Origin of the sequence: Kribbella orskensis (assembly GCF_004342085.1) — a bacterium.
Classification (GTDB): Bacteria; Actinomycetota; Actinomycetes; order Propionibacteriales; family Kribbellaceae; genus Kribbella; species Kribbella orskensis.
Genome location: NZ_SLWM01000002.1, coordinates 402433 through 500050, shown reverse-complemented (window position 1 = coordinate 500050; position 97618 = coordinate 402433). Strand labels below are relative to the sequence as shown.

At 68.6% G+C, this 97618-nt stretch carries 94 protein-coding genes and 2 pseudogenes (1 of these 96 cut by a window edge); 51 read left to right on the top strand and 45 right to left on the bottom strand.

Annotated features, from left to right (window positions below):
- Positions 1-220: 220 nt before the first annotated feature.
- The 3 genes from EV644_RS07415 to EV644_RS07405 all read right to left on the bottom strand — a co-directional run bounded on the left by EV644_RS07415 (position 221) and on the right by EV644_RS07405 (position 2979).
- Positions 221-1222, bottom strand: a complete 1002-nt coding sequence (locus tag EV644_RS07415; RefSeq protein WP_132187918.1) for an EamA family transporter — start codon at positions 1220-1222, stop codon at positions 221-223.
- Between the two features lie 106 nt (positions 1223-1328).
- Complete coding sequence (locus EV644_RS07410) at positions 1329-1991, bottom strand: DUF1345 domain-containing protein (RefSeq protein ID WP_199239681.1); 663 nt, start codon at positions 1989-1991, stop codon at positions 1329-1331.
- A gap of 10 nt (positions 1992-2001) precedes the next feature.
- A complete protein-coding gene (locus EV644_RS07405; RefSeq protein ID WP_199239680.1) occupies positions 2002-2979 on the bottom strand; it encodes an ArsR/SmtB family transcription factor in 978 nt (325 codons plus the stop codon).
- A gap of 70 nt (positions 2980-3049) precedes the next feature.
- Here EV644_RS07405 and EV644_RS07400 point away from each other — a divergent pair, with 70 nt between their 5' ends.
- Positions 3050-4255: an MFS transporter gene (locus tag EV644_RS07400; protein WP_241997984.1), complete on the top strand. Its 1206-nt coding sequence runs from the start codon at positions 3050-3052 to the stop codon at positions 4253-4255.
- Positions 4256-4270: 15 nt separating this feature from the next.
- Here EV644_RS07400 and EV644_RS07395 read toward each other — a convergent pair whose 3' ends face one another.
- Together EV644_RS07395 and EV644_RS07390 are read right to left on the bottom strand one after the other, a co-directional pair.
- Entirely contained in the window at positions 4271-5296 is a 1026-nt protein-coding gene (locus EV644_RS07395; protein ID WP_132187920.1) for a LacI family DNA-binding transcriptional regulator, read from the bottom strand.
- Positions 5297-5309: 13 nt separating this feature from the next.
- Positions 5310-7079 carry a glycoside hydrolase family 36 protein gene (locus EV644_RS07390; RefSeq protein ID WP_132187921.1) on the bottom strand — a complete coding sequence of 590 codons (1770 nt, stop codon included), beginning with the start codon at positions 7077-7079 and terminating at the stop codon, positions 5310-5312.
- A gap of 155 nt (positions 7080-7234) precedes the next feature.
- Between EV644_RS07390 and EV644_RS07385 the strand changes: the two genes are divergently transcribed.
- The 4 genes from EV644_RS07385 to EV644_RS07370 are packed head-to-tail and all read left to right on the top strand — an operon-like array spanning position 7235 to position 11748.
- Positions 7235-8521, top strand: a complete 1287-nt coding sequence (locus EV644_RS07385) for a hypothetical protein (RefSeq protein ID WP_132187922.1) — start codon at positions 7235-7237, stop codon at positions 8519-8521.
- Positions 8518-9783 (top strand): extracellular solute-binding protein, encoded by a 1266-nt coding sequence (locus EV644_RS07380; RefSeq protein ID WP_132187923.1) that lies wholly within the window; start codon positions 8518-8520, stop codon positions 9781-9783. Before EV644_RS07385 ends, EV644_RS07380 begins: the two co-directional genes overlap by 4 nt.
- Before the next feature lie 8 nt (positions 9784-9791).
- Entirely contained in the window at positions 9792-10847 is a 1056-nt protein-coding gene (locus tag EV644_RS07375; RefSeq protein WP_132187924.1) for a carbohydrate ABC transporter permease, read from the top strand.
- Positions 10848-10851: 4 nt separating this feature from the next.
- Positions 10852-11748, top strand: coding sequence for a carbohydrate ABC transporter permease (locus EV644_RS07370; RefSeq protein WP_132187925.1), 897 nt, complete (start codon positions 10852-10854; stop codon positions 11746-11748).
- Between the two features lie 166 nt (positions 11749-11914).
- Here the strand turns inward: EV644_RS07370 and EV644_RS46115 are convergent.
- Positions 11915-12176 (bottom strand): annotated as a pseudogene (locus tag EV644_RS46115) (transposase); the annotation flags it as partial.
- Between the two features lie 96 nt (positions 12177-12272).
- Here EV644_RS46115 and EV644_RS07360 point away from each other — a divergent pair.
- A complete protein-coding gene (locus EV644_RS07360; RefSeq protein ID WP_132187926.1) occupies positions 12273-13376 on the top strand; it encodes a PDDEXK family nuclease in 1104 nt (367 codons plus the stop codon).
- A 108-nt stretch (positions 13377-13484) separates the two neighbouring features.
- Here the strand turns inward: EV644_RS07360 and EV644_RS07355 are convergent, their stop codons facing one another.
- Positions 13485-13904 (bottom strand): VOC family protein, encoded by a 420-nt coding sequence (locus tag EV644_RS07355; RefSeq protein ID WP_132187927.1) that lies wholly within the window; start codon positions 13902-13904, stop codon positions 13485-13487.
- A 277-nt stretch (positions 13905-14181) separates the two neighbouring features.
- Between EV644_RS07355 and EV644_RS07350 the strand changes: the two genes are divergently transcribed.
- Positions 14182-16173, top strand: coding sequence for a hypothetical protein (locus tag EV644_RS07350; protein WP_132187928.1), 1992 nt, complete (start codon positions 14182-14184; stop codon positions 16171-16173).
- Positions 16174-16604: 431 nt separating this feature from the next.
- Here EV644_RS07350 and EV644_RS45185 read toward each other — a convergent pair whose 3' ends face one another.
- Together EV644_RS45185 and EV644_RS07340 are read right to left on the bottom strand one after the other, a co-directional pair.
- Positions 16605-16985: a hypothetical protein gene (locus tag EV644_RS45185; protein ID WP_199239679.1), complete on the bottom strand. Its 381-nt coding sequence runs from the start codon at positions 16983-16985 to the stop codon at positions 16605-16607.
- 145 nt (positions 16986-17130) lie between these two features.
- A complete protein-coding gene (locus tag EV644_RS07340; protein ID WP_158292761.1) occupies positions 17131-17817 on the bottom strand; it encodes a GntR family transcriptional regulator in 687 nt (228 codons plus the stop codon).
- A 138-nt stretch (positions 17818-17955) separates the two neighbouring features.
- On the opposite strand from EV644_RS07340, the gene EV644_RS07335 reads away from it, so the two are divergent.
- Genes EV644_RS07335 through EV644_RS07315 form a run of 5 tightly spaced genes read left to right on the top strand, consistent with a single transcriptional unit; the run spans position 17956 to position 24633 of the window.
- On the top strand, positions 17956-19155 hold the full coding sequence (locus tag EV644_RS07335; protein WP_132187930.1) for a CaiB/BaiF CoA transferase family protein: 1200 nt from the start codon (positions 17956-17958) through the stop codon (positions 19153-19155).
- A gap of 15 nt (positions 19156-19170) precedes the next feature.
- A complete protein-coding gene (locus EV644_RS07330) occupies positions 19171-21252 on the top strand; it encodes a hydantoinase/oxoprolinase family protein (protein ID WP_132187931.1) in 2082 nt (693 codons plus the stop codon).
- A 3-nt stretch (positions 21253-21255) separates the two neighbouring features.
- Positions 21256-23127: a hydantoinase B/oxoprolinase family protein gene (locus EV644_RS07325; protein ID WP_132187932.1), complete on the top strand. Its 1872-nt coding sequence runs from the start codon at positions 21256-21258 to the stop codon at positions 23125-23127.
- 7 nt (positions 23128-23134) lie between these two features.
- A complete protein-coding gene (locus EV644_RS07320) occupies positions 23135-23749 on the top strand; it encodes an isochorismatase family protein (protein ID WP_199239678.1) in 615 nt (204 codons plus the stop codon).
- Positions 23746-24633 carry a hydroxymethylglutaryl-CoA lyase gene (locus EV644_RS07315; protein WP_199239677.1) on the top strand — a complete coding sequence of 296 codons (888 nt, stop codon included), beginning with the start codon at positions 23746-23748 and terminating at the stop codon, positions 24631-24633. Before EV644_RS07320 ends, EV644_RS07315 begins: the two co-directional genes overlap by 4 nt.
- On the opposite strand, the gene EV644_RS07310 is transcribed toward EV644_RS07315, so the two are convergent.
- The gene (locus EV644_RS07310) at positions 24604-25572 is read right to left on the bottom strand and encodes a helix-turn-helix domain-containing protein (protein ID WP_132187933.1); all 969 of its coding nucleotides are present in this window, start codon (positions 25570-25572) and stop codon (positions 24604-24606) included. The two genes, EV644_RS07315 and EV644_RS07310, sit on opposite strands and share 30 nt — an antisense overlap.
- A 145-nt stretch (positions 25573-25717) precedes the next feature.
- On the opposite strand from EV644_RS07310, the gene EV644_RS07305 reads away from it, so the two are divergent.
- From EV644_RS07305 to EV644_RS07285, 5 genes are all read left to right on the top strand, one after another.
- Positions 25718-26512 (top strand): alpha/beta fold hydrolase, encoded by a 795-nt coding sequence (locus EV644_RS07305; protein WP_132187934.1) that lies wholly within the window; start codon positions 25718-25720, stop codon positions 26510-26512.
- Between the two features lie 43 nt (positions 26513-26555).
- The gene (locus EV644_RS07300) at positions 26556-27365 is read left to right on the top strand and encodes an alpha/beta hydrolase (protein ID WP_132187935.1); all 810 of its coding nucleotides are present in this window, start codon (positions 26556-26558) and stop codon (positions 27363-27365) included.
- Positions 27362-28153, top strand: coding sequence for an MBL fold metallo-hydrolase (locus tag EV644_RS07295; protein WP_132187936.1), 792 nt, complete (start codon positions 27362-27364; stop codon positions 28151-28153). Before EV644_RS07300 ends, EV644_RS07295 begins: the two co-directional genes overlap by 4 nt.
- A 72-nt stretch (positions 28154-28225) precedes the next feature.
- Positions 28226-29227 carry an aldo/keto reductase gene (locus EV644_RS07290; RefSeq protein ID WP_132187937.1) on the top strand — a complete coding sequence of 334 codons (1002 nt, stop codon included), beginning with the start codon at positions 28226-28228 and terminating at the stop codon, positions 29225-29227.
- Between the two features lie 48 nt (positions 29228-29275).
- Positions 29276-30112, top strand: coding sequence for a helix-turn-helix transcriptional regulator (locus tag EV644_RS07285; protein ID WP_132187938.1), 837 nt, complete (start codon positions 29276-29278; stop codon positions 30110-30112).
- Here EV644_RS07285 and EV644_RS07280 read toward each other — a convergent pair.
- The 3 genes from EV644_RS07280 to EV644_RS07270 all read right to left on the bottom strand — a co-directional run bounded on the left by EV644_RS07280 (position 30099) and on the right by EV644_RS07270 (position 36030).
- Complete coding sequence (locus tag EV644_RS07280) at positions 30099-31382, bottom strand: MFS transporter (RefSeq protein WP_132187939.1); 1284 nt, start codon at positions 31380-31382, stop codon at positions 30099-30101. The two genes, EV644_RS07285 and EV644_RS07280, sit on opposite strands and share 14 nt — an antisense overlap.
- A 130-nt stretch (positions 31383-31512) precedes the next feature.
- The gene (locus tag EV644_RS07275; protein ID WP_132187940.1) at positions 31513-33933 is read right to left on the bottom strand and encodes a tetratricopeptide repeat protein; all 2421 of its coding nucleotides are present in this window, start codon (positions 33931-33933) and stop codon (positions 31513-31515) included.
- 306 nt (positions 33934-34239) lie between these two features.
- Complete coding sequence (locus EV644_RS07270) at positions 34240-36030, bottom strand: AMP-dependent synthetase/ligase (protein WP_132187941.1); 1791 nt, start codon at positions 36028-36030, stop codon at positions 34240-34242.
- A 98-nt stretch (positions 36031-36128) separates the two neighbouring features.
- Here EV644_RS07270 and EV644_RS47690 point away from each other — a divergent pair, with 98 nt between their 5' ends.
- From EV644_RS47690 to EV644_RS07235, 7 genes are all read left to right on the top strand, one after another.
- The gene (locus EV644_RS47690; RefSeq protein ID WP_132187942.1) at positions 36129-37007 is read left to right on the top strand and encodes an SRPBCC family protein; all 879 of its coding nucleotides are present in this window, start codon (positions 36129-36131) and stop codon (positions 37005-37007) included.
- 3 nt (positions 37008-37010) lie between these two features.
- Positions 37011-38357 (top strand): ArsA family ATPase, encoded by a 1347-nt coding sequence (locus EV644_RS07260; protein ID WP_132187943.1) that lies wholly within the window; start codon positions 37011-37013, stop codon positions 38355-38357.
- Positions 38354-38788 carry a hypothetical protein gene (locus EV644_RS07255; RefSeq protein WP_132187944.1) on the top strand — a complete coding sequence of 145 codons (435 nt, stop codon included), beginning with the start codon at positions 38354-38356 and terminating at the stop codon, positions 38786-38788. Before EV644_RS07260 ends, EV644_RS07255 begins: the two co-directional genes overlap by 4 nt.
- Positions 38779-39735, top strand: coding sequence for an ROK family glucokinase (locus EV644_RS07250; RefSeq protein ID WP_132187945.1), 957 nt, complete (start codon positions 38779-38781; stop codon positions 39733-39735). Before EV644_RS07255 ends, EV644_RS07250 begins: the two co-directional genes overlap by 10 nt.
- A gap of 8 nt (positions 39736-39743) precedes the next feature.
- Positions 39744-40877, top strand: a complete 1134-nt coding sequence (locus tag EV644_RS07245; RefSeq protein WP_132187946.1) for an ROK family glucokinase — start codon at positions 39744-39746, stop codon at positions 40875-40877.
- Complete coding sequence (locus EV644_RS07240; protein ID WP_132187947.1) at positions 40874-41590, top strand: endonuclease/exonuclease/phosphatase family protein; 717 nt, start codon at positions 40874-40876, stop codon at positions 41588-41590. Before EV644_RS07245 ends, EV644_RS07240 begins: the two co-directional genes overlap by 4 nt.
- A 69-nt stretch (positions 41591-41659) precedes the next feature.
- The gene (locus EV644_RS07235; RefSeq protein ID WP_132187948.1) at positions 41660-42427 is read left to right on the top strand and encodes an SDR family oxidoreductase; all 768 of its coding nucleotides are present in this window, start codon (positions 41660-41662) and stop codon (positions 42425-42427) included.
- Here EV644_RS07235 and EV644_RS07230 read toward each other — a convergent pair.
- From EV644_RS07230 to EV644_RS07210, 5 genes are read right to left on the bottom strand one after another with little or no spacing between them, the layout of a single operon-like run.
- The gene (locus tag EV644_RS07230; protein WP_132187949.1) at positions 42424-43173 is read right to left on the bottom strand and encodes an enoyl-CoA hydratase-related protein; all 750 of its coding nucleotides are present in this window, start codon (positions 43171-43173) and stop codon (positions 42424-42426) included. The two genes, EV644_RS07235 and EV644_RS07230, sit on opposite strands and share 4 nt — an antisense overlap.
- Positions 43174-43226: 53 nt before the next feature.
- Positions 43227-43607, bottom strand: coding sequence for a VOC family protein (locus tag EV644_RS07225; RefSeq protein ID WP_132187950.1), 381 nt, complete (start codon positions 43605-43607; stop codon positions 43227-43229).
- Positions 43608-43653: 46 nt separating this feature from the next.
- A complete protein-coding gene (locus EV644_RS07220; RefSeq protein ID WP_132187951.1) occupies positions 43654-44886 on the bottom strand; it encodes an ornithine cyclodeaminase, nickel-pincer nucleotide-dependent in 1233 nt (410 codons plus the stop codon).
- A gap of 54 nt (positions 44887-44940) precedes the next feature.
- Positions 44941-45708, bottom strand: coding sequence for a hypothetical protein (locus EV644_RS07215; RefSeq protein WP_132187952.1), 768 nt, complete (start codon positions 45706-45708; stop codon positions 44941-44943).
- The gene (locus EV644_RS07210) at positions 45701-46465 is read right to left on the bottom strand and encodes an alpha/beta hydrolase (protein ID WP_132187953.1); all 765 of its coding nucleotides are present in this window, start codon (positions 46463-46465) and stop codon (positions 45701-45703) included. Before EV644_RS07210 ends, EV644_RS07215 begins: the two co-directional genes overlap by 8 nt.
- A gap of 206 nt (positions 46466-46671) precedes the next feature.
- Between EV644_RS07210 and EV644_RS07205 the strand changes: the two genes are divergently transcribed.
- From EV644_RS07205 to EV644_RS07190, 4 genes are read left to right on the top strand one after another with little or no spacing between them, the layout of a single operon-like run.
- Positions 46672-47460 carry a lysophospholipid acyltransferase family protein gene (locus EV644_RS07205; protein ID WP_241997988.1) on the top strand — a complete coding sequence of 263 codons (789 nt, stop codon included), beginning with the start codon at positions 46672-46674 and terminating at the stop codon, positions 47458-47460.
- Positions 47461-47468: 8 nt separating this feature from the next.
- Positions 47469-47864: a DUF2237 family protein gene (locus tag EV644_RS07200; RefSeq protein WP_132187954.1), complete on the top strand. Its 396-nt coding sequence runs from the start codon at positions 47469-47471 to the stop codon at positions 47862-47864.
- Between the two features lie 43 nt (positions 47865-47907).
- Positions 47908-49281 (top strand): class II 3-deoxy-7-phosphoheptulonate synthase, encoded by a 1374-nt coding sequence (locus tag EV644_RS07195; protein WP_132187955.1) that lies wholly within the window; start codon positions 47908-47910, stop codon positions 49279-49281.
- Complete coding sequence (locus tag EV644_RS07190) at positions 49278-50300, top strand: threonine aldolase family protein (protein ID WP_132187956.1); 1023 nt, start codon at positions 49278-49280, stop codon at positions 50298-50300. Before EV644_RS07195 ends, EV644_RS07190 begins: the two co-directional genes overlap by 4 nt.
- Before the next feature lie 23 nt (positions 50301-50323).
- Here EV644_RS07190 and EV644_RS07185 read toward each other — a convergent pair whose 3' ends face one another.
- Together EV644_RS07185 and EV644_RS07180 are read right to left on the bottom strand one after the other, a co-directional pair.
- Positions 50324-50986, bottom strand: a complete 663-nt coding sequence (locus EV644_RS07185; RefSeq protein WP_241997990.1) for a class I SAM-dependent methyltransferase — start codon at positions 50984-50986, stop codon at positions 50324-50326.
- Between the two features lie 112 nt (positions 50987-51098).
- On the bottom strand, positions 51099-51497 hold the full coding sequence (locus EV644_RS07180) for a nuclear transport factor 2 family protein (protein ID WP_132187957.1): 399 nt from the start codon (positions 51495-51497) through the stop codon (positions 51099-51101).
- A gap of 84 nt (positions 51498-51581) precedes the next feature.
- On the opposite strand from EV644_RS07180, the gene EV644_RS07175 reads away from it, so the two are divergent.
- Positions 51582-52145 carry a TetR/AcrR family transcriptional regulator gene (locus EV644_RS07175; protein ID WP_132187958.1) on the top strand — a complete coding sequence of 188 codons (564 nt, stop codon included), beginning with the start codon at positions 51582-51584 and terminating at the stop codon, positions 52143-52145.
- Positions 52146-52157: 12 nt separating this feature from the next.
- On the opposite strand, the gene EV644_RS07170 is transcribed toward EV644_RS07175, so the two are convergent.
- Together EV644_RS07170 and EV644_RS07165 are read right to left on the bottom strand one after the other, a co-directional pair.
- Positions 52158-52574: a hypothetical protein gene (locus EV644_RS07170; RefSeq protein ID WP_132187959.1), complete on the bottom strand. Its 417-nt coding sequence runs from the start codon at positions 52572-52574 to the stop codon at positions 52158-52160.
- 304 nt (positions 52575-52878) lie between these two features.
- Positions 52879-53661, bottom strand: a complete 783-nt coding sequence (locus EV644_RS07165; protein WP_132187960.1) for a DUF899 family protein — start codon at positions 53659-53661, stop codon at positions 52879-52881.
- Between the two features lie 169 nt (positions 53662-53830).
- On the opposite strand from EV644_RS07165, the gene EV644_RS07160 reads away from it, so the two are divergent.
- Complete coding sequence (locus tag EV644_RS07160; RefSeq protein WP_132187961.1) at positions 53831-54808, top strand: ribose-phosphate diphosphokinase; 978 nt, start codon at positions 53831-53833, stop codon at positions 54806-54808.
- A gap of 11 nt (positions 54809-54819) precedes the next feature.
- Here the strand turns inward: EV644_RS07160 and EV644_RS07155 are convergent, their stop codons facing one another.
- Positions 54820-55440: a GNAT family N-acetyltransferase gene (locus tag EV644_RS07155; protein ID WP_132187962.1), complete on the bottom strand. Its 621-nt coding sequence runs from the start codon at positions 55438-55440 to the stop codon at positions 54820-54822.
- A 140-nt stretch (positions 55441-55580) separates the two neighbouring features.
- On the opposite strand from EV644_RS07155, the gene EV644_RS07150 reads away from it, so the two are divergent.
- Positions 55581-56543, top strand: coding sequence for a helix-turn-helix transcriptional regulator (locus EV644_RS07150; RefSeq protein ID WP_132187963.1), 963 nt, complete (start codon positions 55581-55583; stop codon positions 56541-56543).
- On the opposite strand, the gene EV644_RS07145 is transcribed toward EV644_RS07150, so the two are convergent.
- The gene (locus EV644_RS07145; protein ID WP_132187964.1) at positions 56540-57376 is read right to left on the bottom strand and encodes a GNAT family N-acetyltransferase; all 837 of its coding nucleotides are present in this window, start codon (positions 57374-57376) and stop codon (positions 56540-56542) included. The genes EV644_RS07150 and EV644_RS07145 overlap by 4 nt on opposite strands.
- A 16-nt stretch (positions 57377-57392) precedes the next feature.
- Positions 57393-60551, bottom strand: a complete 3159-nt coding sequence (locus tag EV644_RS47470; RefSeq protein ID WP_132187965.1) for an amidohydrolase family protein — start codon at positions 60549-60551, stop codon at positions 57393-57395.
- Positions 60552-60689: 138 nt separating this feature from the next.
- On the opposite strand from EV644_RS47470, the gene EV644_RS07135 reads away from it, so the two are divergent.
- A complete protein-coding gene (locus EV644_RS07135) occupies positions 60690-61217 on the top strand; it encodes a hypothetical protein (protein WP_199239676.1) in 528 nt (175 codons plus the stop codon).
- 129 nt (positions 61218-61346) lie between these two features.
- On the top strand, positions 61347-62420 hold the full coding sequence (locus EV644_RS07130) for a glycoside hydrolase family 172 protein (RefSeq protein ID WP_132187966.1): 1074 nt from the start codon (positions 61347-61349) through the stop codon (positions 62418-62420).
- 4 nt (positions 62421-62424) lie between these two features.
- On the opposite strand, the gene EV644_RS07125 is transcribed toward EV644_RS07130, so the two are convergent.
- From EV644_RS07125 to thiO, 7 genes are all read right to left on the bottom strand, one after another.
- Entirely contained in the window at positions 62425-63627 is a 1203-nt protein-coding gene (locus EV644_RS07125) for a glycoside hydrolase family 15 protein (RefSeq protein ID WP_132187967.1), read from the bottom strand.
- Positions 63628-63643: 16 nt separating this feature from the next.
- The gene (locus tag EV644_RS07120) at positions 63644-64525 is read right to left on the bottom strand and encodes a DMT family transporter (RefSeq protein ID WP_132187968.1); all 882 of its coding nucleotides are present in this window, start codon (positions 64523-64525) and stop codon (positions 63644-63646) included.
- A 29-nt stretch (positions 64526-64554) separates the two neighbouring features.
- Positions 64555-64743: a DUF1918 domain-containing protein gene (locus tag EV644_RS07115; RefSeq protein ID WP_132187969.1), complete on the bottom strand. Its 189-nt coding sequence runs from the start codon at positions 64741-64743 to the stop codon at positions 64555-64557.
- 74 nt (positions 64744-64817) lie between these two features.
- Complete coding sequence (pknB, locus tag EV644_RS07110) at positions 64818-66785, bottom strand: Stk1 family PASTA domain-containing Ser/Thr kinase (RefSeq protein ID WP_132187970.1); 1968 nt, start codon at positions 66783-66785, stop codon at positions 64818-64820.
- A gap of 535 nt (positions 66786-67320) precedes the next feature.
- On the bottom strand, positions 67321-68097 hold the full coding sequence (locus tag EV644_RS07105; RefSeq protein ID WP_132187971.1) for a thiazole synthase: 777 nt from the start codon (positions 68095-68097) through the stop codon (positions 67321-67323).
- 9 nt (positions 68098-68106) lie between these two features.
- Positions 68107-68331, bottom strand: a complete 225-nt coding sequence (thiS, locus tag EV644_RS07100; RefSeq protein WP_241997992.1) for a sulfur carrier protein ThiS — start codon at positions 68329-68331, stop codon at positions 68107-68109.
- Positions 68328-69527 (bottom strand): glycine oxidase ThiO, encoded by a 1200-nt coding sequence (gene thiO / locus EV644_RS07095; protein WP_132187972.1) that lies wholly within the window; start codon positions 69525-69527, stop codon positions 68328-68330. Before thiO ends, thiS begins: the two co-directional genes overlap by 4 nt.
- 42 nt (positions 69528-69569) lie before the next feature.
- Here thiO and thiE point away from each other — a divergent pair, with 42 nt between their 5' ends.
- Genes thiE through EV644_RS07080 form a run of 3 tightly spaced genes read left to right on the top strand, consistent with a single transcriptional unit; the run spans position 69570 to position 70943 of the window.
- A complete protein-coding gene (gene thiE / locus EV644_RS07090; protein WP_132187973.1) occupies positions 69570-70235 on the top strand; it encodes a thiamine phosphate synthase in 666 nt (221 codons plus the stop codon).
- Entirely contained in the window at positions 70232-70522 is a 291-nt protein-coding gene (locus tag EV644_RS07085) for a hypothetical protein (RefSeq protein ID WP_132187974.1), read from the top strand. The genes thiE and EV644_RS07085 overlap by 4 nt, the downstream gene beginning before the upstream one ends.
- Complete coding sequence (locus EV644_RS07080) at positions 70515-70943, top strand: barstar family protein (protein ID WP_132187975.1); 429 nt, start codon at positions 70515-70517, stop codon at positions 70941-70943. Before EV644_RS07085 ends, EV644_RS07080 begins: the two co-directional genes overlap by 8 nt.
- Here EV644_RS07080 and EV644_RS07075 read toward each other — a convergent pair.
- Together EV644_RS07075 and EV644_RS07070 are read right to left on the bottom strand one after the other, a co-directional pair.
- Positions 70921-71676, bottom strand: coding sequence for a YqjF family protein (locus EV644_RS07075; RefSeq protein ID WP_132187976.1), 756 nt, complete (start codon positions 71674-71676; stop codon positions 70921-70923). The genes EV644_RS07080 and EV644_RS07075 overlap by 23 nt on opposite strands.
- Complete coding sequence (locus tag EV644_RS07070) at positions 71645-72019, bottom strand: DUF4180 domain-containing protein (protein WP_132187977.1); 375 nt, start codon at positions 72017-72019, stop codon at positions 71645-71647. The genes EV644_RS07075 and EV644_RS07070 overlap by 32 nt, the downstream gene beginning before the upstream one ends.
- Before the next feature lie 71 nt (positions 72020-72090).
- Here EV644_RS07070 and EV644_RS07065 point away from each other — a divergent pair, with 71 nt between their 5' ends.
- Positions 72091-72513: a helix-turn-helix domain-containing protein gene (locus EV644_RS07065; protein WP_132187978.1), complete on the top strand. Its 423-nt coding sequence runs from the start codon at positions 72091-72093 to the stop codon at positions 72511-72513.
- A 24-nt stretch (positions 72514-72537) separates the two neighbouring features.
- On the opposite strand, the gene EV644_RS07060 is transcribed toward EV644_RS07065, so the two are convergent.
- A complete protein-coding gene (locus EV644_RS07060; RefSeq protein ID WP_132187979.1) occupies positions 72538-73608 on the bottom strand; it encodes a polyprenyl synthetase family protein in 1071 nt (356 codons plus the stop codon).
- A gap of 55 nt (positions 73609-73663) precedes the next feature.
- On the opposite strand from EV644_RS07060, the gene metF reads away from it, so the two are divergent.
- The gene (metF, locus tag EV644_RS07055) at positions 73664-74578 is read left to right on the top strand and encodes a methylenetetrahydrofolate reductase [NAD(P)H] (RefSeq protein ID WP_132187980.1); all 915 of its coding nucleotides are present in this window, start codon (positions 73664-73666) and stop codon (positions 74576-74578) included.
- 44 nt (positions 74579-74622) lie between these two features.
- Entirely contained in the window at positions 74623-75153 is a 531-nt protein-coding gene (locus EV644_RS07050) for a SixA phosphatase family protein (protein WP_132187981.1), read from the top strand.
- Positions 75154-75158: 5 nt separating this feature from the next.
- On the opposite strand, the gene EV644_RS07045 is transcribed toward EV644_RS07050, so the two are convergent.
- From EV644_RS07045 to EV644_RS07035, 3 genes are all read right to left on the bottom strand, one after another.
- Positions 75159-77369, bottom strand: a complete 2211-nt coding sequence (locus tag EV644_RS07045; protein WP_132187982.1) for a HelD family protein — start codon at positions 77367-77369, stop codon at positions 75159-75161.
- Between the two features lie 104 nt (positions 77370-77473).
- Entirely contained in the window at positions 77474-78781 is a 1308-nt protein-coding gene (locus EV644_RS07040) for a phytoene desaturase family protein (RefSeq protein WP_132187983.1), read from the bottom strand.
- Entirely contained in the window at positions 78781-79392 is a 612-nt protein-coding gene (locus tag EV644_RS07035; protein ID WP_132187984.1) for a DUF4126 domain-containing protein, read from the bottom strand. Before EV644_RS07035 ends, EV644_RS07040 begins: the two co-directional genes overlap by 1 nt.
- Positions 79393-79566: 174 nt before the next feature.
- Between EV644_RS07035 and EV644_RS07030 the strand changes: the two genes are divergently transcribed.
- The 3 genes from EV644_RS07030 to EV644_RS07020 all read left to right on the top strand — a co-directional run bounded on the left by EV644_RS07030 (position 79567) and on the right by EV644_RS07020 (position 82967).
- Positions 79567-81483 carry an N-acetylmuramoyl-L-alanine amidase gene (locus EV644_RS07030; protein ID WP_132187985.1) on the top strand — a complete coding sequence of 639 codons (1917 nt, stop codon included), beginning with the start codon at positions 79567-79569 and terminating at the stop codon, positions 81481-81483.
- Between the two features lie 10 nt (positions 81484-81493).
- Positions 81494-82345 carry a nucleotidyltransferase family protein gene (locus tag EV644_RS07025; RefSeq protein WP_132187986.1) on the top strand — a complete coding sequence of 284 codons (852 nt, stop codon included), beginning with the start codon at positions 81494-81496 and terminating at the stop codon, positions 82343-82345.
- Positions 82346-82481: 136 nt separating this feature from the next.
- Complete coding sequence (locus tag EV644_RS07020) at positions 82482-82967, top strand: NUDIX domain-containing protein (protein ID WP_132187987.1); 486 nt, start codon at positions 82482-82484, stop codon at positions 82965-82967.
- Positions 82968-83445: 478 nt separating this feature from the next.
- Here the strand turns inward: EV644_RS07020 and EV644_RS07015 are convergent, their stop codons facing one another.
- A complete protein-coding gene (locus EV644_RS07015; RefSeq protein WP_132187988.1) occupies positions 83446-83736 on the bottom strand; it encodes a DUF1905 domain-containing protein in 291 nt (96 codons plus the stop codon).
- 115 nt (positions 83737-83851) lie between these two features.
- Here EV644_RS07015 and EV644_RS07010 point away from each other — a divergent pair, with 115 nt between their 5' ends.
- Complete coding sequence (locus tag EV644_RS07010; protein WP_132187989.1) at positions 83852-84286, top strand: SRPBCC family protein; 435 nt, start codon at positions 83852-83854, stop codon at positions 84284-84286.
- 412 nt (positions 84287-84698) lie between these two features.
- Entirely contained in the window at positions 84699-86282 is a 1584-nt protein-coding gene (locus EV644_RS07005) for a sensor histidine kinase (protein WP_132187990.1), read from the top strand.
- Here EV644_RS07005 and EV644_RS07000 read toward each other — a convergent pair.
- Positions 86215-87765, bottom strand: coding sequence for a TRAP transporter substrate-binding protein (locus EV644_RS07000; RefSeq protein ID WP_132187991.1), 1551 nt, complete (start codon positions 87763-87765; stop codon positions 86215-86217). The genes EV644_RS07005 and EV644_RS07000 overlap by 68 nt on opposite strands.
- Positions 87766-87916: 151 nt before the next feature.
- Here EV644_RS07000 and EV644_RS06995 point away from each other — a divergent pair, with 151 nt between their 5' ends.
- The 3 genes from EV644_RS06995 to EV644_RS06985 all read left to right on the top strand — a co-directional run bounded on the left by EV644_RS06995 (position 87917) and on the right by EV644_RS06985 (position 90627).
- Positions 87917-89551, top strand: coding sequence for a sensor histidine kinase (locus EV644_RS06995; RefSeq protein ID WP_158292760.1), 1635 nt, complete (start codon positions 87917-87919; stop codon positions 89549-89551).
- Positions 89539-90183 (top strand): response regulator transcription factor, encoded by a 645-nt coding sequence (locus EV644_RS06990; RefSeq protein ID WP_132333342.1) that lies wholly within the window; start codon positions 89539-89541, stop codon positions 90181-90183. Before EV644_RS06995 ends, EV644_RS06990 begins: the two co-directional genes overlap by 13 nt.
- A 264-nt stretch (positions 90184-90447) precedes the next feature.
- A complete protein-coding gene (locus EV644_RS06985; protein WP_132187994.1) occupies positions 90448-90627 on the top strand; it encodes a VOC family protein in 180 nt (59 codons plus the stop codon).
- Here EV644_RS06985 and EV644_RS48150 read toward each other — a convergent pair.
- The 4 genes and pseudogenes from EV644_RS48150 to EV644_RS06965 form a co-directional block, all read right to left on the bottom strand.
- Positions 90604-90900: pseudogene (locus tag EV644_RS48150) on the bottom strand (IS982 family transposase); the annotation flags it as partial. The gene EV644_RS06985 and the pseudogene EV644_RS48150 overlap by 24 nt on opposite strands.
- 96 nt (positions 90901-90996) lie before the next feature.
- Complete coding sequence (locus tag EV644_RS06975; protein ID WP_132187995.1) at positions 90997-91467, bottom strand: YbaK/EbsC family protein; 471 nt, start codon at positions 91465-91467, stop codon at positions 90997-90999.
- A gap of 10 nt (positions 91468-91477) precedes the next feature.
- Complete coding sequence (locus tag EV644_RS06970) at positions 91478-92518, bottom strand: DUF4037 domain-containing protein (protein WP_132187996.1); 1041 nt, start codon at positions 92516-92518, stop codon at positions 91478-91480.
- 69 nt (positions 92519-92587) lie between these two features.
- Entirely contained in the window at positions 92588-93193 is a 606-nt protein-coding gene (locus EV644_RS06965; RefSeq protein ID WP_132187997.1) for a DM13 domain-containing protein, read from the bottom strand.
- Positions 93194-93530: 337 nt separating this feature from the next.
- Between EV644_RS06965 and EV644_RS46095 the strand changes: the two genes are divergently transcribed.
- The 4 genes from EV644_RS46095 (at position 93531) to EV644_RS06945 (ending at position 96429) form a co-directional block, all read left to right on the top strand.
- Positions 93531-93902, top strand: coding sequence for a DUF6504 family protein (locus EV644_RS46095; RefSeq protein ID WP_132187998.1), 372 nt, complete (start codon positions 93531-93533; stop codon positions 93900-93902).
- Positions 93899-94372 (top strand): SAV_6107 family HEPN domain-containing protein, encoded by a 474-nt coding sequence (locus EV644_RS06955; protein WP_132187999.1) that lies wholly within the window; start codon positions 93899-93901, stop codon positions 94370-94372. Before EV644_RS46095 ends, EV644_RS06955 begins: the two co-directional genes overlap by 4 nt.
- 151 nt (positions 94373-94523) lie before the next feature.
- Positions 94524-95270, top strand: a complete 747-nt coding sequence (locus tag EV644_RS06950) for a methyltransferase domain-containing protein (protein ID WP_132188000.1) — start codon at positions 94524-94526, stop codon at positions 95268-95270.
- A gap of 688 nt (positions 95271-95958) precedes the next feature.
- Positions 95959-96429, top strand: coding sequence for an SCO2097 family morphological protein (locus EV644_RS06945; protein ID WP_241997995.1), 471 nt, complete (start codon positions 95959-95961; stop codon positions 96427-96429).
- A 603-nt stretch (positions 96430-97032) separates the two neighbouring features.
- Here EV644_RS06945 and EV644_RS06940 read toward each other — a convergent pair.
- Positions 97033-97618, bottom strand: the final stretch of a protein-coding gene (locus tag EV644_RS06940) for a transglutaminase TgpA family protein (protein WP_132188002.1). The gene runs 1763 nt beyond the window's last position; the window shows 586 of its 2349 coding nt (coding positions 1764-2349); its start codon lies beyond the right edge, outside the window — the gene reads right to left on this strand; its stop codon occupies positions 97033-97035.

Below are 97618 nucleotides of genomic sequence, written 5' to 3'. Positions count from 1 at the left end.
TCCGCCCCCCCCGCCCCCCCCCCCCCCCCCCCCCCCCCCCCCCCCCCCCCCCCCCCCCCCCCCCCCCCCCCCCCCCCCCCCCCCCCCCCCCCCCTCGAACGCGGCCGGTCCGACGGGATCCCCCGCATAGGGGATCCCGAGGAACGCGGTGATCCCTTCGATCGTCCGGCCTCTCAGCTGTCCACCCGACGTCACCGCGATCGGATCCATGCGCCTATCTTCAGATGCCGGCGGTGTCCAGGTCGAGGTCGCGCGCCGAGGGATCGGCGTCCGGGATTTCCGGCGGCGCCACCTTGCCGACCGAGGACTGGGCCACGAAGGCGCCGAGCAGCACGATCACGCCGCCGATCACCTGGTTCGTCGAGAGTGTCTCGTTCAGCAGGATCCAGGCGAACAGGCTCGCCGCCACGACCTCGACGTACGCGACCGCTCCACCGATCGCGGCGGAGAGCCGCTGTACTGCGGCCGCTCCGGCCAGGTAGGCGACCACGGTGCTGATCACGATCAGCCAGGCGGCGAACATCCAGCCCGGCGCGGACCGCTCGCCGATCGCGATCGTGTCCGTCAGCGCGTTCCACGGGATCGCCCAGGGGGCTGATACCGCCGTCAGCACGACCGCCCCGACCACGCTGCCCGCCGCCGTCATCACGAGCGGGTCGGCAACGCCGGTGAGCTTGTCAATCAGGATGAAGTACGTCGCCTGGCATGCCGCCGCGCCGAGGCCCGCGAGCAGCCCGATCAGGTCGAGTTGCAGGCCTGACCAGATCTCGACCACGGTCGCCAGCCCGACCAGCGCAATTGCCACCCCCAGCGCGGCCGATCGCGGCACGGCGACCTTGCGCCCGAACTTGAGCCAGGCGACCACGAGGACCGGTCCAGAGAACTCCAGCAGGATCGCCACGCCGACGGGGAGCCGGCTCGCGGCGATGAAGAACAGCGTCTGGCAGCCGGCGATCCCGGTGAGTCCGTAGAGCACGAGCTGCGGCCATGAGGCGCGGGCCGCACGCAGGCCGGCGCTGCCACGGAAGATCAGCACGAGCGGGACGAGCAGGGCGGCGGCACCGAGGATCCGGATCCAGGCCGCCTGCTCGGGCGAGATCCCGGCCCCGATCAGCGCCTTCGCGAACGGACCCGATCCACCGAACGTGATCGCCGAGAACACCGCGAATCCGAGCCCGACGGACTTGGTCCGGGCGGCGTCCTGCTCTCCCTGCGTGTACATGGGCATAACGCTCTCACACTGATTACAACGGCGTCGATAGGGATATGTCAGTAGATGGACAGCCGGGTGCTCCCTATCGGAATGACTTCCCTGGTCGGTTGGGTGATCAGAGCACGTTGATGGCGCGGGCGGCGACGATGGCGATGGTGAGCAGGGAGATCGCGGACTGGATGCCCATCAGGGTCTTCAACCGGGCGGTGAGGGGCATCGTGTCGGTGGGGCTGAAGGCGGTCGCGGCGGTGAAGGCGACGAAGAGGTAGTCGGTGAAGCCGGGGATCCAGCCCTGCCAGCCGGGGATGTCGACGGTCATCTGCGGGAAGAGCAGGTCCGGCCGTTCCTCCTGGTGCTCGTGCTCGGGCATCCGCGCGAACGGGCCGCCGCGGTCGACCTCCCAGTACCAGACCGCGAAGGCGACCACGTTCGTCACCCAGATCAGCAGCGCCGACTTCACCAGCACCTTGCCGTCGGACGCGTCGCCTTCGCTCAGCAGCAGGATCAGCCCGGTCAGGTAGACCGCGTTGACCAGCACGAGCACGGCGAGCAACGCCAGTTCGATCCATCGCAGCCAGGGCTCGTCCCGCTTCAGATGGAAGGGGTTCGTCCATACCAGCGGCAGCAGCAGCAGTGCTCCGAGGGTGGGCATGATCCACCGCGGCGCGTCCATGATCTGCGCGGGTACGGCGACCTGCAGCGCGAGGACGACGATCACCGCCAACGACGCCGGCCACCTACGGGTATGCCTGGTGCTCGGCGCTGCCACTTTGGTCACCCCAGCATTCTCACCCGACCGAGGCATCTACGACCGCCTGCCCGACGTCCGTACGGCGATAATGGACCTGGTGACCCGTACGGCGACGCGTGGCGAGCCCTGCTCCGTGCAGCGCGGCGAGGTGCTCCGCGACAGTCGCCAACGCCAGCCCGTACTGCGCTGCGAGGGCGCTCGTCGTGGCGGGTGGATCCAACGCGACAAGCAGCGTCGCACGGGTCCGCCCGAGCAACCGAGCAAGGGGATCGGGCGGCGCGGGTGCGTCGGACCAGAGCCGGGCAGCCCCGCGAGCGGGGTACACCAAGGTCGGTTGATAGCCAGGGTCGACGACCAGGACGAGGAACGGCCAGGCGAACACGCCGGGCACGAGGAGCAACCCTTGGCCGGTCAGCTCGCGATCCTGCCCGCGGTACCGCGAGGCGATCAGGCGGTCGTCCGCCCAGCTCAGCGTCGGGTGGAGATCGTCGAACAGCTTCGCCAGCCCGCCGGAGGTGAGTTGTTCGCCGCGATAGGCGATGTCGTCCTCGAGAACCCGGCTGATCAGCGGCCAGTCCGGCTGGATCAGCGTGGTCCAGGCGCTCTCGATCTCGTCCGCCATCCGCTCGCGCGTGCCGGCCGGATCGGCGAGCATCCGGTTGATCTCGGGGGCTGCCGGGTTGTTCAGCTCGTCCCGCGAGCGGATCAGTTCCGCCCGGACCAGCTCCAACGGAGTACTGCGAACCCGGGCGATCTCGGTCGCGAACCTGGCTCGCGAGGCCTTCGGCGGTGGCGTCAGGAAGTCCGGCGTGAAGCCGACGCGCGGCTGGACCGCCCGGAGCATCCGCAGATCCAGCCCGGCGGCCGCCTCGGTCTTGGCCGCGATCCAGGGGGAGTAGAGCGGGCGGTGCTTGTGGCCGTGCAGAACCCGCACCGCGGACATCGTCTCCCACAGCGGCGACAGGCCGAACCGGCAGCGCAACGCGTCGGCCTGGGTGAACCGCAGTACCGTCACGCCGATCCCTGACTTTCGGTCACAACCGAAAATCTATCGCGCCGATGGTGCTCCGGGGCAACCTCGGCCCGTGACCAACGGCTATCGAGCTGTCCTGCGCGTTCCCGGCCTGCGCAACGTGTTCGTCGCGCACGCCGTCTCCATGATCGGCACCGTGGCGGCGCAGGTCGCGCTCTCCATCCTGATCTTCGAGCGGACCGGGTCTCCGCTGCTGTCCGCGCTGGTGCTGGTCTGCTCCTTCCTGCCCTACGCTCTCGGCGGGATCGCGCTCTCTTCGATCTCGGACCGCTTCCCGGCACGCCGCGTACTCGTCTGCTGCGACCTGATCAGCGCCGCCTGCATCGCGGTGATGCTGATCCCCGGCATCCCCGTCGGCGGTCTGCTCGGACTGCTCCTGCTGGCCGGCATCGTCGCCCCGATCTTCGCGGGCGCCCGCGCGGCCAGCCTGGCTCACCTGCTCGACGCCGACCTGTTCCCGATCGGCCGGTCGTTGCTGAGGGCTATCGGGCAGCTGACGGTACTGACCGGGTTCGCCCTCGGCGCGGTCGCCGTCGCCGCGATCGGCCCGACCTGGTTGCTCGCCCTCGACGTAGCGAGCTTCCTCGTCTCGGCCGCCCTGATCGGCTTCGGTACGCCGTTCACCCCGGCCACAGGGATCGGTCGAAACACGGTGCGGGATTCGCTCAGCGGTCTCGGCTACATCTTCGGCTCCGTCCGGCTCCGTCGGCTGATCCTGTTGTCCTGGATCGTTCCGGCGTTCTCGTCGATGCCCGATGGACTCGCGGTGGCCTACACCGCGCAGACCGGCGCCGCAGCCTCGACCGCCGGCGTCCTGTTCACCGGGTACGCCGTCGGGTCCGTGCTCGGGGAGGTTGCCGCAGCCCGGCTCACGCCGGCCACCCGACGACGCCTGGTGGTTCCGCTCATCCTGCTGAGCCAGGTCCCCGCGATCGCGTTCCTCGTGACTCCCGGGATCCCGCTGGCTGCTGTCCTGCTGGCGCTCTCGGGCAGCGGTTATGCGTTCAACCAGGGCATCGATCCGATGATCCTGGCCGCCAGCGACCCGGCGTACCGGGGGAGGTTGTTCACGGTGCAGACCAGCGGCCTGATGGCGGTGCAGGGCGTGAGCATCGCGCTGGCCGGAGCCATCGGCACGTTGCTTCGCCCCAGCCTCACCATCTGCCTGGCCGGTGTCCTCGGCACGATCGTCACCATGGTCCTCGCCCGGAGAGCGCTCACTCCCCAAGAAGCAGAGGTCAAGCTCTCGGCATCGTAGAAGGTGCTTGCGGCACTAGGCGCTGGCGCGGACGACCAGGGGAGCGGTGACAAGGCGGCCGGGCTGGTCGGGGTCGCCGCTGATCTCGCGCAGCGCCCGGTCGAACAGACAGGCGGCGATGTCCCGCAGCGGGATCCGCGCCGTCGTCAGCGGGGTGTCCAGCATGCTCGCGAACGGGAAGTCGTTGAACCCGGTGACCGCGATGTCCTGCCCGACCTTCACGCCGTGCCGTTGCAGGGTGCGCATCGCCACCACCGCGAAGGCGTCGTTGTCGGCGACGAACACGTCCGGCTTGTCCTCGCACCCGAGCGTGCTCTCCACCCAGGCCGCGACCGCGTCCAGGTCGTCGAAGGACCGGAGCGAGTGCGGCGAGGTGAACTCCTGCAGGAATCCCTCCTGCCGCTGGTGCACCCAGGGGAGACTGCTCGCGGTCGCCAGGTAGGCGGCGCGTGTCCGTCCGGTCTCGCGGACATGCCGAGCGATCGCCGCCATCGACACCTCGTTGTCGACGTCGACCCAGCACTGCCGCTGCTGCGGACCGGTCCGGCCGAAGGCGACGAACGGGAACCCCTTGGCGCTGAGGAACTCGATCCGCGGATCGCGCGGCATCGTCTCGAGCACCACGACCGCGTCCACCTGCCGGGCCGCGAAAAGCCTTTCGTACAAGGCGATCTCGGTCGCACCCTCGGTCGGCGTGGTCACGTGCACGCCGTACCCGGAGACGGCGGCGGACTTCACCAGGCCGCCGAGCAGGCCGTGCAGGAAGCCGCCGAGTCCCGGGTTCTGGTCGCTGAACGCGTCGTCCTCGAGGTAGAGCGGCAGCCCGATCACGTGACTCCGGCCGGACGACAACGCCCGCGCCGCATGGTTCGGCGTGTACCCGAGCTCGTCGATCGCGGCCTGCACTGTGCGGACGGTCGGCTCGCTCACCCGGTGGGGTGCGTTCAGCACGTTCGACACGGTCATCGCCGAGACCCCGGCCAACCGGGCCACGTCGGCCACGGTCGTCCGGCGTACCGGTCTCTTCCTCTCGACAGTCATCCAGCCCCCCTCGTCAGACCCGCTCGATCCGGGCCACCCCGCCCACCGGTACGTCGACCGCCCACAATCCCGCAGGCGGCATGGTCGTACTCCGGGCGACCTCGGTTCCCGAGCAGTCCGACACTACGAGGTGAACGGGGCCAGACCCAGCACCTTCGACCAGCAGGCCCAGTGCGTGGCCGCCGTTGACCAGCAGGTTCACCGGTGTCGCGGCGCTCAAACGCACCACAGGGTTGGCGAAAGCGGCCACCACGGTGGTCGAGTCGCCGGACGCCGTCACCTGCGTGTACCGCGCGTCCGGCCGCGACGGAGTCAGTACGCCGCGCAGCAACGTGTCCGCGTGATCCTTCATGAAGCCGAGCCAGTACCGCACGACGCGATCGTGTTCCTCGGGCAGACCGGCGAGCTCGACCGAGACCTGAGGGGTGCTGAAGAGGACCCCGATGAACTGCTGGGCGACCGCCTCGGCGGACGCGGTCGGGTGCCACATGAGCATGTCCGAGTGAACCGCCCGATCGCCGGCGAGCAGGCGGCTGTCGACTGTGCGGACCCGGTTCTCCACGGCGTCCATCGGGCAGTCGCCGGCACGCAGGAACGTGCCGAACTGCCAGAGGCGCGGGTTCACGTAGTCCTGCCGGAACTCGATCAGCAGGCTCGGCCGCAGCCGGCGCAGCTCTGCGGTGATCGCGGCCATGATCAGCTCGACGCCCTCGTCGACGGTCTCGCAGTCACCGTCGGGAGCAGGGCGAGCGCTCTCCCACGCCCACGAGTCGATGAAGTCGATCTTCAGCCCGTCGACACCCCAGTCGCGCACGGGCCGCAGGCAGCACTCGACGATGTGTTCGCGGACCTCCGGGTAGCGCGGGTCGAGCACTGAGGCGCTGAGCCCATCGACATAGCCGAGCGTGCGGTCCTTGAACCGGTCCCACGCTTTCGAGTGCTCGCCGATCAGCGGCGGCGCGATCCACAGCACGTAGTCGAGCCCGAGGTCGTGGACCCGGCGGACGTGCTCGACCATGTCGGGAAACGTCGTGCTGGTCGGCTCCCAGTCACCACAGTGCGCGTAGCCGCGGGCCGTGTCCTCGGTCTGCCAGCCGTCATCGACGATCACCGCCTTGCACCCGTACCGCGCGCTGGCGCGGGCGTGGTGCTCCACGGATTCGGCCGAGACGTGCTGGTGGTCGCTGTACCAGGTCGAGTACATCGCCTGCCGCGCCAACTCCGGTACGGGCGCGATCCGCTCGCCCAGCTCGGCGGTCCACTGGCCTGTGACGTCGCGCAGGGCGTCCGCGAAGTGCAGGCCGCGCAGGTCGATCCGCAGGGTGAATCGGTAGATGCCGTCCACGGGCTCGACGTCGTCCACCGCGAGCTGGACCAACTGCTCGGCGCTCTCCTCGTTGACGCCGACAGCGAAGTCGCAGCCGCGGACGTCGGAGGACAGCGAGAGCGTCAGGGGCGAAAGGTCGTCGCCGCCGACGAAGGACGCGACCGGCGCGGACCGGACGGAACGGATGTCGCGGTGCGAGCCCCAGTCGGTCGGGAGTTCCCGCCGCGAACCCTGCGTCGCGCGCCACAGCGAGACGGCCGAGTCGACCGGCCAGGTCCAGCGGATCCGGACCGGTCCCGCGGTCAGGTCGGCCGCGCTGATCTCGTAGGCGAGCACACCGGGCTCGGGGGAGTCGATCTCGGTGACGGTGGCGCCGTCGGAGACCGTCCCGGTCCGGCGGATCGCGCCGTCGGGGGAGCGGACCTCGAACGAGGTCTTGGGCACTGCGGACGTCATGGACAACTCCCGTTCCTCACGGACTCACTCCACTGTAGAGCACTGACTATAGCGGTAAAATCAATTGCGCCGGAGATATTGACGAATGCGGATGCAGTGCTAGTTTTAGCGCTAATAATCCGTTGGACGACAAGTCTTCGACCCTGGAGGATCGCATGTCCGACCTGCTCGTGACGTCGGACAACCCGTACGTGGAGGACGCGTTCGGGTGGGCCCGGAAGCGGGCGCTGGACTGGGTTCAGACCGCTGCCGCGCCGGGCAACCTGCCGTCGTACTGGGCCGGTTACCCGTCCCGGCCGATGTTCTACTCGCGCGACGTCTGTCACCAGGCGATCGGCGCCCACCTGCTCGGGCTGGACGCGGAGAACTTCGCGATGTTCCGGCACTTCGCCCGCTCGGCGACCGCCGCCCGGAAGTGGTACCCGTTGTGGGCGTTCCAGTTCGACGGCCGGCCCGCCGCGCTCGACTATCACGGAGACGACCACTTCGTCCGGGAGATCCCCGCGGTGTTCGACCTCACCTACCGCTCGCTCGGCCAGTACGACTGGACCGGCGACCGGCACTGGATCGACGACCCCGACCTGTCCGCGTACTACCTGCGCTCGGTCTCGGACTTCGTCGCCGCCCACGACACCGACGGCGACGGGATCCCCGAGGCGCCCGCGACCGGTGACATCTTCGACGGCGCCGCGTCGTACAACGAGCACCCCGAGCGTCCGCTGACTGTCGCGGCCGACGGACTGGCGCTGCACTGCGCCGCCCTGGACGCACTGGCCCGCCACCACGGCGACTCCTACCGCACGACAGCCCGCTCGATCCGGGAGAGGTTCCTGACGACCTGGTGGGACGAGGAGAGCGGGAGCTTCGCGCGCGGCCGGGTGAAGGACCGGACGCTCGACTTCGGCTGGGGGCTGGAGACGAGCTGGTTGGTGCCGATGCTCGGCTTGAGTGGTACCGGCGAACGCAACGAGCGGTTCCTGGACTACATCGAGGAGCAGCTCGAGCTGAGCCCACCGCCGAACATCGAGGCGTTCACCTATCTGCCGGAGGTGTTCTTCCGGCACCGGCGTGACGAGTCGGCCTGGCGCTGGCTGCGGCACATCATCGACAGCCGTGACGACTATCCGGAGATCTCCTTCACCGTCGTCCAGCACCTGGTGGCTGGACTGCTCGGGCTGGAGCCGGACGCGGCGTCGGCATCCCTGACCATCGACTCCCACCTGCCCGCTGAGATCAGCTGGCTGAAGGCCGACCACGTGCGGGTCGGCGACTGGGACCTAGCGATCACCCAAGAAGGACGGCACACGACCGAGATCGCCGTACTCAGCGGGCCGGGGCCGCTGACGGTGACGGTCGGTCCCGCCGGTACTTCGACCTCCACCAGGACACTCGAGCCCGGCCAGACCGCCCGGGTCAGCCCTCACACGAAGGACCCCTCATGAAGCTCTTGAACCGCCGCTTGCTCCCGGTCGGCGCCGGGTTGGCCGCCCTCCTGCTCGCCGCCGGCTGCGCCACCGGCAGTCAGCCCGCCGCCAACAGTGGCGGCTCCGACGAGAACGGCGACATCACCTTCTCCTTCTGGGGAACGAACTCCGAGGCCGCCTCGCTGAAGGCGATCGCGGCCGCGTTCGAGAAGGCCAACCCCGGCACCAAGGTGACGACGAACTGGATCCAGTCCGACTACGAGCAGAAGATCCAGACCTCGATCGCGGCCGGCACCCAGTCCACCGTGATGGAGATCAGCAACACCAGCCTGGCCGGGTTCGCGCCCAGCTTCGCCGAGCAGCAGGTCGATGCCGGCAGGTTCGTCCAGCCGAACATCTCCGAGTCGCTCAAGTTCGACGGCAAGTACTACGCGATGCCGTTCACCGCCAAGCCCAAGGTGATGGCAATCAACGTGGACGCCTTCAAGGCCGCGGGTCTGCCGTTGCCGAGCGCAACGACCGCGATGACGCTGGACGAGTTCAAGACGGTGACCGCGAAGCTGTCCCACGGTGACGGCAAGGCTCGGGTCTACGGCACCAGCAACCTGTGGTTCAAGGGGTGGCTGACCGCTGCTGGTGGCGGGTTCTACAACGCCGACGCGACCGCCTGCACCTTTGGCGACGCGCAGGGGCTGAAGACGGCGCAGTACGTCGTCGACATGCAGAAGGACCGGTACGCGCCGACCTCCCTCGACATCGAGGGGCAGGACCAGGCGCAGTGGTTCGCGGCCGGGCGGCTCGGCACGTTCAGCGACTTCGGGCCGTGGACCGTCGCCGACTTCGCCAAGATCAGCAAGCCGAACTGGACGCTCGTGCCGGTCCCGGGCAAGGGATTCCCGATGGAGGTCGGCGGCCTCACGATCGCGAAGAACGTGACCGGCAAGAAGGCCGAGACGGCCAAGAAGTTCGTCGAGTTCGCGAGCACGAACCCCGACGCACAGAACCAGTTGATCCAGGGGAACACGGCCCTCGGCGTACCGATCATCGCCGAGTCCACCGCGACACTCGAGAAGGTACTGCCGGCCGACCGCAACCTGGCGGCGTTCACCACCGCGCTGAAGTCCGGTCTGGTCAGCCCGTCGGTACCGCGCGAGGCGCAGATCTCCGGTGATGCCGACAAGGGCATCACCAGCTACACGCCGCTCGGCAGCGGCAAGGACGACGTGGCGAAGGTTCTGCCCGGGCTGAACGACAAGTGCACCGCCGCGCTGAAGCAGTGAGGTAGACCATGAACCCGACCATCGGCTGGATCCGCGCGCTCGCGGAGTCCTGGGGTGTTCCCGCGGTGCTGGTGCCGCTGGTCCCGTTCCTGGTCCTGCTGGTCGTCCTGTACGCCGTCATCGGCCTGGCGGCGTACGGGGCGAAGCGGAAATGGCCCCGGGCCGACAGGACGATCGCCTTCTGGCTGTTCATCTCACCCTGGCTGATCGGCTTCCTGGTCTTCACCGTGGGCCCGATGATCTCCTCGATCTTCGTCAGCCTGACCTCGTGGGACCTGATCACGCCACCGAAATACGTCGGAATCGCCAACTACACCGAAGCTTTCCAGGATCCGCGGGTGGCGCAGGCGATCAAGGTGACGCTGCTCTACGCGGTGATCAGCGTGCCGCTGCAGACCGCGCTGGCGTTCCTGGTGGCGCTGCTGATGAACGTGGACCTGCCCGGCATCCGATTCTTCCGGACGGTCTGGTACCTGCCGAGCCTGGTGTCCGGCGTGGCGCAGATCGTGCTGTTCCTGTGGGTGTTCAACCCGCAGTACGGGCTGGCCAACGACCTGCTCGGCAAGGTCGGCGTACAGGCGCCCGGGTGGTTCAACGACGCGTCGTGGGCGTTGCCGACGGTGATCCTGATGAGCCTGTGGACCGTCGGCGGCGCGATGGTGATCTACCTGGCGGGCCTCAAGGACGTTCCCTCCAACCTGTATGAAGCGGCCGCGCTGGACGGGGCCGGGCCGGTACAGCTCTTCTGGCACATCACGCTGCCGCAGCTCTCGCCGATCATCCTCTTCAACGCGCTGACCGGGATCATCGGGGCGCTGCAGATCTTCACCCAGGGGTTCGTCGCGAGAGGCGGCCCGAAGGACTCGCTGCTGTTCTTCGTCTACTACCTCTACGACAACGCGTTCCAGAACTTCCGGATGGGCTACGCCTCGGCGCTGGCCTGGATCCTGTTCGTCATCATCTTGGCGCTGACCGCCGTCACGCTGCGCGGAAGTGCCTTCGCCATCTACTACGAGACCGAGCTCGGTGGCCGCCGTCGCCGGGTCCGGGTGAGGAAGGGCTGACGTCATGGCTGTCCTGGTCGAGACCCGTCCTCCCGTCGAATCCACCACGGTCCCCCGCCGCGCCGACCGCCCGTACTGGCGGCGCAACCTACCAGTGACGATCGCGCTGTACGTCGTACTGGCGCTGGGGTCGCTCGCCTTCGTCTATCCGTTCCTGTGGATGATCGCGACCTCGCTGCGATCGCTGGCCGGCGTCGGGAGTTCGGGGGCGAGCATCTGGCCGCGCGAGTTCCTCTGGGACAACTACACCCGCGCGATCACGTCGTTCCCGTTCTGGCGTTATGCGTTGAACTCCGTGCTGACGACGTTGATCCCGATCGTGGGCACCGTGTTCTCCTGCTCGTTGGCCGGCTTCGCCTTCGCACGGTTGCGGGTGCGTTTCTCCGGAGTCATCTTCGGGGTGGTGCTGGCGACGATGCTGCTGCCGGGGGAGGTGACGATGGTTCCCCAGTTCATGCTCTTCAACAACCTGGGCATGATCGACACGCTGTACCCCCTGATCCTGCCGGCCTTCTTCGGCTCGCCGTTCTACATCTTCCTGTTCCGCCAGTTCTTCGCCCGAATGCCCCCCGAGCTGGCTGACGCCGCGGTCGTCGACGGTTGCGGGTGGTTCCGTATGTTCCTCTCGGTCTACCTACCGTTGGCCCGGCCCGCGGTGGTCGCCGTCTCGATCCTGTTGTTCATGGGCTACTGGAACAACTTCCTCGGCCCAGCCATCTACATCAACTCCGACCAATGGAAGACCCTGCCCCTGGCCCTGGCCGGCTTCCAATCCGTCAACGGCACCGACACCCCCTTGCTGATGGCAACCTCAGTCCTCATCACCCTCCCGTGCCTCGCGATCTTCTTCTTCGCCCAGAAACAAATAACCAACGGCATAACCTTCACCGGCGGCCGCTAGCCCGGATCTTTCGTGACTCTGGCGTTCGCCGTGGCGACGGTTTGGCGGCCGGCGTTCGGGGCTGATTCTTGCGGTCGGGTAGGACAGGGACCCGGGTGTCGTCTCGGGTGGACGCCGGTTCCACTGGCCGGGTTTGTTTCGGGTCGCGGGACGGGTGGCAAGTGGGTTAGCCGGGTGCGGTGAGGGCACGGAGCCGGGTGAGCCCGGGCGTGCAGCAGGGTGGTCCAGGTGCCGTTGCGGGCGAGGTGCACGGTGGTGCGGCGGCCGGTTCGGGCGAGCTTCGCGGCGGTCGAGAACAGCCGTAGGCGTAGGCGTTTGGGTTCCCATCGGCGCGTTTGGTGGTTGGTGCCGTCGGCATCGGTGAACCCGAGTAGCTGCATCCAGGCGGTGAGTTCGCAGGCCAGCGCGATGATGGCGCACCTGATCTGCCTCGACCAGATAGTGCGCCATAACCTTGTGGGGATGGGGTGAAGATCGGATGCTCTTAGCCAGGAGAGTGCTATCGGCGGTGGGAGGCATCACCAATGTCGGGTGTCTGGGGAAAGAGCGATGAAGGGCGCTGGCGTCCGCTCGAAGCAACGGGGTTTGTGAGCGAGGTTGACCTTCATGACCTCATCGAGCAAGCGCCGGACATGCTTCCGCTGGCAGGTCGTCCGACCCTGGCGGTCGTCGGCAGAGAAGTTGTGTGTGGTCGGGAACGAGCTGACTTGGTGGCCGTCGAGGCGGAAACCGGACGTCCGGTCATCATCGAGATCAAACTGGCAGCGAACACGGATCGCAGGCAGGCATTGACCCAAGTCCTCGGGTATGCCGCCTACATCCGCCGGCTTGATCCTGAAGGCCTGAGTGCCGTGATGCGGGACTATCTGAATAAGCACGAATACACGTCAATTGCCAATGCTGCGCTTGCGGCGGCTCAGGCTGAACCCGGATTCGACGAAGAGGTGTTCGAGGCGAGGCTCGCCGATTCACTCACAGAAGGCAGGCTCAGAGCGGTGATCGTAGTCGATTCGGCTCCACCTGACTTGGTGGATCTCGTTGGCTATCTGCAAGAGGTCACGAGCGACCGCCTGGCGCTCGACCTCGTCGTGGTCACCGCGTACGAGGTGGCCGGGCAGCGGATCCTCGTGCCGCAACTTGTGGAGCCTGATCGATCGCACACCGCGGCCACCATGGTTGGACGTGGCAAGCCTTCGACGCCAAGCGATATCGTCCGCGGCTCCGAGGTGTTCGAGGAGTCGATCAAGGATGTGCCGGAAGATCGTCAGCCGACCTTGCGAAAGTTGCTCGACTGGGCGCGCGAGCTGGAGACGGCGGGACTCGCCACGCTGTACACCTCGAAAGGCAAGGGACGCTGGGTCCTCAACCCGCGGTTGCCTGGACAGGCTCGTGCGATGGTGTCCCTCTGGAACGAGAACGGTCCGTACGTCTCGCCGTATCGAACGGTGCTCACGCAGGAGGCCCCAGGGGCACTCGCTGCGCTAGATCAAGAGTTCCCTGGCGGGATAGGGCAAGGCAACTACATCAAGGCACAGAACCTCGACGATTTGCTAACGCTTCTCCGTTCCGCGTATGTCGAGGCCGGTGGCCTTGAAAAGCGAAGTCAGTCAGGGGACCTGCCCGGCTGACTTTCTATCGATTTCGCCGAAGAATTGTGCAGACGTCTGCTCAGCTGACTCCGCCATCACCGAGCGGCCCGCCGAGCCGAGGGCTGGGCGGGCCGGAGGGCGGTGTGGTCAGTGCTCGCGGGCGGCGAGGATTTCTAGGTAGTGGGGGTTGTGCATGATGCCTAGGACGTTGCCGAAGGGGTCGACGACGGAGGCGGTGGTGAAGTCGCTGTCGCCGTGGGAGGTGATCGGGAGGTACTCCTTGGCGCCCATCGCGAGGAGCTTCTCGAAGGTGCCGGCGAGGTCGTCGACGTGCCAGTGCATCACCGCGCCGCCGGGGGCGTTCGACGCGCCGGGCGGCGCATACTTCCGGTCGATGAACCCGAGCTCGTCGCCGTCGTCGCCCACCCGGAACTCCATGTACGCCGGGGTGGCGGGCGCGGCCGGGAACGCGTAGTACGGCTCCTGTCCCAGCAGTTCGGTGTACCAGTCCCGCGCGGCGGCGAGGTCGTCGGCGTACAAGCTGATGGTTGCGAATCCTCGGAACATCGGCACTCCCTGAGTCGGTCTCGAGACGGTGTTTCCACCTCGGTGAACACCATCATCGCCCGCAGAAGTGCTCACCCAATGAGCACTTTTCCAGTCAGTTCTTCCCACTACCTCCTTTCTAGAGATCGCGCTGCGGTTCGCTACTCGCAGTGCCTCTAGTAGTAGTGATACATCAGTCGCTCCCGCTTCCGCGTGTGAGGTTCGCCCTTGTGGATAAGGCGAATCGAGGGGTCGGTCGGCTTGCAAGCGAGGCATCACTCAGGGTAGTGTCGAACGCATGTTCGACGGTGATGTGGCTGACCTGGATGCGACCGAGACGCTGGCCTGGGCCGCCGAGCTGCATGTGCTGCGCACGCGGGCCGAGGTCCGGCTGATCGAGCTCGCGCAGCACTTCGCCGACCTGCATCCCGACCCCGCGACGGTCCCCGGCCAGGTGTCGTTGGCGGGTGGTGAACGCGGCGTGGTGTACGGCGGTCCGGGCTGTCCGGCGATCGCCGAGTTCGCGGCCGCCGAGTTCGGGGCGATGATCGGCCGCTCGGCGGGTTCGGCGGCCGTCTTCATCGGCCAGTCCCTCGCTTTGCGCCACCGTCTGCCTCGCAGCTGGGCGCAGGTCAGGAGTGGTCACGGCGAGCCCTGGAAGGCCCGTACCATCGCCACTGCCTGCCTGGCGCTGTCGGTGGATGCCGCCGAGATCGTCGACCGCCGGGTTGCCTCGATCATCGACACCGTGACTCCGGTGCGCCTGGAGAAGATCGTCAAGGCGGCTATCCAGCAGGCCGACCCGGACGCGGCCCGCGCGGCTGCCGAGGCCAGAGCCAAAGAGCGCGGCGTCTGGGCAGGTCGCACCGACGACCACGGCACCACCACCCTGTACGTCCGTGCCGCGACCGGCGACGTGATCCATTTCAAGGCCACGATCCGCCAGATCGCCGACGCGCTCGCCCAACTCGGCGACACCGACACCCTGCCCCAGCGCAAGGCTAAGGCCATCGGCATCATCGCCGACCCGGCCCTCACCAACGAACTACTCACCGTCGCCCACCACCTCACCCCAACCACCACCCCCTCAACCGACCGGCCGGACGCCGGCGGCGCCGATGCCGCGACGACTTCACCTCCTCAGCCGCCCCACGATTCCGTAAACCCGGACGCCGCGCAGGGGGCCGCGCAAGCGACCGCGCATTCCGAGTGCCCGCATGCCGCCCCGGCCGCCGACCAGTCGGTGCGGCCGGATGCAGCGCAGGCGACCGTGAACGCCGAGCCCCCGGATGCCTGGCTGGCTGCCGACCATTCCACGCGGTCGGATGCTGTGCGGGCGACCGTGAACGCCGAGCCCCCGGGCGCCTGGCTGGCTGCCGACCATTCCACGCGGTCGGGTGCGGCGCGGGCGACCGACGATGTCGGGCTTGGTGCTGGTTGCGGTCAGATGGCCGCGACCGATGGTGGTGCGAGTGCGGGTGCGGGTGGGGCGGCGGAGTGGATTGTTGGCGATGAGCCTGGCGTGCACGATGAGGCTGATCGGGATCCGCCGCACCCCGGTGATCCGGCGTACGACCGCCCGTCGTGTTCGGCTGGTTCACCTAGTCCAGAGCCAGCGGACGGCCGCTGCGCGGAGACCGCTGAACCGGCTCGAGTCGCCGGTCCGGCGCTGGACAGTGCCGCGCGCCGGGAGATCGCGAGGAAGTTGGCGGCGGTCAAGCACGGTGCCTACGGCAGCCAGAGTGCCGGTGGCGCCGGGCGCAAGCCTGCCCGGACGACGCTCTATGTGCATATCACCGACGAGACGCTGCTGGCCGGCGGTGGGGTCGCGCGGGTCGAGCGCTTCGGTCCCGTCTTCGCGGCCCGGCTGGCGGAGTTGCTCGGCCATGACCAGATCGTCGTGAAGCCGGTCGTCGATCTGAACGACAGGCTCAGCGTCGACGCGTACGAGATCCCTCGCCGGATCCGGGAGCGGGTCAAGCTCACCCATCCGGTCGAGCAGTTCGTGTTCGGCGCCGCCGAGACCACCGACAGCGTCGATCTCGACCACATCGCGCCGTTCGACTTCAGTGCGACCGGGCCGCCAGGGCAGACCAGTACCGACAACCTGACCCCGCTACGGCGCTACAGCCACCGGGTCAAGACCCACGGCGGTTGGCGGGTACGCCGCCTGGACGACGGTGGGCTGGAGTGGACAACCAAGCACGGCTTCAAGTTCCGCGTCGACCACACAGGAACGCACCCACTCGTAGACCACACCGATGCCTCCCGTCCACTCGTGGATCGGTAGGAATTGGCGGATCGGTAGTAGGGCTGTATGACGACGTCGAGGCCGCGGGCGGAAGGATCCGGGCGACAGCTTGGATCGGCGCACGCGCACCTGCGTGCAGGCAGGGTCTGGTCCTGCAGTAGGTGCGCAGTTGAGTGCCGTTGGGGTCCGGTCCCGCAGCAGGAGCGCAGCAAGTCGTCGACCTGAGTGCAGCAGATAGCCGGGCTCGGTGGGTGGGATCGGCGAGATCTGTGGATCAGCGGGGGCCGGCTGTCGGTGCTGCTCAGTCAGTCGGTGGTTGGCGGCAGCACGAACGCGGCGCGTTCTTCCCTCGTCAGCGAGCAGGCGCAGAGCAGCAGGTGAGGTCAGCATCTGCGCTGCTGTGCGCTGGAACCAGTCGGAGGCAGCGACAAGATCCTCTGGTCTCCAGGAATCGTCGATCGCGATCGACCTCAGCAACGTCCATTCCCGCAGCCGGTGGACTCTCTGTCTACGATCACTGTGGACATGGCACGGCGCCAGTCAGGGAAGGTGGCGTCCGCAAGCAACTGCGCCGCTCTTCGGTCCAGATGGCGGACAACCGCCGACTGAGCCATGGTCCTGTCCGGGTCACGAAGAACCATCGCCACCAGGCCGGCTTCCTCCTCGGGGAGGACGTCGGCCAGTTCCTGCAGATACCGAGCGAACCGCAGATGCTCGTCGGGTACTTCCTCCGTGGTGTCGCTCCCGCTGTTCATGCCGCGGCTCCTTGGCCGTGCGCAGGTGGATCCAGTCTCGGCCGGGCAATCGTAGAACGACGGCAGCGCGTCGGCCTCGTCGACGACCTTGGCCACCGCAGTGCCGAACTTGGCGCCGTACGCGCCGCCGGTGACGCGAGCGCCGGCGAGCGCCGGCGAGCGGCGGTGTGCCGAGGGCCGCGACAGCGTTGTACTACGCGGGCTGTGGCGGGCGAGCGGGTTCCTTGATGCAGGCAAGGGGTCACGGGAGTGAGGGATCGTCTTGGGGAATGAGGGAGTGCCAGGCGCCTCGGACGTGGCTTCGCATTACTGATTCGGACCAGTCGGGGTCGGCGGCGGCTAGGGCTGCTACCAGTTCGTGGTGGTGGGCGAGGCTTCGTTGGAGGGCCTCGGGGGTGTAGTGGGTGAAGGTTCGCCAGACGAGGGGGACCTGGATGACCGAGGAGATCACGGCGGTCAGGCGGCTGTTGTCGGCGGCTTCCAGGATCGTGCGGTGGAACTGGTTGTTCAGGTCGGTGAGCTTGTCCACGTCCTTCGGGTGGCCGCCCGGCGCGATCTCGTCCATCCGGTTGGCCAGGTCGTCGAGGACCGCCACGTCGACAAGGCCTGCGGTGGCTGCGAGGCGGCAGCCCCATGGCTCGAGGACGGACCGGAGGCTGAAGATCTCGTCGAGGTCGCGGACGCTCCAGGCCTGGACCTGTACTCCGCGGTTCCGCTCGTACCGCACGAGCCCCTCGGCAGTGAGCCGGCGGAGCGCCTCGCGGACCGGAGTACGGCTGACGCCGATGGATTCGGCCAGTTCGCCCTCGCGGAGCCAGTCGCCGCCCTCGCGCCGGCCGGACAGGATCTGCTCGCGGATCAGGCTGTAGGCCTCGTCGGCGGCATGGCCGTTGTCGGCTTCACGCGAGGCTGGGGTGCGGTCGCTCATGGTGTTGATCACCGTACCAATCCACCGGAGTTGCATGCAATCAATGTGGACAATCCGTTGACACCAGCGCGAGACGCGGCCTAGGTTCACCACAATTACCGCGAATCGTATGCAACTTTGTGGATGGATCGAGGATTGATGACCGACGCGTTGCCCCTGGACGACATCCGGGTCGTGGAGCTCGGCCAGTTGCTGGCCGGGCCGTTCTGCGGTCAGTTGCTCGGGGACTTCGGCGCCGAGGTGATCAAGGTCGAGGACCCGGAGCGCGGCGACCCGATGCGGCAATGGGGACGCGAGCGGCCGTACGGCAAGTCCCTGTGGTGGCCGGTCGTTGCCCGGAACAAGAAGTCCGTCACCGCAGACCTCCGCACCGAGCAAGGGCAAGACCTGGTACGCCGACTGATCGCCAGCGCCGACGTGCTCATCGAGAACTTCCGCCCCGGCACCCTGGAAAGATGGGGCCTCGCTCCCGAGCAGCTGTGGGAGCTCAACCCCGGCCTGATAGTCACCCGCGTCAGCGGCTTCGGCCAGACCGGGCCCTACTCGTCGCGCGCCGGCTACGGCTCGATCGGCGAGGCGATGGGCGGCATCCGTTACGTCACAGGTGATCCTGACCGCCCGCCGGCCCGCGCCGGGATCTCGCTGGGCGACTCACTGGCGGCCACCTTCGCGTGCCTCGGCACGCTCGTGGCACTCCATCAGCGCGGTCGCACGGGCCGCGGCCAGGTCGTCGACTCGGCGATCTACGAGGCCGTGCTGGCGATGATGGAGTCGCTCGTTCCGGAGTACCAGGTCGCCGGCTATCAGCGCGAGCGCACCGGCACCACCCTGCCGAACGTTGCCCCGAGCAACGTCTATCCGACCGCCGACGGCGAGATGGTGCTGATCGCCGCGAACCAGGACACGGTGTTCCGCCGGCTGGCCGAGGCGATGGAGCGGCCGGAGCTGGCGGCCGACGAGCGGTACGCCACCCACGGCGCCCGCGGCAGCTCGATGGAGGAGCTGGACGGCCTGATCGCCGAGTGGAGCAGCACGGTGAAGGCCGACGAACTGCTCGACAAGCTCAACACCCACGGCGTACCGGCGGGCCGCATCTTCCGGGCCAGGGACATGCTCACCGACCCGCACTTCGCCGCGCGCGAGGCGATCGTCCGGCTGACCCACCCGGAGCTGGGGGAGTTCGCCATGCACAACGTCGTTCCCAAGCTCTCCGACAGCCCGGGCCGGGTTCGGCACGTCGGCCCGGCCCTTGGCGAGCACAACGAAGAGATCTACCGCGACCTGCTCGGGCTCGGCGATGACGCGATGACGTCGCTGCGCTCAGCCGGTGTCATCTGAGGAGGAGGGACACCCATGACCTACCGGCTCGGCGTGGACGTCGGGGGGACGTTCACCGACATCCTGTTGATCGACGAGGACACCGGACAGACGTACCGGGCCAAGACCTCGTCCACCCCTGAGGACCAGTCGATCGGAGTACTGCGGGGCATCGAGCGCGCCTGTACCGCGGCCGGCGTCCCGATGTTCGAGATCGGCGAGGTGTTCCACGGTACGACGGTCGCCACGAACGCGATCCTCGAAGGCAAGGGCGCGCGGGTCGGGCTCGTCACCACCGACGGCTTCCGGCAGGTCCTGCAGATCGCGCGGTCGTTCGTCCCCGGAGGTCTGGCCGGCTGGATCATCTGGCCCAAGCCCGAGCCGCTCGCGGCCCTCGAGGACACCGTCGAAGTGCGCGGCCGGATCGGTGCTCAGGGCGACGTGGTCACCGAGCTCGACGAGGACGACGTTCGGGCGAAGCTGCGGACGCTTAAGCAGCGGGGCATCGAGGCACTGAGCGTCAGCCTGATCAACTCCTACACGAACCCCGACCACGAGCACCGAGTCGGTGAGCTGGCCGCCGAGGAGCTTCCGGACGTACCGGTGTCGCTGTCGTCCTCGGTGCTGCCCGAGTTGCGCGAGTACGAGCGCACCATCACCACAGTGGCGAACGCAGCGGTGCAGCCGCAGGTCGCCCGCTATGTCGCGAACCTGGAAGCCCAGCTGCGCAAGTCCGGTGTGGACGGACGGCTGTGCATCCTTCGCAGCGACGGTGGTCTCGTCTCCGCGGCCGTCGCCGCCGACAGCCCGGTGAACCTGCTGCTGTCCGGGCCAGCCGGTGGAGTGACCGGCGCGACCTGGGTGGCCGAACAGGCCGGCTATCCAGACTTCCTGACCTTCGACATGGGCGGTACGTCGACCGACGTCGCCCTGGTGCAGGGGTTGACGCCGAGAGTCGGCCGGGAGACCACGGTCGGGGACCTCAAGGTCCGGGCCACCTCGGTCGACGTGCGAACCGTAGGAGCCGGAGGTGGATCGATCGCCCACGTCCCGCAGCTCACCCAAGCTCTGAGGGTCGGCCCACAATCGGCGGGTGCGTCGCCCGGCCCGGCGGCGTACGCGGCGGGCGGTACCCAGCCGACGGTCACCGACGCGAACGTAGTACTCGGGTATCTGCCGACCGAGCTGGCCGGCGGTGAGATCACGCTGGATCGTGAGGCGGCGCGAGCCGCGGTGAAGCCGATCGCAGATGCGACCGCGCTGGAGTCGGTGGAGGCCGCGGCCGCGGGCATCGTCGACATCGTCAACGAGAACATGTTCGGGGCGTTGCGACTGGTGTCGGTGCAACAGGGCTTCGACCCTCGCGACTTCGCACTCGTCGCGTTCGGTGGAGCAGGACCGCTGCACGCCAACGCTCTCGGCAAGCTGACCGGGGCATGGCCGGTGATCATTCCGCCCTCGCCCGGTGTCCTGTGCGCCTACGGCGACGCGACGACCAACCTGCGGGACGAGGCGGTCCGGACCTTGGTACGCAGGTTCAGCGAGCTCACCGACGACAGCCTGCAGGAGCTCCTCACCGACCTCGCCGCCAAGGCACGGGCCACCCTCGCCGAGCAGGATGTCGCCGAGGAGGACCAACGCATCGTGTACTCCGTCGACCTGCGCTACCACGGCCAGGGTTTCGAGATCCCGGTCCCGGTGGACCTCGACACCTTCGACGGCAACGGCGCGGGCGTCGCGGCCCTGCGGGCGGCCTTCGACGCGGAGCACCAGCGTTTGTTCTCCTTCGTCCTCGAAGCCGAGCAGGAACTGGTCACCGCCAGGGCGACCGCGCACGGCCCGAAGCCGGAGGTCGCGGCCCCCGAGTTGGAGGCCGGCGACGAGGATCCGAGGCAGGCACTCCGGACCCACAGCAGCATCTGGGTCGAAGGCGCCGAGATGACGGCCGGTATCTACGACCGGGCGTTGCTGCGCGCGGGCAACGTCGTCACCGGACCGGCGATCGTCACCGAGATGGACTCCACCACCTTGGTGCTGCCCGGTCACGCGGCCACCGTGCATCGCAGCGGCAGCCTCCTGATCCGTCCCGTCGACCACCCCGACTCCAGGGAGAGCTGACCCATGGCACGCCTGATCGAGACCGCGACCGACCCGCTGAAGTCCGTCGAGGTCGACGTGGTCACCCTCGACCTGATCGAGAACGCGCTGCGCAACGCGCGGTACGAGATGGACGAAGTGCTGTTCCGTACGGCGCTGTCGCCCGGCATCCGCGAGCAGCACGACGAGTTCCCGCTGATCGCCAACCCCGAGGGCAAGATGATGGTCGGCCAGTTCGGGCTGTCCATCCCGGATTTCCTGGAGAACTTCAGCGGCGACATCGAGGAGGGCGACGTCCTCCTGACGTCCGATCCCTACTCCTGCGGCGCCGCGATCAGCCACGCGAACGACTGGCTGGTGGTGATGCCGATCTACGTCGACGGACGGATCGTGGGCTGGTCCGCGATGTTCGGGCACATGTCCGACGTGGGCGGGAAGTCACCCGCGTCGATGCCGACCGACGCCCGCACGATCTACGAGGAAGGTGTGGTGATTCCGCCCTTCAGGCTCTACAAGAAGGGCGTGCTGGACGAGGACGCGCTGCGGATCATCCTCAACCAGGTGCGAAAGCCGGACTGGAACCGCGCCGACCTGCACGGCATCGTCGCGGCCTGCCGTACTGCGTCCCGCCGGGTGCAGGAGATGTGCGCGCGGTTCGGCGTCGACACGTACAACTCGGCGCTCGACCAGTTGCTGGAGCGCAACTACCGCGCGATGAAGACGCTGCTGGAGATGGTCTTCAAGGACGGCGAGACCATCTCGTTCACCGACTACATCTGCGACGACGGCCTCGGGTACGGGCCGTACGAGCTGAAGCTCAGCCTGACCCGCACCGGGGAGAAGGTGCTGCTCGACTTCACCGGCAGCAGCCCGCAGGCGCAGGGCCCGATCAACTACTACATCAACGAGAACCTGGTCCGGATGTTCTTCGGGATCTACATGATCACCGTCGCCGATCCGCAGATCCTCTGGAACGACGGCTTCTACCCTTTGGTGGACGTGAAGATCCCGGACGACTCGTTCTGGAAGCCGAAGTTCCCCGCCGCGCTGAACGCGCGCAACCACGGCATCGGACGGGTCTTCGACCTCTTCGGCGGCCTGCTCGGCCAGACGAACCCCGGGTTGCTCAACGCCGCCGGCTTCTCCTCATCACCACACTTCATGTACTCCGGTACGTACGGCCCGGGTGAGCGGAAGGGGGAGTGGTTCCAGCTCTACTCGATCGGGTTCGGCGGGATCCCTGGCCGGCCGGTGGGCGACGGGCCCGACGGACACTCGCTGTGGCCGTCGTTCGTCAACATTCCGTGCGAGTACCTCGAGTCGTACTACCCGCTGCGGATCGAACGGTGGGAAACCGTCGCGGACACCGGCGGCGCGGGCCTGCATCGCGGTGGCAACGGGGTCGACGTGGCCTACCGATTCCTCGAGGCGGGGACCATCGCGATCCACGACGACCGGTGGCTCACCTATCCCTGGGGAGTCAACGGCGGCGAGCCGGGTGCGCGGAGCCGCAAGTGGATCGAGCGCGCCGACGGCACCAAGGAGATGCTCGGCAGCAAGGTGCACGACGTGCCGGTGGCGCCAGGCGACCTGCTGCACTTCGTGACCTGGGGTGGCGGCGGCTGGGGTGATCCGCTAGCTCGCGACCCGGAGTTGGTCGGACTCGAGGTCCTTCGGGGTCTCCTGACGGCTGAGGGTGCGCGTCGGTACGGCGTGGTGTGCGACGAGGCCGGCGCGGTGGACGCCGCAGCCACGGACGCCCTGCGGACGGAGTACAGGGCTGGGCGGCCGGATCCGTTGCCGACCTTCGACATGGGGCCGTCGATCGAGACGATCCTCGAGCGGAGCCTGGAGGAGACCGGGCTGCCCGCGCCGCGTCCACCGGTGGCCCGGTGAAAGCGCTGTGAGTGGGATCGATGAGGGCTTCGGGGGTCGGCTGGCTCCCGGGGCTCGACCCGCCGTGCTGGCGGTAGACCTGATGCGGGCGTACTTCGACCCGGCCAGTCCGTTGTGCCTGCCGTCCTCCGCCTGCCTGGACGCGGCTGCGCGGGTGATCGGCGCGGCGCGGGCGCACGGAGTACCAGTGGTTCATACGCGGGTTGCCTATGGGCCGGACGGGGTCGACGGCGGCGTGTTCGTCCGTAAGGTCCCGGCGCTGCGGCAGCTCTTCGACGGTGGCGGCAAGCTGGGCGAGCTGATGCCGGAGGTGGCGCCGACCGCGGCCGAGCTGGTGCTGGTCAAGCAGTACGCGAGCGCGTTCTTCGGTACGTCGCTCGCGTCCACCTTGCTTGCCCAAGGCATCGACACGGTGGTGCTCGTCGGGGTCAGCACCAGCGGCTGCATTCGGGCGACCGCGGTCGACGCGATCCAGCACGGCTTCATCCCGCTGGTGGTTCGCGAGGCAGTCGGCGATCGCGCGTCGGAACCGCACGAGGCGAACCTGTTCGACCTGCAGGCGAAGTACGCCGAGGTCGTGAGCGAGTCGGCGGCGATCTCCTATCTGAAGGAGGACCGGTGATCGAGATCGTCGAGGTCTCACCGCGGGACGGGCTGCAGAACGAGTCCGCCATCCTGTCGACGACGGCGAAGGTCGAGCTGATCGAGCGAGCTGTTCGCGCGGGCGCGCGGCGGGTGGAGGTGACGAGTTTCGTCAACCCACGCAAGGTTCCCCAGCTGGCGGACGCGGACGAGCTGATGGCCGCGGTCCCGCGGTACGACGGGGTGCGGTATGCCGGGCTGGTGATGAATCAGCGCGGGCTGGATCGTGCGCTGGCCGGCGGAGTGGACGAGATCGACATCGTGGTGGTGGCGACGGACACGTTCTGTGGACGCAACCAGGGGATGACGACGGCCGAGGCCTGTGACACCGCCGCGTCGCTGGTGGGGGAGGCGCGGGCGGCCGGCGTGTTCTCGACGGTGACCATCGGGGCGTCGTTCGGGTGCCCCTTCGAGGGCGAGGTGTCGCTGGATCGTCTGGACGAGGTCCTCCAGCGGGTGGTCGACGCGGGGCCGGACGAGCTCGCTCTCGCGGACACGATCGGGGTCGCCGTGCCCTCTGACATCACCGAGCGGGTGGCTCTGGCCTCCAAGCTGGCCGGGGACCTGCCGCTGCGACTCCACCTGCACGACACCCGCAACACCGCGATCGCCAACGCGGTCGCCGCAGTACAAGCTGGCGTCACCACCCTCGACGCCAGCATCGGCGGTGCCGGTGGCTGTCCCTTCGCCCCCGCAGCCACCGGCAACGTCGCCACCGAAGACCTCATCTACCTCTTCCGCCGCATGGACCAACCGACTGGCCTGGACCTCGAGCAAACAACCTCCGCAGCCGCCTGGCTCCAGCAGCAACTCGGCACCACTCTCCCCAGCGCCCTACTCCGAGCCGGCGACTTCCCCTCCTGACCGCCGCCATTCGCGTGGAGGCATGCCATACGCGTGGCGGAAGCGGCGGGTGAAATGGCCGGGGTCGGCGAAGCCCCAGCGGGCGGCTATGGCGGCGATCGGTAGATGGCGGGTGGCGGGGGCGGTGAGTTGGCGGCGGGCGGCTTCGAGGCGTTCGTTGATGAGCCACTGCTCGAAGCTGAGGTTGTGGCTGGCGAACAGCTTGTAGAGGTATCGCACCGAGATGTAGTGCTCCGACGCCACCTGGGCAGGCGAGAGCTGCGGATCGGCCAGGTGCTGACGGACGTACCAGGTGATTCTCGTGAAGAGAACGTCGGCCATCGCCGGGCGATGGTGTCGGTCGTCGTCGGCCGCTGAGGCGAGCAGGGCGCGCACGAGATCGGTGGTCGCGGCGCCGAGCATCGGTCCGGACCGAGTGCCTTGCAATGCGTCACTGATCGGTGGCAGTGCGCTCAGGTGATGGAGCACCAGGTCGTACACCGGGCTGCTCTGCAGCCGCGCGGTCGCGGCTCGGACGGTCTCGACGCTCAGCCCGAGATCGGCGTAGTCGATCTGGAAGGCCAGAGACGCTCCGTGACCACTCCACGCGAATTCGTAAGGAGAGGTCAGGTCCACCAGCATCAGCTCACCGGTGTGCACCCGTTGAACGTGCTCGTCCTGACTGAAAGCGCCTGTACCGACGACCTGTACTGCGAGCGCAAGGCGTTCGGGGGCTCCGAGCCGCACGTGCTTGGTGGTGCGGACCAGCCGGATGCCGGAGCCCTCGTTGCGGAACAGATCCGGTGCTCCGAGTTGCCAGAAATCCATCCGGGCGTGGACGTTGCCGTGGTGGTCCTCGTGCTCGACGCGTGACGGAACGCTCGCGGACATCATCGCCGCGTAGAAGGCCTCCGCACGCTCCTGGGGCGGCAACTCTGCCGTGTCGAGAATGACCGCCATCCAGCCTCCACTCGAGGTTTGGCGGACTGTGCACCAGCAGCCCGGAACCGTGCAGTCAGATCCTATGACGGGCCCCGTTCCGCTGGCTACGTTTGCGCCCACGGTGCCTGGGGGCCCTCACCGTCTCTTGCTCGAAGGAGAATTCATGTTCCTGCGCAAACGACGTCTAGCCCACCTTCTCCTCGCGGTCGCGATGATCTTCGGCATCGCCGGATCGGCGTCCGCGGTCTCGCAGCACGGTCCGAAACCGACCATCGTGCTCGTGCACGGCGCCTTCGCCGACGCCTCCGGCTGGAACGACGTGATCCGCAACCTTCAGCACAAGGGCTACCCGGTGCTGGCCCCCGCGAACCCGCTCCGCGGCGTCGACCCCGACTCGGCGTACCTGCGCAGCGTCCTCGCGACGGTGAAGGGCCCGATCGTCCTGGTCGGACACTCGTACGGCGGGTTCGTGCTGACCAACGCGGCCACGGGCAACCCGAACGTGAAGGCGCTGGTCTACGTCGCCGCCTTCGCGCCGGACGCCGGTGACACCGTCGGCGGCCTGTCCGGGCAGTTCCCCGGCAGCCAACTGGGCCCGGACGCTCTGGACATCAGGCCGTACCCGGGTGGTGCCGACGGCTACATCAAGCTCTCGCTGTTCCGGCAGGTGTTCGCGGCCGACGTGAACGCGTCCACCGCCGCCGTGATGGCGGTCTCCCAGCGCCCGGCCGATCTGGGCACGCTGGGCCAGCCCTCCGGCGTACCGGCGTGGAAGACGATCCCGTCGTGGACCCTCGTCGCCGCGAACGACCAGGTCATCCCGGCCGCCGCACAGCGCTTCATGGCGGAGCGAGCCGGCGCCCACGTCGTCGAGGTGAAGGCGTCGCACGTCGCGATGATCTCGAAGCCGGGCCCGACGACAGATCTCATCCTCGCCGCCGCCCGGAAGACCTCCTGATGCCGTACTTCGCTCGCTGTCCTGACCGAAAGGGATTCTGATCATGGCTGCTCCCGACACGATCGTGCTGGTGCACGGCTTCTGGATGACTCCGCGAAGCTGGGAGAACTGGGTCAAGCACTACGAGGAGCGCGGCTTCCGGGTGCTCGCGCCCGGATACCCGGGGTTCGAGGTGGAGGTCGAGTCGCTGAACGCCGACCCGACGCCGATCCTCAAGCTGACCGTGCCGATGATCATCGAGCACCTCGAGTCGGTGATCCGCGAACTGCCCTCGCCGCCGGTCATCATCGGTCACTCCGCGGGTGGCGCGTTCACCCAGATCCTGCTCGACCACGGCTTCGGCGCGGCCGGCGTGGCGATGAACTCGGCGCCGACGGAAGGCGTCCGCGTCGTACCGCTGTCGCAGGTGAAGTCGACCCTCCCGGTGCTGAAGAGCCCGGCGAACCGGCACAAGGCGATCCCGTTGTCGCTGGAGGAGTTCAAGTACGCGTTCACCAACACCTTCACCGACGAGGAGTCGAAGGCGCTGTACGAGCGGTACGCGATCCCGGCGAACGGCGGCATCCTGTGGGGGAGCGTGCTGGCGAACTTCCAGCCCGGGCACCAGGACACCTGGGTCGACTACCACAACGACCACCGGGCGCCGCTGCTGTTCGTCTCCGGCTCCGAGGACCACATCATGCCGCCTGAGGTGCAGCGCTCGAACGCCAAGCACTACAAGTCGGACACCGTGACCGAGGTGAAGCTGTACGAGGGGTACGCGCACCTGCTGCCCGCGCAGGCCGGCTGGGAGTCGATCGCGGACGAGGTCCTCGACTGGGCCCTGAGCCACGCGGCGGCCGACAAGCCGTGACCGAGATCCGGATCACCCACATCGGCGGCCCGACCACCCTGATCGAGGTCGAAGGTTGGCGTCTCCTCACAGACCCGACCTTCGACCCGCCGGGTCGCCGGTACTCGTTCGGCTGGGGTTCGGCCTCCACCAAGGTGGCCGGGCCGGCCGTGCCTGCGGCGGACCTGCTGCCGGTCGACGCAGTACTGCTCACACATGACCACCACGCCGACAACCTCGACGATGCGGGTCGGACTGTGTTGCCTGGTGTTGGTGCTGTCGTGACCACCGTGGCGGGTGCGCGTCGGCTCGGCGGTGACGCCGTGGGTCTCTCGCCCTGGTCGATCCACTCGCTGGAGAAGCCCGGTCTGCCCACGCTCGAGATCACCGCGACGCCTTGTCGGCACGGCCCTCCACTGAGCCGCCCGATCACCGGCGAGGTCACGGGCTTCGCCCTCCGCTGGCCCGGCCAGCAACACGGCGCCTTGTGGATCTCCGGCGACACAGTCCTGTACTCCGGTGTGCGCGAGGTCGCCAGCCGCGTAAACGTGGGCACGGTGTTGCTCCACCTGGGTGCGGTCCAGTTCAACGTCACCGGGCCCCTGCGCTACACGATGTCCGGACCGGAGGGTGTCGAACTCTGCGAACTCCTCCGGCCGCACACCGTCATCCCCGTGCACTACGAGGGCTGGAGCCACTTCAGCCAAGGCCGCGACACCATCGAGAAGGCGTTCGCCGCGGCTCCCACCGATGTCCGCGACTCGCTGACCTGGCTCACCTTGGGTGCCCCGAAGACACTCGCTGTCTGAGTGCCTGGTTCTGCTGGACCTAGGTTGAAGGTGGCCTGGTTCGGTGCGATGGGCTGCGCGAGGCTCGGTCGCATGACTGATTGGGAACTGGGCAAGGTCCGTCTGGGCGCGGACGGACCGGTGGTGGGCCGGCAGGGCTTCGGCGCGATGGCGATCAACACCGGGTACTACGGGCCGACCGACGAGGCCGCCGCGCGGGCGACGCTCGAGCAGGCGCTGGCGGTCGGGATCACGCTCTTCGACACGGCGGACGCGTACGGCGACGGGGCGAACGAGCAGTTCCTCGCGCCGTTCCTGGCCGCGCACCGCGACGAGGTGGTGATCGCGACGAAGTTCGGCCTCGCCGATCGCGCGCGGGGGATCGTGAACGACCCAGCGTCGATCCGCGCCGCCGCCGATGCCAGCCTGCGCCGCCTGGGTGTTGACCACATCGACCTGTACTACATGCACCGCCGCGACGTGAACGTGCCGATCGAGGAGACCGTCGCCACCATGGCCGAGCTCGTCCAGGCCGGCAAGGTGCGGTATCTGGGGTTGAGCGAGGTGACCGCCGACGAGCTGCGCCTTGCGTATGCAGTACATCCGATCGCTGCTGTGCAGTCGGAGTGGTCGCTGTTCAGCCGCGACATCGAGACCCAGGTGGCGCCCGCGGCTGCCGAACTCGGTACTGCGCTCGTGCCGTACTCGCCTTTGGGTCGAGGCGTCCTCACCGGCGCGGTGCCCTCGGCGGACCACCTGGAGAGCGACGACGTACGCCGGAGTATGCCTCGGTTCTCCGAAGGCAACGACACGGCCAACCACGATCTGCTGGCCCCGCTGCGGGCGATTGCGGCAGCGCGTGGTGCGACGCTTGCCCAGATCGCGCTTGCCTGGTTGCACGCGCAGGAGCGGGTGTTCGGTCTTCCCGTCGTACCGATCCCCGGTACGCGCAGCAGCGCGCGGGTGGTCGAGAACGCGCGCGGCGCACTCATCACGCTGACCGACGAGGAACTGGCGCAGCTCGACCCGCTCGCGGACAGCGTGGCGGGCAACCGCTACGCCGACATGAGGTTCACCTCGGCTGGACGCGAGTAGGTCTGGCAGGGCCAGGCTGAGTTGGGCGGCCGGGCATACGGTGGAAGGGTGAATGCTCAGCTCGGCGACTTCCTCCGGTCCCGGCGCGCTCGCCTCAATCCTGGCGATGTCGGTCTGGTGCAGCACGGACAGCGACGCGTGCCCGGTCTCCGTCGCGAGGAGGTGGCGCAGCTCGCCGGCGTGAGCAGCGACTACTACACCCGGCTGGAGCAGGGGCGCGGTCGGCAGGTGTCGGACGCGGTGCTGGACGCGATCAGCCGCGCCCTGCGGCTCACCAGCGCCGAGCACGCCTACCTGCACGATCTCGCCCGGCCCCAGCGCTCCGACGCCGGGTCGCGACCGATCATCCGCGCCAGCGTGCACCAGTTGCTCGCCAGCCTGCGGGACGTCCCCGCGATCGTGGTCGACTACCGGATGGTGATCGTCACGGCGAATGCCCTCGGCAACGCTGTGTTCAGCCTCACCGAGGACCCGCGGACCCGCGACCGGGCCCGGAAGTTCTTCCTCGACCCGGCGTCACGCGATTTCTTTCCCGACTGGGCGGCTGATGCCGAGACAGTGACCGCCGAGCTCCGGGTCCAGACCGCGCGCCACCCGCACGACCGCTGGCTCGCGGAGCTGGTTGGAGACCTCAGCATCAACAGCCCCGAGTTCCGCGCGCTGTGGGCCGACCACACGGTCAAGGAGAAGACCCTGGGTCGGAAACGCCTCAACCATCCGCTGGTCGGCTCGCTCGATCTCACCTACGAGAGGCTGGCCATTGCCCAGGACAACGAACAGACCCTGATCACGTACCTCGCCGCCCCGGACTCGCCGACCGCCGAACGCCTCGCGATGCTGGCCAGCTGGACCGCGACAGGAGACCTGACGGTCAGGCAGGGGTGAGAACCTGCTCGTCTGCCGTCGTCCTCACCCCGGCGTCGGGCGGAGCATCCGTGATCGCCCGTTCGCGCCGGGCCAAGAGGATGAACGGCAGGACGAGCAACTGGATGCCGGCGCCGACGACGTACGCCGGGCCGAAGCCCCAGACATCGGCCGCCTTGCCGAGCGCGGGTTGGATGACCACGCCACCGCCAGAGGCGAGCAGGTTGTCCGAGGACAGTACCGTCGCGCGCTGGCCCGACGGGATCAGACCGTTGAGGAATGCCTGCCTGACCGGCATGGCGGCCGCGAACATGGTGGCCCAGATCGCCAGCAGCAAGAGCGCCGCCCAGAAGTTCGACACCAGCCCGATCAGCACCAGCGACACCGCGATGATCACAGAGGTGATCAGCAGCACCGACGTACGCCGCCTGAACGCCCGGCTCACCAGCGATGCCGAGGCGCCACCGGCGATCTGCGCCCCGGCGACGAGTGCGGCGGCCAGCCCGGCAACCGCGTACGAGTCGCTGCTGCCATAGAGCTCGAGCAGGTACGGCTGGGCGGCGTAGAACCCGTACCCGCTGACGCCCGCGGCGAAGGGAGCGGCGAGCATCAACCACCGCACCGGCGGATTGCCCAGTCCATGACGCATGGACGCCCGCAGAATCCCGCGCATCTCGCCAGTCACCGAAACCCGCGGCTTCGGCTCGAAGCCCACATCATGCATAGCCCGCCACGCCACCACGAAGGTGAGCGCCAGCAACACCGCCCGCACAACGTACGGGACCCCGAGGTTGGTCGTCTGAGCCAACACCCCACCAGCGACCGTCCCACCCATCATCGCGACCCCACCCGCAACCTGCCCCTTGGCAAAGGCTGCCTCGAGCGACCCCTCGTATCCAGTGGCGTTGAGCCCATCCACGAGCCACGCCTCAGTGGCGCCGCTGAAGAACGTGAACCCCAGACCCAACAACACAGACGCCCCGGCCCAGGCGGCAAACGGCGCCTGGGTCTGCCATAGAACCAGGTACAACAACGTCGCCCCCACCAACGTGGCCGCGCCGAGCAGATACGACATACGCCGCCCCACGGTGTCAGCCACAACCCCCGTAGGCACCTCGAACAACACCATCCCAGCGGTGAAGAACGCATTAGCCGCAAATGCCTCACCCACACTCAACCCGGCATCAAGCAGGAAGAGCGTATTGATCCCCCAGATCATCGACGAAGCACTGGTCGACACCACCACGAGCACCAGATACGTCCGCAAAACCCGCTCCGCCGGACCCTTCATCACGAGCCTCTTCCGTCACATCAGCACCAACCCAACCTGGGCTGTCACATGCAACGTCGGAGCACCACGCACGTCCTCGACGTGGAAAGCGCAGGAGCCGGGCAGGCTGAGCCGCCGCGTTACGCCTTGGTCAGGACTGTGAGCAGCGTGCGCTCCATTCGGTGACCGCAGCCTCCGTACTCAAGGTGTGTGGATGGTCAGGACCCAGTACCCGGCGACGGACTGGAAGAAGGTCTATGAACTGGTCGCGAGCTGACCAGGGATCGCCCGCGTTTCCAGTCCATGCGGCCAATCGCGCACGGTTGGCAAGAGTGTGGGGATGCTCGAGTCCTAGGACGCGTTCCCGCAGGTGCAGGAGGGCCAGGAACTGATCGCGTGCTCCGACCGGGTCACCTGCGATTCCCGTCCACTTCGCGAGATTGTGCCGGGTGTGCAGGGTGTCCGGGTGTTCAGCGCCGAGGATCCGCTGTCGAACCGGCAGTAAGGCGGCAAGTTGATCGCGCGCCGCCTCTGGCGCCCCGGCCTCGCCCGTCCATGCGGCGAGATGGAGGCGGACGGTCAACGTGTGTGGGTGCTCGTCCCCGAGAACGCGCTGACAGACGGGCAGGAGATCGGCGAACTGGTCTCGGGCCGAGCGGTGGCCCCGAGCTCGGCCAGTCCACGCTGCCGCGTCGGCTCGCACGTACAGCGTTTGTGGATGTTCGGAGCCAAGGACTCTCTCGTAGATTGACACCAATTCGGTCAGCTGATCACGCGCGTGCTCGCGAAGACCGCCCTCACCGGCGAGGAGAGCGAGCTCGGCCCTGACGGTCAGAACGGCCGGATTCTCCGGACCGAGTACGGGGGCCGCAGTGTTATAGATCAGCGTTCCCTGTGCTTGCGCAGCCGGGAACTGGCCAGTGTGACGCAGAAACTGACATGCCCGGGCAGCGGCTTCGGTCGCATCGACGACGGTCTGCGGTGACGGCGTGCTGGTCCGGGCCTCGGCAGTCAGGAGATGTACTCCGTGCGGAACCAGGAGTTGCCAATCCGGCCAGTTGACGGGGTTCTCGGGGTCGAGCTCCGAGCACGCATGGACCAGCAGCCGAGCTGCGAGTGAGGTGGTGACCTGAAACTGCTGCGTAACCGCAAGATGGTGGAGACTCGCATCCCGGATCAGCGGATGAAGGCGGATCACCATCGAAGCGCTGCCCTCCCCGGATTGCGCTGCGTTCGTGTCGACGGCAAGGTCGATCAGTCCGAGGCTTGTGAGCCCATGGAGCAGTCCACGAATCTGGGCGGCGTCCGATCCGCCGAACTGAGCTGATTCTCCGAGGAGTTTTGGATCGAGGATCTGCTGGCAGGGGATCGGCGCGTCGGCGAATGCCGCCAGCAGTCTGAGCATTGTCCTGGTCAGCGGCAGTCCGCGGTCGGCAAGCAAAGACAGCGAGAGCTCCCAGGTGCGCGCGATGACCTGCCGCGCTTCGTTGACCGACAGGCGGTCTGTTTCGTCGGGGAAGACCGCAGTCAGACCGCTGGTGTCCAGAGCATTCTTGTAGTCGGTGAAGGTCGTGAAACTTCCAAGCAGACGAAGTTGATTGGCGTCGGCCAGATATCGGCCTGCCAGAGTCAATGCCAGTGGCAGCCCGCCGAGGCGCACCGAGAGGTCCTCGGCATCCGCGATTGTGCCGGCGTCGTGCTGTATCTGGTCGCACAGGACTTGGGCGCCGTCAGTCGACGAGAGCAGCGGAATCTCGCGCAACTGGCACCACGCTCCCCAGGTGGTCGTGGTGCTGTCACGGGTCGTCAACATCACGGCGCCTTGCTTGCCTGCCAGTGGGCGGAGCCATCCCCGTTGGTGAGCAACAGGCTCGCCAGGTGGCGCCAATAGGCGGGTGTCGTCCGCGTTGTCGATTACCAGAAGCCAGCGCTTCGGGTAGGCCATGAGCCTGCGCCAAACCACATCGGGGGCGTGATCTGCCCACTCGTGATCGAGTTCCTGCGTGGTTGCACCCAGCGTTCTGGCCAGTAGTCGCATTCCTGTTTGCAGATCGGTGAAAGCAGCGGCCGAGACCCACCAGACCTCGACGTCGAGTCGTTGTGCTTGCAGTGCGACTTGATGGGCAACGGTCGTTTTTCCTCCACCCGCTGTGCCGTGGAGTACCTGGATCCGAGACGGGTGTCGACTTCTCCGGCCGTACAGCGAGAGCAGATCCTCCACCAGTTCGTTGCGACCACGGACCCGCTCAGCTGAATCCAGAGTAGGCACGGCCAAGGACCCCATTCCAGCAACGGGAACACCAGTCGTGTCCAGTGGCTCCTTATTGCTCGTGGCGGTTCTGGTCCGTGACTGGAGGACAAATCCGGTGACGGAAAGGAGTAGCGAGACGAGGCCAACGGCCAGCGAATATGTACTGCTGAGCTGATCCCGCGTGGCCAGATCCGCGCTGAAGAAACGGTCGATCGTCTGGCGAACGGAGGACACACTCGCCAGCAGGAGACCAGCACCGATCAGTGCCAGAACGATCCACAGGAACCTCATTCGCACCCGCGGTGGATAGAGCCGTTTCACCTTCTGATCACCTGCCCATCAGCCCCGTGGTCGCCAAAGGCAACCCCGGAAATGATTCTCCCGGACAGACGGCAATGCCGCGTCCGCACCGGCATTGCGGCGAGAGCGGCCGGCTCTATGCGGTGATGAGGTCGTGTGTACGCGTTCGGCAAATTGGCGACGCTTGCGCTCGTCGGTCGGCTCGCCCGCGACTATTGGAGGTATTCGCCAGGCCCCGCTTGGTGGCCCCGCCGGCTGTTCCTATCTACCGCCAGGGTGGGTGGGTCGAACGGCGACGCAGGAGTCGCGAAGCGGCCGAAGTACCAGCTACTTCTGGTACAGGGCTTCTACGTCGGCCTTGTGCTTTTCCATCACGATGTGGCGGCGGAGGGAGAGTTTGAGGGAGAGTTCGCCGTTTTCCTGGGTCCAGTCGGTTTCCAGGATGGTGAACTTCTTGATGCCTTCGGCCTTCGACACCGCGGTGTTGGCGTCGTCGATGGCGGACTGGATCTCGGCGATCAGGTCCTTGTCGGTGGCCAGGGTGGACATGTCGTCGGGCTTGCCGTTCTTGGTGGCCCAGGCGCCGATGGTCTCGGGGTCGATGGTGACGAGGGCGGCGATGAAGGGCTTGCCGTCGCCGACGACCATGCACTGGCTGACCAGGGGGTGCAGGCGGATGCGGTCCTCCAGTACGGCGGGGGCCACGTTCTTGCCGCCGGCCGTCACCAGGATCTCCTTCTTGCGGCCGGTGATCTTGATGAAGCCGTCGACGTCGAACTCGCCCAGGTCGCCGGTGTGGAACCAGCCGTCGGCGTCGATCGCGGCGGCGGTGGCCTCGTCGTTCTTCCAGTAGCCGAGCATCACCTGGCCGCCCTTGAAACAGAGCTCGCCGTCGTCGGCGACGCCGACGGTGACGCCGGGCAGGGGCTTGCCGACGGTGCCGATGCGGATGTCGTCGGGCAGGTTCACGGCCAGGGCGGCGGTGGTCTCGGTGAGGCCGTAGCCCTCCAGCACCGGTACGCCGATGCCGCGGAAGAAGTGGCCGAGGCGGTCGCCGAGGGGAGCGCCACCGGAGATGGCATAGTCGACCTGGCCGCCCAGGACGTTGCGGAGCTTGGCGTAGACGAGCTTGTCGAACAGGGTGTGCTTGGCCTTCAGGCCGAAGCTCGGGCCGCCCTTGTCGAGCGCCTGGGAGTAGGCGATCGCGGTCTCCGCGGCGGCGTCGAAGATCTTGCCCTTGCCGGCCGCGTGCGCGGTCTGGCTGGCGGTGTTGAACACCTTCTCGAAGACGCGCGGCACGCTGAGGATGAAGGTCGGCTTGAACTCGCCGAGGTCCGCGACCAGGTTCTTCACGTCCGCGGTGTGGCCGACCTTGACCCGCATCATCACGCAGCCGACCTGGATGATCCGGGCGAACACGTGCGCCAGCGGCAGGAACAGCAGAGTGGAAGCGCCCGTCAGCTTGAACAGGCCCGGCAGCACCTTCACCGCGGTGCCGAGCTCGTCCATGAAGTTCGCGTGGCTGATTTTGCAACCCTTGGGGCGGCCGGTGGTGCCGGAGGTGTAGATCAGCGTCGCGAGGTCACCAGGGACCACGGCGGTACGGCGCTTGTCCAGCTCGGCGTCGGCGATGTCCTTGCCGAGCACGGTGAGCTCGTCGACCGCGCCGGACTCGATCTGCCAGACCTCTTGCAGCGAAGGCGCCTCGGCCCGGGCGGACTCGACGACGGCGCCGTGCGCGGCGTTCTCGACGACTGCGACGACGGCCTCGGAGTCGGTCAGGATCCAGTGGACCTGGGACGCGGAGGAGGTCTCGTAGATCGGCACGGTGGCCGCGCCGATGCTCCAGATCGCGTAGTCGATCAGGGTCCACTCGTACCGGGTGGCGCTCAGCAGCGCGACCCGGTCGCCGTGCTTCACCCCGGCCGCGATCAGGCCCTTCGCCACCCCGCTCACCTGGCGGGCGAACTCGGCCGCCGAGATGTCCAGCCAGCCGCCGTCGACCCGGCGGCTGAAGACCGCGGTGTCAGGATGGGAGGAAGCGTTCGCCCAGACGGGATCGCTCAGGCTGCCGGTGGTCGGTGGCTCGATCACAGCGGGGGTGGTGTACTCACGCATTCCGCGTCTCCTCAGTCGGTCACGAATAGTCGACTCCGGCGCACGCTACAGTCACCTACCCGGAAGTAGCCAGATGAGTGTGACCCAGGGAACTAGCTATGCCATCGCTCGACATCAGTTGCGACGACTTGGTCGTTGCTGATCCAGCCTACGTCGCGGATCGTCTCGGTCAGGACACCCTCTGGCGCGAGTGGTGGCCCGAGTTGACCCTGACCCCGTCGGAGCGCCGCGGCCTGGAGGGCGTCCGGTGGGCCGTCACCGGCGCCGCGATCGGTACTGCGGAGTGGTGGCTCGAGCAGGTCCGCGACGGCGTGGTGGTGCACTGGTACCTCCGGGTCGACCCGGTACGCCGGACCGGCCGCCGGGGGCTCGCGAAGCTGCAGGAGCAGTACGTCGCGCGGTACCGGAACAACATCTGGCGGTTCAAGGACGAAGTCGAGCGAGGCCGCGCCGCGGGCGAGCGCAGGTCCGGCTGGGAACCCGCGATAGTCTCCGGGGAGGGCGGCGGCGCCCCTTCCAAGTCCCGGCAGCGGAGAGGTGAATCGATGGCAGAGCAGACCACCTCGACCATCGTCGTGAACGCGACCCCGAAGGCGATCATGGCGGTGATCGCGGACTTCGAGGCGTATCCGGAGTGGGCCGACTCGATGCGCGAGACCGAGGTGCTGTCCACCGACGAGGCCGGCCGGCCGAAACAGGTGCGGTTCAAGGTGGATGCCGGGGCGATCTCCGACGAGTACACGCTGGACTACGTGTGGTCCCGCAACGAGGTCACCTGGACGCTCGTCCAGGCCAAGATGGTGAAAGGCATGGACGGCGCCTATGTCCTGCGCGACCTGGGCGACCAGGGCACCGAGGTGACGTACCGGCTCGCGGTCGACGTGAGCATCCCGATGATCGGGATGCTCAAGCGCAAGGCCGAGAAGGTCATCATCGACACCGCCCTGAAGGGGCTCAAGAAGCGCGTCGAGTCCTGACCCGTGACCCGGGTCCTGCTGTACACAGGTAAAGGCGGCGTGGGAAAGACCACGTCCGCGGCCGGCACCGCCACGCTCGCCGCGCTGCGCGGCCTGCGCACGCTGGTGCTGTCCACCGATGCCGCGCACTCGCTGTCGGACGCGTTCGACAGCGCCGTCGGCCAGGAGCCGACCGAGATCGACGACCTGCTGTTCGTCCAGCAGATCGACGCGCAGCGCCGGTTCGAGCGCTCCTGGGGCGACATCCAGGCGTACCTGCGCTCGGTCCTGCACGTGGTCGGGGTCGACCCGATCGAGGCCGAGGAGCTGACCGTGCTGCCGGGCGCGGAGGAGGTGCTGGCGCTGCTCGAGGTGCGCGACCACGTCCGCTCCGGACGCTGGGACGTGATCGTGGTCGACTGCGCGCCGACCGCCGAGACGCTCCGGCTCCTCGCGCTGCCGGAGGCGCTGAACTGGTACATGGACCGGATCTTCAACGTCGAGCGCAAGGTGGTCCGCACGTTCCGGCCGTTGCTGAGCAAGGCCGCCGGCATCCCGATGCCGGACGACAACGTGTTCGACGCCCTGCGCCGATTGCACCGCGACCTGGCCGACATCCGCGCGCTGCTGGCCGGGCCTGACGCCTCCGTGCGGCTCGTGCTCACCCCCGAGGCGGTCGTGGTCGCCGAGGCGCGCCGCTCGCTCACAACCCTGTCCCTGTACGGCTACCGCGTGGACGGCGTCGTCGCGAACCGGGTGTTCCCGGCCGCCGGTGCAGACAACTGGCGGCGGCAGTGGGTCGCGGCTCAGCGCGGGATCCTCGAGGACGTCGCCGACTCGTTCCGGCCGCTGCCGATCTGGGAGTCGCCGTACCGCGCCTGCGAGCCGGTCGGCGTCGAGGAACTCGCGGCGTTCGCCGTCGAGATGTACGGCAAGGACGACCCGTTCGCGCGGGCCACCGACGAGACCTCGCTGTGGGTGGATCGCCACATCGATACCGACGGCCGGACCTACACTCTGACCATGCCGTTGCCGCTGGCATCCGCGAGTGACCTGGAGCTGGCCCGGCACGGCGACGAACTGATCATCACGGTGGGCTCGTACCGACGGGTGCTGCCACTGCCGGCCGCGCTGGCTCGGGGCGTCGTCGCCGGGGCACGGCTGGAGGACGGACGCCTGCAGGTGCGGTTCGCGCCGCGCGAGCCGTTGCCGAAGCCCTCCGAACTGCCGCTCGGGACCGGCCCCCTCGAGTCGGCGCAAGGGCTTGCCCAGCAGGGGTTGGTGCAGGAGGGGTTGGCGCAGGAGATCCGGGAACAGATGAGCCAGCAGTTCGACACCGGGCCTGCCGCGATCACGGAGGGAACCAGGTGAGCAAGGAGCCGGTGGGAACCGTTGCCGAGGAGGCCGCGAAGCTGTTCGCCGTCCTCCAGCAGGCCGCACGCCAGCAGGACCCCGCGCCGCCGCCGGAGGAACCCGACGCGGCCGCGCCCGGACCCGGAGTACACGACGAGCAAGAGCACGGTACGTCGCGCTGTGGTGCGGCCGAGTGCCAGTGGTGCCCCGTCTGCCACCTGATCGCCAAGGTTCGCCACACCAGCCCCGAGACGATCGAGCAGCTGTCGATGGCGGCCGCCGGGGTGCTCGGATCGGTACGGTCGTTGCTGGAGGCCGCCGCGGAGGCCGCGCGACAGGCCCGGGCGGACGCTGAGTCGCGGACCGCCGGGACACCGGACACGGAACGGCCCGCCCGGTCCCGGGTGGACAGGATCGACGTGAGTGAGGACCCCGACCCATGGGACTGAGCATCGGCATCGACGTCGGCGGTACGAAGATCGCCGCCGGCGTGGTGGACGCGGACGGCAAGATCGGCGCCCGCGCGTACCGCGACACCCCGGCGGACTCCACCGACGAGACCGCGAAGGCGATCTGCGACGCGGCCGCCGAGCTGATCAAGGACTATGAGGTCGAGGCGGTCGGGATCGGCGCCGCCGGGTTCGTCTCCTCGGACCGCTCGACGGTGCTGTTCGCCCCGAACCTCGCCTGGCGGGACGAGCCGCTCGGCCGGCGCGTCAGCGAAGTACTGAATGTGCCGGTCGCGGTAGAGAACGACGCGAACGCGGCTGCCTGGGGTGAGTTCGCCTTCGGCGCCGCGAAGAACGTCGAACACATGGTTTGCGTGACGGTCGGTACCGGGATCGGCGGCGGCGTCGTGATCGAAGGCGAACTGCTGCGTGGCGCGCACGGTGTGGCGGCCGAGCTCGGGCACATGCGGGTGGTGCCCGGCGGGCATCGCTGCGGCTGTGGAGCGCGGGGCTGCTGGGAGCAGTACGCCTCCGGCCGAGCGCTGGTCCGCGAAGCCAGGGCGCAGGCGGAGTCCGGCTCGCTGGCCGCGGCGCAGATGCTGAGCGTCTGCGGGATCACTGACTCGGCGGAGCTGACCGGCCCGATGATCACCGAGGCCGCGGCGGCCGGCGACCCCTGTGCGGTCGAGCTGCTGGACGACCTCGGCCGCTGGCTGGGGGAGGGCCTGGCGAGCATCGCGACGCTGTTCGACCCGAGCACGATCGTGATCGGCGGCGGGGTCAGCGCGGCGAGGGAACTACTGTTGAAGTCGGCGCAGGTCGCGTTCGAGAAGAACCTGCCGGCCAAGGCGAACCGGCCGCACCCCGGCTTCGGCCTGGCGGAACTGGGCAACGACGCCGGCATCATCGGCGCCGCGGACCTGGCCCGTCGTCCGGCCGGCCGTTAGGAGGGTCGATGGCTCTGACGCAGGCGTTGACGATCGGGATCGACATCGGTGGCACCAAGGTGGCCGCCGGGGTGGTCGACCCGGAGGGCAACATCCTGGACCGGTTGCGCCGGGACACCCCGACGAAGGACCCCCGGGAGACCGAGGACGCGATCGCCGAGATCGTGCACGACCTGGAGTCACGGCACGACGTGATCGCGGTCGGGATCGGCGCGGCCGGGTTCGTCGACGGCACCCGGTCTTCCGTGCTGTTCGCCCCGCACCTCGCCTGGCGGCACGAGCCGCTGCGCGACGCGGTCGAGCGCCGCCTCGGGCTGCCCGTGGTGGTCGAGAACGACGCGAACGCGGCGGCCTGGTCGGAGTGGCGGTTCGGCGGCGGCCAGGGTGAGAGTCACCTGGTCTGTGTCACGCTCGGTACCGGGATCGGCGGCGCGATCCTCAACGACGGCGCCCTGCAGCGGGGCAAGTTCGGCATTGCCGGCGAGTTCGGCCACATGCAGGTGGTTCCCGGCGGACATCGGTGCGAGTGCGGCAACCGCGGCTGCTGGGAGCAGTACGCCTCGGGCAACGCGCTGACCCGCGAGGCGCGCGAGCTAGCCCTGTCCGGCTCGCCGGTCGCGCACAATCTGCTCCGCGCGGCGGACGGTGATCCCCGCAAGATCAACGGGCCGATGGTGACCGAGCTGGCGAAGGACGGCGACCCGGTCGCGGTCGAACTGCTCGAGGATGTCGGCCGCTGGCTGGGCATCGGTCTGGCGAACCTCGCCGCCGCGCTCGACCCCGGCACGTTCGTCATCGGTGGCGGTGTCTCCGATGCCGGCGAGCTGCTGCTCGCTCCCGCCCGCGAGGCGTTCAAGCGCACGCTGACCGGCCGTGGATTCCGCCCGGAGGCGCGGATCGTGCGCGCCGTACTGGGTCCGGAGGCCGGCATGGTCGGGGCCGCGGACCTCGCTCGCGAAGAGGCCACCTGGCTGCGGCGGGTGCGGGTCAAGACGACCGCGGTGACGGCGAAGACCGCAGCCCGCAGCGGCCGGTCCACCCGGCTGGAGCGGGCCGCGCGCAAGTCGGTCGGCCGCCGTACCGGGATGCGTACCGCGGCGCCGGAGCCCGAGCGGGAGTTGCAAGACGAGTCTGAGGTATGACGGCAGTCCCGTCGCTGCGGGTGCTGTCGTACAACGTGCACCGCTGGGGTGATGATCGCGACGCGCTGGCCCGGGTGGTTCGCGCCTGCGCGCCCGACGTCGCGCTGATCCAGGAGGCGCCGACGTGGTGGGGGACCAGGCGCAAGCGCGAGGCGATGGCGGCGACGTTCGGCCTCCGGTACGTCGTGGCGTCCGCGCGCAACGCGATCCTGGTTGCCGATGGCACCGAGCTGGCGGATCCCCTGAACTGGCGGGTCTGGCGGCCGTTCGTACGCCGACGGCTCCGGCTGATCGCCACCCAGCTCCCAGGCGGAGCGGTCGGCGGCCGGGTCACTCTCGGCGGCGTGGATCTCGCGATGGTCGTGTGTCACCTCGGACTGCACATCCGGGGCCGCCGGCACGAGCTCGAGCAGGTGCTGAAGGGCTGCAACTCCTTCAACCTGCCCTACCTTCTCGTCGGCGACCTCAACGAGGAACCGGACGGCCCGGTCTGGGAACGCCTTGCTGCTGAGGGATTGACCGATCTCGGCGCCGACGCCGGGCCGACGTACCACTCGAACAACCCCGTGAAGCGGATCGACGGCGCGCTGCTCTCCCCGGGCCTCGCCGGTCAGGTGATCCCGCTCGACTCGATCGAAGGCGTCACCCGCGACGACCTGGCCGCGGGCTCGGACCACCTGCCGATGCTGCTCGAGATCAGCCCGGCTCGGTAGTAGATCGTCTCGCAACCGGTTATCGCAAAACCCTTTGTGTGCTGGGGATTCCGGCGGCAGGATGGCGGGATGAGTGAGCTGAAGAGGCCGGTTGTGCTGGTGACCGGAGTGGGACGCCGGGTCGGCATCGGGGCCGGGATCGCGGAGCGGCTGGCGGCGACCGGGTGGGACGTCGCGTTCACCTACCTGAGCCGGTACGACGACCGGATGCCGTGGGGCCAGGACACCGCCGCCCGGGACGAGATCACCGAGCTGCTCGAGCAGCACGGCGCGCGGGTGTTCACGGTCGAGGGCGACTTCGAGGACACCGCGGCACCGGCTGAGGTGTTCCGCGCGACCAACGAGGCACTGGGACCGGTGCAGGCGCTGGTGATGTCGCACTGCGAGTCCGTGGACAGCGGGATCCTCGACACCACGATCGAGAGCTTCGACCGGCACTTCGCGGTGAACGCCCGGGCCGGCTGGCTGCTGATCAAGGCATTCGCCGAGCAGTACGCCGCGCGGTACGGGGACGGCCGGATCGTGGCGCTCACCAGCGACCACACGGTGCACAACCTGCCGTACGGCGCGAGCAAGGGAGCGCTGGACCGGATCACTCTCGCGGCGGGTCAGGAGCTCAGCCACCTCGGCATCACCGCGAACGTGATCAACCCGGGCCCGATCGATACCGGCTGGATGACGCCCGAGATGGTCGAGCAGTTCGCCACCGAGAACCCGCTGAAGCGGCCAGGCCAGGCGGCCGACACGGCGAATCTGGTGGCCTTCCTCTGCTCACCCGAGGGCGGCTGGATCAACAGCCAGCTCCTCACCAGCAACGGCGGCTGGCGCGCGGGCTAACCCTTCTTCCGGTTCAGGAAGGCGAGCATCGCCTCCTGTGCGGCGGGGGAGCCGAACAGTCCGGCGGAGAGCTCGGCCAGATCGGTGCCGCGGGCATCGATGTCGGCGAGGAGCTCCCGATTGAGCAGCTTCTTCGTCTCCCTGAGTCCCTGCGGCACACCCTTGAGCAACGACTTCAGTACTGCGGCCAGCGCGGCGTCCAGGTCGTCGTCCGGGACGGCGCGGGTGACCAGCCCCAGCCGGGCTGCCTCGGCGCCGTCGAATCCGTCGCCGGTCAGGAACGTCAGGGACGCGGCGCGATCGGTCAACCGGGGGATGACGGTGAGGGAAATCGTGGCAGCGGCGAGCCCGAGCCGGACCTCGGTCAGGGCGAAGGTGGAACTCTCTCCGGCGACGCTGATATCCGAGGCCGCGACGATCCCGATCCCACCGGCACGCACCGGCCCGGCCACCCGAGCCACCACGGGTCTGGAGTTCGCCACGATCGCTCGCTGTACGTCGACCATCCGCTGGGCGCCGACGCCCATCCCGACCGTGGTCGCCTCGGACAGGTCGGCACCTGAGCAGAACACGTCGAGCGCGGAGCGGATCACGATCACCCGCACGGCGTCGTCGGCATCAGCCGCTGCCAGGTGAGCGAGGAGCTCACTGGTCAACTGCTGAGAGAGCGCGTTCTTGTTGTGCGGCGAGTCCAGCGTGATCGTCGCAACGCCCTCGTCGACACCCAGGTGCACCAGTTCGGTCATACCGACATCCTGCCCGCTGCCGGGCTGCGTCGCCGTAACCGGCCCCACACGGGCTAGCCCAGGTACAGGCAGAAGGGGTGACCATCCGGGTCGAGCATCACCCGCACGTCCTCCTGAGGCTGGTACGCCGCCAGTTCGGCGCCGGCCTCGACCGCATGGGCGACGGCTTCCTCCAGGTCGTCCACCTCGAGGTCGAGGTGGAGCTGCATCTGCGGCTTGCCCTTCTCGGCGGGCCACACTGGTCGCTCGTACAGCTCCTCGCGCTGGAAGGCCAGGTTGTAGCCGGCCTCCTTGGCCGGTGCCAGGGTCACCCAGTTGGGCTCGTCGGCATACAGCGTCCAGCCGAGCAACCGCTGGTAGAAGCGGGCCAGCTTCTGTGGGTCCGGCGAGTTGAGCGCGACGCCGAACCAGTGCGCCTTCGTTCTCAGTGCCATGACCCCAGCCTGGACCAGACCGCCGACAGTTCGGCCCGGCGGGGAGCTACTTGCTGTCTCCTGAGTAGTCGGGGGCCAGTTCCCGGGCGAGGTGTTCGATGAACAGGCCGACATCGGTGACGATGCCGCGGGCCTGGGACGAGCCGCGGTCGGCCAGCTTCGTCACGGTCGCCGGGTTGATGTCGACGCAGGTGAGCGGGATCGAGGCCGGCAGGATGTTGCCGGTAGCAACCGAGTGGAGCATGGTCGCCGCCATCAGGCAGTAGCCGACGCCAGGCAGTTCGGCCCGCATGGCGCGCTGGCCCTCCAGTACGTCGGTGTAGACGTCCGGCAGCGGGCCGTCGTCGCGCACCGACCCGACCAGCACGAAGCTCTTCCCGTTTTTCACCAGCGAGTGCATCACGCCTGAGGTCAGCACGCCCTTGTCGACGGCCTCGGCGATCGAGCCGGCCTTGCGGATCGTGTTGATCGCGCGGATGTGGTGCTCGTGACCGTGCTCCACCCCACGACCGCGGGCCAGATCGACGCCCAGCGAGGTGCCGTAGAGCGACGACTCGATGTCGTGCGTCGCGAGGGCGTTCCCGGCGAACAGCACGTCGACGTACCCGGCCTCGACCAGGGCGACCATGGCCGGCGCGGCGCCGGTGTGGACGATGCCGGGGCCGCCGACCCAGAGCACCTTCTGGCCGTTCGCCTTGGCCTCGCGCATGCCGTCCGCGACCTGCATGACGAGCACCCGCTGCGGCTTCTCGCTGGACACGTCCGACTCCATGAAGCCGAACGACTCCTCGGTGTTCGCGACCAGCGGGGGAGTGACCTTGACGCCCTGCGCGCTCGAGATGATCTTCATCCCGGCCTTCACCTCGGACATCGGGATGGTCCGGACCGATTCGCCCTCGACCAGCAGGCCGCAGTCCATCTCCGGGTTCCGCACCTGCACCCAGTGGCCGCTCAGCCGGACGCTGGTCGGCAGGTTCGTGGTGGAGTAGAAGCCGTCCGGGAAGACGCCGTCCTGGATCACCTCGGAGATCTCCGGCGTGCCCGGGTCGACCAGGTTCGCGCCCTTGGTCTGGATCCGCATCAGCAGCCGCTGCAGGGCTTCCTCGTCCTCCGCGCCGACCGTCATCCGGACCGTCGACGGGTCGTCCTTGTCGTAGCCCAGGTCGAACCGGTCCAGCGTGTACTCACCGCCGTACCCACGGATGTCGTCCAGGACGCGGGACAGCAGCCCGGAGTCCATCAGGTGGCCGGTGATCTCCACCGTCTCGGTGACCTGCACGGGTGCCTCCTCCGCCTCAGCTCGTCGGATTGTCCGACGATCCGAACTCTAGCGTCAGACGACCGCGCCGTCGTCAGGCGTGTCATCTGGTGGAAGGCGGTCCTTCATCCGGATCACCAGGGTGAGGAAGCCGGCGATGAAGCCGACCACCGCAATGGTGGTGATCCGGCCGGTGCCGAAGTCCAGCAGCGCGGCCAGGATCAGCAGCACCGGTCCGCCGAGCAGGCCGAGCCAGGCGGCCCGGCTGATCCAGTCCAGCTTCGGTCCGCGCGGCGGTTCCGGCGGGACGAAGTGGTCGTGCGGGTCCTCGGTCCGGCGGGCCGGCGGCTCCTCGGGCGGCTCCTCGTCGGTGTCGCCGACGACCAGCCCGGTCGGTACGTCGATCAGCGGCTCGTACGAGTCTTCGTCCACGTCCTCGCTGGCCGGCCACCGCGGTAGGTTCGCGTCGTGACCCGGCGCGGACGGCGCGTTGAACTGCTCGACCAGCGACGCCCACTCGGCGTCCTCGGTACTGCGTTCGATCACCGAGCGCGCCTGCTCCTCGGCACCGGATGCGACGAAGATCTCCTCGAAGCCGGCCGGGATCTTCACCGCGGCCTCGTCCGCCTTCGCGGGCGCCGGGCTCGGGGTCTCGGCGGTCGACGTGCCTTCTCCGGCTGGCTCGGCCGGGGCCTCGGAGGCCGACGGACCGGGCTCGCCCGGCGCACCGGCGTACGCGGCGATGCCTGCCTCGGCCAGCGCGGCGAGGACGGGCTCGGCGACGAGGGGATCGATCCCTCCCAGCGAGGTGTACGCCGAAGCGGTCAGGCCGTTGTCACGCATCGGTACCGACCCGCCGGATGAAGGCCGTCGAGTCGGCGAAGATGCGCGGTGCGTCGTTGTCCAGAGTGGCCACGTGATAGCTGTCCTCGAGCAGGGTCTCGGTCACGTCGCGGGACGAGATCGACGCCAGCACCGTCCGGCCCGAGCTCGGCTCCACGACGTGATCGACACTACTGCGGAACAGAAGAACCGGCTGCGTCACCTTGCCCAGATCGTCCCGGGTGAGCTGCCAGAGCTGCGACAGCGAGTGGAGCGCGCGCAGCGGCATCCGGTCGTAGGCGCCCTCGTCGACACCGGGTTTCTTGATGTCGTTCGAGATGCCCGGGAAGTACGGCACCAGTCGTTGCAGCACCGGGAGCAGCACCAGCCGCTTGTCGTCGGTGCGCACGGACGGGTTGACCAGGATCAGCCCGGCGATGTCGGCGCCGTGCTCCTCGGCCAGCCGCAGGGTCAGGCAGCCACCCATCGACAACCCGGCGACGAACACCCGGTCGTGCTCCTTGCGGAGCCGCTCGAGCTCGTTGTCGAGGACGGCGTACCAGTCCTGCCAGCGGGTGGAGTTCATCTCCCGCCAGTGCGTGCCGTGCCCGGGCAGCCGCGGTACGGCGACGCCGTACCCCTCGGCGGCGAGGTGCTCGGCGAACGGGCGCATCGACCGCGGTGATCCGGTGAAGCCGTGGCTCAGCAGGACCCCGGTGGCGGCGTTCTCACCGGATCCTGGGCTGCGGAACTCTTCCGCATGAGCTTGCACTGGCACGGGTGCTCCTAGACGGTCGCGGACATCCTGAGACGCCAATGGTCGCAGCCGCGGAGCCACCCGCCCACCCCGGCGCGGGTGTCGTTCGGGTCTCGTGACCGACGTCGCACCCAGTCTGCAACCAGATGCCAACACAGAGTGCTACCCGCTTATTCCTGGCGGTGACGTTGCCCGAGGAGGAGAGTGGACCGTAGGGTGTCGGCCGAGTGACGGAGGTGAAGGCGTTGCTGTACCTGTTCCTCAGGCGGTTCCTCGTCGGACCGATTACGAAGCTCCTCTTCCGTCCCAGGGTCGAGGGGCTGGAGAACATTCCCTCGTCAGGGCCGGCGCTGCTGGTCAGCAATCACCTGGCCTTCTGCGACTCGGTGTTCCTGCCGGTCGCGGTGCCCCGGCAGATCGTCTTCCCGGCCAAGTCGGAGTACTTCACCGCGCCCGGGCTGAAGGGCCGGCTGGTCGCCACCTTCTTCCGCTCGGTCGGGCAGATCCCGATCGACCGGTCCGGCGGCCGGGCCTCGCTGGCCGCGCTGAACACCGGTCTGGAGATCCTCCAGAAGGGCGAGCTCTTCGGCATCTACCCCGAGGGCACCCGCTCACCCGACGGCCGGCTCTACAAGGGCAAGACCGGCGTCGCCCGGATGGCGATCGTGGCCGGCGTGCCGGTCATCCCGGTCGCGATGATCGACACCGAGAAGCTGAACCCGCCCGGCACGGTCTGGCCGCAGTGGCTGATCCGCGAGCCCGGCCGGCGGCTGCCGCGCCTGGTCCGCCCCGGCGTCTCGATCGGCAAGCCGCTGGACTTCTCCCGCTACGAGGGGATGGAGCGCGACCGGTTCGTGCTGCGCTCGGTCACCGACGAGATCATGTACGCGCTGATGGAGCTGTCCGGCCAGGAGTACGTCGACATGTACGCCGAGAAGGCCAAGGAGCTGATCAAGGCCGGCGAGTCCGTCGACGACCACATCAAGCCCCGCCTCGGCGACACCAAGGCCTCCTGACCACTCCGGTGGAGACCGATCTGAACGTGCTCGGTGAGCCGTTGGAGGAATGCGGGACTGACCCGGTCACCGGGTTCTTCCGCGACGGCTCCTGCACCACCGGCCCCGAGGACCTCGGCAGCCACACAGTCTGCGCGGTGATGACCACGGAGTTCCTCGCCCACCAGAGCTCGGTCGGCAACGACCTGGTCACCCCGCGACCCGAGTTCGGCTTCGCGGGGCTCAAGCCGGGGGACCGCTGGTGCGTGGTCGCCGCCCGCTGGCTGCAGGCGTACCACGCGGGCGCCGCCGCTCCGGTGGTCCTGGCCTCCACCCACGCCCGGTCCCTCGAAACCATCCCCCTGACGGTCCTCCGCAGCCACGCGGTCGACGTACCGCCGGACCCCAGCTCGCTGGCCAGGTGAGACGGGAGAGCAGGCGTGGGGACGGCTGGAATAGGGTTGGGCCATGCAATTTGCCACGTTGAGTGCGGGGGTCGTGCCCGGGGTTCCGAGTCTCGAGGAGCTGCGGGGGCTGAAGCCGCTGCAGCAGCCAGAGTGGCCGGACCCGGTGGCGCTGGACCAGGTGATCGGGCAGCTGAGGAAGTTGCCGCCGCTGGTTTTCGCCGGTGAGTGCGACGACCTGACCACCAAGATCGGTGCCGTCGCGCGCGGCGAGGCGTTCCTGCTGCAGGGCGGTGACTGCGCCGAGACCTTCGAAGGAGTGACCGCCGAGAACATCCGGGCCAAGCTCCGCGTGCTGCTGCAGATGGCCGTCGTGCTCCAGTACGCCGCGAGCGTGCCGGTGGTGAAGGTCGGCCGGATCGCCGGTCAGTACGCGAAGCCCCGCAGCTCCGGCGAGGAGACCCGCGACGGCGTCACCCTCCCGTCGTACCGGGGTGACGCGGTCAACGGGCTGGAGTTCACCGAGGAGTCGCGGATCCCGGACCCGGAGCGGCTGCGCGGCGTCTACAACGCGGCCGCTGCCACGCTGAACCTGACCCGCGCGTTCACCACCGGTGGGTACGCCGACCTGCACCAGGTGCACGCCTGGAACACCGACTTCGTGAAGTCCTCCCCGGTCGGGCAGAAGTACGAACGGCTCGCCTCCGAGATCGAGCGGGCGCTGGCCTTCATGCGGGCCTGTGGAGCCATCGCCGACGAGTTCAAGACGGTCGACTTCTACGCGTCGCACGAGGCGCTCATCCTCGAGTACGAGCACGCCCTGACCCGGATCGACTCCCGCACCGAGCAGCCGTACGACGTGTCCGGCCACCTGCTCTGGGTGGGGGAGCGCACCCGGCAGTTGGACGGCGCGCACGTGGAGTTCCTGGCGTCCCTGACCAACCCGCTGGGCGTGAAGATCGGCCCGACCACGACCCCGGAGTACATCAGGGCCCTGATCGACAAGCTGAATCCGAAGGGCATCGAGGGCCGGCTGACCTTCATCACCCGGATGGGCGCGGGCAAGATCCGCGACGGACTGCCGCCGCTGCTGGAGGCGGTCCGCGACCACGGCTCGCCGATCGCCTGGGTCTGTGACCCGATGCACGGCAACACCTACGAGACCCCGAACGGCTACAAGACCCGCAACTTCGACGACGTGATCACCGAGGTGGAGGGCTTCTTCGACGCGCACGAGCAGGTCGGCACCTGGCCGGGCGGCATGCACATCGAACTCACCGGCGACGACGTCACCGAGTGCCTCGGCGGCGGCGAGGAACTTGTCGCGGAAGACCTGGTGAACCGGTACGAGACGGCCTGCGACCCGCGGCTGAACCGGCACCAGTCGCTTGAGCTCGCGTTCCTGGTGGCTGAGCGCCTCCGGAGCGCCCGGGCATGATCGACCTCCGCTCGGACACCGTCACGAAGCCCTCGGCGGGGATGCTGGCCGCGATGACCAGCGCCCCGGTCGGCGACGACGTGTACGGCGAGGACCCCACCGTCACCGAGCTCGAGAACGAGATCGCCGCGCTGCTCGGGCACGAGGCCGGCCTGTTCACGGTGACCGGCTCGCTGGCCAACATCCTCGGCGTCCGCGCCCTGGCGGCTCCGGGCACCGAGGTGCTCTGCGAGGCAAGCGCGCACATCGCCCGCGCCGAGCTGGGCGCCCACGCCGCGATCAACGGCATCACCACCCGCACGTGGAGCGCGCCCGGCGGCCAGATCGACCTGGACCAGATCCGCGCCCTGATCGCCCCCGACCTCGGCCCGTACTTCGTGACGACGTCCGCCGTGTCCGTCGAGAACACGCACAACTTCGGCGGCGGCACGATCCAGACCTCGTACGACGCCTTGGCCGACGAGCTGGACACGATCGGACTGCCGCTCCACCTGGACGGTGCTCGGCTGTGGAACGCGTCGGTGGCGTCCGGAACACCGCTGTCGGCTTATGCGTCTCGGGCTGCAGCCGCGAGTGTTTGCCTGTCGAAGGGGCTGGGGGCTCCTGTCGGTTCGGTGCTGGTTGGCTCTGCGGAGCTGATCAAGGAGGCCCGGGTCTGGCGGAAGCGCCTCGGTGCGGGGTGGCGGCAGGCCGGCGTACTGGCTGCCGCGGGTCTTTACGCGGTACGGAACAACTTCGAGCGCCTGGCCGAGGACCACGCTCACGCCCGGCAGATCGCCGAGCTGCTGGCAGACGCCGCGCCGGGCTCGGTCAAGCCCGACCAGGTGGAAACGAACATCGTCGTCGCCGACATCGCAACCACCGGCAAGTCAGTCGCCGAAGTCATCGAAACCGCCAAAACCCAGGGAGTCCTGATCGGCGGAGTAGGCGCCACCCAACTCCGCCTGGTAACCCACCTGGACGCCTCAGCGAGCGACTGCCGCAAGGCGGCGGAAACCATCGCCCGCCTCCTGCAGTAGTCCGCCCCGGCAAGTTCGGCTGTCTAGATCCGGTTGATTGTCGCGAGCCAGGCTGGTGCGCCGTTGTCGTCGTGGAATCTGGTCTGGACTCGGTCCGGTTCGATGGCGGCGACATTCCAGCCAGTGCTGGGGTCGAAGGCCGTTCTCAGGTCTTCCTGGGTGACAGGGTGCGGGCCGGTGTCGGGGCCGTCGTCGCTGAAGCACAACACGAACAGGGTTCCATCGTCCTCGGTCACCGACGCGAGACTCGTTACGTATCCAGGGCGCTCGTCGCGGTTGAAGGTGTGGAACAGTCCGCAGTCCAGCACCGTCTCGAACCGGCGTCCCAAACGCTCCAAGTGGAGCGCGTCGGCCGCGGCGAACTCAGCCTCGATCCCACGGTCGCCGGCCTTCGCCCGGGCCATCGCCAGTGCCGTCTCAGCGACGTCAACGCCCAGAACCGAGAATCCCAGCGAGGCGACGTGTAGGGCGTTCTCGCCGGTCCCGCAGCCCGCATCGAGCACCGTTCCGGCGAATTGGCCTTGGGCTGCCAACCGCACTATTGCGGGCTGCGGCCGGCCAACATCCCAAGGCGCAGGGCCGTCCTGGTACGACGCATCCCAGGGGAGTCCCGTCATCCGTTCGTGACTGGTCGGCTGCCGACCGCTAAACGGATCCTCAGCGAGATTTCCTGATCGCTCAGACAACCTCGTCCCCTTCCTCCAGCAGACGTCGCCTCCCCATCGTGGCACGCAGGCTGACCCCGATGGCGATCGTCGCGGGAGCACACGGCGAGAAGCGGACGGGGAACCGGCGTCCTCACTCCGGCAGTGGGAGCCCGCCGGGCACTTTGGTGTAGCCGAGTTGCTCGATGACGCGTCCGCCGCTCACGCGGGTTACGTTCACGCCGAGCACTGATTCAGCGTCCGTCGGTCCGAAGCGGTAGCGCCACCGGACCGTTGCCCAGGCGCCATCGGAGAAGACGTGGTCGACCTCGAAGGTGCTGGCCTCGTCGGCCATCAGTTCCGCCCAGAAGTCCACGCACGCCTCCTTTCCGACATACGCGGTGCCGTCCGGTGCCGGTTGCGCAGACACCATCAGGCACTCGTCGTGGACCAGTGCGGCCATCGCCTCGGTGTCGCGGCGCCGGAAAGCGTCGTTGAACAGGCGGATGGTTTCGGCGGTCTCAGTGGTCGAAGGAGCGTCCGGTGCAGTCATTTCGAGGAACCTCCAGGAGTAGACTGATTGGTCTATCAGATACCATATAGACCGATCGATCTACTGGCAAGGAGAGAGCCGAGTATGAATGCGAAGGCCGAGACCGCGGGGCCTCGGGAGCGGCTGCTCGTCGCTGCCGAGAATCTCCTCTACTCGCGTGGCGGCTCGGTCGGCGTGAGTGCCCTGCTGGAGGAGGCGAACGTCGCCCGTAGGTCGCTCTACGAGCACTTCGGCGGCAAGGACGGCCTGGTGGCCGCTGTTCTACGTCGTACCGCCGATGAGGATCTGGCGTGGTACGAGAGCGCTCTGGGCGACGGTGATTCGCCCCGGGGCCGGCTCCTGGCGCTGTTCGACCGGCTGGACGAGCTTGTGTCGAACGCGGACTTCCGCGGCTGCCGGTACCTGGCGATCGACCTTGCCTTCGCGGATCAGGACCATCCGGCTCATGCCGAGACGGACGCGTACCGGGGGCGGATCCGTGCCCTGCTGGTCCGGGAGCTCGAGGCCCTCTGTCATGCCCGGCCCGAGCACGCTGCGGAGCAACTGCACCTGCTGATCGAGGGAACACTGGTCATGGGCGCCACCCAGAATCATCAGCACCCCGCCCGGGCCGCACGAGAACTCGCCGCGATCGTGCTGGACGGTTGAACGTCGTGCGCTTCAGCGTGACCTGCCGCTTGCCGACTGAACTTGCCGAAGCGCCTCCAACCAGGTCGCGAGGCTTATCAGCTCCTTGACCTGATGGTTTCCCACGAAGATCTGTCGTTTCCTGGGTTTCGCGATCGGGACAATCGTGAAGCCGCCGAACCACTCGACGGACGCGTCTACCGGTCGACGGGGATCGGACGGACGCCGACGCCGTAAGCCCAGACCTCCGATCGCATCGATGGCTTGGATCTCGTGCCAGGCGAGGTACTTCCGGCCGAGTGACACACCGGCGCCGTCGACGACCAGGACCGGTCGACCGAACAAAGTGACCCAGGCGGTGGCGCAGACGAACCAAAGCAAGAGTGGAGCGCCCACGGCACCGAACAGTGGGAACCACAGCCAGCTCTGTCGTCCAAGGGCGGCGGACATGGCCGTCGCTACCTGGTTCGCTAGCAGGACCCCGAAGATAACCGTCCGTACCGCGGTCACCCACCGCCGCGGTGGGATGCGTACCTGGCCCGTTCGCGCGAACTCGTCTGCCCACCTGGCCGCTGCAGTCTCAACCGCCACCCTATGCCCCCAGCCACTGTCTGAGGCTGGGTGCTCCAGGCTCGTGTGCGGGTCATGGTAAGCCCCACCTTGGCCCCTGAATCGCACCTTCACGGATGGCCGGGTTGCCGGCGCGCCGCGCCTGAATCACCCGCACCCGCCCGGCCGCCGTAGTCTCAGGGGCTCAGGGTTGGCTGTTGGCTAGGTCGTCGGAGCGGCCGGCTTCGAGGCGGGACCATTGGGCGATGGGGCGGCCGTTGATGCGGGTGACGTGGCTGGAGCCGGCGCCCCAGGGTTGTGGCCAGCCGGGTGGTGAGTCCTCCTGCGGCTCCTGGCGTCCGTACACGGTGAGGTCCATCAGCGAATAGCTGTTGTCCATCACCTCTACGCCGCGCCGGGTGGTCCAGTAGGTCTCGAAGACGCGGTCGCCGTCGCGGACGTAACACACGAGATGCATCATGCCGATGTGGCGCCCGACGAGGAGTGTCTCGAGCGAGGCCTCTGCCGAGTACCACGGCATCTCCCAGCCCATGAACTCGCGGTAGCGGCTGCTTTCTCCGTAAGGGCCCTGACAGAAGACCGCGTAGGTGATGTCGCGAGAGTGTAGGTACGACAGTTCCGCGACGTGAGTGTTGCACCAGGTGCAGCCTTCGCACTGCTTGGGCGCGGGTCGGCCGGGGTGCCACATGAAGTAGTACGCGATGAGCTGCCGTCGCCCCTCGAACGCGTCGAGCAGGGTGAGCGGTCCGTCGGGCCCGATCAGCGGAATGTTGGCGTCCATCTCGACCATAGGTAGGCGCCGCCGGGCTGCGGCGATCTCATCACCTTCCCGGCTGTGCGCCTTCTCCCGAACCCGCAACTTGTCCAGTTCGGCCTGGAAGCTTGCCCGGTCGACGGCTGTGGGGAGACTCGTGGCCTCGGCGGCGCCACCAGTCGGAAGGTTCGCACTTTTCAGTTCATCCGTCATGGCTGTTCCCGTCGTTGATCCGTCTCTATCACGACCGGTACGTCGGCGCGAGGCGGACGTTCTCGACGCGGCCCCTCGCGGTGTGGAGACCCGGGTCCACCTGCCGATCAGCCCACCGACTGTCGCGAGATAGGCTGCGGGTGTCGGGTCGGAGCGTTCGGGGAGAGCCGTGCGAGAGATCGTCGTGTTCAGCGGAAGTGCCCATTCCAGTCTTGCCGAGCAGATCTGTCGCGATCTCGGCGTGCGGCTGTCACCGGTGGAGGTCAATCGGTTCAGCAATGACTGCTTACAGGTTCAGTTGCAGGTGAATTGCCGCCAGCGTGACGTGTACATCGTCCAGCCGCTGGTTCCGCCGACCCAGGAGCACCTGATGGAGCTCCTCCTGATGATCGATGCGGCGCGCGGTGCGTCGGCCGCGCAGATCACCGCGGTGATTCCGCACTACGCCTACGCGAGATCCGACAAGAAGGACGCCTCGCGGATCTCGATCGGCGGCCGCCTCGTCGCGGATCTGCTGGTCGCGGCCGGGGTCGACCGGGTGCTGACGATGACCCTGCATGCGCCGCAGGTGCACGGGTTCTTCTCGGTGCCGGTGGACCACCTGACGGCGATCGGCGTACTGGCTGAGCACTTCCGCGGTACGGACCTCACGAATACGGTCGTGGTCAGCCCGGACCTGGGCAACGCCAAGACCGCGACCCAGTTCGCGCGGCTGCTCGGCCTGCCGGTGGCGGCAGGTAGCAAGCAGCGGTTGTCCGACGACCGGGTCGTGATCGACGCGATCGTCGGCGACGTGGCCGGCAAGCGGGCGATCATCCTGGACGACGAGATCGCCACCGGTGGGTCGATCATCGAGCTGCTCGACCGGCTCAAGGATCTCGGCTGCACGCAGGCGGCGGTGGCGACCACGCACGGCCTGTTCGCGGGCAAGGCGGTCGAGCGGCTCCGGTCGCACCCGTCGATCACCGAGGTGATCAGCACCGACACCGTGCCGCGGCCGGACGGTTTCCCCGAGCTGCAGGTCAGCTCGGTCTCGGGCCTGTTCGCCGAGGCGATCAAGCGCATCCACGAGGGCGAGTCCGTCAGCAGCCTCTTCGACGGCGTCGACCCGACCCACGCGCCACCCCAGCCCAAGCTGCCCTTCTAGCCAACGCCCTTCTAGAAGTCGATCCGCATCACATACCGCCTGAGCGTCGGATGGCTGACCTCGGTGAAGCCGGCCTCCTCGAAGACGCTGTAGCTGCCCACGTGCAGTTCGCCCCAGGTCACCTCTTTGCCGGCCTGCGGCATCATCGGGTACGCCTCCAGCGCCCTGGCGCCGCGGTCACGGGCGAAGTCGATGGTGGCCCGGGCCAGGCCGTAGGTGACTCCGCGGCGGCGGTAGCCCACCCGGGTGACGAGACACGAGACGACCCACACGGTGTCGTCCTCCTTGTCCTCGTTCCGGCCCGCCCACGGAACCCGGGTCCGCCCGAAGTACTTCGGGTACGCCGTCCGTGGCTCGGCCGAGCACCAGCCCACGGGTTCGTCGTCGAGATAGGCGACGATCCCGCTCGTAGTACGGGCGTCGGGGTTGTCGCAGTTGGTCTGTTCGCGCAGGGATGCGGCGCGTTCCGCGTCGGTGGTCGTCTGCCAGATCCAGCCGGGCGCCTTGAACCGCTGGCAGTGGCACTGCCCGGCGTCGCTGGTGCCGAAGACGGCCTGCAGTTCCTCCCAGGTCGCCTCGTTCGCCGGCCTGAACGTGAGCTTGTCGTCGATCAGCTCCTGGCTGGTGCTCATCGTGGCGGTTCCTCCCCGGTCAGCCCGTCCTCGGCCGCCGGACGCCACTCCCAGTCCGGATCGGCGTAGTCGGTCACGTCCGGCAGATTAGTATCGAACGAGGACGATCCCCTTCCGGGAATGCGGGTTTACTAGTGATCGTGGACGAGACGAGCCCCACTGCCAAGGCGTTGCTGGCGCTCGAGTTGATCCAGAACAGCCCGGGCGTCACCGGCGAGCGGTTGGGCCGGCGGCTCGGGGTCACCGACAGAGCAGCCCGCCGGTACGTCGGGATCCTGCGCGAGGCGGGCATCCCGATCGAGTCCACCCCTGGCCGGTACGGCGGGTATCGCATCGGCCGGGGATTCCGGCTGCCACCGCTGATGTTCTCCACGGCCGAAGCGCTCGGGTTGATGATGGCCGCGCTCGAGGGACACCACCGGGCGTCGGACCCGGCCGATCCGGCGGGGAGCGCGCTCGACAAGATCATCCGGGTCCTGCCGACCGCCGTCGCCGAATCGGCCGAGGCGATCCGCCAGTTGATCGCCACGCCCAGAGCCGACGAGACCGCCTATCCCGACCCGGAGACCACCGCTGCGCTCGTCCAGGCGTGCGTCAACCGCCACCGGCTGCGTATCGGCTACCGGCGCGGGGACGACGCCCTGACGATGGAGGTCGACCCTTGGGCCGTGTCGATCCGCCACGGCCGCTGGTACCTGCTCTGCTGGTCCCACACGAAGAACGCCCGCCGCGTACTGCGGGTCGACCGCGTCAGCACGATCGACGTCCTGCCGGACACGTTCACCCCACCGGCAGACCTCGACCCGATCCGGGCGATCCTGGAGCACTTCTCCGAGGGCTGGAAGTACCAGGTCGACGTCCTCGTCGACGCGCCGATCACCGACGTCGAGCGATGGGTGGGCCGCAACCTCGGCCGCCTGGAGGAGGTGGATGCCACCCACACCCGCCTCCTCGGCAGCACCGACGAACCAGACTGGTACGCCTACCGAATAGCCGGGATCCCGGTCCCCTTCCAGGTGGTCAACCCACCCGAACTCCGCGACGCCATGCACACCCTCGCCCAGAACCTCCTCCGCGCAGCCGGCACAGCGGCCGGAGGCTAGCCAAGCTCGAACGTCGTGGTTCCGAAGATGCCGTCCTGGTCGACCACCGGAGGCGGTCCCGCGTACATCCGGGCGCACTCGAAGGCCGGCTCGAACCCGAGCCCCTCGACCAGCTTGGTCGCCTTCCGATTGACACCAGGAACATCGATCGCCACCTCGCCTCCCGAGGCGAGACCACTCACCAGAGCCAGCGCGATCTCATCCGAAGCCGCATAGAGCGGGCCGATCCGCATCCCCGACTCAGCCGCCCGGAGCACCCCGAAGCCCACCAGGTGGCCGTCGCGCAATGCCGCGAGCGACGTATGACCGGGCAGGCCCACCCACAGAGACAAGAACGCGTCCCGCTCAGCAGGAAAGAACCGCCGATCGTAGGCGGCCAACTCCCGGAACGGCACCGACCGCCCGTCGACTAACTCGACGTCATTGGAGCCAGCGGCCGCTGCGGGCACCCCGGCATACCGGACATGCGTGAAGGCCCGCCTGAATCCCGACTTCTGGTAGTTGTGCTGCTGGTCGACGACGCCGTCGAGCCCGACGGTCCGCCCGGCGAGCACTTCCATCACCGCCTGCCAAAGCCGGAGGCCGTAGCCCTGCCCACGTTGGTCCGGCCGGACGAGGTAGAACCCGAGGAAGCCGTAGTCCGCGCCGTACCGAACGCCAGAGCATGAGGCAACCAATTCACCGTCCAGCCGGCCGACGAGGTACCCGACGGGATCGGCCACCGCGAAGGCCAGGGTGTCGGACTGCCCTGGGTTCCATCCCTCGGTGGCGGCCCACTGCCGCAGGGTCGAGAGGTCGGCTGTGCTCGCCGTCGATATCCGGAGATCGCCCACCTCTCGACCCTAGCGGTCACCCTTCGCAACAGACGCGGTGTAGCCACTCCGGCTCGTGCCACCAGTACTCCGAATCGTGGGCGTGCGCCTTCTCCCTGGTCAGTGGAACCGGCGCCCTCGCTGCCAGGACCGCAGGAGCGGACGTGGTCTTTCCGGCGAACGGAGCAAGGAGTTCCTCGACGGTGTGGAGTCTGCCGGCGACCATCACCTGCTGTACCGCGGCTGCGTGGCGGATGTCGGCCAGCGGGTTGCCTCGCACGAACGACAGATCCGCCTGCGCCCCGGGCAGGATGACGCCGAGTTGGTCCTCGACGTTCAGCCACTTCGCCGGATTGCGAGTAGCCGTGGTGAGCGCTTCGTACGGGGTGAAGCCGCCACCCACCATCGCGCGGAGGTTGGCGTGCAGCGAGACGGCGACGTTGTCCAAGGGGGCGTCCGTGCCGGCGATCACCAGCCCACCGCCCCGGTGGATCCGCAGCACCATGTCGACGTTGCCCGCGAGCTGGGTTCGGGTGGTCGCCCCGGCCGGTCCCGCGGCCGTGTCCACCTCCGTCTTGAGGGCGGCGTACTCCCACGACGGGTACAGCGTCGTGGTCCGCGGGTCGTTGAGCAAAGACGGGTCGTCCACGTGCACCATCGTCGAGGTGAACAGCGTGGGCGTGACGGACAGCCCGGCCTTCGTGAAGAGCGTGATCACGTCGGCATAAGCCCGGCCGAGTCTGCTGACGGTGTGCGAGTAGCCGAGGCGGTTGGTGGCGCCGGTGTGCTCCATGCCGTCCATGCCGAGATGCTCGGCCGGATAGAGGTAGTGCGACGACAACTGGAGGCCGAGGCGATGCACCGCCGCGATCGCCCGGCGCTGGTACTCGATCGGCAGCCGGACGTAGGTCTTCACCAGGTCGTAGGCGAGCCCTTCGACCCGGTCGAGCTCGAGTGTGAGTTGCTCGAGGGACAGCGTCGGCCGCATGAAGTTGTAGTAGACCCGCGACCCGTCGATCGCCTCGCCGGTGGCGAAGTACCGCGGGCCGAGCAGCGACCCGTGCGAGAGCGCTTCCCGCGTCTCCTGCATCTGGTAGACGGGATCGCCGGGAGAGCGCGTACTCGTGATCCCGTAGGACAGCCAGAGGTTGCCCTGTCGGGCACCCCACGCGCGGCCCCGCAGGTGCCAGTGGTTGTGCGCGTCGATCAGCCCGGGCATCACCGTCAGCCCGGACGCATCGATGTCCGCCTTGCCGCTGTGCGGCCGGACCGCCCCGATCTTGCCTCCGTCGAGTACGACGTCGACGTCCTCGCGCAGGTCATTCGCCCGCCCGTCCCAGAGTGCTCCGGCGTGGATGGTCACGTGCTGGTTCACCGATGCCCGTTGCCAGTGCAGGTCGACCTTCACGGTCTTCGGACGTGCTCCGTGCACGTCGGTACGGCGCAACTGCCCGTTGTGCAGGTAGAGCAACGTCCGCTCGTCCTGCCAGACCGGCGAGTCCGTAACCTCCGAGGTGACCGCCTGGGGCCTCCCGGTGAACCGGCCGCGCCGATCCACCGGAGCGACGTACAGGAGGCTCTCAACGACGAAGGCGAGCCACTTGCCGTCGGGGGAGAACGCCGGCCCGTCGTCACCCCGGGTGGCGAGCGACCTGAACGGCATCGGCTCGACGTACTCGAAGGCGGTGCTCGCGACGTCGACGTACAGGAGCTGGCTGGTGCCTTCGCGGAAGCGCTTCGAGAACGGCTTCACCGCGGCGAGCACGATCGTGCGGCCGTCGGCGGACCAGCTCACCCGGCCCGGCTGGAACAGCGTCGGGGTGAGCTGGCGGACCTCACCCGAACCGAGGTCGAGCACCCAGGCGATGCCGTCCTGGTCCTGGTACGCGACCTGCCGGCCGTCCGGTGAGAACCGCGGCGCGGTCTGTGCCCCGGGCAACGACGAGAGCTTGGTATCGGCGCCGGTGGCGAGGTCGTGCAGCCACAGGTCGGCGGTGCCGTCCCTATCGCTTGCGTAGAGCAACTTCTTGCCGTCCGGCGAGAAGTCCGGGTCCGAGTTGAAGTAGCCGTCAGCAACGAGCTTGCGTGGTTGCCCCCGGCCACTCGTTGCCGCGAGCCACAGCGCGTTGAGTGCGCGGAAGGCGAGCCACCGGCCGTCCGGCGAGACCGTCGGGCTCGCGATGCCGTACACCGGGCGGCGCTTCGTCGAGTCGAGATCCCGCGGCTTCGGCCGCGGTCGCCGCGACGTCACGGGTACTACAGCGGTGAACGCGACCACGGTGTGTGCGCCGCCGACGTGATGCTTCAGCACGTTGCCGTCCGCGGTGTAGAAGATCTCCTCGGCCGAGGACCACGAAGGCGGCACGGCGAAGACATCCTTGCCGCTGGTCACCGCGGTGTCGCCGATCACCAGGTCGACGGTCGGACCGCCGAGCCGGACGTAGGCCAGTTGACCGCTGGGGGAGTACGCCGGTCCGAAGACGGTGGTCCCAGCCTTGGCCGCAACCGCGGTACGCCGCTGGCCGGTGGCCAGGTCGAGCTCGATGATCGCGGTGGTGTCGGCGGTGAACGCGATCTTCCTGCCGTCCGGGGATACTGCCGGCTCCGCCTCCTCGGTCGGGTCGTCGGTGAGCGCGACGATCGCACCGGTGCCGAGGTCCAGCTGGTGGATCCCGTAACTGCCGTTGCCGCCGCGATCCGAGGAGAAGACCAGGGATCGTCCGTCCGGCGTGAAGTGCGGTTCGCGGTGGTCGTAGCGCCCGGTGGTCAGCTGGCGCAGCCCGGTGCCGTCCGGGTGGATCGACCAGAGGTGGAAGTTGCCGTCGCGGTAGGACTGGAACACGAGCTGCCGTCCGTCCGGCGACCAGCGCGGCCGGGTAGCGTCCTGCAGGTCGTCGGTGAGGCGCTTGGACGAGCCGCCCGCGACGGGCGTCACCCAGATCGCGGTCACCAGGTCGAAGGCGAGCCACTTGCCGTCCAGAGAGACGGCGACCATGAGGTTGGTCCCCTCGGTCAAGGTGGCCTGCGCGGCGTTCGCAGTACCGGCTTCGGTACTGGCTTCGGTACTGCGGGGGCCGGCGGTGGCTGAGGTGGCGGGCAGGGTCCCGGCGGCGGCCAGGCCGCCGGTGAGTTGGAGGGCGCGGCGTCGGGAGACGCTCCACGAACCGGGGCTCTCGATCTTGTCGTGATGGGTCACAGTGGATCCAATCCCTGGAGGGCGGTGGGACGGGACCGAATGTGCCAGTAGCGTCTAGGCCTGTTGAGACTGTCGCGGCGATGGGTCGGCGAACGGCTGGTTCGCTGCGACGAACGGCCGCGCTCTATCGTCAGCGCCATGAAATCTGTGTCGCCCCGCCTCCGCGCGGGCATCGCGGGCGTGGCCTGCCTGGTGATCGCGATCGCCGCCGCACTCGCGGTCGACAGCCGGCTCGACCGGCACTGGGTCCTGCGCGGGATCACCTTGCTGCTCGCGTTGGGCTGTGTCGCGGTGCTGGCCGACCGAAGTGGGCGAAAGGCCCGGCCGATCATCGGGTTCGTCGGCGTGCTGATGTTCGGCCTGGTGTTCCCGGTGACGTCGACGACCTGGGCGACGCCGCCGGAGATCGACTTCGCGCTGGTGGTCGCCGACGACGCGACCGCCGCGGCGACCACGGATGCCCGCAGCGTGGTGTCGGTGGAGGACGTGCGGGCCGCGGCCGAGGCGCGGGGTGGCGCGGTCGGCTCGCTCAAGACCGACCGGACGCCCGAGGTCCGCGGCGCCGACGCCTATCCGCTGATCGTCCGCCCGAAGAAGGACCAGGGCCGCCCGTGGGCCTGCCTCTCCTTCAGCAACGGCACCCAGGCCAAGATCCGCGCCTGCTAGCCGGACCCGTACCTGCTAGCCGCTGTACTCCTGGGGCCGCCGGATCTACTGCCTGCGAGTTTGACCACCAGGTGAGAAATCGATTTCCAATCCACCAATCGAGGCGTCGCGGAACCTAGGCTCTCCCGCATGACTCTTGGGAACCTGTCCGGAATCAGCGCGGTCGTCGATGTCCAGACCCGCTCCATCAGCGCCGAGAACCCGACCGGGGAGCCCGGTCAGGGCGGCCGTCGGACCGAAGGGACCGGTGCCCGCGCGGCGCGTGACCTCGGCCTCGGCTGGAAGGTGTCGCCGTCCATCGAGCTCGCCGCGGGCGAGACCGTGACCCTGGCCGACATCGCCGGCCCGGGCTGCATCACCCACATCTGGCTCACCACCCACACCGACCACTGGCGCCGCCTGGTGCTGCGCGGTCACTGGGACGGGGACGAGGCGCCAGCGATCGAGGCGCCGGTAGGGGACTTCTTCTGCTCCGGCTGGGGCCGCTTCGCGCAGGTGAACTCGCTGCCGGTCGCCGTGAACCCGAACGGCGGCTTGAACTGCTACTGGGAGATGCCGTTCCGCTCGCAAGCCCAGTTGACACTGGAGAACACCCACGACGAGGCGGTGATCGTCTACTTCCAGGTTGACTACTGGCTCGGCGAGGTGCCCGAGGGATCGGCGTACCTGCACACGCAGTGGCGGCGGAGCAACCCGCTGCCCGCCAAGACCGTGCACACGTTGCTCGACGGCGTGGAGGGACCCGGGCACTACGTCGGGACGTACCTCGCGTGGGGAGTGAACAGCACCGGCTGGTGGGGCGAGGGCGAGGTGAAGTTCTACCTCGATGACGACGAGGAGTTCCCGACGATCTGCGGCACCGGCACCGAGGACTACTTCGGCGGCGCCTGGAACTTCGACCTCGGCCCGGACCGTGGCGGCTACACCGAGTTCAGTACGCCGTACCTCGGCCTGCCGCAGGTGATCCGCCCGGACGGGCTGTACCAGAGCCAGCAGCGGTTCGGGATGTACCGGTTCCACCTGCCCGACCCGATCCGCTTCCGGACCAAGCTGCGGGTGGACGTCCAGGCGCTCGGCTGGCGGTCGGGTGGTCGCTACCTGCCGTTGCAGGACGACATCTCCTCGACCGCGTTCTTCTACTCGACGGCGACGAGCACGACCAGGCCGGAAGCGCCGACCCACGATGTGATGGAGATCTGCTGATTCGCTAAGGGATGGGCAGCGGGTGGTTCAAGGCGGAGGCGGTGAGGATCACCAGCGAGGTGGTCCAAGCCAGCGGAGCCTCGCCGGCGGGGGAGAGGTCGCGGTTGACCTTCTCCGGCAGGGCTCCGGTAGATGTCCGGTGCTCGTCCAGCCAAGCAAGCAACGCCTCTGCGGTACTGCGGTCGCCCCGGGCCGCCGCGCTCAACGCGAACAGCGCGGTCTGGGGCGTCCAGGAGACGCCGTCCGTGCGCCACTGCTCGCCTGGGGTGACACCACCGTTGGGCTGGGTCAGCACCCGATGAGCGCGCTCGATCGCCGCCGTCACCGGTTCACGTGGCGGCGCGAACGGTGGGCCGAGGACGGTCACGATCGCGTCCGCTCCACCTTTGAGGCCGATCGGCTCGACCCCGGGCTCGACGAAGCTCACCGCCTCGGCCGGAGTCCGCGGGTAGTCCGGCCCGAAGTGCCGATCGGTTGCCGCTGACAACCTGTCCAGCGCGTCCTGCCACGTGCTGACCTCGTCCGGGTGGCCCAGCTTGCCGGCGATCGCCACGCCGGAGCGAAGGCCGGTCAGCAGGGGGGCGATGGTGCCCAAGGTCGCCTCGGACTCGGGCCGCTCCCAGTAGTCCGGCGATGCCGCCGGCAGATCGTCCGGACCGAGCTCGGCGACGATCTGGTCGCCGGACTCCTTCACCATCGGCCAGTACTTCGCCAGATCCAGACCGTCGGCACAGAACCACGTTGCCCAGAGCACCCATCCGGATCCGTCGAGCTGGGGTTCCCGCCCGTCCTGGAGCTCGCCACCCTCAGGTGCGGAGTACCTGGCGCCCCACCGGCCGGCGGTCGGCCTGATCCGGTCGAGGAATCCCAGCACCCGGCCGGCCTCGGAGTACTGCTTGACCGAGCAGCGGGCCGCGGCGACGAACGACGCGTCCCGCGGCCACACGTACCGCCAGGGTCCGTCCCAGCCGGCCAGGGTCGCGCCGTCCGGCAGAGTCAGCGCGTCCAGGTCGGCCAGCGCATGCCGGACCAGGTCATACGGCACACCGTTCGCCGGCATCTGACGCCCGGGGACGCCTTCGGCGACGAGCTGCGGTTGCGGGTTGCGCTCGAGGTTCGACAGCGTGCCGACCGCTAGGAAGGCGAGCAGAACGGCGATCACGGCGCGCGGGAACCACCGCACCCGCCGCGCGCTGTCGTCCCGCATGTCCGGCCCTCTCCTGCTACTGGGCGAGGTGCTGGACCTCGGCCTCGATCTTGCGGCGAGGGGCCAGTTCGACCAGGTACATCGCCGACATCACCAGCGCGCCGCCGAACAACATCCGCGCGGTCACACTCTCCGATCCGAAGAGTACGGCGAACCCGGAGGCGAAGACGGGTTCCATCGTCATCGCGATCGCGGCCCGGGTCGGGGTCAGGTGCGCCTGGGCCCAGGTCTGCACGATCAGCGCGAGTGCTCCGGCGATCAGCGCCATGTAGATCACCCGCAGCCAGTCGCCACTACCGCTGGGCAGGGTGAAGCCGCCCGGGAGCGCGCCGATCGCACAGACGACCGTGATCACCACCATCTGCAGGGCGGACAGGCCGAAGGCGTTCGAGGGAGTCGACCAGGCGCCGAGACCGATGATGTGCAACGCGTAGAGGCCCGCGGAGGCGAGGGTGAGGAGCTCACCCGTGCCCATGCTGAAGCCGTTCAAGGACAGGACGCCCAGGCCTACGGTCGCGAGGACGACTGCCACCCAGGCCCAGCGCCCGATCTTGTGCCGCAGGATGACCGCGGCCAGGAGCGGGGTGAATACGACGTACATGCCGGTGACGAAGCCGGACACGCTGGCCGAGGTGTGCCGCAAGCCCTCGGTCTGGACCAGTTGCGCGATGCCGTAGGTGACGCCGAGGGCGATGCCCCGGCCGCGATCCAGCCGGCTGAGCCGGGAGATCGCGGGCGGATTGATGACGATCAGGGCGATCGACGCGATCGCGAACCGCAGCGCCAGGTAGTCGGCGACGTCCATCCGCGTGAGCAGATCCTTGGTCAGGAAGAACGTCGAACCCCAAGCCGCGGCCACCGCGAGCAGGGCCAGTACGGCGATGCGGGGGTGAGTCACCCGCAAAGCTTCTCAGACACCTGACAGGATCAGGTCGTCTGGTGCTCCACCACACAGTCGGGGCCCGGGAACACCAGCGACTCATGGCCGTCCTCGAACCGGATCAGGTAGGGCGGGGCGCCGTTCTCGCCGCGGACTTCGAGTACCTCGCCGAGCCGGTCGTGGTCGCCGACCTTCCGGCCCCGGACGTGCAAGCGGTCACCGATCTCGGCATGCATCTCCGATCACCTCCAGGTCGTTCAGCCTAGGCCCGAAGTCCTCCGGCCGGTAGACACCGCGATCAGGAGGTGGATCAGACGATGGTGACGATCACCGTGCTGCCGGGCTTCGCCTTCTTGCCCGCGCCCGGGTTCTGACCGGCCACCAGGTTCAGCCCGAGGTGGTACGGGGCCTGCTCGACCTTCACCTGGAAACCCGCCTCGGTGAGGATCTTCTGCGCCTCCGCGAGCCCCTTGCTCCGCACGTTCGGTACTTCGCGCTCCGCCGGGCCCTTCGAGACGACCAGCTGCACCTTGTCCTTGGCGAACAACGTGCCGTTGCTCGGGGTCTGGCTGATCACCTGACCCTCGGGGATCTTCTCGTCGGTCTGGTCCGTGCGGGCGACCACGAAGCCGGCCCTCTTGAGCGTCCGGGTGGCTTCCTTGACCGGCTTGCCGACGGTGTTCGGCACGTCGATCGGCCGCTTGCCCAGGCTGACCCAGAGGTTCACCGCGGCCCCGGGTTTCACCACCGTGTCGAACTTCGGCGTGAAGGTGACCACCCGGCCGGCCGGCACGGTCTCGTTGTAGTTCTCGGTGATCTGCCCGGTGACGAGCTTGATCGAGCCGAGCGCCCGCTTGGCCGCCTCCTGGTCGAGCCCGGCGAGCTGCGGCACGCGGTACCGCTCCGGGCCCTTGGAGACGGTGAGCCCGATCTCGCCTTCCTTGCGGATCCTGGCTCCGGGCGCCGGGTCGGTGCCCATCACCTGGCCCCTCGGCACGTCCTCCGAGAAGTCCTGGTTCGACAGGGTCGTGGTCAGCCCGACCTCGGCCGCTTTGGCGTTCGCTTGCGTGGCGGTCAGCATCAGAAGTTCAGGGGTGGACGTGTAGCGGTGGACGCCGTAGTACCAGGCGGCCGAACCGACGCCGATCGCGAGCGCCAGCACGGCGATCAGCGCGATCAGCCCGCGGCCCTTCCGCCGTTGCTGTGGCTGCGGTCGCTGCGGCGGCCGCTGGTTCAGCCGCGTCTCCGGCTGTGGCTGCTGGGGCGGCTCGAACGGTACGACGATGGTGTCGTTGCGCGGTGGACCGAAGTACCCGTTGTCGCGGGAGTAGCCGTCGTCGTACCCGCTGTCCTGGCGCATCTGCTGGATCGGCACGGTCAGGTCGCCGGTCAGCTCCGGGTCGTCCGGCAGCCCTTCCTCGAGCGCGCTGCGGACCCGGTGCACCTGGCGGCTGAACACCCGGGCGTCCGCCGGCCGCAGATCCCGGTCCCGCGCGGTCGCCCGCTGCACCAGCGCGTCGACGTACGGCGGGATGCCCGGGCAGAGCTGCGAAGGCGGCGGCACATCGGCGTGGACGTGCGCGTACGCGACCTGGATCGGGGTGTCGCCGGTGTGCGGCTTGCTGCCGGTGAGGAGCTCGTAGAGCAGGATGCCGGCCGAGTACACGTCGGAGCGGGCGTCCGCGCTGCCGTCCGTGACGAGCTCGGGCGCCAGGTACGACACTGTGCCCATCAGGAGTCCCTGGGTGGCGGTGTTGCCGGTCGTGGTGACGGCCCGCGCGAGCCCGAAATCGGCGACCTTCACGGTGCCGTCGTTCGAGATCAGCACGTTCTCAGGCTTGATGTCGCGGTGCACGATGCCCGCGTCGTGGGCGGCCGACAGCGCCGACAACACCGGCGCGAGCAGGGCCAGCGCCCGGGCGGGCGACAGCGGAGCCTGCTGGCGGATGACGTCACGCAGCGTGCGACCAGGCACGTACTCCATCGCGAGGAACAGCGTCCCGTTGTCGTCGCCCTGGTCGAACACGGCGACCACGTTCGGGTGGGACAGCCGCGCGGCGGCCCGGGCCTCGGCCACGAACCGGCGGCCGAACTCGGCGTCGTCGCCCAGGCCGAGGTGCATCACCTTGAGCGCGACGAGGCGGTCCAGCCGCATGTCCAGCGCCTCGTAGACGGTCGCCATTCCGCCCTTGGCGACGCGCGCACCCACGCGGTACCGTCCGTCGAGCACTCGCCCGACAAGGCGGTCGCCGACCTGGGTGCCTACGTCATCCGTCACGTGCGGTGAGCCGCCTCTCGAAGCCTGTCTGCTCTGAGAGTGTAAATAAGGGGTCAGGCGGTGGCTTCGTCGCCGCGCCGGGACCACCCTCGGTCACAGCGCATCACACGCTCATGCGGCCGGATTCCAGCCCTTTTCGAGCCGCGTCTTGAGCCGCAGCACGTTCTTCACGTAGAGCTTCGACCGCGATCCCGGTCAGCACCTGGACGACGGTGCGGCGCCTGCTGCGTGATCGGCTGGGCGGCTGATGGTCCTGGACGTCGGGTTCGGGCGGTCGGGCGTGCGGGTTGCTCATCATCCATCTCCCCGTGTGAACGTCCCCTGACGGTAAGTGGTGGTACAGATGTGACAACAGGGGCGCGGGGGTCAGTTGTTACGGCTGTGATCGATGCTGAACTACACGGTTGTGGTTCACAATCTCAGCGCGCGCCGGACGTTCGGCTGCGCGCGGGAACCGTTCAGCTGCGGGCTTCCGGCTCAGCCATTTGCTCCCGGCAACTGGTGCCCAGGGCAACTGAGGCCGGGATGGACCGGGTCAGAACGAGGCGCGGCCTTCCAGTGGGGACGAGGCCTGGGCGGTGTGGTGACGCCGGGGGATCCGGCCGGCCAGAAAAGCGTTCCGGCCGGCGGTGACGGCGTCCCGCATCGCGGCGGCCATCAGCGCCGGGCGCTCGGCCCGGGTGACAGCGGTGGCCAGGAGGACGGCGTCACAGCCGAGCTCCATCGCCAGCGCGGCGTCGCTGGCGGTCCCGATCCCGGCGTCGAGCACGATCGGCACCTTGGCGGCCTCGACGATCATGCTGATGTTGTGCGGGTTGCGAATGCCCAGGCCCGAACCGATCGGCGAGCCGAGCGGCATCACCGCGACACAGCCCACCTGCTCCAGTCGACGGGCGAGGATCGGGTCGTCGTTCGTGTAGGCGAGGACCGAGAAACCGTCCGCGGCCAGGGTCTCCGCCGCGTCCAGGAGTTCGACCGGGTCGGGCAGCAGGGTGTAGTCGTCGGCAACGACCTCCAGCTTGATCAGGTCGGTCTCCAGGGCTTCACGGGCCAGGCGCGCCGTCAGGACGGCCTCTCCGGCGGTGAAACACCCGGCGGTGTTCGGCAGGACCGCGATGCCGTGCTTGCGCAGTACGTCGAGGACGGAACCCTGCTGGCTCGGGTCGAGCCGCCGCAGCGCCACGGTGGTCAGCTGCGTCCCGGACGCGACCAGCGCTTCCTCCAGTACTTCGAGGCTCGGCGCGCCGCCGGTTCCCATCACCAGCCGCGAGGTCAGTTCGCGTCCCGCGATCACCAGGGTGTCGTCGCTCATCGGATCTCCTCAACCGCCCTGGACCGCGGTGAGGATCTCCACCCGGTCGCCTTCGCCCAGCGTGGTCCCGGTCCAGTCGGCACGGGTCACGACCGCCTCGTTCACCGCGACAGCCACACCGATCGGGCTGCGGGCCCAGCGGTCGACCACCTCGGCAACGGTGGTACCTGCCGCGATCTGCTCGCTGTTGCCGTTCACGAGCACGTTCACACCGCTGTCCATGACCTCACTCACGTGGCTACCTTAGGCATCTCGTCGCCGGGGTCCGCACGCCGGGCATCCGCATGCTGGGCAGGACCGAATCTGGCGGCCAGGAACGGCTGTGCCAACTCTGGAAGTGCCCCGGTTCGAATGGTTTCGGCTATCAACTGGGCGGTGATCGGAGTCAGCAGTACTCCGTTGCGGTAGTGCCCGGTGGCCCACAGAAGACCGTCGAGCCCGGAGTCGCCCAGGATCGGCGCGTTGTCCGGTGTGGCCGGGCGAAGGCCCGCCACCGCCTCCACGAGTTCCAGCTCGTCCGTGATTGGCAGGACCGTCCGGGCATCACGCAGGAGGGCGAACACCCCTCCGGCCAGGACGCGGGTGTCGTAGCCGAGCTCGGAGGTGGTGGCGCCGACCACCAGCTCGCCACCCGGCCGGGGCACCAGATAGACCGTGAACCCTCGGGCGGTCGCCCGAACTGTGTGGTGCAAAGCAGGACGGTAGGCCTCAGGGACCCGCAGGCGCAGGATCTCGCCCTTGAGCGGCCGGACCGGCACTCGGAGCTCTTGCGGGATCCCTTCCAGCTGCGAAGACCACGGACCAGCCGCTGCAACGATCTGGTCCGCCATCAGCGACTGGCCGTCTTCCAGTTGCACGCCGACGGCCGCAGTACCGGAGGTGAGGACGCGAGCGACTCGTTGGCGGATCAAGTTGACGCCTACTAGCTCGGTCGCCCGCAGGAGGGTGGCCACGGCCTGGCGGTTGTCCACCGAGTGGTCGCCGGGCACCCAGACGCCACCGGAGACACCTGCGGCCAGCAGGGGTTCCCGCTTGCGCGCTTCCCGGCCGGAGAGTTCCTCGACGTCGAGTCCGAGCCGGCGCTGGTAGTCCGCGAGCCGGTGGAGTGCCGCCGCGTCGTCGACGTCGTACGCGACTGAGAGGGTGCCGGTGCGGTTGAGCCCGGCGGACTGGCCGGTGAGGGCTTCGAGCTCCTCCGCGAAGGAGGGCCAGGCCGCGACGCTGGCCAGATTCAGCGCCAGCAGGGCGTCCTCGCCGTACTCGACCTCGGTGACGGGCGCGAGCATGCCGGCCGCGACCGAGGAGGTCTGACTGCCGGGTGTCGGGTCGCATACCGTCACCTGGATACCGTCTGCCGCGAGTCGCCAGGCGGTGGCCAGACCGATCAGTCCGGCGCCGATGATCACGACATCGGAGGATTTCTCAGCCATGCGCCAACAGTACGGCCGGTCTTCCATGGCAGGCTGGGCGGTGTGACTGAGCACACCGCCGACGCAGGATTGCGTGACCGACTGGCCGATGCCCGGCTCTACCTGTGTACTGACGCACGGGAGAAGCAGGGCGACCTCGAGCAGTTCCTCGATGCCGCACTGAGCGGTGGCGTCGACATCGTGCAACTCCGCCAGAAGGACCTGGAGGCAGCGGACGAACTGGCCGCGCTGGAGGTGTTCGCGGACGCCTGTAAGCGGCATGGCAAGCTCCTGGCCGTCAACGACCGCGCCGACATCGCCTTCACCGTGGGAGCCGATGTGCTGCACCTCGGCCAGCGCGACCTCCCGGTCCAGGCCGCCCGTGCGATCACCGGGCACGAGCCGGTGATCGGCCGCTCGACCCACACCTTCAGCCAGGTGAACGCCGCTGTCGCCGAGCAGGGCTCGGACTACTTCTGCGTCGGCCCGACCTGGGAGACCCCGACCAAGCCCGGCCGGAGCGCCGCCGGCCTGGAACTCGTCTCGTACGCCGCCAGCCGGCAGCCGGTGAAGCCCTGGTTCGCCATCGGCGGGATCGACCTCGGCCGGCTCGACCAGGTGATCGAGGCCGGCGCGGAGCGGGTGGTCGTCGTACGGGCCATCACCGAGGCGGACGACCCGGCCGCGGCGGCCGGGGAGTTCAGCAGGCGGCTGCGAGGTGCCGGGTGATCAACAACCCGAAGGTGGCGCGGATCATCGCCGTCGTGGTGATCGCGATGCTGGTGATCACCCTCGCCGCGGCACTGTTCGGCTGCAGTGCCAGTCAGCCGTCCACAAGCGCGCCAAGCACCGACCCGGACAGCGGCCTCGTCGTGGTGGCCGTGGCCGGTCTTCCCAAGGAAGCGCAGCAAACGCTGGGATTGATCGACGGGAAGGGCGATGAGCGTTATTACACCGACGATCACGACAAGTCGTTCCGCCGGATCGCGGCGGACGGGGGAACGGCCGATGACTGACCTGCGCGCCCTGCTGGACGCCGGGCTGCCGCCGGGTGTGTACCGCAGGCGCTCCGACCTGCCCGCCGACGAGGTACAGCGCACCGTGGTGAAGGAGGGCTGGAACTTCGTCCTCCTCGACACCACCCAGGTGCACGACAAGGCCGGGTTCCTCGACGTCTGTGCCACCGCGTTCGACCTGCCGCGCTGGTTCGGCCGGAACTGGGACGCCCTGGCCGACTCGCTGAGCGACAGGTCCACCGGCGAGCCCGAGGTGGTGCTGTGGGACGGCTGGCGCGAACTGCTCGACCACGACCACGAGACGGTCGACGTGGCCCTCCAGATCTTCGCCGAGGACGCCAACGAGTCAGGCCAGCTCCGAGTCTTCCTCCGCGAAGCCGACGACGTCCCGGACCTCGTCAGCGCTGTACCGGTGGTCTAGGCGTCGAGGCGAGGGTCGGGCGGCCGAAGCGAGCCGGTACTCCGTCGCTGAAGGCCAGGTGATCGGGTGGGCGCTTGCTGAGCTCGCCCAGTCCGACAGAGGCGAGCAGGCCGTTGTCCTCGAACCGCTCCAGCGCGGCCTCACGCAGTACCCAGGCGGGGTGTTCGTTCGGCAAGTACCAGGTGCGGCCTGCCCGGGCCACGTGCAGGCCCCAGCGGGCGGTCAGGAAGTGCTCGAGCGGCCCTGGTTCCAGCCTGCGGCCTATCCGCGTGACGACGGTGCTGCTGGCGGTCGTTCGGGGCCAGCGCAGCGTCGACGTGTAGGTGTGCAGGTCGCCTCGCTGCTCGTGGCGCATCCGGGCCCAGCGGTAGGGGAGCCCGAAGGTACTGCGGGCAGTCGCCACCACCGCCACGCGATCGGCGTCCAGGCTGAGGAACACCACGCCCCGGCGACCGGTGGTGTCGACCGAGTAGAGCCGGATGTTGGTCTCCAGGAACGTGCCGAGCCAGGGGACCGGTGGTCCTTGCAAGAGTCCGCTGTCGACCAGCCTGAACGGCACCAGACCGACGTAGGTCAGCCCCTCGAAGGTGTCCGGTCTGGTGCCGGGCGGGAAGAACCTGGCGATCTCCCGGGGGTCGACAGCCCAGTGCAGGAAGGAAAGATCGCGCCAGTCCTGCCTGATGACGTGGGGACGGGCCAGCTCAGGCGCCTGCGCCGACACTTCCTCCGTCATACCGAGAATCTAGCCGCTCGTCGAAGGTCGCCAGGTCAGGCACGAACCAGAGGCTGCGGCCCTCGTTCGTCTCCCGGACCCAGTCGCGGAATGCCTCGCTGGCATCCTCGTGCGCCGACACGTCTCCGACGATCGCGAGGTGCATCCGGTAGTTGACGAACTTCTGCGCGATCGCGCCGGCGACACCGGTCTGGAGCCGGAAGAAGCCGGGTGGCAACAGGTCGACCGGCAGCAGCACCCATTCGGCCTGGTGCTCGTAGTGCGCCTCGGCGATCAGGTCGACGGCGTCCCGGTCGTCGCGAACTACCTTGCCGGCGGTGTAGGCGACAGGCAGCGTAGTCATGGCTGTAAAGTACCTTAAACATCCCTATCGAGTCATTTATAGGGAATTCTAAGGAAGGCGAGCGGGATCTAGTGGCACAGGAGTTGTACTCGGTCGAGCAGGTGGCGGAGCGGCTCGGTCTGCACGTGCGGACGATCCGGAACTACGTCCGCGCCGGGCGTCTGAAGGCGGTGCGGATCGGCAAGCAGTACCGGATCTCCCGCGAGGATCTGGAGGCCTTCACCGGCACCAGCGCGGCGGTGTCCGACGCCGGCACCCGCAAAAGGCACGTCGAGGTGTCGAGCATCGTCCAGGTGGACGCGATCGACCGGGCAGGCGCGGACCGGATCACCACTCATGTGATGGCGTCCCTCAACCAGGGCGGCATCGGCCACCTGCGGGTCGAGGCGGCGTACGACGAGGACCGCGCCACGCTCAAGCTGATCGTGCTCGGCGAGCCGGAGGTGTCCGCGGAACTCCTCCGGCTGATCGCCCTGATGGCGAAGGCCTCCTAGCGAAGGCCTCCTGATAAAGGACTCCTAGACGTGCCTGGCGGTCGCGGCGATGGCGAGGTCGGCCAGCGCCTTGCGCGAGGTCTCGTCGTCGATCGGTGACCGCTCGAGCGCGTCCAGGGCGTCCTCGGTGCGCTCGGTGATCAGGTTCTCGCAGGCCTGGACCGCGCGGCTGTCCTGGAGGATCTCGCGCAGCAACTGGATCTCGTCGTCGTCGAGGTCCGCCCGGCCGAAGAGCCGGTCGAACTCGGTCAGCTGAACCTCGGAGGCGTGCTCGACGGCGTACGCGGTGAGCACGGTGCGCTTACCTTCGCGCAGGTCGTCGCCGGCCGGCTTGCCCGTCACGGTGGGATCGCCGAAGACCCCGAGCAGGTCGTCGCGCAACTGGAACGCCTCGCCCAGCGGCAGCCCGTACGCCGAGAGCGAGTCGACCAGGTGCTGCCCGCCACCACCGAGCGCTGCACCGATGTGCAGCGGGCGCTCGACCGTGTAGGTGGCCGACTTGTACCGGAGCACCCGCAGGGCCCGGTCCATGTCCGCCTCGCCGGACGCCTGGGCGACCAGGTCGAGGTACTGCCCGGCCGTCACCTCGACCCGCACCGCGTCGAAGAACTTGGACGCACTCGCCAGCGCGGCCGCGTCGAATCCGGAGGTGTGCATCATCTCGTCGGCCCAGATCAGGCAGAGATCACCCAGCAGGATGGCCGCGCCGATCCCGAACCCGACGGGATCCCCTCCCTTGCCGGTGGCCTCGGACCGGGCCCGCTGCAGTGCTTCGAACCGCCGGTGCGCGGAGGGCGCCCCACGGCGTACGTCCGAGGAGTCCATCACGTCGTCGTGCACCAGGGCGCTGACGTGCAGCATCTCCAGGCTGGCGGCGGCCTTCAGGATCGGCAGGTCGGGATCGCCGCCGGCGGCCCGGAAACCCCAGTAGCAGAAGGACGGCCGCAGCCGCTTGCCGCCACTGGTCGCGTCGCGCGCGGCCTGGACCTGCTCGGTCAGCTCGGGCCCGATGGCGGCGAGCCGTTCCTGCTGGATGTCCAGGAAGCTGGTCAGGGCGCGCTGGATCTCGGTCGGGATGTCCGCGTCGGCATACACGTCTCGGAGGGTAGTCGGTCCGGGCGCGCAGGCCCACGCCCGGTAGTCTTACCGAATGGCAACCGGTCTCCCGTCCACGCGTCCCGGCAGCAGACCGACGATCCGTGAGCTGCTCTCGACCGGGCAGCCGTCCTTCTCCTTCGAGTTCTTCCCACCGAAGACGCCCGAGGCCGAGGAGGTGCTGTGGCGGTCGATCCGCGAGATCGAGCAGCTCCGGCCGACCTTCGTCTCGATCACGTACGGCGCGGGCGGCACCACGCGTGACGGCACCATCCGGGTCACCGAGCGGGTCGCGCAGGACACCTCGCTCACCCCGCTCGGGCATCTCACCTGCGTCTCGCACTCGCGCGACGAGCTGAGGTCCGTGATCGGCGCGTACGCCGGATCGGGCGTCCGCAACATCCTCGCGCTGCGCGGCGATCCCAAGGGCGGGCCCTCGCAGCCCTGGGTCGCACATCCCGAAGGCCTGAACCACGCGGTGGAACTGGTCGAGCTGGTCCGGTCGCTCGGCGACTTCTGTGTCGGCGTGGCGGCGTTCCCCGACAAGCATCCCGAGGCGGCCGACCTCGAGGCCGACGCCCAGGTGCTCGCGGTCAAGGCCGCGGCCGGCGCGGACTACGCGATCACCCAGATGTTCTTCGGCGCGGACGACTACTTCCGGCTGATCGACCGGGCGGCCGCGCTCGGCTGCGACATCCCGGTCCTGCCGGGCGTCATGCCGGTCACGAACATCAAGCAGATCGAGCGGATGGCCGAGCTGACCGGCATGGCGCTGCCGAAGCCGGTGACCGACCGGCTGAACGCGGTCGCCGAGGACCCCGCGGCGGTCCGGGCCGTCGGCATCGAGATCGCCACCGAGCTGTCCGACAAGCTGCTCGCCGGGGGCGCGCCGGGCATCCACTTCATCACGCTGAACCGGTCGACGGCGACGCGCCAGGTCTTCCGCAACCTCCAGTCCGCCGTGGTCTGACCTTCACCGCACCATCGGGGCGTTCGACGCTCTATCCTGAGCCGATGGCTGACCCGTCGGATCTTCTGATCGACCGCACCCTGGTGCTGCTCCGGCACTCGAAGGCGGTGCCGCCCGAGACCATGCCCGACCTGGACCGGCCGCTCTCGGACCGCGGCCGGGCCGACGCCGCCGCGGCCGGCCGCTATCTGGTTGCTCAGGGCATCGAGCCGAACCTGGTGCTCTGCTCGCCGTCGACCCGCACCCGGGAGACCTGGGAGTACGCCGCCGAAGCCGGCGTGATCGCGACGGACATCTGGTACGACCGGCGCATCTACAGCGCCGGCACCGACGAACTCCTCGACGTCCTGCACGACGTGCCGGCCGAGGTCCGCACCGTGATCCTGGTCGGCCACGGGCCGGGCGTCCCCTGGCTGGCCGACGAGCTCACACTCGACGGCACGAGTCCCCAGCGAGTCGAGCTCACCAAGAAGTACCCGACCAGCGGCCTGGCCGTACTGCACCACACCACCCGCTGGTCGGACCTGGCCGCCGACGACGCGGACCTCGTGGACTACGTGATCCCGCGCGGCTAGCCCTCTTACTGGGGAAGCCAGTGGGTGGTGCTGTTGACGGTGATCATCCGCTGGGTGGCGCGGGTCAGGGCGACGTAGAGGGCGCGGACGCCACCTAGCGTGTCGCTGACGATCCGGTCGGGCTCGACCACCACGACGGCGTCGTACTCGAGGCCCTTGGATTCGAGGGGGCTCAGGGCAACCACCCGCGGGTCACCGAGGTCGGCGAGCGCCGGATCGATCGCGGGCCGGAGTTTCGGCGGGACGATGACCCCGACGGTTCCCTCCACCAGTTGCAGCAGCTCGCCCGCCGCGTCGGCCGCGGCTTCGGCAACCTTGCCCGCGTCGAAGATCCGGTGCTCCGGGTCCACCCCGGTACGCCGTACCGCGTCCGGCAGGTCCGCGTCCGGGATCTGGCGGCGGATCACCTCACCGGCGAAGGAGTAGATCTCGGCCGAGTTCCGGTAGTTCGTCGACAGCCGGAACGTGTGCCGCTGCAGGTGCGACAGCATCGAGTCCATCGCCGCGCGGGCCTCGTCCGGGTCGGGCCAGGAGCTCTGCGCCGGGTCGCCCACGATCGTCCAGCTCGCCTGCGGCCCCCGGCGGGTCACCATCCGCCACTGCATGGGGGAGAGGTCCTGCGCCTCGTCGACGAGCACGTGCGCGTACTCGTCGGGCTCGTCGGCCTCCGCGGCGGCAGTCGCCCGCGCGCGGCGCTCCGAGGTGGTCAGCACCTCGTTCACGCCCTCCGACAGGCCCTCGAGCCAGTCGAACTCCTCGTCCTTGCCGGCTTCCTGGACCGGCGGCCGCCCGAGCAGGTTGGCCAGCTCGTCCAGCAGCGCCACGTCCGCGATGGTGAACTCGTCCGTACTACGAACGGCCGCCGCTAGGTGGTCGATCTCGGCCGGGGTGAAGTCGCCCCGAGACCACCGCTGCGCGCGCCTGGGGTCGCCCAGCCAGCGCAGTACGGCGCCGGGGGTGAGGACGGGCCACCAGGACGCGAAGAACGTCTTGAAGGCCGGCAGGTCCGTGACGATGTCGCCGAACGATTCGCGGTCGCCGTACACGCCGTTGCGCAGGTCGTCGGGGAAGCGGGTCCACAGTGCGGCGACGAGCGCCTTGCGAGCCTCCGAGCCGGCCCGGTTGCGCGGAGTACGGCGCAGCGCGTTGCGGCGGACATTGTCGAGCTGGTTCGCGTCCAGCTCGATGGTGGAGCCGCCGACGAAGACTCGCAGGGTGGTCGGAGCGCTGGGCACCCGGTCGCGCGCGGCTCTGGAGAGGAGGCCGCGCATCCGCAGGGAGCCCTTGATCGCCGCGACCTCCGCCTCGTCCACAGCGGTGGCCCTGACGCCGTCCACGAGCTCGCCGACGGCCCGCAGGGACACGGTGTTCTCGCCGAGGCTGGGGAGCACCCGCTCGATGTAGGCCATGAAGGCGGCCGACGGACCGACCACGAGTACGCCGCCGCGCTCGAACCGCCTGCGGTCGGAGTACAGCAGGTAGGCCGCGCGGTGCAGCGCGACCACGGTCTTGCCGGTGCCCGGGCCACCGCCGATGACGGTGACGCCGCGGGCAGGTGCGCGGATCGCCTTGTCCTGCTCGGCCTGGATGGTGGCGACGATGTCGCGCATCGTGTGACCACGCGCACGGGACAGCGACGCCATCAGCGCGCCCTCACCCATCACCGGCAGGTCTTCGGGAGCCCGCTCCGGTGCCAGCAGGTCGTCCTCGATGCCGACGATCCGGGGGCCCTTGTTGCGCAGCACCCGGCGCCGTACGACGCCGAGCCGGTCGGTCGAGGTGGCCCGGTAGAACGGCTCGGCGGCCGGAGCACGCCAATCGATCACCAGCGGCTCGTACTCCGCGTCGCGGACGCCGATCCGCCCGACGTACAGCTTCTCCAGCTCGTCGGCGGTCGCGGCGGGCTCGTTGTCGTCGCCCTGGTCGGAGTCGAGCCGGCCGAACACCAGGCCCTCGTGCTCCGCGTCCAGCTCCGCGATCCGGCGGGCGGCGGCGAACACCAGCACGTCCCGCTCGTAGAGGCCGGTCTGCTCCTCGTCACGGACCCGGCCGACGTTCTGCGCCTGTCCGCGCTGGTGCCCTTCGACCGCGATCCGGGAGGCGGATCGAGCGGCTTCGGCAACCCTCGTGTACACCCGGTCGACGTGCTGCTGCTCAGCTTCGAGCTCAGCCCGTTCGACGTTCTCGAGATCGGTCGACGTGGGGGATTGATCCACCGGGGTCCTCTCTACTGCCGGGCCTGCCCACCTTCGAGTTGGCCCCGACACGGAACACATGAACGGTCAATCTTAGTGCGCCGGGTTCGCCGACCCCAGGCCGGTCAGGCTTTTCCGACGGCGTCGGCGACGATCGCCGCGCCCAGGGTGGTCGCCGGGACTCCTGTGCCCGGGTGAGCGCCGGCGCCCACGCAGTACAGGCCCTTGACCGGGGAAACGTTCGCCGCGCGTCGCCGGGCGGTCCGGTAGCCCTCCCAGGCCACCCCGGCCAGCCAGGAGGCGGAGGTCTGCCTGGAGACCACCTTGTCCCGGATGTGGAGGCCACGAGCGACGAGGAGGTCCAGTACGTCGTCGGTGGGGTAGCCATGGACCAGGACCGACCAGGCCTGGTGTCCGGCCGGGGCCTGGCCGCCGGTGCGGACCACCACGGCCGGGCTGCCGTGCAGCACGGTCTCGAACGGCAGGTCGGGTACGGGGTCTTTTAGGCCCAGGTGGACGACGTAAGCGGCCTGCGCTTGGTGGGTCGACAGAACCTTGCGGCGGACCTTCTTGGCGGCCGGGTCGTCCACCAGTTGGCCGTAGAGGTCCCGCGGGTCGATATCGCTCACCACGATCTCGGCAGGCAGTTCAGTGCCATCCGCGAGCCTCACACCGGTCACCTTGCCACTGTCGGTGGTCACGGCGACCACCTCGGCGTTCGTGTGGATGTCGATCTTGCGCTCGCTGGCCCGTTGCGCCAGGGCGTCAGCGAGGACGCTGAACCCGCCCTGGACGGTCCACCGGCCGAAGGTGCGCTCGAGGTACGACCACACGCCGACATACCCGGGCGTGAGCTTCGGGTCGGACCCGTGCTGCGTCGCGTAGTACCTCAGTACTGCGCGCGCCCGCTCGTCGTCGAGGCTCCGTTGGGCGACGCGCTGCAGCGACTGCCAGGGTTTGAGCGCGAGGATCGCCTTGAGTGGGAGGCGGTCCTGCAGGGGTGGTTCGAGCGAGGTCTTGCGGAGGATCTGCCAGGTCTCGCCGTATCCGTCGACGAGCGAGGTCCACCGCTGCGCGGCCTTCTCCCCGGCCAGGTCCGTCCACGCCTCCGCCTGGGCGCCGCGATCGCCGACCGGCAGGTCGAGGATCGACCCGTCGCCGAACAGGTGCCGCCGGGGCTCGGTGATGGGCTCCAGTTGCACCAGGCTCTCGATCGGCCGGCCGCTCTTGCGGAACAGGTCGCGGAGCGCGGCCGGCAGCGTAGTACTGGCTGCTCCGGCGTCCCAGCAGAAACCGTCGGCCTCGACCCGGCCGAGCGCGCCCCCGAGCCGCTCACTCTCCTCGCAGATGGTCACCTGATGCCCGAGCTTGGCCAGCCGTACGGCGGTGGCGAGACCGGCGAGGCCGGCCCCGATGACGATCACGCGAGCCATCAGACGGCACTGCTCCCGGTTGCTGGACTAATTCGTCGTTCTCGCCAGGCCCTGAACCTGGCCAGGCCGCGGCGGATCGCACGGAACGCGAAGTACACGCCGATCAGGCCGAGCAGCAGCAGGATGCCCGCGATGATGAGCGCCGCCGTCGGGTGGAACACGGCCAGCGACACCACGCCGATGACCGCGACGTCCTCGCCGGACGATGCCGCGATGTTGCTCGCGGGCTCGGGGGAGGTGTTGATCGCGAGCCGGAGGCTGGATTTCACCAGGTGTGACAGCAACGCGACCGCACCGCCGGTGGCCGCGATGAACGCCTGGTTCAGGGTGCTCGCGTCGCCTGCTATCAGCAGGGCGATGATCGCCCCGACCGTCGGCCGGATGAGGGTGGAGACGCCGTCCCAGGCGGAGTCGATGTAGGGGATCTTGTCGGCGACGAACTCGACGACGAACAAGGCGCCGGCCGCGATCAGCACGGCGTTGCCGGTCAGCCCGACCGGGACCTCGTCGACGCCGCCGAAGCGGCCGAGCAGACCGAGGATCAGCACGCAGGCGTAGGCGTTGATGCCGCTCGCCCAGCCCGTCGTGAACGCCAACGGCAACGCTTCCATGGTCCTGCTCCGTAACCCTCTGTCGCTACCCCGATAGGACGCCGCCTGTGGTCAGAATCGAACCGCTCGACCCCAGTTTTGGTTAACCGTTGACATCCCGGTTCCCACGACCCAAAGTGATCAGGTTGCCGGTCTGAGTGACCGGCCTTCCCATCAGGGTCAGGGAGAACCAACATGCGTCGTCGTTCGAAGATTCTCGCCGCACTGGCAGCGGTAGCGCTGCCCATGACCGTGACCGGCGTGTCGTCCGGCGGTCCGCCCACGGCGGTCGCCTCCACTCCCGGACCTGCGTCCGCCGTCGCTGCCGACGCCTTCAAGGCGGCCTCGCAGCAGTACGGCGTACCGGAGTCCGTACTGCTGGCTGTCTCTTATGCCGAGACCAGGTGGGACGACCACCAGGGCAAGGCGAGCACGTCGGGCGGTTACGGACCGATGCACCTCACCGCGGTCGTCCCCGCCGAAGCGGTCGACCTGTCGGGCGGCGAGAAGGTCGCCAAGGGCGAGTCGCTGCGCACCCTCTACAAAGCTTCCGAGCTGACCGGACTCGACCCGGCGGCGCTGCGGAATGACACCGCCACGAACATCGCCGGTGGCGCCGCACTGCTCGCTGAGTACCAGCGCTCGCTCAAGCTGCCCGTCGGCGCGAGCACGTCCGCGGCCGACTGGTACGGCGCGATCAGCTCGTACGCCGGGGCTGCGGACAAGACGAGCGCCTCCGCTTTCGCCGACGATGTCTACGCGATCATGGCGCGCGGAGCGGCCCGGACCACCAACACCGGCCAGCAGATCGTGATGCCCGCCCTGCAGGTGACACCGGCCAAGTCACAGCTCGCTCGTACTGCGCTGCCGGCCGGAACCAAGGTCGCCGGGGCGACGGAGTGCCCCACGACGATCACCTGCGAGTGGCTGCCGGCTCCCTACCAGGTCACGGCTCCTGGTGACTACGGCAATCACGACCTCGCGAACCGGCCGAAGACCGGCAAGATCGACTACATCGTCATCCACGACACAGAGGGCGGCTGGCAGGGCACGCTGAACCTGGTGCAGGACCCGACCTACGTCTCGTGGCAGTACACGATGCGCTCGTCCGACGGGCATGTCTGGCAGCACGTGAAGGCCAACGACGTCGCCTGGCACGCCGGCAACTGGTACGTGAACATGCACAGCATCGGGATCGAGCACGAGGGCTTCGCGGCCCAGGGCGCGACCTGGTTCACCGAGTCGCTCTACCGCAACTCGGCCAAGCTGGTCCGCTACCTGGCGGCCAAGAACGACATCCCGCTGGACCGCGCGCACATCATCGGCCACGACCAGGTGCCGGGCACGATCCCGTCCACTGTTGCGGGCATGCACTGGGATCCGGGACCGTACTGGGACTGGGAGCACTACTTCGACCTGCTCGGCGCGCCGATCTACGGCCACAACGTCTTCCCGGTCAAGGCCGGCTCGATCGTCACGATCAAGCCAGGCTTCGCCGACAACGTGCAGGTCGTGACCAACTGCAACGCCGACGGCACCTGCGTTCCGCAGGGCACGAACTTCGTCTACCTCCGGCAGGCGCCGGACGACGCTGCTCCGCTGGTGAAGGACCTCGGACTGCGGCCTGGTTCGAGTGCCAGCACCACGCAGGTGTCGGACATCGGAGCACGCGCGGCCGCCGGTTCGCAGTACGTGGTGGCTGAGCGGTCGGGTGACTGGGTGGCCGTCTGGTACCTGGGCGCCAAGGGTTGGTTCAAGAGCCCTGCTGGTACGCCGGATGCTTTTGCAAAGCCTGGTCTCGTGGTGAAGCCGAAGGCTGGCAGGACGTCCGTGCCGGTCTACGGCCGGGCCTACCCGGAGCAGTCGGCTTACCCGGCCGGTATTCCGTACCAGACCGTCACGCCGCTGCAGTACACGATCGGCGAGGGTCAGGCTTACCCGGTGGGCGACGCGTCCATCGAGACGGACTACTACCGCGCCACGACCTTCGACGGGCAGCCGCCGACGGACCACGTGCAGGTGCTCGGCAACGACCAGTACTACCAGATCTGGTTCGGCCACCGCATGGCCTATGTCCGCGCCGCCGACGTGGATCTGCGCCCGGCCGTCTAGCATCCACCGCATGACCTCAGACGAAGCCGTCCAGCTCCTGCTGGACGGCTTTGTCGCTTCTGTGTGCGGGCTCTTGCCGGTGCGTGCTGTGTGGGTGCACGGATCTCTTGCCCTCGGCGACTTCCAGGTGGGGCGGAGCGACTTCGATCTGATCGCTGTGCTGGACGGACCGATCGTGGATCCCGAGGCGCTTTGCGCGCTTCATCGGTCGCTCGAGAAGACGGATCCGCTGGCGGAGAAGCTGCACTGCAGTTACATGCAGGTCGACCAGTTGGCCGATGCTTCGCTCCGCCATCCGACCTGGGCGCAGCAACGGTACTTCGATCGCCCGGTGGGTGCGGTGACCCGGCGTGAGCTGGCCCTCGGCGATCGGAGCCTCTTCGGCCCGCCGCCGTCGTCCTTGCTGTCGGCAACCACCGACGAGGAGCTGGCCGCCTTCATCCGCGACGACCTCGAACACTTCTGGTACCCAGCCACCCGAAAGCTGACCCCGTGGTACACCGACATCTGGGTAGACCTAGGCCTCATCACAGTCGCCCGCGCCGCCGTAACCCTCACCACCGGCCACCTAATCACCAAACAAGCAGCCCTATCCCTACTCCCATCCCTAGGCGCCCCCCAGTCAGTTGTCACCGACATCCACCACCGCCGGTACGGCACCCCCACCCGCGCCACCGCACCCACCCAGCACGTAACACCCACGCAACCCACCGCATCGACCCAGGGCACCTCACCCACGCGCCATCCAACTCTCGGCCGCGACGCCGCGCTGGCGCTACCCTCCCCACTCTGGCGCCTGCGACGCGGCCAACTGGCCCGCTCCTTCGTCCGCAGACAGATCGCCGACCTCCTCGACCTCTAGCTCTGGCTGCCCAGCCGCCGGCGACGCTCCCCGCCGAAGGGTGCCAGCGGTGGATGTGGGGAGTGGGGACTTCACTGAACTCGGCAAGCCAGTTGCTTGCCTCTGGGCGCTAGGTCTGGCCAGCTAGCCTGCGCGGATGACGTTGAGATCTAGCCGGCTGATGACTTCAATGTTTCTTGTCCGGGACGGACAGGTCTTGCTGCTCTACCGAAAGGGCTCGCGCGCGATCGACGACTCGTGGGTGGGAATCGGCGGCCACCTCGCACCTGGCGAGATCGATGACCCGGCAGCCGGTGTCCTTCGTGAGGTGGAGGAGGAGATCGGAGTCGTTCCTGACCAGATCTGTGACCTTGCTCTGCGGTACGTGTCGCTGAGGGACACCGGTAGCGAGCTACGCCACACCTACTACTTCACCGCCACGCTTCGGCCCGACGTACCGGTTCCTGCTGACTGTGCCGAAGGTGATCTCCGGTGGTTCGATCTGGCATTTGATCCCTCGGACCTTGAGATGCCGCCGACAGCCCAAATCGCTTTCGGTCACTGGCTGAGGGAAGGACGCCACGACGAAGCGCTTCGGTTCATTGTGATGGGCGCAGATGGACAGCAGATCGGCCCGTTCTAGCTACTCGCTGGTTCGTACGGCAGAGGCTGCCGGCCGGCTCGCGGCCGCTCAGCGCGTTCCCATGGGGCCAATCAGTACCCGGAAGAGTTCAGTCAACTAGCCACCCAACCGGGACCGCGGACACCCAACCGGGACCGCGAACACGATATTTCTTGTCCGAGGTCCCCGGACGATGTTCGAACCCACCAAAGGCGCTCGGCCGAGGAGGCATCGCGGGTGGGCGTGGTGGGCGGTCGGGCCGGACGGCCACCACTCACCAACACGCCCGATCCTCAGGCACGCCGCCGGGCCGTGAGCTGCCGGGGCGAGGTTGCTGAGTGGTGGCCGTCCGCTCGATCAACTAGCCCCGCCACGCCGCGACCCGGTTCCCGAGTAGAGCCACGGCCCGACTTTCAAGCCCCGCACCAGCCGCAACTGTCGCCCGAGCCTGATGTGCCACCAACCTCCTGGCTGAGTACTTCCAGTGCGACACTGCAGCTCAGGTGTGCCTTTGCTGGAGGTGCACCTTGACCTCTTCGCCGGCCTGGCTCTTGCCGATCAGCGTGCAGAGGGCGATCTTCAGCGGCAACCAGTGCGGCCCGCTCCCGGACGGCATCAAGGTAGCGGCGAACGGATGCCCGTCGATCGTCCCACTCACCTTGACGGCCCGCCGGGTCCCGAGCAGCTCAGCCGAATCCGGCACGGTCAGGAACGTCGCGAACGCCCCGTCCTTCTCCAGCGCCGCAGTGAACTCGCGGTCGAGCGGTTGAGGGGTCTGCTGCACAGCCATGCCGGTCTCCTTTCGTCGGTTGCGATCGACAGCTAGGACTCCCGGCGCGAGCCGAACTCATCGCTCCCGACTAGTTCGTCAGGCCCGGGGTCCCCGGTGAGACAGGAGTGGGACCATGCCCGAAGCGGAGCGCACAATCGTGATCGACCGTCCGGCGGCCCAGGCCTTCGCCTTCTTCAGTGACCCTGGCAACGACCCGAAGTGGCGCCCCGCCGTCAAGGAGATTTCCGCGCAACCTCCGACTGGCGTCGGGTCGACCATCCATCAGACAGTGAAAGGGCCCGGCGGTCGCGGCATCCCATCGGACTTCGAGGTAATGGCATACGAACCATCGTCCCGCTATTCCTTCAAGGTGACCGCGGGCCCGGTCTGGCCGGTGGGTGAGTTCCGGTTCGCGCCATCGGGCAGCGGCACCGAGGTGACCCTGTCCCTCAGCGCCGAGCTCAGTGGAATCAAGAAGCTCCTGCTGGCCAAGCCAGTGCAGACCTCGATGAACAGCGAGGTAGCCGCCGCCCTCGACAAAGCAAAGGCATTGATCGAGAGCACCTGACCCTGGCCTCAGTCGCTTCCCGCAGGCTCGTCCTCACTTGGAGCATGAGGCGCGGGCGCAATCCCCGTCTCAGTTACCGTCTCATTCGTCCCGCAGGTCACAGCGCGATTTGCGCGGTCAGGGCGCGCCGAGCCTCCTTCCGCTCTCGGTCCTGCGTCGCACGATGCTGCCGAAGGAGGTTGACGAACTGGTCAGGCAGAACAACTGTTCGCCGCTGCCAGAGGTGTCCTCGCTGACTATCAGATCCGACTGCGCCAGCTGGTCAACTCGTCATGCAGCGTGGCCTACTCGAGCTGACGGCACGGCCCGGCACAGAGCCGAGCTGTGGGAACGCTTTGAGGGTTAGCACGGGACTTCGCAGCGGAGCGCCCCGACTCTTGCCGATCACCGGCACCCGCACCCAGTCTGAGGCATGGTCAGGTTCGCGGTCGGGGTGATGGCCGGTGGCGTGCTCGCTTGGCTCGCGGCTCGGGCCGACGCGTCCGCGGGGGTGACTGGGTGGCGCACGGCTCTGGATGTGGGAGTCGGGCTCGCCTTCCTCGCCGCCTCCGCTGTGCCGGTCGGGCAGGCTCGCCAGCGGGTGCTGGCTGCCGCCGTCGGTGTCGCCTGGCTGTTCGGCTCCGTGGTCCCGCAGACGCGGTCCGTGCACCAAGGGCTGCTGGTCATCGCCCTGCTGGCTTTTCCAGCCGGCCGCATTCGTCATCGCCCGGCGTGGTTGCTCGTGGTGCTGTCGGCCGTGGTCATGTTGGGTGTGGTCCCGCAGCTCGGGGTTGCGCTGCTGCTGTTCCTGACAGGTCTGGTGTCACTCGCCCGCGGCAAGGCGCGGCGGTATCCCGCCCTGGCGGCCTGGTCAGTGGCGGCCGCACTGGTCGTCTCGTGGTCAGTGCCCAGGCTGCCGAGTCTGCTGGACCCCGCTGTCGCCCTGTCGGCGTACGAGGCGGTCCTCATCCTGGTCGCGGCAAGCCTGCCCGCCGCGGCGTGGTTCGTCGCACAGGCTCGTCGGCGGCTCGCTGACGAGGTGCTGTCGGCCAGACCCCTGACCGGGCTGGACGGACTCGCAGCCGTTCTGGCCGAAACGCTGGATGATCCGGGACTGCGGGTCTACCGGTGGCTGGATGCCTCGACCGGCTACGCCGATGCCGACGGCATCGCTGCCACGTCGGGCCTGCAACAGCTCCGGGTGGATGACGCGGATGGACCTGTTGCGTTGATCGAGCACGACGCTCCTGCCCTCCAGGATCCGCCGACGGCTCGTGCGGTCCAAGCCGCCGTACGACTTGCTGTCGTCAACTTGCGGCTGCGAGAGCTGCAGCTCACCCAGTTGCGGGAGTTGGAGGCTGCTCGAGCTCGGGTGGTCGCCGCGGCGGACGACCAACGCGCGTCAGTCGCCACCGACCTGCGCCAGAAAGTGACGGTCCTGCTCAGGGATGCGCAGGCCGAACTGTCGGCGGCACGTCGCCGGGGGCTGGCTCCGGACGCCGCGTCGGCCTTGGATCTGGTTGACGCATCGCTGGCAGCGGCGATCGAGGAGATCGGCGACCTCGTGGCCGGGATACCACCGGCACAGCTTGGCAACGGGCTTCTGGAGTCCGCACTGCAGGGAGTTGCGCACCGCGGTCCCCTGACCGTGTCGGTCGAGTACGACTCGGCGGCCGCAGCCGATCCCGCTGTCGAAGCAGCGTTGTATTACGTCTGTTCCGAGGCCCTTGCCAACGTCGTCAAGCATGCGGGTGTCGAACACGCGAGCATCACCGTGACGAGGCAAGGGTCAATGGTGAGGGCTGTCATCGCGGATGACGGCCGCGGCGGTGCCGACCCGGACGGCTCTGGACTGACCGGGCTGAAGGACCGGCTCGCCGCGTACGACGGACGGCTCCGGGTGGTGAGTGAACCCGGAGCCGGTACGACGCTGACTGCGACGATCCCGCTCAGCCGATCTTCTGCCACGGCTCGAGGAGGTACTGCGGATTCGTCCAGTCGCTCACGTAGTCACTGAAGGTCAAGTGGTTGTTCTCCAGCGTCCAGTTCATGCGGTAGTTCTCGCCAGCGAAGCAATGACCCTCGAGCGATGACGAGACCGGCAGGCGGCATCCAGTCAGCTGTGCCAGCCGGTCCGGCCGATAGACGAAATAGGCCGTGTTGCCGGTACCGCGGAGATCCCCGGCCTCCAGTGGCCCGTTGTGGTTGACCTCGTGCGCGCAATCGACGCCCGGCTCGTCGAGCGGCCGGCAGCTCAGCTGGTACCTGCCGTTGCGGACCGTCAGAGTCCAGGTGCCGGACAGGCCGTCGACCTCTGCCAGGCCGGCAGCCTCGTAATCGGCCTTGCTGAGCTCGACCCGATAGATGCCCTCGGGCAGCGTCGACGTCGCGGCCGGGACCTGACCGAGTTCTGTGGGTTTCTGAGACGTTTCCCGGCAGACCATCGGCACGGTCGGCACCTCGACGGCCGGGTTGGCGGCTCCGATCGCCTGGACCTCCTTCAGAATCGGCCCGTCCTCCGGGTCGGCAGCCAGTCCCTGGATGACGGGCCGGACCTTCGTCCGCAGCGCGCTGATCTGGTCGGGCTGGGCGTTCACGAACCGGACGCCCTGACCGCAAAGCTCGGTGGCGATGCTCGATTCGTCGTACTGGGCGTCGACGGAGGCCTGTGTCGCGTCCTTGGCCGCACGCCTGATCCAGTCCTGCTGTTGCCCGCTGAGGGAGTCGAAGCGCTTGCGGTTGATGCTCATCACGAACACCTTGGGCCAGAGCACCACATTCGCCGTCACGTTCCCGGCCGAGGTGGGATGGCCGTTCTTCGCGTACTGCGCCACGTCGAACTCGACACCGCGGAGTCGTCCTGCCCGAGCCTCGTCGACCCAACCGAAGCCGAGGTTCACCGGCGTACCGCCGAGGGCCTGAACGGTGGCCTCCTGAACGGGGGAGTTATAGGTGCGGAACCGCTGCCCGACCCAGTCCGACGGTCCGAGTAGCGGGGCTTTGACCGCGAACGGGCGGCGGAGCGGTCCGACGGCCAGACCGAGTCCGAGCACGCCGGTGCCGTCCAGACGGCCCAGCAGCGCGCCGGCGACCGGCGCGACGACCAATTCCCGCTGCGCCTGGTAACCGGTGATCGTCAACGGCGCCTCGACGGCGTCGAAACCGGCGATCCCGGCTCCCCAGAACGCACGGGTGGACGGCCAACCACCGTCGACGTCCCCGCTGGCGATCGCCTTCACGAGGTTCGACTCGGCGTCAGGTGCGCCGCCGCCGTACTCCGTCTGCACCTCGACCTTTAGCCGACCGCCGGAAAGCTCGCCCAGGCGGTTGACGAAGGCCTGCGGCCCGAAGGACTGGCCGTTGTTGTTGACCTGGTCGATCGAGGCAAGCGTGAGAGTGGTCGTTTTACCACCCGCCTTGTCGACGCCCTGGGTACAGGCTGCCAGCGCCACCACCACTATCAGGGTGCCCAGGACCCGGACCCTGCTTCTCATGCTCATCGTTGCCTCCTCGACCTGACCGGACCCCACACGAGATCCGGTACCTCGGACGCTAGGAGTGGTCCGACGAGTTGCCGACCGTGGTGACTCTTGGATCCGATGGGGCTAGCACGGCAGCTGCCGGCGTCCAATCGGTCCCACAATGGACAGCATGACCGCCGTCGCCCGTGCCGTCACGAGTGCAGCCGCGAGTGCGGCGGGCAGCACGCGCCTTCCCGCGGGACTGACCCTGGTGCTTGTCGCGATGCTGATCTCGGTGATCGGCATCTGGGCGACCTGGCAGCACAGCCGGGGAGGAGCGACCGCGCTGGCGGTCGCCACCGGCCTCGCGATCCTGCCCTGGCTGGCCTCAAGCCAGTCGCTGCCGGACAGACTGCGCCTGGCCATGGTGGCCTCTTCCCCGCTGGTGGTGGCCGCCACAGCCGCGGTCGCCGTTGTCTGGTCTGGTCGAGCCTGGTCCGATCGTGGACGGCGTCTCATCATGACGGGCCTTGGCCTGGCGATTGCCGGAGCAGGGGTTCAACTCCTCGGCTACGACCCGTTCGAGCATCCGTCCTGCCAGCAGCTCTGCGCCCGGGTGCCCTCGATCCTCGCTCCGGTCATGGACACCCGCCCGGCTCTCGGCCTCGCAACCGCGCTCACTCTGGCAGCCGCTGCTGTCGCAGTCGTAGCTGTCATGGCAACGGCCAGGGTCCGTCTTGTCAGTGCTGCGACGCTCGTCGCCGTGGTGTTCCTCGGCGCCTTGGCCACGCTCCGCTGGCTCGATTTCACGGCGATCGAACCACAGCTGTCCGGCGAGCCGCTGGAACCGCTCGCCGCCGCGCTCGTGGGAGCCGCCGCCGGTCTCCTCCATCTGCGCATCGTGCACGTCCGGAACGCCGTCGAACGACTGGTGAGCGGACTCTCAGCCGATTCGATCCTGGGCGGTCCGGTGCTGGACGTCCAGTTCGCGGCTGAGGACCGGTGGCTCGACCGCACCGGCGCCGAGGCCCCGAAGACAGCGCCGTCGCGATGTGTCGAGCTGTACGACGGACCGACAGCCGTGGCCCGGCTGGTTCTCCGCAACCGGGTCGAGCCGGCCGAAGTACTGGCCGGTCTTGCTCCGGCAACTCTGCTTGCCCTGCGCAACGCCCAGCTCGCCGCAGTTGCGCAAGCCCGGTTGACCGAGGTCCGCGCGTCCCAGCGCCGAGTGGTCGCCGCGTCGGACGGTGAGCGTCGCCGGATCGAGCGAGACCTGCACGACGGCGCTCAGCAGCGGCTGGTCGGCGCGGGGTTCCAACTCCGGGTGGCACTGGCCGATGCCGTCCCGGACGAGGGAGGAACCGGCGCGGATCGGCTGGCCGTTGCCCGGATCGAGTGTGCGGAGTCGAAGGTCCGGGAGGCACTCGCGCAGTTGCGCAGGCTGGCCCATGGGATCTTCCCGGGCGTGCTGGTCGACGAAGGTCTCGAACCTGCCCTGGTCGAACTGGTGACGGCATCTGACGTGCCGGCGGAGCTGGAGATCCGGATGACCGACGATGTCGCACCCGAGGTGGCGATGGCGGCCTATGCGATGGTGGCAGCGTGGCTGGCTGGTATCGCTGAGCCGTCGACGACGACCCGAGGCAGAATCGTCGTACTGCAGGAGGACGGGACGCTGACAGTTCAGGCGGACCTCGATCCCGGCGGAGCGGTGGTGCGGCGCCCGGACCTGATTGCGCTGTCCGACCGGATCGGGGCGGTCGGCGGCGAACTGGTTGCCGAGGGCGACGATCACTGGACAGCGGTGATCCCGTGCGGGTCGTAGTCGCGGACGACGTGATGCTGGTCCGTTCAGGACTGGCCCGCCTGCTGGCCGACGCCGGGGTACAGGTGGTCGGCGAGGCCGAGGACGCGGGCGAGTTGCTGCGGCTGGTCGCGCTGGAGGCCCCGGATGTGGCGATCGTGGACATCCGGATGCCGCCCGGGCACAAGGACGAAGGGCTGGTTGCCGCCCGCCAGATCCGGCAGCAGCAGCCAGGTACAGCGGTTGTCCTGCTCAGCCAGCACCTGGAGCCGCGATACGCCCAGCGGTTGCTGGCTGATCAGCCGGCGGGTCTGGGGTACCTGCTGAAGGAGCGGGTGTCCGACATCGCGGTTCTGGTCGACGCGCTTCGCCGCGTGGTGGATCGGGAGTGTGTACTCGATCCGACGATCGTGGCGCGGTTGATGCAGCGCCGGCGGCCCGACTCGCCGTTGACTCAGCTGACGTCACGGGAGCGCGAGATCCTCGCGCTGATGGCGGAAGGCCGGTCGAACTCCGCGATCGCGACCGAACTGACGATCAGCGAGCGCACGGTCGAGGCGGCGAGCGCGGCGATGTTCCGCAAGCTCGGCCTCGAGCCATCCGCCGACGTCAACCGCCGCGTCCTCGCAGTACTGACCGCCCTGCGTGGGTGAGAGCGGAGGACCGCCGCGTTTCCCGCGGTACCAAATGGTCGCGGCCTCATCCGCGCGGTCGGCCCGATGAGGATCGTGACGCCGCTCCTCGACGGACCGCAGCGACCCGCACGTTCTTCGCCGACCTCCTCGGCTGGAAGGTCGCGTCCGGAGGTGCGTTCCCGGGGTACACGTTCATCGACACGGGCGCCGAGGGCGGCCCGGATGTGGCGATCGGCCCGCGACAGGGCGCGGAGGACGAGGTCCTTTGTCGGTGTCGCCGATGTGGCCGCGACGTTGAAGAAGGCCAAGGAGCTCGGCGGGAAGATCGTTCAGCCGGCCCAACAGGTGCCGGGTACAACCTTCGGCGTCTTTGCCGACGCCCATGGCCACAAAGTCGGCGTCGCAGCCAACAGCTGGATGATCTATTCCAAGGGGTCCTCAGTGGTCGTAGGCCAGGAGTGATCGTTTGATGGGTTGGCTGGTGCGGTCGTTGTGCCAGATCGCGGCGGTCAGGGCGAGGACGCGTTGTAGGACGCGGATCCAGGCTCCGGCGGCGGTGTGGCCGCCGTGCTGTTCGAGGTTGAGTTGGCCCTTGAAGGTGTCGTTGATGGATTCGATGACCTGTCGGAGCGGTTTGAAGAACTCGGCTCCTGGTCGTGAGGGCTCGCCCTAGCGGGCCGGGCGGAGCAGGTTCAGGCCGGTGTTGGCCAGGGTGGTCTCGAAGTCGCGGCCGTAGTCACCCGACAGTCCCCACGCCGGGCCATACCCCTTGGAATAGGTCATCTAGTTTCGTCAGGCAACGGCCCGAACCGTCGGTCCCGGCAGGATTCGTCAGTTGACGGTGACCGGCGTGCCGTTCGTGAGGTGCAGGAGTTCCTTGTAGGTGGTCGGGAAGACCGAGTGAGGGATCCCCGCCGCGGCCCAGACCTCGCCGTACTGCTCGAGCGCCGTGTCGACCAGCGTCCGCACCTGGTGCGGGTGCCCGACCGGCGCGACCCCGCCGATCGACTGGCCGGTGTGCTCCTTGACGAACTCCGGCGTCGCCCGGCGCAGCTTGGCGATGCCGAGCTCCGCCGCGATCTTCGCGGTGTCCACCCGGTGCGCGCCCGAGGTGAGGATCAGGACGGGCGAACCGTCGCCGTCGAAGATCAGGCTGTTCGCGATCGCGCCGACCTCGCAGCCGAGCTCCGCCGCCGCGGCCGCCGCGGTCGGGACCGCCTCGTCGAGGATCCTGATCTCGCCGGTGGCGCCGGCCGCCGCCAGGGCGTCGGCGACCCGCTGGACGTTGGGATGCTTGCTCACGCTGGAAACCCTACTTCTCGTAGAACTTGATCAGTTTTCTGTACGCGGCCGGGTTGCTGAGGACATCCGTGTTGTCCGCGAACTGGTCGATCGACCCGACCAGCCCGAGCTCCTTCACCCGGGGTTCCCGCACCTTCGCCAGACACGCCTCGACGAACCGGTCCGCGCCGATCACCTGCGCCGGGCGATCGAAGAACTGCCTGGGCTGTGGGTCCAGCGGCTCGGTGAGCCCGAGATCGTTGTGCCTGCGCGCGACCTTCTCGTACGCCGTGACCAGCGCGCATTCGCGATCCGCCAGGGTGTCGGCGGCAAGGGTCGCCTCCAGGTCGCGGTCGAGCCCGTCGCCGTGGTCGAGCCCGGCGAACGCAGTACCGAGCCATTTCGTGTACGGCGCGTAGGTCCGCGCCATGAGCAGGGCGAGTTGCATCACGTCGCGGACCAGGCGTGCGGCGACGACCCGCGAGCCGAGGTGGTCGCCGACTTCCGCGGTGCGCTGGACGAACGCCTCTTCCTGGGCGATCCGGGACCACTGGCAGGCGAGCATCCAGGTCCAGACATCGTCCGGGTACCACCTCAGGGCCTCGCGGATCGGCTGCAGGCGGCCGTCGTCGGCGTACACGGGGCCGGCCACGACGCCGAGCAGTTTCTGCTGTGGGGTGATCAGCCAGTCTTCCGTGGCCATGCCGTTGTCGGCGCTGTTTTCGATGCCCAGGTCGTCCTTCAGCCAGGCTTCGACCGTGGTGATGGTGACGTGGTGGATCGGCTGCTGGGTGTCCCAGCCGAAGCGGACGGGATGACCGCGGTACTGCTCGGGGAGGCCGTCCCCGATCAGCTTGGCAACGCGGGGGATCTGCTCCTCGTCGACGAAGACGTGGAGTCGCGGACCCCAGCCGTGGTCCGTGGAACGCGCTGTGTCGTAGCCGAGCACGTCGGAGCCCCAGCCCAGCAAGCCTGCTGCGTAAGGGATTCCGGCCAGCAACGGATGGACCACCTCGTCGTGGAACCCGGCGCTGAGGTCTCTCGCGGAGCTGAAGTCGCTGTCTGTTGCCATGGGTCGACAGTAATTCGCGCGGTCGGCCGATCACATCCGGTTTTCCGCACAGTCGGGGTGTGGTTTTCCTCAAACCTGCAGGAGTTTCGCGGCGCCGAAGGAGACGTTGAAGCGGTTGCACCAGATCGACACGCTGGTGAAGTCGGCGAGCTCGACCGAGGCGGGGATCGGGTAGTTCTGGTTGCCGCGATTGCCCTTGAGTTGGCCGAGGCTGCGGTACCGGCCGTCGTCGAACACGTGCCAGCCGGCCTTGCCCTCCAGTACGGGGGCGTCGCTGAGCCAGACCTCGAGGTCGGGGCCGTCGGAGGTGTCGAGGCCTTCCAGTCGCAGGATCCGGCTGCCGTCAGCCAGCCGGACGATCGACGCGGTGCCCTGGGTGTCGTGCTCATGGGTGATGAAGCGGCCGGTGGAGAGGCGTTCGGGTCCTCGGGACTGGGTCTTGCCGGGTGCCTCTGTCGCTCCGCTGGAGGGGGTGCCGCTCCGGTCGCCGGAAATTGTCGGTGGCGCCGCAGAGGATGTGGTCATGGAGATCGGATCGGCGCCAGGCAGCGCTTCGTCGACCACCGTGTCGGTGAAGAGCCGCCACGGCTGGAAGAGCGGCAGTGCGACGGCTGCGACCACGGCGGCGACCGCCACCACGGTCACGGCGACGGCGCGTCGGCTGGGCGTCGACATCGGTCTCCTCGCCTCGATTCGGTCGGTGCGACCAGTCTGGCGGCAGGACCGCCCGCGGTGGGTCGTCCCGGGCTTACGGCCCGTTGACGATTGTCGGCGGGCAGGGTTAGGCTTCAAGTGTTCGAACAGATGTTCGATTGCCGCCAAGCCGGAATCGTCGGGAGACCGGCCGCGGGCGATCAGAGCAGCTGGAGGACTCCGGTGCGGAGTTGCGGCCGCATCGGTAACCGGTGGTCCCGGTGGGCCGGGCGCAGAGGTGGACCTCGACCCCCACCTCGCGTCCACCCACCGGGCCGCTGACCAGGGGAAGAAGTTCGCGCACAGGAGGCGATGGAGCATGTGGGAGTTCGACGAAGCCGTTGAGGTGCGTTCAGGCGTCGTGGACGGCATCGAGACTCCAGAGCAGTTTCTGTGGCGCGGGCGCTTGTGGCGGGTCTGTGCGGTTGAAGCCCAGTGGGTGGAGACGGCGGCCTGGTGGGAGCGCGGCGTGATCGGTTCCGGTGTCGGTGTCGCTCCGGCCGTGGCGGGATCCTCTGCTGCCGCGGGATCATCCGCGGCTGTCGGTGTGCTTGATGCAGATTGGGGGCCGCAGCGGGCGGTCTACCGAGTGGAGGCGGGGTGCGGCCGGCACGGTCGGCGGGAGATGTTCGATCTCGCGCACGACCCCGACTCCGGACGCTGGCAATTGGAGAGGGTGACGGACCGATGACAGTTTCACCGGTTGCACCGGCGGCCGCTGGATCGGCCAGCCGCGATCTTTCCCGGGCCCGGCTGGCACTGGCCGAGGCGCGGGAGACCGACGACCACCTGATCCGCTACTCGAGCGCCCACGTGGCAGCCCTGCGAGTCGCCGCCGCGGTCCTCGCGGTCCGGGCCCGCCCGGTCCGTTCCGGCCCGCGTCGCCGCGTCCAGCGCAACGCCTGGGTGCTGCTGGCCGAGGTAGCGCCTGAGTTCGGTGAATGGGCCACCTTCTTCGCCGCCGGCGCCACCCAACGCGCGGCCGCCGAAGCAGGCCTGGAGCGAGCAGTCACCATCCGCGAAGCCGACGACCTGGTCCGAGCCGTAGAAACCTTCTACGCACTGGTCGAATCCAGCCTCCACCTGACCACTCAATCCGTCCTCCCCGCCTCCTCCGACCCCCAATCAGTCCTAGCCCAACCCTGGATGCAAGCGAGCTAGCCCCCGGGCCCCGTCCGCCGCCTCCAACCTGCGTCCGTGGCAGTTGCTGGGGAAGCGACCTGGTGGGACGGGTTGGTGGGTGGGGGAGTCGGGGTTGGTGGGAAGTAGGGTGTTGCCCGCAGCGGATCCGTAGCCGAGGAGGGCATTCACGATGGTCGACCGACGTCGCCGCTCGGTGCGTACGGCGCTGGTCGCCGAGGCCCTGCGCGTGGCACTTGCCGGCAGGGCGCGTACCGATCCCGGAGCAGGTCTCGACATCGTCGACCTCGGGGGTGGGACCGGTGGGTTCGCCGTACCGCTGGCAGTCGAGGGTCACCGCGTCACGGTCATCGATCCCAGTCCGGATGCACTGGCATCACTGGAGCGGCGCGCGAGTGACGAAGGCGTGAGCAAGCTCGTCCGCGGTGTCCAGGGTGACGCCAATGAACTCCCTGGGCTGGCGGGGGATTCGAGTGCCGATGCCGTCTTGTGCCACGGGGTTCTCGAGGTCGTCGACGATCCCGCCCAGGCGCTCCAGGCGATGGCCTCCGTACTTCGAGAAGGCGGCGTCCTCAGCCTGTTGGTTGCCCAGCGCAACGCAGTGGTCCTGGCCCGCGCCCTCGCCGGTCACCTCACCGAGGCCCGCGTCGCACTCCAGGACGCCGACGGCCGCTGGGGCCCGAACGATCCCATGCCCCGCCGCTTCGACGAAGCCGGCATCACCGCCCAACTGGCAGAAGCCGGCTTCATGGTCCACACCATCCACGGAGTCCGCACGTTCGCCGACCTCGTCCCGTCGGCCTTCGTCGACTCCGAACCAGGAGCCCCCGAAGCCCTCGCCGAACTGGAACGCGCCGCCAGTCAACACCCCGCATTCCGAGCCCTAGCCCCCCAACTCCACATCCTCGCCACCCGCTAACCCGCTCGCCACCACTCCAGGCGACCTCTTCAGCCAGGTTCCCGGCTGCCTCCTGGTCTGCAGCGCCCGCACAGGCAGCCATCGCGAGGACTCATCCGTCCGACGAGAGCTCCACCGCGTCACGAAGTGCGGAGTACGACGGTGCCGCGATCGCTGGCCGCCGGTCGCCTGCGATCCGCCCGATCTGCTCCCCACTTTGGCGCCCCAAACTCCAGCTCGCGCAGCCGCCAATAACTCAAGGCCACGCGCGACCCTGCGCCCTCCTAGTCGCAGCCGTTGAGGCTGCCGCACCGGCCTCGAATGGCCTGTGTCCACTGGGAACCCGCTCGATGTCGGCCGCTTGCCGTACCCCGCGGCGGCCCCGCTGCGCCGGCGAACTACTGGCTCTGCCCGTCCAGTGGTCTGCACAGCGGGGCGGTCAGGAGCAGCCGTTGGCAGTGGTGGCTGGTGGCGTCCGGCGGGTGCAGGGGCTGCGGGGCTGTTGTGGGGAAGTGGTGGTGCGCCGCAGTCGGGGCTTGGTGGGGCAGGTGGTTACTGGCTGTGGTTGGAGCGGGTGGGGCGACACGCCGGGGTGGTGGGGTTCGGGGAGCGGAGAGGGATGGGAATTGAGGGTTTTGGCGGGTGGGGAGGGGTGGTTACGGGGTGGAGTTGCGCGACCGTGACGCGCGGGAGAGGCGGTCAGGGTTTCGTGGACCGCACGGGCGGCCTAGACTGGACTCGGCCTATCGAGATCGCGCTCACCATGGAGGGATCGACGGTGCCCCTCTCGGAAGAAGAGCAGCGCCAGTTCGAGCAGCTCGAACGTGCCCTCGCTGCGGAAGACCCGAAGTTCGTCTCCGCCATGCGAGGAACAAATGTGCGCTTGTATTACAAGCGCCGGGCAGTGCTTGCCGGCGTTGGATTTGTGCTGGGCATCGGTATTTTGATGGCCGGCGCGATCATTCCCAACACCATCATCGGAGTTATCGGCTTCGTCGTGATGGTTGCCTGTCTGTACATCGCGGCGCTGAGCATGAAGCGCCTGAGCGGTACGAGTGATGGCGATGACCTGCCGCCGCCGCCACCGTCCAAGCGGCACAGAACCAGACACGAGTCGTCCGGCAGCTTCATGGAGCGGATGGAAGACCGTTGGCGGCGTCGCCGCGACGAGGACCTCTGACGCGCCCCGCAGCCTGACCTGAGCATCACCCGAACCACACCCACGCCCCGGCGCAGGGTGTGGTTCTGTTTCCCCCAGTACTCCGACACGCAGCGTGCGCGGACGTGGTTCTGATCCCCGCGGTTTTCCGACATGCAGCGTCGCTGCCGGGCTGAGCCCTTGAGGCGCCTGCCGGTAAGTGCTGCGTCCCTGAAGCCGACGCGACCAGCCCCGCTGGAGGCCGGCGCGAATGGGTGAGCTGATCACCTGGCCTCGCACCCAGGCCGCACCTCACCTCCTCGCGCTCAGGCGGCGCGCCAGCTCCTCGCGCCAACTCTCGCGCCGGCCACGGCCTCTGCCTCATGCCTGAGCTACGGGTCCCGCCTCGCGCCTGTGCCTCGTGCCTGGGCCGCGGGCTCCGCCGCGTGCCTGAGCCGCGGACCCTGATTCGTGGCTGTGCTTCGCACTGTCCGGATGAGTGGCTTCGGGGGTGCGACTGTGGAGATGGCTGGTGGCGTGGGAGGCGGTGGTGCGGTGGCATGTTCGCGGTGGCCGGGTTGTGTTGTGCGGTCCGAAAAAGGCAGCAGCCCCGCTCCGGTGGGAGCGGGGCTGCGTTGCGGTCGGTTAGTGGGCTCGGCGGGGGAGTATCGCGGAGCGGATGCGGGCTAGGAGGAGGTCGAACTCGTCGAGGAGGTCGGAGGCCTCGGCGCTGCCTCGGTTGAGGTACCAGCGCCACGAGGGCGGCAGGATCCGGGCTCGCCAGCGGCGGGAGAGCTTGGCCTGGCTCCACAGGGCCTTGCGGACCGCGGCGGCCTCGGTGCGGAGGTCCACCTCCGCGTCGGCCTGGCCGGCGTACCGGATGGACTCGACGCCTCGGGCCAGTTTCAGCGCCTGCGCATGGTTCTCGGCGGGGAGCTTGGTGGTCAGCCAGGTGCCGAGTTGCCGCGGGGTGGCGATCTCGGACCAGTCGAGCCCCAGGTCGCGCGACGTGTCGCGGACCTCGGCCCACAGGCCCTCCACCCCGATGCGTCCCGGCGGACGGGCGAAGCGGCGGCGGCGGGTCAGACTACGGATCAGCCAGGGGATGCACAGCAGCGCGATCGCGCCGACGCCCAGGCCGATCGCCTTACCGCCACCGTTGGTCCACCAGTTGCCGGCGTCGATCACGCCGATGCCGTTGTCCTCCGGCAGCTCGCGCGGGTTGGTCGGC

Excerpts from the sequence above, each read along its gene's own strand:
- EV644_RS07415 (WP_132187918.1), bottom strand. The coding sequence starts at position 1,222 with ATGTACACGCAGGGAGAGCAGGACGCCGCCCGGACCAAGTCCGTCGGG.
- EV644_RS07395 (WP_132187920.1), bottom strand. The coding sequence starts at position 5,296 with ATGACTGTCGAGAGGAAGAGACCGGTACGCCGGACGACCGTGGCCGAC.
- EV644_RS07390 (WP_132187921.1), bottom strand. The coding sequence starts at position 7,079 with ATGACGTCCGCAGTGCCCAAGACCTCGTTCGAGGTCCGCTCCCCCGAC.
- EV644_RS07385 (WP_132187922.1), top strand. The coding sequence starts at position 7,235 with ATGTCCGACCTGCTCGTGACGTCGGACAACCCGTACGTGGAGGACGCG.
- EV644_RS07380 (WP_132187923.1), top strand. The coding sequence starts at position 8,518 with ATGAAGCTCTTGAACCGCCGCTTGCTCCCGGTCGGCGCCGGGTTGGCC.
- EV644_RS07375 (WP_132187924.1), top strand. The coding sequence starts at position 9,792 with ATGAACCCGACCATCGGCTGGATCCGCGCGCTCGCGGAGTCCTGGGGT.
- EV644_RS07370 (WP_132187925.1), top strand. The coding sequence starts at position 10,852 with ATGGCTGTCCTGGTCGAGACCCGTCCTCCCGTCGAATCCACCACGGTC.
- EV644_RS07360 (WP_132187926.1), top strand. The coding sequence starts at position 12,273 with ATGTCGGGTGTCTGGGGAAAGAGCGATGAAGGGCGCTGGCGTCCGCTC.
- EV644_RS07355 (WP_132187927.1), bottom strand. The coding sequence starts at position 13,904 with ATGTTCCGAGGATTCGCAACCATCAGCTTGTACGCCGACGACCTCGCC.
- EV644_RS07350 (WP_132187928.1), top strand. The coding sequence starts at position 14,182 with ATGTTCGACGGTGATGTGGCTGACCTGGATGCGACCGAGACGCTGGCC.
- EV644_RS07340 (WP_158292761.1), bottom strand. The coding sequence starts at position 17,817 with ATGAGCGACCGCACCCCAGCCTCGCGTGAAGCCGACAACGGCCATGCC.
- EV644_RS07335 (WP_132187930.1), top strand. The coding sequence starts at position 17,956 with ATGACCGACGCGTTGCCCCTGGACGACATCCGGGTCGTGGAGCTCGGC.
- EV644_RS07330 (WP_132187931.1), top strand. The coding sequence starts at position 19,171 with ATGACCTACCGGCTCGGCGTGGACGTCGGGGGGACGTTCACCGACATC.
- EV644_RS07325 (WP_132187932.1), top strand. The coding sequence starts at position 21,256 with ATGGCACGCCTGATCGAGACCGCGACCGACCCGCTGAAGTCCGTCGAG.
- EV644_RS07310 (WP_132187933.1), bottom strand. The coding sequence starts at position 25,572 with ATGGCGGTCATTCTCGACACGGCAGAGTTGCCGCCCCAGGAGCGTGCG.
- EV644_RS07305 (WP_132187934.1), top strand. The coding sequence starts at position 25,718 with ATGTTCCTGCGCAAACGACGTCTAGCCCACCTTCTCCTCGCGGTCGCG.
- EV644_RS07300 (WP_132187935.1), top strand. The coding sequence starts at position 26,556 with ATGGCTGCTCCCGACACGATCGTGCTGGTGCACGGCTTCTGGATGACT.
- EV644_RS07290 (WP_132187937.1), top strand. The coding sequence starts at position 28,226 with ATGACTGATTGGGAACTGGGCAAGGTCCGTCTGGGCGCGGACGGACCG.
- EV644_RS07280 (WP_132187939.1), bottom strand. The coding sequence starts at position 31,382 with ATGAAGGGTCCGGCGGAGCGGGTTTTGCGGACGTATCTGGTGCTCGTG.
- EV644_RS07270 (WP_132187941.1), bottom strand. The coding sequence starts at position 36,030 with ATGCGTGAGTACACCACCCCCGCTGTGATCGAGCCACCGACCACCGGC.
- EV644_RS47690 (WP_132187942.1), top strand. The coding sequence starts at position 36,129 with ATGCCATCGCTCGACATCAGTTGCGACGACTTGGTCGTTGCTGATCCA.
- EV644_RS07250 (WP_132187945.1), top strand. The coding sequence starts at position 38,779 with ATGGGACTGAGCATCGGCATCGACGTCGGCGGTACGAAGATCGCCGCC.
- EV644_RS07245 (WP_132187946.1), top strand. The coding sequence starts at position 39,744 with ATGGCTCTGACGCAGGCGTTGACGATCGGGATCGACATCGGTGGCACC.
- EV644_RS07240 (WP_132187947.1), top strand. The coding sequence starts at position 40,874 with ATGACGGCAGTCCCGTCGCTGCGGGTGCTGTCGTACAACGTGCACCGC.
- EV644_RS07235 (WP_132187948.1), top strand. The coding sequence starts at position 41,660 with ATGAGTGAGCTGAAGAGGCCGGTTGTGCTGGTGACCGGAGTGGGACGC.
- EV644_RS07230 (WP_132187949.1), bottom strand. The coding sequence starts at position 43,173 with ATGACCGAACTGGTGCACCTGGGTGTCGACGAGGGCGTTGCGACGATC.
- EV644_RS07225 (WP_132187950.1), bottom strand. The coding sequence starts at position 43,607 with ATGGCACTGAGAACGAAGGCGCACTGGTTCGGCGTCGCGCTCAACTCG.
- EV644_RS07215 (WP_132187952.1), bottom strand. The coding sequence starts at position 45,708 with ATGCGTGACAACGGCCTGACCGCTTCGGCGTACACCTCGCTGGGAGGG.
- EV644_RS07195 (WP_132187955.1), top strand. The coding sequence starts at position 47,908 with ATGCAATTTGCCACGTTGAGTGCGGGGGTCGTGCCCGGGGTTCCGAGT.
- EV644_RS07190 (WP_132187956.1), top strand. The coding sequence starts at position 49,278 with ATGATCGACCTCCGCTCGGACACCGTCACGAAGCCCTCGGCGGGGATG.
- EV644_RS07180 (WP_132187957.1), bottom strand. The coding sequence starts at position 51,497 with ATGACTGCACCGGACGCTCCTTCGACCACTGAGACCGCCGAAACCATC.
- EV644_RS07175 (WP_132187958.1), top strand. The coding sequence starts at position 51,582 with ATGAATGCGAAGGCCGAGACCGCGGGGCCTCGGGAGCGGCTGCTCGTC.
- EV644_RS07170 (WP_132187959.1), bottom strand. The coding sequence starts at position 52,574 with ATGTCCGCCGCCCTTGGACGACAGAGCTGGCTGTGGTTCCCACTGTTC.
- EV644_RS07165 (WP_132187960.1), bottom strand. The coding sequence starts at position 53,661 with ATGACGGATGAACTGAAAAGTGCGAACCTTCCGACTGGTGGCGCCGCC.
- EV644_RS07155 (WP_132187962.1), bottom strand. The coding sequence starts at position 55,440 with ATGAGCACCAGCCAGGAGCTGATCGACGACAAGCTCACGTTCAGGCCG.
- EV644_RS07135 (WP_199239676.1), top strand. The coding sequence starts at position 60,690 with ATGAAATCTGTGTCGCCCCGCCTCCGCGCGGGCATCGCGGGCGTGGCC.
- EV644_RS07130 (WP_132187966.1), top strand. The coding sequence starts at position 61,347 with ATGACTCTTGGGAACCTGTCCGGAATCAGCGCGGTCGTCGATGTCCAG.
- EV644_RS07125 (WP_132187967.1), bottom strand. The coding sequence starts at position 63,627 with ATGCGGGACGACAGCGCGCGGCGGGTGCGGTGGTTCCCGCGCGCCGTG.
- EV644_RS07115 (WP_132187969.1), bottom strand. The coding sequence starts at position 64,743 with ATGCATGCCGAGATCGGTGACCGCTTGCACGTCCGGGGCCGGAAGGTC.
- EV644_RS07105 (WP_132187971.1), bottom strand. The coding sequence starts at position 68,097 with ATGAGCGACGACACCCTGGTGATCGCGGGACGCGAACTGACCTCGCGG.
- thiO (WP_132187972.1), bottom strand. The coding sequence starts at position 69,527 with ATGGCTGAGAAATCCTCCGATGTCGTGATCATCGGCGCCGGACTGATC.
- EV644_RS07080 (WP_132187975.1), top strand. The coding sequence starts at position 70,515 with ATGACTGACCTGCGCGCCCTGCTGGACGCCGGGCTGCCGCCGGGTGTG.
- EV644_RS07075 (WP_132187976.1), bottom strand. The coding sequence starts at position 71,676 with ATGACGGAGGAAGTGTCGGCGCAGGCGCCTGAGCTGGCCCGTCCCCAC.
- EV644_RS07070 (WP_132187977.1), bottom strand. The coding sequence starts at position 72,019 with ATGACTACGCTGCCTGTCGCCTACACCGCCGGCAAGGTAGTTCGCGAC.
- metF (WP_132187980.1), top strand. The coding sequence starts at position 73,664 with ATGGCAACCGGTCTCCCGTCCACGCGTCCCGGCAGCAGACCGACGATC.
- EV644_RS07050 (WP_132187981.1), top strand. The coding sequence starts at position 74,623 with ATGGCTGACCCGTCGGATCTTCTGATCGACCGCACCCTGGTGCTGCTC.
- EV644_RS07040 (WP_132187983.1), bottom strand. The coding sequence starts at position 78,781 with ATGGCTCGCGTGATCGTCATCGGGGCCGGCCTCGCCGGTCTCGCCACC.
- EV644_RS07035 (WP_132187984.1), bottom strand. The coding sequence starts at position 79,392 with ATGGAAGCGTTGCCGTTGGCGTTCACGACGGGCTGGGCGAGCGGCATC.
- EV644_RS07030 (WP_132187985.1), top strand. The coding sequence starts at position 79,567 with ATGCGTCGTCGTTCGAAGATTCTCGCCGCACTGGCAGCGGTAGCGCTG.
- EV644_RS07025 (WP_132187986.1), top strand. The coding sequence starts at position 81,494 with ATGACCTCAGACGAAGCCGTCCAGCTCCTGCTGGACGGCTTTGTCGCT.
- EV644_RS07020 (WP_132187987.1), top strand. The coding sequence starts at position 82,482 with ATGACGTTGAGATCTAGCCGGCTGATGACTTCAATGTTTCTTGTCCGG.
- EV644_RS07015 (WP_132187988.1), bottom strand. The coding sequence starts at position 83,736 with ATGGCTGTGCAGCAGACCCCTCAACCGCTCGACCGCGAGTTCACTGCG.
- EV644_RS07010 (WP_132187989.1), top strand. The coding sequence starts at position 83,852 with ATGCCCGAAGCGGAGCGCACAATCGTGATCGACCGTCCGGCGGCCCAG.
- EV644_RS07005 (WP_132187990.1), top strand. The coding sequence starts at position 84,699 with ATGGTCAGGTTCGCGGTCGGGGTGATGGCCGGTGGCGTGCTCGCTTGG.
- EV644_RS07000 (WP_132187991.1), bottom strand. The coding sequence starts at position 87,765 with ATGAGCATGAGAAGCAGGGTCCGGGTCCTGGGCACCCTGATAGTGGTG.
- EV644_RS06995 (WP_158292760.1), top strand. The coding sequence starts at position 87,917 with ATGACCGCCGTCGCCCGTGCCGTCACGAGTGCAGCCGCGAGTGCGGCG.
- EV644_RS06970 (WP_132187996.1), bottom strand. The coding sequence starts at position 92,518 with ATGGCAACAGACAGCGACTTCAGCTCCGCGAGAGACCTCAGCGCCGGG.
- EV644_RS06965 (WP_132187997.1), bottom strand. The coding sequence starts at position 93,193 with ATGTCGACGCCCAGCCGACGCGCCGTCGCCGTGACCGTGGTGGCGGTC.
- EV644_RS46095 (WP_132187998.1), top strand. The coding sequence starts at position 93,531 with ATGTGGGAGTTCGACGAAGCCGTTGAGGTGCGTTCAGGCGTCGTGGAC.
- EV644_RS06955 (WP_132187999.1), top strand. The coding sequence starts at position 93,899 with ATGACAGTTTCACCGGTTGCACCGGCGGCCGCTGGATCGGCCAGCCGC.
- EV644_RS06950 (WP_132188000.1), top strand. The coding sequence starts at position 94,524 with ATGGTCGACCGACGTCGCCGCTCGGTGCGTACGGCGCTGGTCGCCGAG.